Source organism: Streptomyces sp. CB02056 (assembly GCF_001905545.1).
Taxonomy (GTDB): domain Bacteria; phylum Actinomycetota; class Actinomycetes; order Streptomycetales; family Streptomycetaceae; genus Kitasatospora.
In genome coordinates, this window is the sequence record NZ_LIPD01000021.1 from 1 (window position 1) to 115,343 (window position 115,343).

Annotated in this window: 92 protein-coding genes (1 of these 92 running past the window's edge); 43 read left to right on the plus strand and 49 right to left on the minus strand. The window is 74.0% G+C overall.

Going from position 1 to position 115,343, the window contains the following annotated elements; genetic code table 11:
* The 4 genes from AMK13_RS36740 to AMK13_RS36755 form a co-directional block, all read left to right on the plus strand.
* Positions 1 to 4,418, plus strand: a 4,418-nt coding sequence (locus AMK13_RS36740) for a DUF7617 domain-containing protein (RefSeq protein ID WP_143204719.1), incomplete at its 5' end; no start/stop codon positions are given.
* Between the two features lie 163 nt (positions 4,419 to 4,581).
* Entirely contained in the window at positions 4,582 to 5,133 is a 552-nt protein-coding gene (locus AMK13_RS36745) for a YciI family protein (RefSeq protein WP_074005912.1), read from the plus strand.
* 120 nt (positions 5,134 to 5,253) lie between these two features.
* Positions 5,254 to 6,234, plus strand: a complete 981-nt coding sequence (locus AMK13_RS36750; RefSeq protein WP_074005913.1) for a GlxA family transcriptional regulator — start codon at positions 5,254 to 5,256, stop codon at positions 6,232 to 6,234.
* Positions 6,235 to 6,379: 145 nt separating this feature from the next.
* On the plus strand, positions 6,380 to 7,783 hold the full coding sequence (locus tag AMK13_RS36755; protein ID WP_074005978.1) for a DJ-1/PfpI family protein: 1,404 nt from the start codon (positions 6,380 to 6,382) through the stop codon (positions 7,781 to 7,783).
* A 52-nt stretch (positions 7,784 to 7,835) separates the two neighbouring features.
* Here AMK13_RS36755 and AMK13_RS36760 read toward each other — a convergent pair whose 3' ends face one another.
* Positions 7,836 to 8,267, minus strand: a complete 432-nt coding sequence (locus AMK13_RS36760; RefSeq protein ID WP_049656746.1) for a DUF7144 family membrane protein — start codon at positions 8,265 to 8,267, stop codon at positions 7,836 to 7,838.
* Between the two features lie 298 nt (positions 8,268 to 8,565).
* On the opposite strand from AMK13_RS36760, the gene AMK13_RS36765 reads away from it, so the two are divergent.
* The 3 genes from AMK13_RS36765 to AMK13_RS36775 are packed head-to-tail and all read left to right on the plus strand — an operon-like array spanning position 8,566 to position 11,593.
* Positions 8,566 to 9,240, plus strand: coding sequence for a HEAT repeat domain-containing protein (locus AMK13_RS36765; protein ID WP_049656759.1), 675 nt, complete (start codon positions 8,566 to 8,568; stop codon positions 9,238 to 9,240).
* A 3-nt stretch (positions 9,241 to 9,243) separates the two neighbouring features.
* Positions 9,244 to 10,302: a HEAT repeat domain-containing protein gene (locus AMK13_RS36770; protein ID WP_074005914.1), complete on the plus strand. Its 1,059-nt coding sequence runs from the start codon at positions 9,244 to 9,246 to the stop codon at positions 10,300 to 10,302.
* Between the two features lie 49 nt (positions 10,303 to 10,351).
* On the plus strand, positions 10,352 to 11,593 hold the full coding sequence (locus AMK13_RS36775; RefSeq protein WP_074005915.1) for an MFS transporter: 1,242 nt from the start codon (positions 10,352 to 10,354) through the stop codon (positions 11,591 to 11,593).
* Positions 11,594 to 11,621: 28 nt separating this feature from the next.
* On the opposite strand, the gene AMK13_RS36780 is transcribed toward AMK13_RS36775, so the two are convergent.
* Both AMK13_RS36780 and AMK13_RS36785 read right to left on the minus strand, forming a co-directional pair.
* On the minus strand, positions 11,622 to 12,464 hold the full coding sequence (locus AMK13_RS36780; RefSeq protein WP_074005916.1) for a hypothetical protein: 843 nt from the start codon (positions 12,462 to 12,464) through the stop codon (positions 11,622 to 11,624).
* A gap of 146 nt (positions 12,465 to 12,610) precedes the next feature.
* A complete protein-coding gene (locus tag AMK13_RS36785) occupies positions 12,611 to 13,153 on the minus strand; it encodes a hypothetical protein (RefSeq protein ID WP_053112534.1) in 543 nt (180 codons plus the stop codon).
* A gap of 178 nt (positions 13,154 to 13,331) precedes the next feature.
* Here AMK13_RS36785 and AMK13_RS36790 point away from each other — a divergent pair, with 178 nt between their 5' ends.
* The gene (locus AMK13_RS36790) at positions 13,332 to 15,380 is read left to right on the plus strand and encodes an AfsR/SARP family transcriptional regulator (RefSeq protein WP_074005917.1); all 2,049 of its coding nucleotides are present in this window, start codon (positions 13,332 to 13,334) and stop codon (positions 15,378 to 15,380) included.
* On the opposite strand, the gene AMK13_RS36795 is transcribed toward AMK13_RS36790, so the two are convergent.
* Positions 15,377 to 16,363 carry a LuxR C-terminal-related transcriptional regulator gene (locus tag AMK13_RS36795; RefSeq protein WP_074005918.1) on the minus strand — a complete coding sequence of 329 codons (987 nt, stop codon included), beginning with the start codon at positions 16,361 to 16,363 and terminating at the stop codon, positions 15,377 to 15,379. The genes AMK13_RS36790 and AMK13_RS36795 overlap by 4 nt on opposite strands.
* A gap of 288 nt (positions 16,364 to 16,651) precedes the next feature.
* Between AMK13_RS36795 and AMK13_RS36800 the strand changes: the two genes are divergently transcribed.
* From AMK13_RS36800 to AMK13_RS36820, 5 genes are all read left to right on the plus strand, one after another.
* The gene (locus AMK13_RS36800) at positions 16,652 to 16,855 is read left to right on the plus strand and encodes a hypothetical protein (RefSeq protein ID WP_074005919.1); all 204 of its coding nucleotides are present in this window, start codon (positions 16,652 to 16,654) and stop codon (positions 16,853 to 16,855) included.
* 6 nt (positions 16,856 to 16,861) lie between these two features.
* Positions 16,862 to 17,125, plus strand: coding sequence for a hypothetical protein (locus AMK13_RS36805; RefSeq protein ID WP_074005920.1), 264 nt, complete (start codon positions 16,862 to 16,864; stop codon positions 17,123 to 17,125).
* Positions 17,126 to 17,383: 258 nt separating this feature from the next.
* Positions 17,384 to 23,587, plus strand: a complete 6,204-nt coding sequence (locus tag AMK13_RS46190) for a DNRLRE domain-containing protein (protein ID WP_074005921.1) — start codon at positions 17,384 to 17,386, stop codon at positions 23,585 to 23,587.
* A 181-nt stretch (positions 23,588 to 23,768) separates the two neighbouring features.
* Positions 23,769 to 24,371 carry a hypothetical protein gene (locus AMK13_RS36815; RefSeq protein WP_074005922.1) on the plus strand — a complete coding sequence of 201 codons (603 nt, stop codon included), beginning with the start codon at positions 23,769 to 23,771 and terminating at the stop codon, positions 24,369 to 24,371.
* A 236-nt stretch (positions 24,372 to 24,607) separates the two neighbouring features.
* Entirely contained in the window at positions 24,608 to 27,865 is a 3,258-nt protein-coding gene (locus AMK13_RS36820) for an SdrD B-like domain-containing protein (protein ID WP_074005923.1), read from the plus strand.
* Positions 27,866 to 27,957: 92 nt separating this feature from the next.
* On the opposite strand, the gene AMK13_RS36825 is transcribed toward AMK13_RS36820, so the two are convergent.
* Together AMK13_RS36825 and AMK13_RS36830 are read right to left on the minus strand one after the other, a co-directional pair.
* Complete coding sequence (locus AMK13_RS36825; RefSeq protein ID WP_117491456.1) at positions 27,958 to 28,434, minus strand: hypothetical protein; 477 nt, start codon at positions 28,432 to 28,434, stop codon at positions 27,958 to 27,960.
* A 334-nt stretch (positions 28,435 to 28,768) separates the two neighbouring features.
* Positions 28,769 to 29,425 (minus strand): choice-of-anchor P family protein, encoded by a 657-nt coding sequence (locus AMK13_RS36830; protein WP_143204721.1) that lies wholly within the window; start codon positions 29,423 to 29,425, stop codon positions 28,769 to 28,771.
* Here AMK13_RS36830 and AMK13_RS36835 point away from each other — a divergent pair.
* The 4 genes from AMK13_RS36835 (at position 29,375) to AMK13_RS46200 (ending at position 33,417) form a co-directional block, all read left to right on the plus strand.
* A complete protein-coding gene (locus AMK13_RS36835) occupies positions 29,375 to 30,223 on the plus strand; it encodes a UDP-N-acetylglucosamine 2-epimerase (protein WP_074005926.1) in 849 nt (282 codons plus the stop codon). The genes AMK13_RS36830 and AMK13_RS36835 overlap by 51 nt on opposite strands.
* Before the next feature lie 235 nt (positions 30,224 to 30,458).
* Positions 30,459 to 33,086 (plus strand): class III lanthionine synthetase LanKC, encoded by a 2,628-nt coding sequence (gene lanKC, locus AMK13_RS36840; protein WP_074005927.1) that lies wholly within the window; start codon positions 30,459 to 30,461, stop codon positions 33,084 to 33,086.
* A 77-nt stretch (positions 33,087 to 33,163) separates the two neighbouring features.
* The gene (locus AMK13_RS46195; RefSeq protein WP_259316466.1) at positions 33,164 to 33,295 is read left to right on the plus strand and encodes a hypothetical protein; all 132 of its coding nucleotides are present in this window, start codon (positions 33,164 to 33,166) and stop codon (positions 33,293 to 33,295) included.
* A complete protein-coding gene (locus AMK13_RS46200) occupies positions 33,295 to 33,417 on the plus strand; it encodes a hypothetical protein (protein WP_255357467.1) in 123 nt (40 codons plus the stop codon). Before AMK13_RS46195 ends, AMK13_RS46200 begins: the two co-directional genes overlap by 1 nt.
* 123 nt (positions 33,418 to 33,540) lie before the next feature.
* Here the strand turns inward: AMK13_RS46200 and AMK13_RS36845 are convergent, their stop codons facing one another.
* Entirely contained in the window at positions 33,541 to 34,608 is a 1,068-nt protein-coding gene (locus tag AMK13_RS36845; RefSeq protein WP_074005928.1) for a helix-turn-helix transcriptional regulator, read from the minus strand.
* A gap of 156 nt (positions 34,609 to 34,764) precedes the next feature.
* Between AMK13_RS36845 and AMK13_RS36850 the strand changes: the two genes are divergently transcribed.
* Both AMK13_RS36850 and AMK13_RS36855 read left to right on the plus strand, forming a co-directional pair.
* Entirely contained in the window at positions 34,765 to 35,694 is a 930-nt protein-coding gene (locus AMK13_RS36850; protein WP_074005929.1) for a helix-turn-helix transcriptional regulator, read from the plus strand.
* A gap of 111 nt (positions 35,695 to 35,805) precedes the next feature.
* Positions 35,806 to 36,519, plus strand: a complete 714-nt coding sequence (locus tag AMK13_RS36855; RefSeq protein WP_074005930.1) for an alpha/beta fold hydrolase — start codon at positions 35,806 to 35,808, stop codon at positions 36,517 to 36,519.
* Positions 36,520 to 36,607: 88 nt separating this feature from the next.
* Here AMK13_RS36855 and AMK13_RS36860 read toward each other — a convergent pair whose 3' ends face one another.
* Positions 36,608 to 37,030, minus strand: coding sequence for a cupin (locus AMK13_RS36860; RefSeq protein ID WP_074005931.1), 423 nt, complete (start codon positions 37,028 to 37,030; stop codon positions 36,608 to 36,610).
* The gene (locus AMK13_RS36865) at positions 37,027 to 38,523 is read right to left on the minus strand and encodes an MFS transporter (protein ID WP_074005932.1); all 1,497 of its coding nucleotides are present in this window, start codon (positions 38,521 to 38,523) and stop codon (positions 37,027 to 37,029) included. The genes AMK13_RS36860 and AMK13_RS36865 overlap by 4 nt, the downstream gene beginning before the upstream one ends.
* A 57-nt stretch (positions 38,524 to 38,580) precedes the next feature.
* Between AMK13_RS36865 and AMK13_RS36870 the strand changes: the two genes are divergently transcribed.
* Positions 38,581 to 39,294 (plus strand): TetR/AcrR family transcriptional regulator, encoded by a 714-nt coding sequence (locus tag AMK13_RS36870; RefSeq protein ID WP_074005933.1) that lies wholly within the window; start codon positions 38,581 to 38,583, stop codon positions 39,292 to 39,294.
* Positions 39,295 to 39,344: 50 nt separating this feature from the next.
* Here the strand turns inward: AMK13_RS36870 and AMK13_RS36875 are convergent, their stop codons facing one another.
* From AMK13_RS36875 to AMK13_RS36890, 4 genes are all read right to left on the minus strand, one after another.
* Positions 39,345 to 40,118, minus strand: coding sequence for an SDR family NAD(P)-dependent oxidoreductase (locus AMK13_RS36875; protein ID WP_074005934.1), 774 nt, complete (start codon positions 40,116 to 40,118; stop codon positions 39,345 to 39,347).
* A gap of 137 nt (positions 40,119 to 40,255) precedes the next feature.
* Complete coding sequence (locus AMK13_RS36880; protein WP_049650939.1) at positions 40,256 to 41,056, minus strand: metal-dependent hydrolase; 801 nt, start codon at positions 41,054 to 41,056, stop codon at positions 40,256 to 40,258.
* Between the two features lie 140 nt (positions 41,057 to 41,196).
* On the minus strand, positions 41,197 to 42,018 hold the full coding sequence (locus AMK13_RS36885; RefSeq protein ID WP_074005935.1) for a lipase family protein: 822 nt from the start codon (positions 42,016 to 42,018) through the stop codon (positions 41,197 to 41,199).
* A gap of 206 nt (positions 42,019 to 42,224) precedes the next feature.
* Positions 42,225 to 43,442 carry an alpha/beta hydrolase family protein gene (locus AMK13_RS36890; protein WP_074005936.1) on the minus strand — a complete coding sequence of 406 codons (1,218 nt, stop codon included), beginning with the start codon at positions 43,440 to 43,442 and terminating at the stop codon, positions 42,225 to 42,227.
* A gap of 106 nt (positions 43,443 to 43,548) precedes the next feature.
* On the opposite strand from AMK13_RS36890, the gene AMK13_RS36895 reads away from it, so the two are divergent.
* Positions 43,549 to 44,199: a TetR-like C-terminal domain-containing protein gene (locus tag AMK13_RS36895; protein ID WP_079272854.1), complete on the plus strand. Its 651-nt coding sequence runs from the start codon at positions 43,549 to 43,551 to the stop codon at positions 44,197 to 44,199.
* Positions 44,200 to 44,314: 115 nt separating this feature from the next.
* Here the strand turns inward: AMK13_RS36895 and AMK13_RS36900 are convergent, their stop codons facing one another.
* The 6 genes from AMK13_RS36900 to AMK13_RS36925 all read right to left on the minus strand — a co-directional run bounded on the left by AMK13_RS36900 (position 44,315) and on the right by AMK13_RS36925 (position 50,819).
* Positions 44,315 to 46,726: an ATP-binding protein gene (locus tag AMK13_RS36900; RefSeq protein WP_338016382.1), complete on the minus strand. Its 2,412-nt coding sequence runs from the start codon at positions 46,724 to 46,726 to the stop codon at positions 44,315 to 44,317.
* A gap of 13 nt (positions 46,727 to 46,739) precedes the next feature.
* Positions 46,740 to 47,357, minus strand: coding sequence for a DUF6879 family protein (locus tag AMK13_RS36905; protein ID WP_074005937.1), 618 nt, complete (start codon positions 47,355 to 47,357; stop codon positions 46,740 to 46,742).
* Entirely contained in the window at positions 47,350 to 47,619 is a 270-nt protein-coding gene (locus AMK13_RS36910; protein ID WP_049650950.1) for a hypothetical protein, read from the minus strand. Before AMK13_RS36910 ends, AMK13_RS36905 begins: the two co-directional genes overlap by 8 nt.
* A 177-nt stretch (positions 47,620 to 47,796) precedes the next feature.
* Positions 47,797 to 48,453 (minus strand): LuxR C-terminal-related transcriptional regulator, encoded by a 657-nt coding sequence (locus AMK13_RS36915; RefSeq protein WP_049650944.1) that lies wholly within the window; start codon positions 48,451 to 48,453, stop codon positions 47,797 to 47,799.
* Positions 48,417 to 49,763, minus strand: coding sequence for a sensor histidine kinase (locus AMK13_RS36920; protein ID WP_241853194.1), 1,347 nt, complete (start codon positions 49,761 to 49,763; stop codon positions 48,417 to 48,419). The genes AMK13_RS36915 and AMK13_RS36920 overlap by 37 nt, the downstream gene beginning before the upstream one ends.
* Before the next feature lie 516 nt (positions 49,764 to 50,279).
* Positions 50,280 to 50,819, minus strand: coding sequence for a hypothetical protein (locus AMK13_RS36925; protein WP_074005938.1), 540 nt, complete (start codon positions 50,817 to 50,819; stop codon positions 50,280 to 50,282).
* 107 nt (positions 50,820 to 50,926) lie between these two features.
* On the opposite strand from AMK13_RS36925, the gene AMK13_RS36930 reads away from it, so the two are divergent.
* Entirely contained in the window at positions 50,927 to 51,205 is a 279-nt protein-coding gene (locus AMK13_RS36930) for a S1 RNA-binding domain-containing protein (protein WP_074005939.1), read from the plus strand.
* A 1-nt stretch (position 51,206) separates the two neighbouring features.
* On the opposite strand, the gene AMK13_RS36935 is transcribed toward AMK13_RS36930, so the two are convergent.
* Complete coding sequence (locus AMK13_RS36935; RefSeq protein ID WP_074005940.1) at positions 51,207 to 51,794, minus strand: restriction endonuclease; 588 nt, start codon at positions 51,792 to 51,794, stop codon at positions 51,207 to 51,209.
* 412 nt (positions 51,795 to 52,206) lie between these two features.
* Between AMK13_RS36935 and AMK13_RS36940 the strand changes: the two genes are divergently transcribed.
* Positions 52,207 to 52,647: a hypothetical protein gene (locus tag AMK13_RS36940; RefSeq protein ID WP_074005941.1), complete on the plus strand. Its 441-nt coding sequence runs from the start codon at positions 52,207 to 52,209 to the stop codon at positions 52,645 to 52,647.
* A gap of 48 nt (positions 52,648 to 52,695) precedes the next feature.
* Here AMK13_RS36940 and AMK13_RS36945 read toward each other — a convergent pair whose 3' ends face one another.
* The 8 genes from AMK13_RS36945 to AMK13_RS36980 all read right to left on the minus strand — a co-directional run bounded on the left by AMK13_RS36945 (position 52,696) and on the right by AMK13_RS36980 (position 61,764).
* A complete protein-coding gene (locus AMK13_RS36945; protein WP_049650946.1) occupies positions 52,696 to 53,136 on the minus strand; it encodes an SRPBCC family protein in 441 nt (146 codons plus the stop codon).
* Between the two features lie 145 nt (positions 53,137 to 53,281).
* Positions 53,282 to 54,211, minus strand: coding sequence for a DUF5133 domain-containing protein (locus AMK13_RS44350; RefSeq protein WP_241853195.1), 930 nt, complete (start codon positions 54,209 to 54,211; stop codon positions 53,282 to 53,284).
* Between the two features lie 100 nt (positions 54,212 to 54,311).
* Positions 54,312 to 55,271, minus strand: a complete 960-nt coding sequence (locus AMK13_RS36955) for a SigB/SigF/SigG family RNA polymerase sigma factor (RefSeq protein ID WP_241853196.1) — start codon at positions 55,269 to 55,271, stop codon at positions 54,312 to 54,314.
* A gap of 268 nt (positions 55,272 to 55,539) precedes the next feature.
* Positions 55,540 to 57,282, minus strand: a complete 1,743-nt coding sequence (locus AMK13_RS36960; RefSeq protein WP_143204722.1) for a multicopper oxidase family protein — start codon at positions 57,280 to 57,282, stop codon at positions 55,540 to 55,542.
* Positions 57,283 to 57,365: 83 nt separating this feature from the next.
* On the minus strand, positions 57,366 to 58,592 hold the full coding sequence (locus AMK13_RS36965) for an ABC transporter ATP-binding protein (protein ID WP_074005944.1): 1,227 nt from the start codon (positions 58,590 to 58,592) through the stop codon (positions 57,366 to 57,368).
* A gap of 75 nt (positions 58,593 to 58,667) precedes the next feature.
* Positions 58,668 to 59,501, minus strand: coding sequence for a carbohydrate ABC transporter permease (locus AMK13_RS36970; RefSeq protein ID WP_074005945.1), 834 nt, complete (start codon positions 59,499 to 59,501; stop codon positions 58,668 to 58,670).
* Entirely contained in the window at positions 59,498 to 60,490 is a 993-nt protein-coding gene (locus tag AMK13_RS36975; protein WP_074005946.1) for a carbohydrate ABC transporter permease, read from the minus strand. The genes AMK13_RS36970 and AMK13_RS36975 overlap by 4 nt, the downstream gene beginning before the upstream one ends.
* Positions 60,487 to 61,764, minus strand: coding sequence for an ABC transporter substrate-binding protein (locus AMK13_RS36980; protein WP_074005947.1), 1,278 nt, complete (start codon positions 61,762 to 61,764; stop codon positions 60,487 to 60,489). Before AMK13_RS36980 ends, AMK13_RS36975 begins: the two co-directional genes overlap by 4 nt.
* A 274-nt stretch (positions 61,765 to 62,038) precedes the next feature.
* Here AMK13_RS36980 and AMK13_RS36985 point away from each other — a divergent pair, with 274 nt between their 5' ends.
* Both AMK13_RS36985 and AMK13_RS36990 read left to right on the plus strand, forming a co-directional pair.
* Complete coding sequence (locus AMK13_RS36985) at positions 62,039 to 62,887, plus strand: universal stress protein (protein ID WP_074005948.1); 849 nt, start codon at positions 62,039 to 62,041, stop codon at positions 62,885 to 62,887.
* Between the two features lie 74 nt (positions 62,888 to 62,961).
* Positions 62,962 to 63,525 carry a YbaK/EbsC family protein gene (locus tag AMK13_RS36990; protein ID WP_049656611.1) on the plus strand — a complete coding sequence of 188 codons (564 nt, stop codon included), beginning with the start codon at positions 62,962 to 62,964 and terminating at the stop codon, positions 63,523 to 63,525.
* Positions 63,526 to 63,539: 14 nt separating this feature from the next.
* Here AMK13_RS36990 and AMK13_RS36995 read toward each other — a convergent pair whose 3' ends face one another.
* The 3 genes from AMK13_RS36995 to AMK13_RS37005 are packed head-to-tail and all read right to left on the minus strand — an operon-like array spanning position 63,540 to position 66,525.
* A complete protein-coding gene (locus AMK13_RS36995; RefSeq protein ID WP_074005983.1) occupies positions 63,540 to 64,352 on the minus strand; it encodes an ABC transporter ATP-binding protein in 813 nt (270 codons plus the stop codon).
* Positions 64,353 to 64,387: 35 nt separating this feature from the next.
* A complete protein-coding gene (locus tag AMK13_RS37000) occupies positions 64,388 to 65,506 on the minus strand; it encodes a FecCD family ABC transporter permease (RefSeq protein WP_198959506.1) in 1,119 nt (372 codons plus the stop codon).
* 20 nt (positions 65,507 to 65,526) lie between these two features.
* On the minus strand, positions 65,527 to 66,525 hold the full coding sequence (locus AMK13_RS37005) for a FecCD family ABC transporter permease (protein WP_079272857.1): 999 nt from the start codon (positions 66,523 to 66,525) through the stop codon (positions 65,527 to 65,529).
* A gap of 90 nt (positions 66,526 to 66,615) precedes the next feature.
* Between AMK13_RS37005 and AMK13_RS37010 the strand changes: the two genes are divergently transcribed.
* A complete protein-coding gene (locus tag AMK13_RS37010) occupies positions 66,616 to 67,578 on the plus strand; it encodes an ABC transporter substrate-binding protein (RefSeq protein ID WP_079272858.1) in 963 nt (320 codons plus the stop codon).
* A gap of 120 nt (positions 67,579 to 67,698) precedes the next feature.
* On the opposite strand, the gene AMK13_RS37015 is transcribed toward AMK13_RS37010, so the two are convergent.
* The 4 genes from AMK13_RS37015 to AMK13_RS37030 all read right to left on the minus strand — a co-directional run bounded on the left by AMK13_RS37015 (position 67,699) and on the right by AMK13_RS37030 (position 69,597).
* Positions 67,699 to 68,151 (minus strand): MarR family winged helix-turn-helix transcriptional regulator, encoded by a 453-nt coding sequence (locus AMK13_RS37015; protein WP_079272859.1) that lies wholly within the window; start codon positions 68,149 to 68,151, stop codon positions 67,699 to 67,701.
* Positions 68,151 to 68,396, minus strand: a complete 246-nt coding sequence (locus AMK13_RS44385; protein ID WP_049656609.1) for a hypothetical protein — start codon at positions 68,394 to 68,396, stop codon at positions 68,151 to 68,153. Before AMK13_RS44385 ends, AMK13_RS37015 begins: the two co-directional genes overlap by 1 nt.
* Before the next feature lie 60 nt (positions 68,397 to 68,456).
* Positions 68,457 to 68,813 (minus strand): zinc ribbon domain-containing protein YjdM, encoded by a 357-nt coding sequence (locus AMK13_RS37025; RefSeq protein WP_074005949.1) that lies wholly within the window; start codon positions 68,811 to 68,813, stop codon positions 68,457 to 68,459.
* 121 nt (positions 68,814 to 68,934) lie between these two features.
* Complete coding sequence (locus AMK13_RS37030; protein ID WP_074005950.1) at positions 68,935 to 69,597, minus strand: TetR/AcrR family transcriptional regulator; 663 nt, start codon at positions 69,595 to 69,597, stop codon at positions 68,935 to 68,937.
* Positions 69,598 to 69,696: 99 nt separating this feature from the next.
* On the opposite strand from AMK13_RS37030, the gene AMK13_RS37035 reads away from it, so the two are divergent.
* Together AMK13_RS37035 and AMK13_RS37040 are read left to right on the plus strand one after the other, a co-directional pair.
* Positions 69,697 to 70,710: a zinc-binding dehydrogenase gene (locus tag AMK13_RS37035; protein WP_074005951.1), complete on the plus strand. Its 1,014-nt coding sequence runs from the start codon at positions 69,697 to 69,699 to the stop codon at positions 70,708 to 70,710.
* A gap of 193 nt (positions 70,711 to 70,903) precedes the next feature.
* Entirely contained in the window at positions 70,904 to 73,720 is a 2,817-nt protein-coding gene (locus tag AMK13_RS37040) for a penicillin acylase family protein (protein ID WP_079272860.1), read from the plus strand.
* A gap of 42 nt (positions 73,721 to 73,762) precedes the next feature.
* Here the strand turns inward: AMK13_RS37040 and AMK13_RS37045 are convergent, their stop codons facing one another.
* On the minus strand, positions 73,763 to 74,044 hold the full coding sequence (locus AMK13_RS37045; RefSeq protein WP_074005952.1) for a hypothetical protein: 282 nt from the start codon (positions 74,042 to 74,044) through the stop codon (positions 73,763 to 73,765).
* A 196-nt stretch (positions 74,045 to 74,240) separates the two neighbouring features.
* On the opposite strand from AMK13_RS37045, the gene AMK13_RS37050 reads away from it, so the two are divergent.
* The 3 genes from AMK13_RS37050 to AMK13_RS37060 all read left to right on the plus strand — a co-directional run bounded on the left by AMK13_RS37050 (position 74,241) and on the right by AMK13_RS37060 (position 77,672).
* A complete protein-coding gene (locus AMK13_RS37050) occupies positions 74,241 to 74,795 on the plus strand; it encodes a YceI family protein (RefSeq protein ID WP_074005987.1) in 555 nt (184 codons plus the stop codon).
* A 131-nt stretch (positions 74,796 to 74,926) separates the two neighbouring features.
* Complete coding sequence (locus AMK13_RS37055; RefSeq protein WP_074005953.1) at positions 74,927 to 76,144, plus strand: threonine synthase; 1,218 nt, start codon at positions 74,927 to 74,929, stop codon at positions 76,142 to 76,144.
* 142 nt (positions 76,145 to 76,286) lie between these two features.
* The gene (locus AMK13_RS37060) at positions 76,287 to 77,672 is read left to right on the plus strand and encodes a hypothetical protein (RefSeq protein ID WP_107418964.1); all 1,386 of its coding nucleotides are present in this window, start codon (positions 76,287 to 76,289) and stop codon (positions 77,670 to 77,672) included.
* 58 nt (positions 77,673 to 77,730) lie between these two features.
* Here AMK13_RS37060 and AMK13_RS37065 read toward each other — a convergent pair whose 3' ends face one another.
* The 6 genes from AMK13_RS37065 to AMK13_RS37090 all read right to left on the minus strand — a co-directional run bounded on the left by AMK13_RS37065 (position 77,731) and on the right by AMK13_RS37090 (position 94,105).
* A complete protein-coding gene (locus tag AMK13_RS37065; protein WP_074005954.1) occupies positions 77,731 to 78,786 on the minus strand; it encodes an MDR family NADP-dependent oxidoreductase in 1,056 nt (351 codons plus the stop codon).
* On the minus strand, positions 78,783 to 80,447 hold the full coding sequence (locus AMK13_RS37070) for a phytoene desaturase family protein (RefSeq protein WP_074005989.1): 1,665 nt from the start codon (positions 80,445 to 80,447) through the stop codon (positions 78,783 to 78,785). Before AMK13_RS37070 ends, AMK13_RS37065 begins: the two co-directional genes overlap by 4 nt.
* A 29-nt stretch (positions 80,448 to 80,476) precedes the next feature.
* Positions 80,477 to 82,201, minus strand: a complete 1,725-nt coding sequence (locus AMK13_RS37075) for a phytoene desaturase family protein (RefSeq protein ID WP_079272861.1) — start codon at positions 82,199 to 82,201, stop codon at positions 80,477 to 80,479.
* A complete protein-coding gene (locus AMK13_RS37080) occupies positions 82,188 to 91,433 on the minus strand; it encodes a non-ribosomal peptide synthetase/type I polyketide synthase (RefSeq protein WP_074005955.1) in 9,246 nt (3,081 codons plus the stop codon). Before AMK13_RS37080 ends, AMK13_RS37075 begins: the two co-directional genes overlap by 14 nt.
* Before the next feature lie 72 nt (positions 91,434 to 91,505).
* On the minus strand, positions 91,506 to 92,363 hold the full coding sequence (locus AMK13_RS37085) for a sterol desaturase family protein (RefSeq protein ID WP_234348325.1): 858 nt from the start codon (positions 92,361 to 92,363) through the stop codon (positions 91,506 to 91,508).
* A 308-nt stretch (positions 92,364 to 92,671) separates the two neighbouring features.
* Positions 92,672 to 94,105, minus strand: coding sequence for a helix-turn-helix domain-containing protein (locus AMK13_RS37090; RefSeq protein ID WP_241853197.1), 1,434 nt, complete (start codon positions 94,103 to 94,105; stop codon positions 92,672 to 92,674).
* A gap of 357 nt (positions 94,106 to 94,462) precedes the next feature.
* Between AMK13_RS37090 and AMK13_RS37095 the strand changes: the two genes are divergently transcribed.
* Entirely contained in the window at positions 94,463 to 97,675 is a 3,213-nt protein-coding gene (locus AMK13_RS37095) for a M28 family peptidase (RefSeq protein WP_074005957.1), read from the plus strand.
* A 109-nt stretch (positions 97,676 to 97,784) separates the two neighbouring features.
* On the opposite strand, the gene AMK13_RS43170 is transcribed toward AMK13_RS37095, so the two are convergent.
* The gene (locus AMK13_RS43170; RefSeq protein WP_143204723.1) at positions 97,785 to 98,858 is read right to left on the minus strand and encodes a hypothetical protein; all 1,074 of its coding nucleotides are present in this window, start codon (positions 98,856 to 98,858) and stop codon (positions 97,785 to 97,787) included.
* Between the two features lie 627 nt (positions 98,859 to 99,485).
* Here AMK13_RS43170 and AMK13_RS37110 point away from each other — a divergent pair.
* Positions 99,486 to 100,724, plus strand: a complete 1,239-nt coding sequence (locus AMK13_RS37110) for a cytochrome P450 (RefSeq protein WP_074005960.1) — start codon at positions 99,486 to 99,488, stop codon at positions 100,722 to 100,724.
* On the opposite strand, the gene AMK13_RS37115 is transcribed toward AMK13_RS37110, so the two are convergent.
* Positions 100,681 to 101,220 (minus strand): MerR family transcriptional regulator, encoded by a 540-nt coding sequence (locus AMK13_RS37115; protein ID WP_074005961.1) that lies wholly within the window; start codon positions 101,218 to 101,220, stop codon positions 100,681 to 100,683. The genes AMK13_RS37110 and AMK13_RS37115 overlap by 44 nt on opposite strands.
* A 138-nt stretch (positions 101,221 to 101,358) precedes the next feature.
* On the opposite strand from AMK13_RS37115, the gene AMK13_RS37120 reads away from it, so the two are divergent.
* The 3 genes from AMK13_RS37120 to AMK13_RS37130 all read left to right on the plus strand — a co-directional run bounded on the left by AMK13_RS37120 (position 101,359) and on the right by AMK13_RS37130 (position 105,160).
* Positions 101,359 to 102,600, plus strand: a complete 1,242-nt coding sequence (locus tag AMK13_RS37120; RefSeq protein WP_074005962.1) for an MFS transporter — start codon at positions 101,359 to 101,361, stop codon at positions 102,598 to 102,600.
* 75 nt (positions 102,601 to 102,675) lie between these two features.
* Positions 102,676 to 103,182 (plus strand): carboxymuconolactone decarboxylase family protein, encoded by a 507-nt coding sequence (locus AMK13_RS37125; RefSeq protein WP_074005963.1) that lies wholly within the window; start codon positions 102,676 to 102,678, stop codon positions 103,180 to 103,182.
* A 181-nt stretch (positions 103,183 to 103,363) separates the two neighbouring features.
* Positions 103,364 to 105,160 (plus strand): penicillin-binding transpeptidase domain-containing protein, encoded by a 1,797-nt coding sequence (locus AMK13_RS37130; RefSeq protein WP_079272863.1) that lies wholly within the window; start codon positions 103,364 to 103,366, stop codon positions 105,158 to 105,160.
* A gap of 158 nt (positions 105,161 to 105,318) precedes the next feature.
* Here the strand turns inward: AMK13_RS37130 and AMK13_RS37135 are convergent, their stop codons facing one another.
* On the minus strand, positions 105,319 to 105,666 hold the full coding sequence (locus AMK13_RS37135; RefSeq protein WP_074005964.1) for a hypothetical protein: 348 nt from the start codon (positions 105,664 to 105,666) through the stop codon (positions 105,319 to 105,321).
* A 127-nt stretch (positions 105,667 to 105,793) separates the two neighbouring features.
* Positions 105,794 to 106,279, minus strand: a complete 486-nt coding sequence (locus AMK13_RS37140) for a nitroreductase family deazaflavin-dependent oxidoreductase (protein ID WP_079272864.1) — start codon at positions 106,277 to 106,279, stop codon at positions 105,794 to 105,796.
* A gap of 146 nt (positions 106,280 to 106,425) precedes the next feature.
* On the opposite strand from AMK13_RS37140, the gene AMK13_RS37145 reads away from it, so the two are divergent.
* On the plus strand, positions 106,426 to 107,109 hold the full coding sequence (locus tag AMK13_RS37145; protein ID WP_074005965.1) for a TetR/AcrR family transcriptional regulator: 684 nt from the start codon (positions 106,426 to 106,428) through the stop codon (positions 107,107 to 107,109).
* A 107-nt stretch (positions 107,110 to 107,216) separates the two neighbouring features.
* On the opposite strand, the gene AMK13_RS37150 is transcribed toward AMK13_RS37145, so the two are convergent.
* Together AMK13_RS37150 and AMK13_RS37155 are read right to left on the minus strand one after the other, a co-directional pair.
* Positions 107,217 to 108,449, minus strand: coding sequence for an RNA polymerase sigma factor (locus AMK13_RS37150; RefSeq protein ID WP_074005966.1), 1,233 nt, complete (start codon positions 108,447 to 108,449; stop codon positions 107,217 to 107,219).
* Complete coding sequence (locus AMK13_RS37155) at positions 108,446 to 108,817, minus strand: YciI family protein (RefSeq protein ID WP_049651409.1); 372 nt, start codon at positions 108,815 to 108,817, stop codon at positions 108,446 to 108,448. Before AMK13_RS37155 ends, AMK13_RS37150 begins: the two co-directional genes overlap by 4 nt.
* A 295-nt stretch (positions 108,818 to 109,112) precedes the next feature.
* Here AMK13_RS37155 and AMK13_RS37160 point away from each other — a divergent pair, with 295 nt between their 5' ends.
* A complete protein-coding gene (locus tag AMK13_RS37160) occupies positions 109,113 to 110,015 on the plus strand; it encodes a UTP--glucose-1-phosphate uridylyltransferase (RefSeq protein WP_049651410.1) in 903 nt (300 codons plus the stop codon).
* Positions 110,016 to 110,095: 80 nt separating this feature from the next.
* On the opposite strand, the gene AMK13_RS37165 is transcribed toward AMK13_RS37160, so the two are convergent.
* Positions 110,096 to 111,325 (minus strand): FAD-dependent monooxygenase, encoded by a 1,230-nt coding sequence (locus AMK13_RS37165; protein ID WP_074005967.1) that lies wholly within the window; start codon positions 111,323 to 111,325, stop codon positions 110,096 to 110,098.
* A 168-nt stretch (positions 111,326 to 111,493) separates the two neighbouring features.
* Here AMK13_RS37165 and AMK13_RS37170 point away from each other — a divergent pair, with 168 nt between their 5' ends.
* The 5 genes from AMK13_RS37170 to AMK13_RS37190 form a co-directional block, all read left to right on the plus strand.
* The gene (locus AMK13_RS37170) at positions 111,494 to 112,519 is read left to right on the plus strand and encodes a hypothetical protein (protein ID WP_074005968.1); all 1,026 of its coding nucleotides are present in this window, start codon (positions 111,494 to 111,496) and stop codon (positions 112,517 to 112,519) included.
* A gap of 226 nt (positions 112,520 to 112,745) precedes the next feature.
* Positions 112,746 to 113,081, plus strand: coding sequence for a hypothetical protein (locus tag AMK13_RS37175; RefSeq protein ID WP_074005969.1), 336 nt, complete (start codon positions 112,746 to 112,748; stop codon positions 113,079 to 113,081).
* Between the two features lie 168 nt (positions 113,082 to 113,249).
* The gene (locus AMK13_RS37180; RefSeq protein ID WP_074005970.1) at positions 113,250 to 114,827 is read left to right on the plus strand and encodes a peptidoglycan-binding protein; all 1,578 of its coding nucleotides are present in this window, start codon (positions 113,250 to 113,252) and stop codon (positions 114,825 to 114,827) included.
* A 65-nt stretch (positions 114,828 to 114,892) separates the two neighbouring features.
* Positions 114,893 to 115,312, plus strand: a complete 420-nt coding sequence (locus AMK13_RS37185) for a protease inhibitor I42 family protein (RefSeq protein WP_074005971.1) — start codon at positions 114,893 to 114,895, stop codon at positions 115,310 to 115,312.
* A protein-coding gene (locus tag AMK13_RS37190; RefSeq protein ID WP_074005972.1) for a hypothetical protein crosses the window boundary here: on the plus strand, positions 115,309 to 115,343 show its beginning. The gene runs 361 nt beyond the window's last position; only the first 35 of its 396 coding nucleotides appear in the window; the start codon lies at positions 115,309 to 115,311; the stop codon falls past the right edge of the window. Before AMK13_RS37185 ends, AMK13_RS37190 begins: the two co-directional genes overlap by 4 nt.

Genomic DNA, 115,343 nt, shown 5'->3' on the forward strand with positions numbered 1-115,343 from the left:
TCACCCAATCCACCACCAACACCGTCACCGCTTCCTTCCCCGGTCCTGGCGGAACACCCATCACCACACCGCCCTCCGAAGCGAGCGTCGACGTCCCGTCGCTAACCATCAACAAGGAGGTCTGCACCTCCGCAAACGCCGCCGACTGCGGTGAGGGCGGCGCGGGCCCGTGGGCCAAGACCACCACCGTCGCCCCGAACGGCACCGCCTACTGGCGCATCACGGTGACCAACAACGGCCCCGTCAACATCACCGGCATCACCCTCACCGACACGGTCACGCCGTCGTGCGTCACAGCTGCTGGCACGTTCGACCTGGCGGCAGGGGCCTCCCATCAGGTGTTCTGCAACCTGCCGGGCATCACGCAATCCACCACCAACACCGTCACGGCCTCCTTCCCGGGGCCCGGCGGAACACCCATCACCACACCGCCCTCCGAAGCGAGCGTCGACGTCCCGTCGCTAACCATCAACAAGGAGGTCTGCACCTCCGCAAACGCCGCCGACTGCGGTGAGGGCGGCGCGGGCCCGTGGGCCAAGACCACCACCGTCGCCCCGAACGGCACCGCCTACTGGCGCATCACGGTGACCAACAACGGCCCCGTCAACATCACCGGCATCACCCTCACCGACACGGTCACGCCGTCGTGCGTCACAGCTGCTGGCACGTTCGACCTGGCGGCAGGGGCCTCCCATCAGGTGTTCTGCAACCTGCCGGGCATCACGCAGTCAACGACGAACACGGTCACGGCGTCCTTCCCCGGCCCTGGCGGAACACCCATCACCACGCCCCCGTCCGAGGCGAGCGTCGACGTCCCCTCCCTGGCCATCAACAAGGAGGTCTGCACCTCCGCGAACGCCGCCGACTGCGGCGAGGGCGGCGCGGGACCGTGGGCCAAGACCACCACCATCGCCCCGAACGGCACCGCGTACTGGCGGATCACCGTCACCAACAACGGGCCCGTCAACATCACCGGCATCACCCTCGCCGATGCCATCACGCCGTCGTGCGTCACAGCCGCCGGCACCTTCGACCTGGCGGCGGGCGCCTCCCATCAGGTGTTCTGCAACCTGACCGGCGTCACGCAATCCACCACCAACACCGTCACGGCCTCCTTCCCCGGCCCCGGCGGAACACCCATCACCACACCCCCATCCGAGGCCAGTGCCGACGTTCCGTCCCTGGTCATCAACAAGGAGGTCTGCACCTCCGCGAACGCCGCTGACTGCGGCGAGGGCGGCGCGGGACCGTGGGCCAAGACCACCACCCTGGCGCCGAATGGGACGGCGTACTGGCGGATCACCGTCACCAACAACGGCACGGTCAACCTGACCGGCATCACCCTCACCGACTCCGTCACACCCTCGTGCGTCACGGCCGCCGGCACCTTCGACCTCGCCGCAGGCGCGTCACAGCAGATCTTCTGCAACCTGCCAGACATCACCAAGCTGACGACCAACACCGTCACCGCCTCCTTCCCCGGCCCCGGCGGAACACCCATCACCACACCCCCGTCCGAGGCCAGTGCCGACGTTCCGTCCCTGGTCATCAACAAGGAGGTCTGCACCTCCGCAAACGCCGCCGACTGCGGTGACGGCGGACCCGGCCCCTGGGCGAAGACCACCACCCTGGCGCCGAATGGGACGGCGTACTGGCGGATCACGGTGACCAACAACGGCACGGTCAACCTGACCGGCATCACCCTCACCGACGCCGTCACACCGTCGTGCGTGACGGCCGCCGGCTCCTTTGACCTCGCCGCAGGCGCGTCCCATCAGGTGTTCTGCAACCTGCCAGACATCACCAAGCTGGCGACGAACACGGTGACGGCCTCCTTCCCAGGGCCCGGTGGCACCCCGATCACCACACCGCCCTCCGAAGCGAGCGTCGACGTTCCGTCGCTGACGATCAACAAGGAGGTCTGCACCTCGACCAACGCCGCCGACTGCGGTGAGGGCGGCGCGGGACCGTGGGCCAAGACCACCACCGTCGCCCCGAACGGCACCGCCTACTGGCGGATCACCGTCACCAACAACGGCACGGTGAACCTGACCGGCATCACCCTCACCGACACGGTCACACCGTCGTGCGTCACAGCTGCTGGCACCTTCGACCTGGCGGCGGGCGCGTCCCATCAGGTGTTCTGCAACCTGACGAGCGTCTCCCAGTCAACGACGAACACGGTGACGGCGTCCTTCCCCGGTCCTGGTGGAACACCCATCACCACTCCGCCCTCCGAGGCGAGCGTCGACGTTCCGTCCCTGGTCATCAACAAGGAGGTCTGCACCTCGACCAACGCCGCCGACTGCGGTGACGGCGGCGCGGGACCGTGGGCCAAGACGACCACTGTCGCGCCGAACGGCACCGCCTACTGGCGGATCACCGTCACCAACAACGGCACGGTGAACCTGACCGGCATCACCCTCACCGACACGGTCACGCCGTCGTGTGTCACAGCTGCTGGCACCTTCGACCTGGCGGCGGGCGCGTCCCATCAGGTGTTCTGCAACCTGACGAGCGTCTCCCAATCGACGACGAACACGGTGACGGCGTCCTTCCCCGGTCCTGGTGGAACACCCATCACTACACCGCCCTCCGAGGCGAGCGTTGACGTTCCGTCGCTGACGATCAACAAGGAGGTCTGCACCAGCACCAACCCGGCTGACTGCGGCCAAGGCGGCTCCGGCCCCTGGGCGAAGACCACCACCGTCGCCCCGAACGGCACCGCTTACTGGCGCATCACGGTGACCAACAACGGCCCCGTCAACATCGCTGACATCACCCTCGCCGACTCCGTGACGCCGGCTTGTGTCACGGCTGCCGGATCGTTCGACCTGGCGGCAGGTGCGTCCAAGCAGGTGTTCTGCAACCTGCCGGGCGTCACCAAGTTGACGACGAACACGGTGACAGCGTCCTTCCCCGGCCCTGGTGGCACCCCGATCACCACGCCCCCGTCCGAAGCCAGTGCCGACGTCCCGTCCCTGGCCATCAACAAGGAGGTCTGCACCTCCGCCAACGCCGCCGACTGCGGTGACGGCGGCCCCGGCCCCTGGGCCAAGACCACCACCGTCGCGCCAAACGGCACCGCCTACTGGCGCATCACCGTCACCAACAACGGCACGGTCAACCTGACCGGCATCACGCTGAACGACTCTGTGACGCCGGCCTGCGTGACGGCTGCGGGGACATTCGATCTGGCGGCAGGTGCGTCCAAGCAGGTCTTCTGCAACCTGCCGGGCGTCACCAAGTTGACGACCAACACTGTCACCGCCTCCTTCCCCGGCCCTGGTGGCACCCCGATCACCACGCCCCCGTCCGAAGCCAGTGCCGACGTCCCGTCCCTGGCCATCAACAAGGAGGTCTGCACCTCCGCCAACGCCGCCGACTGCGGTGACGGCGGACCCGGCCCCTGGGCCAAGACCACCACCATCCCGCCGAACGGCACCGCCTACTGGCGGATCACCGTCACCAACAACGGCACGGTGAACCTGACCGGCATCACGCTGAACGACTCCGTCACACCGGCCTGCGTGACAACTGCGGGGACATTCGACCTCGCGGCAGGCGCGTCCAAGCAGGTCTTCTGCAACCTGCCAGGCGTCACCCAGTCGACGACGAACACGGTGACGGCGTCCTTCCCCGGCCCCGGCGGCACCCCGATCACCACACCGCCGTCCGAGGCGCGCGTGGATGTGAGCGGCACTAACGTTCCGTCACTGAGCGTCGACAAGGAGGTCTGCCAGTCGGACAAGTCCGGCGACTGCGGTGAGGGCGGCGCCGGGCCGTGGGGCAAGGAGGTGACGCTGCACAAGGGTGGGGCGTCCGAGGAGCCGTGTGCGCCGGACAAGTGCCAGGCGTTCTGGCAGATCACGGTGACCAACACCGGCACGGTGGACCTGACCGGGATCACGCTGAACGACCGCCAGGAGGTGTCCTGCACGGTGGCGGCCGGGACGTTCGATCTGGCCGCGGGGCAGACGAAGAAGTTCTACTGCTCCAGCCTGATCAGTGAGGACACCGTCAACACGGTCACGGCCTCCTACGTGCCGCCGAACTCGCCGCCCGGGACCGAGCCGGTGACCACTCCGCCGTCCTCCGCGCTCGCCCGGTGCACGCCGCCGTGCGAGAAGGAGGGGTGCCACGAGCACAAGCCCGGCCATGGGAACGGCAGTGGCCACGGCAACGGGAACGGCAACGGCCAGGGGCCGGAGCACGGCAGCACCGGTCCCGGCGAGCACCCGCAGGGTGGACACCCGCAGGGCGGGCACCAGCAGCACCACGAGGGTGGGCCGCTGCCGGACACCGGCTCGTCGGTCCGGCCCTACGCCGCGACCGGTGCGGCGCTGGCCGGTCTCGGTTCGGTGCTGGCCCTCCTGGTCCGGGCGCGCAGGCGCCGGGCGGGCGGGGTGAGCGAGTGAGCCCGACAAGGCCGGACCGGTCCTGACGGGCCGAGGGCGGTGGCCCGGGAGGAAGTCCTCCCGGGCCACCGCCCTTGTGCGGCCGTCACGGAGGCATGCGGTCGGAATCCGCCGTCGACGCGGGCCCTGGACCTGGCCGCCTCCTTCAGGGGACCCTACGGGCATGGAGTTCTTCTGCTACCACCGCGACCGGCCCGGCTCCGGGACGTTACGCCGCGAACTGCTGGAACAGCACTGGTCCTACATGGACGGGTACGCGGAGGAGTTGATCGCCCGGGGCCCGACCCTCACCGAGGACCGCGACGCCCCCACCGGCAGCGTGCACATCATCGACCTGCCCGATGCCGCCGCGGCCCGGGCGTTCGCCTTCGCCGAGCCGGGTTACCAGGCGGGCGTCTACCGGGACGTGCTGCTGCGGCGGTGGAGCAACACGCTGGGGCGCACCATGTGGGACTTCCCCGGCGGCCGGACCGGCGGCAACCGGTACCTGGTGCTCGGCCTCGGCTCGGGGCCGGCCGTCGACCTCGCCGTGCCGGCCGACCGGGACGGGCTGATCGCCTACGGTCCGCTGCTGTCCGACGACGGCACCGCCTGGCTGGGCACGGCCGCGTTGCTCCGGGCGCCGGACCGGGATGTGGCGGGCGCCGTCCTGACCCGGGAGCGGTACGCCGACGTCGAGGTGCACGACTGGCAGTTCGGCGGGCGGCCATCCTGACCGGCCGGTGCTGAGGCCGGTGCGCCGGGCCTGCGTCCACCGCGTCCAGTGCCAGATCCGTCCGCCGTCCGCCCCTGGGAGACCTCGTGCGGGCGGTTCCTCGCGGCCTACCGTGGCGGGGTGAGCGAGGAGACGGACGGGTGTACCGGGCGGGTGCTGGTCCTGGTGCTGCCCGAGGTGAATCTGCTGGACCTCGGCGGTCCTGTGCAGGTGTTCGACGCCGCGGCGCAGCTCGGCGGCGGTTACCGGCTGGAGTACGTCGCCGAGGCGGACGCTCTGCGGTCCGCCCAGGGCCTGCGGCTGGCGGGGCTGGCGCCGCTGGCCACGAGCCGGGCGGCAGCCGGTGACCTGGTGCTCGTGCCGGGCCCCCGGCTGACCGGATCCGACCGGCTGGTGGCACCCGCCGTCGTGCGCTGGGTGCGTGAGGCGTACGACGCGGGTGCCCGGGTGGCGTCCGTGTGCAGCGGTGCGGTCGTCCTGGGGGAGGCGGGGCTGCTGGACGGCAGGGCGTGCACGACCCACTGGTCGCTCACCTCGGCGATGCGCGACCGGTACCCGCGGGCCCGGGTGCGTGAGGCCGCGCTCTACGTGCACGACGGGCGGATCAGCACCAGTGCGGGCATCTCGTCGGGGATCGATCTCGCGTTGTCCCTGGTCGAGCGGGAGCGCGGCCCGGAGCTGGCCGGGCGGGTCGCGCGTGAGCTGGTGCTGTACCTGCGACGGGACGGGGACGCGGCACAGATCAGTCCGTTCCTGCGGCACCGCGACCACGTCCAGCCCGCGGTGCACCGGGTGCAGGACCATCTGGCGCAGCACCTGGACGCCGCCTTCACCCTGCGTGAACTCGCCGGCATCGCCGGGCTGTCCCCTCGCGGTCTGACGCGGGCCTTCACCGCGGCCGCTGGCCTCACCCCGTTCGCCTACCAGCGGCAACTGCGGCTGGAGCGGGCCCGCGCCCTGCTGTCCGGTACCGACCTGACGGTGGAGGCGGTCGCGCTCCGGTGCGGGTTCCGTGACGCCCGGCAGCTGCGCCGGGTGGTCGCCGACGCCTTCGGGGCCCCGCCCTCGCTGCTGCGGGCGCCACTGCGGCCGACCGCCTGACGGGCCCGGCCTCCTCGGCGTAGAGCCTCTTCTGCGACCGGTTCACCCCGACCTCCTCCGATTTCCCCCTTTCCCGTTTCCACGAGGGCCGACGGCACCGTGCTGCCGGAACGTGCCCGGATTGTCAAGGTATGTCTTGTTCGCGATGATTTCCGGGCCCCGTAGGGGGCACCGAGCGCTGCGCCGTACCGGCCGGGTGCTGCTGGGCACGGGTCTGGCGGCCGCGTCCTTCGCGGGGATCGCCTTCGCGGGGGTGAGCGCGTCGATGGCGGACAGCTTCGCCGCCGCGCCCCGCGGATCCGATGCCCGGGAGTGGCCGACCGCCCGGCCGGTGCCGGAGGGCAGGATCACCGTGGCGGTCGCGGTCAGCAACGAGGGGTCCGTGGCCACCGACGTCCTCGCGCCCTACCAGGTGTTCGCCGAGTCACCGACGATGTTCGTCTACACGGTGGCCGCCGAACGCCGTGTCTCCCCGCTGTCCGGCGGCGCCCATCTGCTGCCCGACCACACGCTGGCCGAGGTGGCGGACGGCACTCTGCCGGAACCCGACGTGGTAGTCGTGCCCGCCGTGACCGACCCCGCCGGCGCCGGCGAGGAGCGCCTGCGCCAGTGGATCGTCGAACGCCACCGCAAGGGCGCCCGGATCCTCGGGGTGTGCGCGGGCTCCGAGCTGCTGGCCGCCTCCGGTCTGCTCGACGGCCGCGAGGCCACGTCGTTCTGGTCCAACATCGGCTCCCTGGAGCGCGGTTACCCGAAGGTCGACTGGCAGCGCGGGCGGCGCTACGTCGAGGACGGGCGGGTGACCACCACCGCGGGCGTCACCTCCGGCACCGTGGGCGCGCTGCGGCTGGTCGAGGAACTGGCCGGTGAGGCGGAGTCGACCCGTATCGGCACCGGCCTGGCCTACCCCGGCTGGACTCCGGACGGGCCGACCGCGATACCGGCCAACCACCTCGCCCTCGGCGACCTCCCGTACGCCCTCAACGCCGCGTTCCCGTGGCTGCGCCCCACCACGGCCATCGGCCTGGTCGACGGCGTCGAGGAGATCGACGCGGCCGCCGCCTTCGAGGGGTACGGCGGGGTCTCCTTCGCCACCCGGACGCTGGTGATCGGCGCCAGGGACACCGTCACCACCCGCCACGGCCTGGTCCTCGTCACCCGGCCCGCGACGGGAGGCGCCCACGGGGCGGACCGCTTCGTGGTGCCCGGTGTCAGGGACGCCTCCGGCCTCGACGGTGCGCTGGGCGACTGGGCCCTGCGCAACGGGCTCGCCGCCGAACTGCCCGGCGGAGGACGGCGGTCCGGGGAGTTCGGCTTCGATCCGGTCCTGCGGGACCTCGCCGAGCACGGCGACCGCCGTACGGCACTGACCACCGCGAAGTTCTCCGAGTACCCCTCGGCCCATCTGGAGCTGACCGGCGCGTCCTGGCCCTGGCGGTCCACTCTGCTGGCCGCGGCGGCGGTCGCCGTGAGCGTGGGGGTGGGGCTGGCACCGACGGCGGTCCGGCACACGGTTCGACGGCGGCGCCGCGCCGCACCGGGCCGCTGAGGGGGACCCGCCGGGGCCACGACGGCCCGTGGAGCGGTGGCCGTGCCGTCCGTCAGATCGGGTCCGTCTTGATCGTTCCGACGCACAGGGCCCAGATGACGAGGGCGTCGATCGCGATCAGGACGATGGCCCACAGGGGGTAGTAGGGCAGCCAGAGGAAGTTGGCGATCATCCCCAGCCCTGCCACGACCAGACCGACGATGCGGGCCCAGGCGGCGCCGCTGAAGACCGCGACACCCGCCACGACGACGAAGACGCCGAGGATGAGGTGGATCCATCCCCAGCCCTCGGTGTTCATCGCGTACACGTAGCTGCGGGTGACGACGAGCAGGCTGTCGTGGGTGATGGCGGCGCTGCCCTGGAAGATCGCCATGAGGCCGGCGGTGATCAGCATGACCCCGGCGAAGATGGTCCACCCTGACGCGTAGGGGTACTGCTCGCGGCCCCGGGCGGTGGGGCCGACTCCGGACGTACTGCTGGCCATGACACGGTCTCCTTCGATCGCGGTCGCCTCGCGGACGGGGGACGGGGACGGGGACGGAGGGACGAGCAGCCGGGTGGAGGGGCTCCGGACGACCCGGAGCGGGGCACCCGCACCGGCAGAGCCCCACATTCACCGTAAGACCGGACCCTCCATCCCGCCGTCGGACGACCGGCCCGCCCCGACCGCCGCCCCGGCCGCCGCCCCGCCCTCGCCCGGACCGTCGCGGGCACCGCGCACGGAATCCGCTTGACCTTGACACCGTGACAAGCCCTTCACTGAGGCCCAGGAGGTGGTCCTGATGACCAGGCCGGAAGAGGACAGGGACACGATGCGGGCGGCGCTCCGCGGGCTGGAGCACGACGACCCGTCGGTGCGCCTGCGGGCGGCGCTGGCCGTCGGCACGAACCCGGACGCGGGGTTCGTCCGCCCGCTCGTCGGGCGGTGCGCGGTCGAGCCCGAGTTCTCCGTGCGCGAGATGCTCACCTGGGCGCTCACCCGCCACGAGGCGGCGGTGACCGTGCCGCTGCTGCTCGGCGAGGTCCGCGCGGAGCGGGCGCAGGCCCGGAGCCAGGCCCTGCACACGCTGTCCAAGATCGGGGACCGGCGGGCGTGGCCGGCGATCACTCCGGCGCTGCTGGCCGACGCCGACGAGGAGGTGGCCCGCAGCGCCTGGCGGGCCGCGGTCGTGCTCGTACCCGAGGACGGGGTGCCCGCGCTGGCCGTAGTGTTGGCGGCTCAGCTCGGGCGCGGCGGACGTGAGACGCGGCTGAGCCTCAGCCGGGCGCTGGTCGCGCTCGGGGAGGCGGTGCTGCCGACGCTGGGCGCCGCGACGACGGACCCCGACCCCGGGGTGCGCGCGCACGCGCTCGCCACCGAACGGCTGTGGCACGACCCGGACGCCGGGTTCGAGCTCGCCGTCGAGGAGGCGAAGCGCACGGCGGTCTTCGGCGAGGGCCGCCAGGAGGGACGGTAGGCAGTGTTGATCGGCGACGTGGCCCGGCGGTCGGGGGTCAGCGCCCGCATGCTCAGGCACTACGAGTCGCTCGGGCTGGTGCGTCCGACGGGGCGCACCGGCTCCGGTTACCGCCGGTACGCGGACGAGGACATCCGGCGGATCTTCCACATCGAGAGCCTGCGGTCGCTGGGCCTCTCGCTGCGCGACGTCGGTCGGGCCCTGGACGATCCCGGCTTCGCGCCCGCGGAGCTCGTCGAGGACCTCATCTGCCGGACCCGCGAGCGCATCGCGGCGGAGACGGAGCTGCTCACCCGGCTGCGGCGGATCGACGCCGCGGAGCCCGCCGGGTGGGAGGAGGTCCTCCGGGTCGTCGCGCTGCTCCAGGCCCTGGAGTCGAAGAGCCCGGGGGCGCGGCAGCGCGCCGCGCTGTCCGCGGGCGAGGACGCGGCGGTGCCGGTGGAGGCGCTGGTCGAGGCCGTGCTGGGCGAGTCGGACCCGATCGTCGCCGGGGCGCTCCGGTGGGCGCTGGCGCAGTCGGGCGGGGACGGGACGGCCCTGCTCGCGGAGGGGCTGGACTCGTCCGCGGCCGAGGTGCGCGAACGGGCCGTCCGGTCCCTCGCCGAGCTGCCGGACGGGACGGCGACCGCGCTGCTGCGGGACGCCCTCGGGCACCCGGACGCCGTGGTCCGCAGGTACGCGGCCCTGGCGCTCGGGGCCCGCGGCGTGGCCGACGCGGTCCCGACGCTCATCGACATGATCGTCGGGGCGACGAACGACGCCGACGCGGCGGACGCGCTGGGCGCGCTGGCGAACGGCTCCGCTTCGGTGGACGATCCCGCTCCGGCGGACGGCGCCACGCCGGCGAGCGGCCCCGCGCTGGCGGACCGGATCGCCGCCGGGCTGGTCGACCGCCTCGCCCAGGAGGCCGTCGGCCCGGACGCGCGCCGGCGGCTGACCCAGGCGCTCGCGGACGTCCCGGGCGGTACGGCGTCCCGCGCCCTCGAAGCGCTCGCGCGGGACGAGGACCGTGCGGTCGCGCTGACCGCGACATACATTCTCAAGCTGCGCGACACGCGGTAGTCCGCGATGGTCACGCGGTAGCCGGGGGCGGGTTCGAGGTGGGGGTGGCATGACAGGGGCCGGGCGGTTCCGTCGGCAGCGGCAGCTGTTCCTCTCGGTGGCGATCGACACGTTCGGCTCCGGTGTCTTCCTGCCGCTGTCGCTGCTGTTCTTCGTCACCGTCCGGCACTTCCCGGCGGCCGCCGCGGGCACCGCCGTGACGGTCGGGTCGCTCGCGTCCTTCGCCGTCGTGCCGCTCTGCGGACGGGCCGTCCAGGCGGTGGGGCCCAAGTCCTGCCTGGTCGTCAGCAACGTCCTGACCGCGCTCGGGTACGGGCTGTTCTTCGCGGCCGGGAACCTGGTCACCGTGGCGGCCGCCACCTTCCTCGTGACGGCCTCCGACCGCCTCTACGGCGCCGCCTGGCCCACCCTGGTCGCGCGGTTCGCGAAGCCGGAGGAGCTCACCGAGTGGTTCTCCGCGGTCACCGTGCTCAAGACCACCTCGCTGGGCGTCGGCACCCTGGGGGCGACCGCCCTGATGGCGCTCGCCGGCGGGCACGGCCTGGAGGTCGCGCTCGCCCTGAACAGCGCGAGCTCCCTCCTCGCGGCCGCCCTCCTGCTGGGGGTGACCGTGCCGGCCGCCGAGCGGCCCGGGCTCCGGGCGGCGAGGTCGAACACCCGGGCGGCGCTCGGCGACCGGCCGTTCCTGTCCCTGGTCGCGTCCCAGACGCTGCTCTCGGCGGCCTGGCTGATCCCGACCGTCGCCTTCCCCCTCTACCTGGTGGAGGGCCTCCACCAGGCCGCCTACTGGCCGACCGTCGTGGTCGCCGTGCGCTACGCCACCGCCACCACCCTGCAGATGCGGATCAGCCGGCTGCTGTCCGGCTGGAGCCGCTCGCGGGTCCTGGGCCTGTCGATCGGCGCGGCGGCCGGCGCCATCGCCCTCACCGCGACGGTCTCCACCGCCCCGCACGCCCTCCAGGGCCCGCTCGCCGTCCTCGTGGCGGTGGTGCTGGCGCTGGCCGAACTGGCCTCGAAGCCCACCGCGGCCGCGACGGCGGTCGCCATGGCACCCAAGGGCGACGAGGGACCGTACATGTCCCTGTTCCAGCTGACCTGGACGGTGTCCTACGCGGTCGGACCGGCGGTCATCGGCCTGGGCCTGCAGAACCCCCCGCTGCTCTGGACCGCGCTGGCCCTCTGCGTGGCGGCCAGCGCCCTGGCCCACCGCCTCCGCACGCCCTGGCGACCGCGGCCGCAACCGCATGGGCCCTCAGTCCGTGGGCTGCGGAAGGAAGCCGAGGCCCCGTAGCCGACGCCCCGGACGCGCGGGCCGGGCGTCAGTGGCGCACGGGCGGCTGCTCGGCGGCGCCGTAGGCGCGCAGCTGGTACGGGAGCGCGGACGGGCGGCACCACTGGAGGTCGAGGCCGCAGGCGCCGAGGACGGCGCCGAAAGCGTGCCGCATCGCGTCCTGGACGGCGGTGCGGGCCCGTGCGGCCCGCTCGGCGGCGGGGGTGTCGCCGTCGGCGGCCGCGGACAGGCGGCGGGAGGGGTTCCAGCGGAGGTCGGCGACGCCGGTGGTGTCGTCGCCGTCGTCGACGGGCCGGCACGGGGCGAGGGTGATGCCGGGCGCGTGCAGGTGGTCGGCGACCGGCAGTCCGGCCAGTGCGGCGGTGCGGCGCACCGCGTCGACGACGTGCGCGCCGATGCCGAGGTCCTGCGGGCGGGACCCGGCCGGAGCGGCGGTGTCCCGGCCGGCGTCCTGTCCGGTGGCCGGGGCGGGGCCGCTGGTACGGCCGACCCTGGTCTCCCCGTCGAGCCGACCGGCCTCGACCTCGATGCCGAAGGCCGGCAGGAACTCCGCCAGGGCGTTCTGCATGCTGCTGGTGACGACGCGACCGGCGGCGGAGGCCGGCTGCTGGAACTCCTCCATGGCCGCCGCGGCGGCCAGCCGGGGGCCGGGCTCCCAGTGCAGGGCGATCAGGCCGGCGCAGTCGTCGGAGTCGTCGAACGGCCGGGCCGGGCGCAGCTGGACGCCGGGGCCGTGTCCGCCGTACCCGACGGGCAGGCCGGCCAGGAGGAGCGCCTCGGTGACGCGGTCGGCGAGCAGCGGGTCGATCCGGGGCCCGCCCCGGGGGGTGCGTTCCGCAGCCGTGTCCTGCCGTGCGGCAGCCGTGTTCACGCCGTCCTCCTCCGGGTCCCGGGCGGCGGCCGACCGCCTGCGCCCCGAGCGTACGGCGTACCCGGACGAACCGTCGGCGAATCCCGGAACCCGGCCACCGCGGCGCGCCCGCCAGGAGGGCGGGCGCACCGGCGGTGTGCGTCCGGTCAGTTCCAGGGGTTGGCCGGCTGGTCGTTGATGGCCGTCCAGAAACGGGTGTTGGTGGGGATGTTGCCGTAGGCCCAGAAGGTCCAGCCGCCGGTCTGCGACAGGTCGGTGCCGTAGTGGCCGTCGTGGAACTCGGCCTCGCGCCAGCCGGCGCCGAAACCGGCCTGGCAGACGCTGTCGGCCGCGGCCCGGCTGTTCAGGCGGGAGCCCTTGACCGGCTGGCTGAGGGCGACGGTGCCCTGCGCCCAGCCGTTGTAGAAGCCGAGGCTGATCCCGGACGGGGCCGGGCTGCCGTCGACGTTGAGGCAGAGCACGGGCAGCGAGACGGACGGCGCGGTGTCACCGTTGTAGGCGTTGCTCGGGCTGCCGCCGGGGCCGCCGACCTGGACGGTGCCGTCGGGGCCGTTGGAGACGACGGACCAGGTCATCCCGAGGTGGGTGGCCGGCCCGGTGGTGGCGGAGGCCGGGGCGGCGGTGAGCGGGATCAGGGCGGCGGCGGCGACGGCGGTCGCGGTGGCGACGGCCTTCTTCAGACGGTTCATCGACTGCTCCTGGGTTCGGGGTCCTCACTGGGCGACCGGCTCGTTTCGGCCGGTGCACAAGAAACTTCTCAACCGAACGCACACAACTGGCATGATCTGATCATCAGTTCGTCACGACTCGCGCCCGTCCTCCACGGCGGCCGGTCCGGTCCGGCCCCGCGGGCCCCAGGGAGGGACGTTGGAGTTCAGGATCCTCGGCTCGCTGGAGGTGTGGACCGGCGACGGCCGACGCATCCCCTCCGAAGGCTCCCGGCAGGAGCGGCTGCTCGCCGCCCTGCTGCTCAACGCGGACTCCTCCGTACCGGTCGCCCGCCTGGTGGACACCGTCTGGGACGAGCGGCCGCCGGCCACCGCCACCCGCCAGGTCCGCAACCTCGCCGGGGTACTGCGGCGCCGCTTCGCCGAGGCCGACCCGGACGCGCCGCCCGCCCTGCTCACCGACGGCCGCGGCTACCGCATCACGCTCACCGGCCACCGCCTGGACGCCCGCGACTTCACCGACCGGCTCGCCGTCGCCCGTGCCGAGGCCGCCGCCGGGCGGGCCCCGGAGGCCGTCGACGGGCTCCGCTCCGCGCTCGCCCTGTGGCGCGGACCGGCCCTCGACGGACTCGCCGTGGACGCGGACGCCCCGGGCGCCGTCGCGCTGGACGAACTGCGGCTGACCGCCTGGGAGGAGTGCCTCGACCTGGAACTCGCACTCGGCCGGCACCGAACGGCCGTCCCCGAACTCACCGCGCTGGTCGCCGACCACCCGCTGCGGGAACGGTTCACCGGACAGCTGATGCGCGCCCTGCACGGCTCCGGACGCACCCCCGAGGGGCTCGCCGCCTACCGCCGGTTCGCGGAACGGCTGGCCGACGAGCTCGGGCTCGACCCCGGGCCCGAGCTGCGGGCGCTGCACCTGGAGCTGCTGGCCACCGAACCGGTGCCCGCCGCCACGGCCCGGGCCGAGGAACCACCCGCGCCGGCGCCACCCGCGCAGGCGCAGGTGCAGGCGTCGCCCGCCCAACTCCCGCCCGCCCTGGCCACCTTCGTCGGACGCGACACCGAACTGCGGGCCCTGGACGCGCTGCTCACCGACCCGGCGGACCAGGAGGCCGGGCCGGCCGCCGCCGCGTGCGCGGTCTGCGCCGTCTCCGGACCGGCCGGGGTCGGCAAGACCACCCTCGCCGTCGACTGGGCCCACCGGGTCCGCGACCGCTTCCCGGACGGCCAGCTCTACGCCGACCTGCACGGCTACTCCGTCGACGCGCCGCTCGCCCCGCGCACCGTCCTGGCCCGCTTCCTGCGCGCCCTCGGCGTGCCCGGCGACCGGATCCCCGCGGCGGCGGACGAGGCGGCCGCGCTCTACCGCTCCCGGTTGGCCGATCGGCGGCTGCTCGTGATCCTCGACAACGCCCGCGACGCCGAGCAGGTCCGCCCGCTGCTGCCCGGCGCCCCGGGCTGCCGCACGGTGGTCACCAGCCGCACCCGGCTCGACGGACTGACCGTCCGCAACGGCGCCCGGCCGCTGGTGCTCGACGTCCTGCCCGCCCACCAGGCCCTCGAACTGCTGGCCCGCATGGTCGGCGAGCACCGCACCCGCGCCGAGCCGCGCGCCGCCGCCGAACTCGCCGACGCCTGCGGCCGACTGCCCCTCGCCCTGGCCGTCACCGCCAGCCGCCTGGCCGCCAGCCCGGACCGCAGCCTCACCGACCACGCCGCCGAACTCCTCGACACGGAGCACCGGTTGAGCGCCCTCCAGATCGAGGGCGACGACACCTCGGCGGTCCGCGCCGCCTTCGACCTCTCCTACCGCTCACTGCCCGGCGAGGCCCGCGACCTGCTCCGGCTGCTCGCCCTCGTCCCGGCCGTCGGCATCGGCGCCGACGCGGCCGCCGCCCTGGCCGGCGCCCCGCCCGCCGCCGTCCGGCCCGTCCTCGACCGGCTGGCCGCCGCCCACCTGCTCACCCCCGAGGACCGCGACCACTACCGGCTCAACGACCTCCTGCGCCTCTACGCCGCCGAACGCTGCTCCGTGGAGACCAGCGCCGCCGAACGCCGCGCCGCCCTGGTCCGCCTCGGCTCCTGGTACCTCCACCGCGGCCACTCCCCCGCCTTCCTCCCCACCCACCCCGCCGCCGACCACCCGGCCCGCCTGTACGGCCTCCACCTCGACGAGTGGGTCGAGGTGGACCGCCTGGCCGCCGCGGCCGCCGCAGCAGCCGACCCCCCGCCGGGCGGCTAGAGCCAGCCGCGGCGGGCGGTCTTGAGGCCGGCTTCGAAGCGGCTGGCCGCGTCGAGGCGTTCCATCAGGACGGCCATCTGGCGGCGGACGGTGCGTACCGAGACGCCGAGGCGTTTGGCCGCCGCGTCGTCCGTGAGGCCGGTGGACAGCAGGCGCAGGAGTTCGCGCTCGCCGGTGGTCAGGGTCAGCGGCGGCGCGCCGTCGGGGTCGTCGGTGATCGGGACGGCGGTCTCCCAGGTCTGTTCGAACAGGGCGACCAGGGAGGCGACGATGCCCGGCTCCCGGGTGCACAGGGCGCCGGCCCGGGTGTTCTCCGGGTCGATCGGCAGCACGGCGGTGCTGCGGTCGAAGACCAGCATCCGGGGCGGCAGCACCGGTGCGGTGCGCACCTCGCCGCCGAGGCCGGACATCCAGCGGGCGTAGTCGAGGGTCTCCGGGGCGTCGTGGATGCTCTCCTGGTAGACGGTGCGCAGGCTGACGCCGCGTCGCAGGGCGTCCTCGTCGAGCGGACGGGAGGCGGCCAGGCTGGCCGCGGACTGGGCGCCGCCGGGCATCACCGCCAGGACCTCGGTGGTCAGCCGGGCGGTCAGCACCTCCAGCTTGTCCTGGATGGCGTCGAGGCCGAGCAGCCGTTCGTGGTCGCCCACCGGGGTGTCGGTCCGCACCTTGGCGTACTCCCCCAGGGCCCGCGCGACGGCGGCCTTGGAGGCGGCCAACTCCTGCTGCCGACGGGCGAGTTCCTCCTCCTGGCGGCGCAGCAGGATCTCCAGTCCGCGCTCCGGGCTGACCGGCCGCAGGGTGCCGGGCCGCTCGCGGGAGGTCCGCAGCAGGGTGAGGTCGGCGAGCCGGTCGAGGGCCGCGCGCACGGCGGCCTCGGGGAGGCCGAGCCGGTCGCAGAGTTCCGCGACCCCGCCTTCCGGGTCGGCGAGCATTCCTCGGTAGACGGCTTCCGTGGTGGCGTCCAACCCCAGCAGTTCCAGCACTTCTCGACCCCTGATCCCCGTGGACGATTCCGTATGCCCGGTCGGCCCGGGCCGATCCTTCCCCCGGCCGGAACCCCTCGCAAGGGCATGATCCGGTCAACGGCCCCGGCCCCGGCCGCCCTTCGCGGTTGTGCAGCATGCTGCCTGTCCTGTTCCTGCCCGCCGAATTCCCTTCCCGTGGCGGCCCGCGGAACGGGAGGATTCGCCGTGCGCGCATTCCCCGAATTCCCGGAAACCCAGAACTGCGTTATCCCCCAGTGCAGTTCCCGCACAGAACAGGAATCCGCCGTGGCCGTCCGTCCACTCGCCGCCGTCCTCCTGACCCTCGCCCTCGCCGGCTCCGCCGCGCCGGCCTTCGCCGCCGGTACGACCGCCACCGACGCCCCGTCCGCCACCCAGGGCCCGGGTGGCGGGATCGGCTGGGACAACCCCTCCGCCCGGTCGATCGGCTGGGACGCCCCGCCCGCCGACGACGCCGTCGTGCAGGCCTGACCTGCGGTGTTCGCAGTCCAGCTGACCGTGCCGGCCGGCGCCGCCGCCCCCTCGGGAGAGGCGGCGGCCGCGGAGGCCCAGGCCGCGCTGTGGGCGTGCGCCGCCCCGGACGACGGCCTGGAGCACGTACGCGCCCGCGCCGTGCCCGAGGGCGTCGGCCTGGTGCTCTACGTCCGCGCCGCCGACGAGGCGGCAGCCCGGTCGAGGGCGCGGAACCTGCTGGCCAGGGCCCTGCCGGCGGCCGTCCGGCTCCCGTCCGGCCGCCGCTGAAGAACGCGCCGGGACGTGCTGGAACGCACCGGGCCCCGCTGCGGCCCGCGCCGCACCCGAGGGCGTCGGCCACCCGCCGTCGCGCCCGGGCGCTTTCCGGCCTTCCAGGCAGCTTTCGACCGGTTCCTCCCGCCCGGGAGATTGGCCGGTTCTTTGCTGTCGCTTTACCCCGTCATGGCTGACACACCATCAGCACGTCGGCCGTCCCCCCGTTTTCCGACCACCTTTCCTTCCCGTACGGACCAGTCGAGGAGTTCCATGTCACGCCCCACGGGCGGATCACCGCGGCAGCGGGCCGAAGCCGGCTCGCCGCCCCCCTCCGCAGCGCGCCGCGGCAACGGCGTACTGCGCCACACCGCCGTCGCCCTGGCGGTGGTGCTCTCGGTCGAGGCCGCCGCCGTCATCATGACGACCGGTCAGGCCGTCGCCGTCACCACGGAGCAGTCCCCGAAGCCCGCCAAGGCCCTGGGCCCGGCGGAGGCCAAGGACATCGCGACCGCCCACCTCAAGGCCCGGTTGGAGAACCGCCGGATCGAGGTGGTGGACGAGCGCACCGAGTCGACCACCAGCTGGATCAACCCGGACGGCACCACCACGCTGGACCTCGCCTCCGGCCCGGTCCGCTACAAGGACAAGGCCGGCAGGCTCCAGCCGATCGACGTCGACCTGGCGCGGCAGTCGGACGGCAGCGTCAAGGCCAAGGGGCACCCGCTCAACCTCTCGCTGGCCGGCGCCACCCCGCCCGCCGCCGCGTCGGCGTTCAAGGCCGCCGGTGCCCCGGCCGGCGCCCACCAGGCCCCGGCCACGCCGCTGGTCTCGCTGGACAACGGCAACGGCACCGCGATGTCGCTGTCCTGGCGCGGCGCCCTGCCCGCTCCCACCGTGGACGGCGCCAGGGCCCGGTACGCGGACGCGCTCACCGCCACCGACCTGGTCATCGAGTCCACCCGGACCGGCTTCGAGCAGTTCCTGGAGCTCAAGGACCGCTCGGCGGTGGCCGCCAACGGCAGTGTGACGCTCACCCTGGACGCGGCCGGCCTCCAGGCCCGGCAGAACCCGGACGACTCGGTCTCCTTCCTCGACCCGAAGACCGGCGAGGAGAAGGGCCAGCTGCCCGCCCCGGTGATGTGGGACGCGCAGGTCGACGAGCGCAGCGGCGACCACACCCGCACCGCTCCGGTCGCGCTGAAGGTCGTCCAGAACGGGAACGCGATCGACCTGACGCTGACCCCGGACGCCGCGTTCCTGAACGACCCGAAGACGAAGTACCCGGTGACCGTCGACCCGGCGGTCAACATCGGCGTCGGCTTCGACACCTTCGTCCAGCAGGGCTACGCCACCGACGTCTCCTCGCAGACCGAGCTGAAGCTGGGCAACAACGGCTCCGGCCAGGTGGCGCGTTCGTTCCTGCAGTTCCCGATGGCGAAGATCAGCGGGAAGCAGATCACCGGCGGCAAGCTCAACCTGTGGAACTTCCACAGCTGGTCCTGCACCGCGAAGAGCTGGGAGGTCTGGGACACCGGCACGGCCACCACGGCCACCCGCTGGACGGCCCAGCCCGGCTGGAACAAGAAGTGGGCGACGTCCACCGCGACCAAGGGCTACTCCAGCTCCTGCAACGACGGCTGGGTGAACCAGGACATCACCGCGCTGGTCAAGGCCTGGGCCGCCAACGGCAACACCAACAACACCCTGGGCATCCGGGCCACCGACGAGTCCGACCCGTACGGCTGGAAGAAGTTCAACTCCGGCAACGCGACGTCCAACACGCCGTACCTGTCGGTCACGTACAACACCCCGCCGGGTGTCTCCACGCTGGTCTCCCCGGCCGACGCCGCGCTGACCAACGACGCCACGCCGACGCTGTCCGCCAAGGCGACCGACCCCGACGGCGGCAACATCGCCCTGGACTTCGAGGTCTGGGCGTCCAACGGCACGGCCGCGCTGCAGTCCGGGCGCACCGCCATGGCGGCCTCCGGCTCGACGTTCACCTGGGCCCCGGGCACCAAGCTGGCGCCGGGCGCCTACAAGTGGCGCTCGCGCTCCTGGGACGGCACCGCCAACAGCGCCTGGTCGGGCTTCCGCACCTTCACCGTGGACACCACCGCGCCGGGCGCGACCACCGTCTCCTCCGGGGACTTCCCGGCCGGCCAGTGGGCGGGCACCCCGGACGCCAACGGCAGCTACAACGGCACCTTCACCTTCACCCCGCCGACCAGCGACGTGAAGGACATCCAGTACCGGCTGGACGGCGGGGCCTGGGTCACCGCGGCCACCATCGGCACCCCGGTCAGCGCCAAGCTCACCTTCAAGGCGGGCTCCCACACCGTCACCGCGCACACCCGGGACGCCGCGGGCAACGTCTCCGCCGACAGGACGTACGCCTTCTACGCCGGCAAGGGCTCCGCCCTGGTCGCGCCGGGCGCGGGCGAGCGCCCGGCCCGCCGCACCTCGCTGCAGGCCGAGGGCAACAGCACCTACACCGGGGTCCGCTACCAGTACCGGCGCGGTGAGACGGACGCCTGGAAGGACGTCCCGGTCGCCAACGTCGCCACCACCGACGGCAAGCCGGTGACGGCCTGGCCGTTCACCGCCCCCGGCGGCAAGCCGGCCGCGCTGACCTGGAACATCACCGACACCCTGGCCGAGAACGGCCCGGTCGACGTCCGCGCGGTGTTCACCGACGGCACCGCCACCGACGCCACCGAGCCGAACACCGTCACGGTGGACCGCAACGCGGGCACCGCGCCGGAGACCAAGGTCGGCCCGGGCGAGGTGAACACCCTCACCGGTGACCTCACCCTCTCCGAGAGCGACGCCGAGGCCTTCGGCCTGCACGCCGAGCGCTCCTTCTCCTCCCGCCGGCCCGCCAACGGCTCGGCCCAGGAGGGCCAGGCGGCGATCTTCGGCCCGCAGTGGAGCTCCGGCACCACCGCCGAACTCACCGACGCCGCCTACTCCTACGTCCGCCAGACCTCGGCGACCTCCCTCTCGGTGGTCTCCGCGGACGGCTCCGAGACCGGCTTCACCGCCACCGGCGCCGGCGGCTGGAAGCCCGAGCCCGGCGCCGAGAACCTCACCCTGACCGGTGCGCTCACCGGCTCCTTCACCCTGAAGGACACCGACGGCACCACCGTCACCTTCGCCAAGGTCGACCCGGCCGCCACCACCTGGCAGGCCTCCGGCTCCTCGCTGCCCAGCGACAACTCCACCACCTCGGTGGTCTCGGAGAAGGTCGTCTCCGGCGGCAAGACCCTGGCCCGCCCGAAGTACGTGGTCGCGCCGTCCTCGGCGACCGCCTCCGCCGACTGCGCCGCCGTGCCGTCCACGGCCGGCTGCCGGGTGCTGGAGTACGTCTACGCCGACACCACCACCGCCACCGCGTCCGCCCTGGGCGACACGGCCGGCCAGGTGAAGCAGATCCGCCTGTGGTCCACCGACCCCGGCGCCGCCACCGCCACCCCCGTCGCCGTCGCGCAGTACGCGTACGACGCCCAGGGCCGGCTGCGCGAGGTCTGGGACCCGCGGATCAGCCCCGCGCTGAAGACCGCGTACGGCTACGACGCGGCCGGCCGGGTCACCACCGTGACCGAGCCCGGCGAGCTGCCGTGGACCCTGGAGTACGGCAAGGCCGGCAACGCCGCCACCGCCGGCGACGGCATGCTGCTCGCCGCCTCCCGGCCCACCCTCAAGCAGGGCAGCAAGGACGTCACCGACGGCACCGCGACCACCTCGGTCGTCTACGACGTCCCGCTGAGCGGCGCCAACGCGCCGTACCCGCTGGCGCCGTCCGACGTCGCGGCCTGGGGCCAGAGCGACGCCCCGACCGACGCCACCGCCGTCCTGCCGCCCGACGCCGTCCCGGCCACCCACGACGGCAAGGCGCTCGGCACCGCCGGCTACAACCGCGCCTCGGTGACGTACACCAACGCCTCCGGCCGCGAGGTCAACACCGCCACCCCCGGCGGCGGCATCACCACCACCGAGTACAACGCCTACGGCAGCCCGGTGCGGACCCTCTCCGCGGAGAACCGCGTCCTCGCCCTGGCCACCACCGGCAACGACCTGAACAAGCTGCGCGCCCTCGGCATCGCCGGCCGCTCGACGGCCGACCGCGCCCAGGTGCTCTCCTCGACCTCGGTCCACTCGGCCGACGGCAAGCGCCTGCTGGAGCAGTACGACCCGCTGCAGCTGGTCACCCTGGAGCACGGCGTGGCCGCCTCCGGCAGCTCCCCGGCGCTCGCCGCCGGCGACGAGGTCCCGGCCCGCGCCCACACCGTCAACGGCTACGACGAGGGCCGCCCGGCGAACGCCGCGGTCAGCGACATGACCACCTCGGTGACGGTCGGCGCCCGGATCGACGGCTACGCCGCCGACGCCGACACCCGCACCACCGCCACCGGCTACGACTGGGCCCAGGGCCTGCCCACCTCGGCCGTCCAGGACCCGGCCGGCCTGAAGATCACCACCAGCACCGGCTACGACGCCAGCGGCCGGGTGACCTCGCAGAGCCGCCCGAACTCCACCGGCTCCGACGCGGCCACCACCGTCACCACGTACTACACCGGCACCGGGACCGGCGCCTGCGCCGGCCACCCCGAGTGGGCCGACCTGGTCTGCTCGATCGCCCCGGCCGCGCAGATCGCCGGCGGCGGCGCCAACCCGCCGCAGCTGCCGACGAAGACCTTCCAGTACGACCGCTGGGGCAACGTCACGGTCCAGACCGAGACCGCCAACGGCGTCACCCGCACCACCACCCGCGGCTACGACGCGGCCGGGCGCGCGGTGAAGACCTCGATCAGCGGCGGCACCGGCACCGCGGTCGCCGACACGGTGTTCGGCTACGACCCCGCCAACGGCGAGCTGGCCACCACCAGCAACGGCAAGGCCACCGTCACCCAGGGCTATGACCGGCTCGGCCGCCAGGTCTCCTACGACGACGGCGCCGGCAACGTCACCACCACCGAGTACGACAAGCTCGACCGCCCGGTGAAGAAGTCCGACTCGGTGCCGTCCACCGTGACCTACGGCTACGACACCGCCAAGGACCCGCGCGGCCTGCCCACCTCCCTGACCGACTCGGTGGCCGGCACCTTCACCGCCTCCTACGACGTCGAGGGCCGGCTGGTCTCCCAGACCATGCCCGGCGGCAACACCCTGACCAGCAGCTACGACAGCCAGGGCGTCCAGACCGGCAAGACCTACACCAACCAGGCGGGCACCGTCCTGCTGGCCGACACCGCCGACTTCACCGTCCACGGACAGCAGGCCGGCCGTACCCAGAGCGACGGCAACAGCACCACCAGCGGCTACACCTACGACGCCACCGGCCGCCTCACCAAGGCCGCCGACAGCACCGGCCTGGCCTGCTCCACCCGGACCTACGCGTTCGACAGGAGCAGCAACCGGACCAACCGCACCAGCGTCACCGACGACTGCGACCCGGCCACCGCCGACACCGTCACCCAGGCCGAGACCCACGGCTACGACACCGCCGACCGCCTCACCGACGCCGGCTACGTGTACGACGCCTTCGGCCGCACCACCGCCCTGCCCAAGGGCACCCAGGTCGGCTACCGCACCAACGACCTGGTCCGCACCGAGACCCTCGGCGACACCCGCAAGACCTGGGACCTGGACGCCGCCGGCCGCCTGGCGCTCTCCACCACGGAGACCAAGGGCACCGACGGCACCTGGACCGTCACCGCGCAGGACACCAGGCACTTCGACGGCGGCACCGACAGCCCGACCTGGTCCAAGGACGCGGCCGGCAAGCTGACCCGCAACGTCCTGGACCTGACCGGCCGGCTCACGGCCGCCACCGGCACCGACGGCGGCGCGGTCCTGCTGCTGACCAACCTGCACGGCGACGTGTCCGTCCAGATGTCCCCCGACGGCACCGAGGACCTCGCGGTCTACCACTACGACGAGTACGGCAACGTCGTCGACGCCACCGGCTCGGCCGCGTACGGCTGGCTCGGCGGGGCGCAGCGCGAGGCCGACAGCGTCTCCGGCCTCACCCTGATGGGCGTGCGCCTGTACGACCCGACCACCGGCCGCTTCCTGCAGACCGACCCGGTCCTGGAGGGCTCGCCGAACGCCTACGGCTACCCGGTCGACCCGATCACCATGGACGACCTGACGGGCATGTCCTGGAAGAAGAAGTGGGTCGCCAACTTCAGCCGGGCCGAGGGCAACACCATCGGCGGTCTGCTGGTCGTCTCCAGCAAGATCTCCAAGGGCATCTCCGGGATCCTGAAGAAGCTCCCGCACATCGCCGCCCGGGCCGCCGGCTGGGTCCTGTGGGCGCTGTCCTACCTGATGAAGAGCATCGGCAAGAAGTTCCTCAAGGCCGCCAACAAGCGGGGCAGCCACGGGGTCCGGTTCACCTTCGGCATCTGGCACTCCAGCCACTGGTACGTGCCGGACTACCCGACCTACCGGGTGGACCCGCGCTACTGAGAGGGGGACGGCACCCGAGAGGGGGGACGGCACCACGCTGACGCTCCACTGACGCAAGGCAGGATGCACGACAGGTGAGGCCGGGCCCGGGGGTGCTCCCCCGGGCCCGGCCGCTTGCGCGCGCCGATGATCATCCCGGCGTAGGCTCTCGGCTGATCACAGGGGCACAGGAGAGGGAGACATGGGCCAGAAGATCATCCAGTTCTCGGACCTGACCGGCAAGCACGCGGAGAGCGACGCGGACCTGGTGCGGGTGGTGGTGCTCCGGCACCCCGACCTGACGGACGGTCCGGTCGAGATCGACGCGCTGGCCGGGGAGTTGGGCGGCGTGCGGGAGCTGGCGCTCGACCTGGTCACCGTCGAGCTGCACCACCCGGACCGGGCGGAGCCGCAGACGGTGGTGATGGAGGCGGCGACCTTCGACCGGCTGGCCTCGGCCGCGCCGATGGCCGAGGTGCTGCGCGGCGCCCGCCCGGCCGCCCGGACGGCCGCGCGCGAGACGGCGCCCACCCCCGTGCGGGAGGCCGCGCCCACCACCGTGCGCGGGGCGGCGCCCGCCGCCGGCCGGGAGCGGGTCGACCACGCCGGCCTGGAGCACGCCGGACGGCCGCACCAGGGCCGCACCACCGAGGCGGAGAAGCAGGTCGTCCGGGAGCACCTGGAGGAGATCAACGAGCGGCTCGCCGCCGAGGGCGTGCGCACGATCGACCCGGCGAACGTCGAGCACGTCACCCAGTACCGGCTGGACACCCTGGCCCGGGAGACCGGTGTGATGTTCGGCTGAGCCACCCGGGTCGCGCCGCCCGGCGCTCCGGTTGCGCCGCCCGCCGGGGGGAGCTCGGCGGGGGCGGCCCGGCCCGTCGGCCGCAAAGCCCCCACGGAACGCCGTACCGCCCCGGAACGCCGTACCGCCCCGGGCCGCGCTGCCGCCGGGCGGGTGACCGCCGAGCAGGTGAACCGCCGCGACCGGCCCTCGTGTCGCCGACCGGTGCGCCGGGGCGATCGGCTGGACTGCCCGCTATGCGACTTCCATTCCGGACCGGGCGGATCGCCTCGGTCCTGGCGCTGGTGGCCGGCTCGCTGCTGAGCAGCAGCGTGCTGGCCCCACCGGCCCAGGCCGCGATCTCCTTCACCAAGAGCGTCGACAAGGCGACCGTCTCCCCGGGGGAGAACGTCACCTACACGCTGCGCTACACCTGCTCCATCACCGAGTGCACCGGCGGGAACATCCTCGACACCCTGCCGTCGAACATGCAGTTCCTCGGCTGGACGCCGGACCCGTCCTCGGTCGACGTGGCCGCCTCCACGGTGCCCGCCGCGGGCGCGACGGGCGGCACGATGGACATCAGGCTGAAGGACCTCAGTCCGGGCACCACCGCCACCATCACGGTGACGATGAAGTACCCGAACTTCACCACCCCGAACGGCGCCACCTCGACCAACTCGGCCACCATGTCGGCCACCGGCGAGACCTCGCAGACCGCCACCGCGAACACCACGGCCCAGGTGCAGCCGCAGTACACAGTGACCAAGGGCATCCAGACCTCCAGCAGCGACAACCGCACCGTCACCTACCAGTTCACCCCCTGCGCCACCGACAACGTGCCCAACGTCGACCTGGACAGCAGCCGACTGCTGGACACCCTGCCGCCCGGCGCGGTGGTGGACACCGGCCGCTCGCCGGGCTGGACGCAGGTGCCGCCCGGCCCGAACACCTGGGGCTACGACATCGGCCCGTTCGTGTCCGGCAACGGGCGCGGCGGCTGCCGCAACCCGGGCGTCCTGGTGGTCAACTACCCGGCGGCCTCCTTCCCGGACGGGACCACCTCCGAGAACACCGTCGACCTGCTCGGCGCACCGCTCACCGAGGCCGAACGGCAGCTGGACACCTCGTCCGTCACCACCAACACGTTCCAGCCCCCGGTGACCGGCGTGGTGGTGACCGCCAGCAAGGTCTGGCGCGACACCACCACCAACGGCGACCTCAACTCCTTCAGCCTGTCCGCCACCAACACCGCGGGCCCGGCCACCAGCCTCACCATCACCGACCCCGGGGCCGGCAGCACCGACGGCGTCTACAACTGGATCTTCCCGCAGTCCCTCCAGCTGGAGCCGTGGAACCCCACCAGCATCCAACTGACCCTGCAGTACCGCCTCAACGGCGACCCCACCTGGCACACCTTCACCCCGGGCACGCCGTTCAACGGCTCCACCGCACGGCGGCTCACCTTCGCCCAGGGCGCGGGCGACCCGGCCAACGACGTGCTCGGCATCCCCGCCGGGCAGTGGCTGGACGGGCTCAAGCTCACCTGGAACGGCCCGATCCCCACCGGCTGGAGCCCCGGCAACGCGGTGCAGCTGGTCACCCAGGTCGCCACCCCCGGCCACGACGGGCGCCCCGCCCCCGAGCCGCTGACCAACTGCGTGGACACCAGCGCCACCGACGGCACCACCACCGCCAACGCCAACGCCTGCGCCCGGACCACCATCACCCAGGCCACCAACCTCGGCGCCGCCAAGACCACCGTGGCCGGCGAGCTGTCCGCCCCCGGCGGCAAGGCCACCTTCCAGGTCATCCCGTACAACCGCAGCGCCCACGACCTGGACCGCCCGCTCGTCCTGTACGACCTGCTGCCCGCCGGCGTCGTCTACATCGACGGCTCGGCCCGGCCCGACCCCGACTACCCCGACGCCAAGGCCCCCTCGTCGATCACCGTGACCCCGGGCCCGGACGGGCGCCAGCTCGTCAAGATGGAATGGCCGGCCGGCGCCCCCGACTCGACGTACCTGCACGACGCCATGGCCTACCGGATGCTCTTCGACGTCCAGGTCGCCGACAGCATCCGCTCCGGCACGCTGACCAACGACGTCTACGTCACCGTCGACCAGCCCACCCACCCGGTCGCCTGCATGTACTCCGGCTCCGACAGCGGCAGCACCCCCGACGTGCTCGACCTCAACGGCAACGGCGACACCACCGAGCTGATGTGCCACGCCTCCTCGCAGATCCAGGTCGACGTGCCGGCGGTGCTGCGCTCGTACAAGGAGGTCAAGGGGGACCTCGACGCCGACTACATGACCATCGGCACCGCCACCCCCGGCGGCCAGACGTCCTGGCGGATGACCGTCCGCAACGACTCCCCGGACCCGGTCACCGACTTCATCGCCTACGACAAGCTCCCCACCCCCGGCGACAACTACGTGCTCACCCAGGACGCCCCGCGCGGCAGCGCCTGGACCCCGTCGCTCAGCCAGCCGATCACCAGCAACGACCCGACCGTGGTGATCGAGTACGCCACCGACCCCAACCCCTGCGTGAACCCGCTGCTGGTCGACCGCACCGGCTGCAACAGCGCCGCGGTCTGGAGCACCACCTTCCCCGGGCCGGGAACGGCCACCTGGTTCCGCCTCAGCCGCCCCGGCGCCCTGGCCTCCGGCGAGTCCTTCACGCTGACCTGGCCGATGGTCGCCTCCTACGACGCGCCGGAGGGCGAGTACGCCTGGAACAGCTTCGCGTACACCGCCACCGACGCCTCCGGCCGCCAGCTGCTGCCGGCCGAGCCCGCCAAGGTCGGCGTCGCGGTCAAGCGCGTCGCCCCCTCCAACAACGCGCTGGGCGACTTCGTCTGGCACGACCGGGACGGCTCCGGGATCCAGAAGCCCGGTGACGAGGGCATCCCCGGGGTCACCGTGCACCTGCTGGACGGCAACGGGCAGCCCGTACGGGACAAGGACGGCAAGCCGGTCACCACGGTGACCGACGCCACCGGGCACTACCTGTTCGACAACCTGCCGGACGGCAGCTACGCGGTGCAGTTCGACCTGACCACCCTGCCCAAGGGCGCCACCGTCACCAAGCAGCACGCCGGCACCGACCCGAGCAAGGACTCGGACGGCGACCCGACCACCGGCATCACCCAGACCGTCACCCTCAGCGGCGGGCAGCGCGACCTCGACCTCGACCTGGGCGTGATCCTCCAGACCAGCTCCCCGTCGCCGTCGCCCTCGCCGTCCCCCTCCCCGTCGCCGAGCCCGAGCCCGTCGCCGTCCCCGTCCAACTCCCCGTCCCCGTCGCCGTCACCGACGTCCTCGCCGAGCACGACGGCCACCGCGACCCCCACCCACCCCCACACCCCGAGCGCGTCGGAGAGCGGCGAGCTGCCGCACACCGGCGGCTCCTCCTCCGACACCCTGGTCGCGGCGCTCGGAGCCATCGCCCTCCTCGGCGGCGGCGTCCTCTGCTTCGTCGCCTACCGCCGCCCGGGCCGCCACAGCTGACGCCCGCTCGGACCCCCGCCTGACACCAGCAGGACACCAGTGGCGCCGCCCCACCCGGGGCGGCGCCACTGGCGCGTTCGGGGCCGGGGCTCCTAGTCCAACTGGGACAGCACGTCGGTGATCAGCCTGGTGGCGAAGTCCTCGCCGTTGCCCGAGATCCGGTTGATGTACTCCGCGAGCAGGACCACCATGGCCTCCAACGGGTTCATCTCCTCCTTCGTCCACGGTCCGTACTGGGCGCGCCAGAGGTTGGGGCTCAGGCCCGTACCGGCGGCGATGAGCAGGCCGGCCATGATGGGGATGACCTCGGGGCTGAAGGTCCTCGGCATCATCCGCATGGTGGCCACCAGGCTGGGGACCGCGTGCTCGATCACGTCCTCCTCCTGCTTCTCGAAGGCCGTGCGCAGCCAGTTCATGTACATGTAGACGAGCGTGCAGGCGCCTTCCACCAGCGCCTCGGCCTCGCCGGGGCCGAAGGACGCGGTGAGCTGGTCGACCAGCCGCTGGTGCTCGGGGTCCGTCCCGGACTTGCCGTCGTAGATGGACTTGAGCCGGGAGTCGATCACCATGAGCGCCGCGCTCACATCGCCGACGGGAGCGTACATGGGGTCGCAGGACGACACGGGACTCCTCCTAGAGCGGCCACGGCCGGTACGGCCGGTCGGTTCGTAGGGTAGGCGAGCGATCGGACCGGGTCCGACGACTCCGGCCGCAGGCACCCCGCGGTGCCGGGTACGGAGGGCCGGACCGGACCGGCCGGGGCGGTCCGGTGGTGGTGGGACGGGCCTTCCCGTCACCCGGCGGCGGCGCCTCACACGTCAGGGCGAGGTGCCGGAAGCCGGGTTGACCGCGGCGGGCGGCGGGCGGCCGACCCCTGCTCCGGGCCGGCCGCCCTGCCTCCCGTCAGACGGCCGACGCGGCGGACCGGGCGTTGCGGCGGCGGACGTAGACGGTGGCCAGGACACCGGCGAGCACCGCCCCGCCGCTCATCCCCGCGACGGACGGGTTGATCATCGGCACGGCGGCGGCGGGCTCGGCGCCGCCGCACCGGGCGTGCCCGATGACCAGGTTGGCGCCGTTCAGCGACGGCAGCAGGGTGAGGTGGACGGCGTTGACGGTGAGGACGCCGTTGGCGTCGGTGGTCTGCTCGTTGAGGACGATCGAACCGACCAGCGGGATGCTGACCCTGGTGTTGGCGGGGGCGTTGGCCTGGAGGTTGGTCGGGATGCCGGCCACGCTGATCGACCCGCCCGCGATCAGGCCGCTGCCGGTGGCCCCGGTGGGGGTGGCGGCGCAGGTCGAGTCGACGCCGGTCAGGGAGACCGAGGCGACACCGAGGTCGAGCCCGAGCTTGTCGACCGTCGCGGAGGCCGAGGCGGTGCCGTCGACCGGGTTCCCGGCGGTGTTCGCGGTGAGCACGGAGGTGGTGGCGACCGGCCCGACGGTGAGGCCGACCAGGGTCCGGGTGCCGCCGGACGGGTACGTCGACTCCGGCGACGGCGCGACGGCGTGGCCCGCCTCCTCGGCCCGCGGGCCCGCATCGTCTGGAGCGGCCAGCACTGGGACCCGGCCCTCACCACCACGTTCTTCGCCCAGCACGGCCTCCCCCGCCCGCACCACCTGCTGAAGGGCGTCCGCGGCGAACCGCGCGGACGCCAAATAGGCCGGATGGTCAGCGCGTTGAGCGACCACCTCGCGGCCCGCCCGCCGGCCGCCGTCCTCGTCCAGGGCGACACCAACACCGCCGCCGCCGTCACCCCCGGCGGCTACGTGCTCGCCACCATCCACCGCCCCGAGAACACCGACGACGCCGCGCGGCTCGCCCAGATCCTCGACCAGCTCGCCGCCCTGGACCTGCCGGTCCTGCTGCCGCTGCACCCCCGGACCAGGGCCGCCGTCGAGGCCTTCGGCCTGCGCGGCCCGGTCGCACGGCTGCGCCGGATCGAACCGCTGGACCACGCCGGGTTCCTCGCCCTGGCCCGGCACTGCCGGCTGCTGGTGTCGGACTCCGGCGGGGTCCAGGAGGAGTGCACGGTGCTCAAGCGCCCGCTCGTGGTGGTGCGCAACTCCACCGAGCGCCCCGAGGCCGTCCGGGCCGGCTTCGCCCGGCTCGCCCGCCCGGGCCACGAACTCGCCCGTGCCCTAAGGGAGTTGCTCGCCGACGAGGCCGTCGGTGAACGGCTGGCGCAGCTCCCCTCGCCCTACGGCGACGGGCGGGCGAGCGCCGAGATCGTCGCCGCCGTCCGCAGCCGCTACCTCGCCCCCGAGCCGCGCACCGAACAGCACACCGACCAGCGCCCGGAGCCCGACCGCACACCGGTCGCGGCCGCCGCCACCGGCGTCGGCGGACACCGCTGAGCGAGGGCGGACAGCCGCCGCCTCCAGGACCCGCCCGGAAACTGCCAGGCACGAAGGTGGCGGGTCGGACCCGTCGACCCCGCCCACCCCGGCTGGCAGGGTCGGAAGCAGCCCGCAACCGGCGGGATCGACTGCACCCGGGGGGCTCCCATGACGACGACATCCGACGGCCGGCCGGCCACCGGAGCGGGCGCGTCCGGGTGCCGGCCGCGGACCGCGGGCTGAGGCGGGCACCATGGACGACCGCTACGAGCGCCACTGCTTCGCCGACCCGCTGTTCTACGACGACCCCGCCCGCGCCGAGCACGCCGACGACCGCTTCGCCGCCGCCACCGCCCCGCTGCCGCCGGGCTGGGAGCGCCACGAGCACGGCCCCTGGATCAGCCTGCGGCCGCCGCACGCCCGACTCCCCGAGCAGGGCTGGAAGGTGCACGTCTCGGCCACCCCGGACGAGGCGGAGCAGGTCGTCGAGCAGGTCCTGGCGTACTGCCTGGAGCACGGGCTGACCTGGAAGTTCCTGCGCGGCCGGGCCACCGTGCTCGCCCTGAACAGCAAGTACGCCGACCGCCGCGCCAGCGGCAAGCTGATCACGCTCTACCCGGAGGACGACACCCGGCTGGCCCGGGTGCTGGACGACCTGTCCACCCTGCTGAAGGGCGTCCCCGGCCCCTACGTCCTGAGCGACCTGCGCTACCAGGAGGGCCCGCTCTACCTGCGCTACGGCTCCTTCGTCGAACGCCACTGCACCGACGAGCGGGGCCGGCGCGTCCCGGCGATGCGCGGCCCGGACGGCGCACTGGTGCCCGACACCCGGGGCACCGTCTTCACCGTGCCGGACTGGGCGCCGGTGCCGAAGTTCGTCTCCGCCCAGCTCGCCGCCGACGCCGCGCGTGAGGCCGACGCCCCGGCCGACTTCCCGTTCGAGGTCGTCAAGGCGCTGCACTTCTCCAACGGCGGCGGGATCTACCTGGCCACCGACCGGCGCGACGGCCGACAGGTGGTGCTGCGCGAGGCCCGCCCGCACGCCGGGCTCGACTACGCCGGCCGGGACGCGGTGCAGCGGCTGCTGAGCGAGCGCCGGGTGCTGGAGGCGCTGGCCGGGGTGGACTTCGTGCCCGCCCTGTACGAGTACCGGCAGGTCTGGGAGCACCACTACCTGGTCGAGGAGTACATCGAGGGGGAGCGGCTGGAGGACGTCTTCACCCGCACCTGCCCGCTCACCCACCCCGACCCGGACGAGGCCGAGCTGGCCGCGTACACCGACTGGGCGCTCGACGTGCTCGACCAGGTCGGCGGCATGCTGGCGGCGCTGCACGAGCGCGGGCTGGTCTTCGGCGACCTGCACCCCAACAACGTGATGGTCCGGCCGGACGGGCGCTGCGCGCTGGTCGACTTCGAGATCGCCTTCCCCGCCGACGACCCCGCCGCTCCCCCGCTGGGCGCGCCCGGCTTCGTCTCGCCGAAGGCCCGGCGCGGAACCGCCGTGGACGCGTACGCGCTGGCCGCGCTGCGGCTCTACCTCTTCCTCCCGCTGAACATCCAGCTCGGGCTGGACTCGGGCAAGGCCGAGCTGGCCGGCCGGGAGATCTCCCGCCGCTACCCCGTGCCCGCCGGGTTCGGGCCCGGGGTCGCCGAGGCGCTGCACCGGGCGGCCGGCGGGAAGCTGCCGGCGGGCGCCACCGAACGCGCTCCGGTGTCCGCCGACGGCGCCGCGGGGCCGGCTCGTCCGGCCTGGCCCCAGGAGCCCTCGGCGGACACCGCGGCCTGGCGCCCGGTGCTGGACTCGCTGGCCGCGGGCATCCTGGCGATGGCCACCCCGGACCGGACGGACCGCCTCTTCCCCGGCGACGTCGAACAGTTCGGCCCGGGCCACGGCGGCCTGGGACTGTCCTACGGCGCGGCCGGCGTCCTGTACGCGCTCCGGGCCTGCGGCCGCCCCGCCCCGCCCGAGCACACCGACTGGCTGGTGGCCCGCGCGGACGCCGCGGCCGACCTGCCGCCCGGCCTCTACGACGGGCTGACCGGCATCGCCTGGACGCTGGCCCGGCTCGGGGCGACCCGGGAGGCCGACGCGCTGGTCGAGCGGCTGCTCGCCACCGAGGCCCCGGCCGATCCGGGGCTCGGCTCCGGACGGGCCGGCATCGCGCTCGGCCTGCTCGACCTGGCCGACGTGCTCGGCCGCGAACGGCTCGCCGACCGGGCCCTGGCCCTCGGCCACGAGCTGGCCCGGGACGAACCCGCACCCCGGCTGCGCGGCCTGCTGGACGGCTGGAGCGGGCAGGCCGCACTGTTCCTGCGGCTGTACGGGCACACCGGCGAGCGGCGCTGGCTGACGGCGGCCGAGGCGGCGCTCGGCCGCGAACTGGACGAGGCGGACGTCACCGACGGGATGCTCTTCCTGGTCGAGGACCGCCACCGCCGCAAGCTCCCGTACCTGGCCGCGGGCGGCGTCGGCACCGCCCGGCTGATCTCCGAACTGGCGCGGCACAGCGGGGCGGACCGACCCGACGGCGCGGGCCGGCTGCCCGGCCGGTTCGCCCAGGCGACCGCCGCCGCCGACCGCGCCTGCCTCCCCGACCTGATCGCGGCGGCCGGCCTGTTCGAGGGCCGGGCCGGGCTGGTACTGCACCTGCTGCGCGGCGGACGCCGGGCCGAGGCCGACCGCCACCTGCGGCTGCTGGAGTGGCACGTGATGAACCATCGCGGCCACCTCGCCTTCCCGGGCCGGCGCTCGATGCGCCTGTCGGCGGACCTGGCCACCGGCGCCGCCGGAGTCCTGGTCGCGCTGCACGAGGCCGTCCTCGGCCCGGTGCCGCTGCCCGGCATCACCGACTTCCCCGGCCCTGAGGCTTCGCGGCCCTGAGGCTTCGAGGCCCCGCGGCCGGGGGGACCACCACGGCCACCATCCGGTGGCCGGCACCACCACGGAAAGGAACGACCATGACCCAGATCCTGGCCCTCCAGGGCCTCCAGAGCGAGACCGGCACCGGTGCCGTCGAGCCCAACAGCCACTGGAGCAGCTTCGCCCACTACCGCGCCGAGGCGCCCGTCGCCGAGGAGGCCGGTCTCTGATGTCGACGATCCTCTCCCTCCAGGCGCTCGAGGCCGCCCAGGACGACGCGGCCGTCCCGTTCAGCCACTGGAGCACCGACCTGCACCTGCCGTTCGGCGCCCCGGTCGAGGCTGCGGAGTAATCCTCCGACCGACGACGCGGAGGCCCGCCGGGACCACCCGGCGGGCCTCCGTCCGTCGTACCGGGGCCCTTGTCCGCCGAGCCCGGGCCGCCGTCCGCCGAGCCCGCCGGGTTGGGGCCGGCCTCAGCAGGGCCCGGTGGCGTCCGCCGGGACGGTGAGCCCGGCCCGCTCGGCCAACGCCCCGGCCTGGAACCGGCTCTGCGCGCCCAGACGCGCCAGCAGCTCGGCGATGTGGCGCCGGCAGGTGCGGGTCGACATGCCCAGCCGCCGGGCGATCGTGTCGTCCTTCTCCCCGGCGGCGAGCAGCACCGCGATCACGTCCTCGACCTCGCGGGACACCGTACGGGCGGCCCGCGGCGCGGTGTCGTACGGGACCGCCTGGCTCCACTCGTGCTCGAAGAGCCCGACGAAGTACGCCACCAGGGACGGCTCCCGGACCAGCAGCGCCGCTCCGGTGGCGAGCCGGGCCGGCACGAAGGCCGTCGTCCGGTCCACCACGACCAGCCGGGCCGGCACCTCGGCGCGGGTCCGGACCTCCGCCCCCGCGGCGATGACCAGCTCCGCGTAGGAACGGGTGGGCGGGTCGAACCGGGCCGGGTGCTGGTACAGGCTCCGCAGCCGGACGCCCCGCCCCAGCGCGGCCAGGTCCCGGGGCAGCGCCTCCGCCAGGTCCGCCTGCGGGTGCCCGCCGCCCGGCTGGACGGTCAGCACCTCCTCCTTGGCGGCGCCCACCACGGAGCCGAGCGCCGAACCGGCCGCGTGGGCGTCCTCCAGCAGGCGGACCGAGCCGTCCACGCCGCCGCCCTGCGCCCGGTACACCGGCTCCAGCGAGGCCACCTCGGCGCGCAGCCCGGCCAGCGCGGCCTGACGGCGGCCCAGCTCGGCCTCCGCGATGCGCAGCCGCGCCTCCTCCCGTCCGGTCAGCCGCGCGGCGGCCGCCTCCGGGCCGACCGCCGCGAAGCAGCCCGGCCCGGCTCCCGGCCGCCGCACCAGCAGGCACAGCGCCGCCAGCCGGTCGACGGCCGCCCGGCAGCGCGCCTCGCCGAGCCCGAGGTCGGCGGAGATCCGCGCCAGGTCGGCGGGCTCGACCCGCCGGTGCCGCACCGCCCACTCGTAGACCAGCCGCGTCTCGCGATCGAGCAGGGCCTCCCGCCCCGACGACCGGACCGCGTCCGTTTTCACCGGATTCATCCACCCCTCCTCAGTCGGCCAACAACTTCCTGGCCCCCTCGCCCCCTGGCGGCCGCCGCGAACGTTGACGACGATCGAACAACCGCTTCCGGGGCCGACCGACCGCCGGACGCGACCGTCGACCGTCGGCCGCCACCAGCTGTCAAGAGGGCTGTCATGAGAGAACGTGGAACCGTCCACATCGCGTTCACCCCACACGCACCAGGAGCCCCACTGGGCTCCGTCCCGGCCCCCACCACCCCCACCGCCGGGCCGGGCGACGGCACCGTCGCCTTCTACGCCTGGACCGTCCGCCAGGACCGGCCCGCACCGGTCCGGCCCGTGCCCGGGCAGTCGTGGCGGGCCGAGCAGTCGTGGACGGCCGCGCAGGCGGTCCACGGGCGGCCGGAGACCGGCGCACCCGCCGTACGGCCGGAGGAGGTGCCGCCGGGCCACGGCGCCGTGCACGCGATCGTCGGCGACCGGCTGCTGCGGGCCCGCCGGGAGGTCGTCCTCTGCTGCCCCGGCGGCGACCCGACGGCGGCGGCGCTGGCCGACCTGGTCGTGGCCGAACTGCCGCGCACCGACCCCGCGCTGCGGGTCCGGATCGTCCACCAGCACCCCGCGCGCTTCCACCTGCCCACCCAGCGCCAGGCCCGGGCCGCGGAACGGGCCGGCGCCGAGGTGCGGACCACCGGGGAGAGCTGCGGCCCGCTGCTGGTCGTCGACCGGGAGAGCGCCTTCCTGCCGGAGCGGGGACGGACCGACGGGCTCGTCCTGGTGGACCAGCCGTCGGTGGTGGCCCACCTGGCCGACTCCTTCGAGACGCTCTGGCACCAGGGCGAGGCCTTCCGCAGCGGCCCGGCCGCCGCCCGCGCCGTCTCGGACGAGCTCCGGACGACGATCCTGCGGCTGCTCGCCGACGGCCTGAAGGACGAGGTCATCGCCCGCCGGCTCGGGCTCTCGCTGCGCAACTGCCGACGGCACATCGCCGGCCTCTACAGCTCCCTGGGCGCGGACAGCCGCTTCCAGGCGGGTGTGCTGGCGGAGCGTCACGGCCTCACCGGGACGGCGGCGGCCGCCGCCGTCGCCACCGGAGGCCGCTGACGGCCGGCCCGGGTGCGCCGGCGACACGCCCGGCGTCACACCGCCGTCACGTTCACCCCGGATACTCGGACGGGCCCACCGCCCGCGCCCCGTACGACGGAGGACCCGCCTGTGACCGCCGGCCCCGACCGCCCCACCTTCCTGCTGGTCCACGGCGCCTGGCACGGCGCCTGGTGCTGGGACCCCCTGCGCGCCGCCCTCGCCGCCGACGGCTGGCGCTCCCACGCCGTGGACCTGCCGAGCTCCGCCGCCCACCCCGAGGGCACCCGGTCGGCGGGCCTGCTGGAGGACGCCGCCGTGATCCGCGACCACCTGCGGCGGATTGACGGCCCGGTGGTGACGGTCGCCCACTCCTACGGCGGCGCCCCCGCCACCGAGGCCGTCGCGGGCGCCGCCAACGTGGTGCGGGCGGTGTACGTCTCCGCCTTCCAACTGGACGTGGGCGAGAGCACGTTCTCCTTCCTGGGGATTCCCTCACCGGAGGACGACACGGGCCACACCCCGCCGGACGTCGCCCATGCCCGCCAGGAGTACTACGCCGACGTGCCCGCCGACGTCGCCGACCGCGCGGTGGCCCGGCTGAGCCCGCAGAGCGTCCGGTCCTTCACCGAGCCGGTGACCACGGCGGGCTGGCGCACGGTGCCCTCCAGCTACGTCGTCTGCGACCAGGACCAGGCCCTCGACCTGTCCCAGCAGCACCGGCTCGCCGCCCGCGCCGACACCGTCCACCGGCTGCCCAGCAGCCACTCCCCGTTCCTGTCCATGCCCGGGGAGCTCGCCGCCCTGCTGGCCCGGATCGCCGGCTCCGCCACACCCTCGGCCTGACGTCAATCCCCTTGTTGACAAGGGGTGTTGGCGGACACGCCAGGGTGGTCCGGCTCGTGCCGGACCACCCCGCCACGGCCCTCGCCGGTCAGCCCGCCTCGGTGCGCGGCTCCAGCCGGGTACCCGTCCGGAGGGTGATCGACATCAGGTCGCTGGGGGCGTCGAGTTCCAACCGGTGCCAGCGGCCCCGGGGCACGATCGCGGCGGTGCCCGCCGTCAGCCGCACCATCGACTCGGCCTCGCCGGGCTCACCGGCCTCGCTGGGCTCGACCGGGCGGAGGAAGAGCCGGACGCCGCCGGCCAGACAGCAGACCGCCTCCTCGGCCTCGGGGTGCATCTCCCAGTGGTCGGCGTGGACCTCGGCGTCGCTCTCCACGTGGAAGGTCGCGATCTGCCAGGCCCCGGCGTCGCCGCCGGTCATCCGCCGCCCGGTGGCCCGGACGTCGCCGTCGGGGTGGATGTGCAGGGCCGAGGAGAACAGGTCCACGGCCTCGATCGGAGTGGTCGTCATGAGCGGGTTCCTTCCAGTCGGTTCTCCGCGCGGTTCCGCGCGGAGCTTTCTGCCGGGCCCTCCGCTACGGGGGTGAGCGGGTCGGGGAGGCCCGGCGCCTCCGGCCGCCGCCGGGGCAGCACGGCGGCCGCCACCAGCGCGGCGAGGACGAAGAGCCCGGCGGTGACGGCCAGTCCGGTGGCGTAGCCGTCGTTGAGGGCGACGGGGTCGGTGGCGCCGCCGGTGCGGTGCGCGGCGACGGTGGCCAGGGCCGCCAGGCCGACGCAGCCGCCGAGTTGGCGCGAGCTGTTGAGCAGGCCGGAGGCCATCCCGGCCTCGCGGGCGGCCACACCGGTGGTCCCGGCGGCGGCGACCGGGGCCAGGACCAGTCCGGTGCCGACGCTGGTGACCAGCGACGGGCCGAGGACGTCGGTGAGGAAGCCGCCGTCCGGGCTGATCAGCGCGAACCAGGCCAGGCCCGCGGCGGCCAGCACGGCCCCGGGCACCAGGGCGGCCCGCGGAGTGCGGCGCGCGACGACGCGGGTGGCGAGCACGGTGCCCGCGACCAGTCCGGCCGAGAAGGGCAGGAAGGCGAGGCCGGTGGCGGCGGCACCCAGGCCCAGGACCTGCTGGAGGTAGAGCGAGACGAAGTAGAAGGCGGTGAACTGCCCGGCTGCGGCCAGGAACACCAGCACGTTGGCACCGGCCACCCAGCGGCTGCGCAGCAGGCCGAGGCGGAGCAGCGGCGCGGCGGTCCTGGCCTCGGTGACGGCGAAGGCGGCCAACAGGGCGCCGGCGGCGGCGAGCGTCCCCAGGGTGGCCGGGGCGCCCCACCCCCGGACGTCGGTACGGACCACGCCGAACACCAGCAGCCCGATCCCGGCGGTCGCGAGGACGGCGCCGAGCACGTCCGGCCGCCCCCGCCTCACCGGCCGTACGGACCGCTCGGGCCGCGCCTCGGCGGGCAGCAGGGCGAGCGCCGTCGCCACGACGGGCAGGTTGACCAGCATGACCCAGCGCCAGCTCGCGTACTCGGTCAGCAGCCCGCCCGCCAGCACCCCCAGGGCGCCGCCGGCGGCGTTCGTCGCGCTCCACACGCCGAGCGCGCGCACCCGCCCGGGCCCTTCGGTGAACGTGGTGGTGAGCATCGCGAGCGCGGCCGGGGCGGCCGCCGCGGCGCCCACACCCTGCCCGGCGCGGGCGGCGACCAGCTGCCAGGGCTCCTGGGCCAGCCCGCCGCCGAGCGAGCAGAGGCCGAAGACGGCCAGGCCGAGCAGGAGCAGCCGGCGCCGTCCGTACAGGTCGCTCGCGCGTCCGCCGAGCAGCAGGAGCCCGCCGAAGGTGAGCGCGTAGACGTGCACGACCCAGGAGAGGTCGAGCGGGGCGAATCCCAGGTCGGTCCGGATCGCGGGCAGGGCGACGTTGACCACCGACATGTCCAGGGCGAAGACGAACTGGGCGACGGCCACCGCCGCCAGCACCCGGCCGGGGCGCCCCCGTGAGTTTTTGTACATGTATAGAAAGTAACCCCGGGCGATCCCCACTGTCGAGTCCCGGGTGATGATGGGGGCATGCAGCAGCCCTCCACCCCGCCGTCCGCCACCCCCCAGTCGGCCGGAGCGCAGCCCGCCGCGCGGCGCAAGGCCACCGGTCGGCCTCCCCGCATCTCCCGGGAGGAGGTCGTCACGGCGGCCCGCCGGATCGTGGACGAGGAGGGCGTCGAGCGGCTGACCATGCGCCGCCTGGCCGCCGAGGTCGGCAGCACGCCGATGGCGCTCTACCACCACGTCCGCGACAAGGAGGAGCTGCTCGTCCTGCTGCTGGACGACTACGCCGCGCGGACACTGCGACCGACCGCGCTCCCGGCCGAGCCGCGCGCACGGGTCGTCGCCGCGGCGGCCGCCATCCACGAGGCGCTCGCCGCCTGCCCGTGGATCGTGGAGGTGCTGACCGGGGACAGCCTGATGTCCGCCCACTCGCTCTGGTTCGTCGAGCAGATCGTCGACGGCCTGGTGGCCTGCGGCCTGTCCCCGGAACGGGCCGTCCAGGGCTACCGCGCCATCTGGTACTACACGGCCGGCGAGATCATGGTCCGCACGTCGACGGCCCGCCGCCGGCCCGCCGACGACCGCCCGACCCACCGTCAGCAGGTCTTCGCCGACCTCGACCCGGAGCAACTCCCCCGTCTGGCCGGGCTCGCGGACCGCTGGGCGCCGCTCACCGCCCAGGACACCTACCGGGACGGCCTCGACGCCCTGGTGGACGGCCTGCTCGCGGCCCGCTGAGCGGCCGCGCCGGCGTCCGCACCCCGGTTACCCCCCGACCAGCGCCCCGGCTACTTCCCGACCACCAGGCGGCCGATCGTCCGGCCGAGGAGGCGGGGCGCCAGGCGCCGGGCGGTCCACATCGCGCGGGTGCCGCGCCCGGGGAAGGCCCACAGCCGACCGCGCGCCAGGGCGCGGTCCATCGAGTCCAGGACCGCTTCGGTGCTCAACCCGCGGACCCGACCCATCAGTTCGGGGGAGTCGTCGCGCATCCGGTCCAGCATCGGGGTCTCCACCGCGGGCGGGCAGACGCACACGACCTGGATCCGGTCCTTCCGGTGCTCGGCCGCGACGGTCTCGGCCAGGAAGTGGACCGCCGCCTTCGCCGCCCCGTACGCCCCGCCCATCGGCACCGGCACCCAGCCCGCGATCGAACCGAGGATGACCACCTGGCCCCCGCCCCGGGCGGCCATGGCGGGGACGACGGCGTGCACCAGGCGGAGCGTGCCGCCGTACACGGTGTCCATCACCCGGAGGGTGTCGGCCGCGTCCCGGTCCAACAACCGGCCCATCGCGCCGACGCCCACGCAGTGCACCAGCCGCCGGGGCGGGCCCAGTTCGCGGCCGACGTCCCGGACCACGGCGGCGACCGCCGTACGGTCCGTGACGTCGCAGACGAACGGGCGCGCCCCGGGAGCCTCCCGCACCAGCCCCTCCAGACCGGCCGCGTCGACGTCGACCGCCGCGACCGCCCAGCCCGCCCGGGCCAGCCGCAGCGCCGCCGCCCGGCCGATCCCGCTGGCGGCACCGGTGACGATCGCCACCTCTCCCGGTACGGACGCCATCTGTCACGCTCCCAAGGCCGCGAGGAGTACCGGACACGCTCCCGGCGCCGGAGGCCGGCCTCCCCCATCTCCCGCGCCGACCGGTGCCTACCCGGTCGATGCCCCGCCAACTCCCCTCCCCCGAAGGAACATCGACCTCAACCGTTGCCGAAGAAGCCGAGCGCCCCCGCCCCGCACACCCCGCCGACCCCCATGAACACCGGGGTCAGCACCTTGATCTCCACCCAGCTGCCGGCCCGGAACCGCATGCCCTTCGGCGGCCCGATCGGGTACCAGCGCCGGCGTCCGATCGGGATCGGCCACAGCACCGGGCAGCCCGAGACGGTCAGCGCGTCGCCCAGGCAGTGCACCAGCGCGCCGAGCGCGATCGGCAGCCCGATCCAGAGGTACTGCTGCCCGGGCTCCTCGAACAGCCACTGCGAGCCGTTGCCGGGCTTGTCGAGGACCTCCGCGAGCATCCACGCGCTGGTCGCCCCCAGCAGCCACACCAGGACGTCGCTGGAGACCCGGGCGTGCCGCCACAGCAGTCCCTCGATCGCCAGCACCATGTGCACGAACAGCACCACCAGCACGCCCCAGCGGCCGCCGTACACGGCCACCGCCGCCGCGCCCGCCCCGCACAGCACCGCCCAGAGCCAGGTGTGCGTCAGCGTCCGGTGGCCGCCCGAGCGCCGCGGGTCGCCCTTGCCGCGGGTGGCCTTGTACACCGCGTACGAGAGGTTGTCGATCACCTCGCAGAGCGCCCGGGACACCGGCCCGAACGCCCTGGATATCGTCGCCGCCTTGTGGTCCAGGTCGGGCGCCAGGGCCGCGCCCGCACAGATCAGCGCCCCCGCGAGCAGGACCGGCCAGGGCATCGGCTCCCCCATCCCGGCCGCCGCCGCGCCCACCCCCAGCCAAGCGGCCGCACCCGACAGCGAATGCGCCGGTCCCATCATGTCCGTACACCACCGATCCTCATCAGTTCCGTCCTCACCGCGAGGACCTGAGTTCACGGCAGCCTATCCGTCCAAGATCACCGGGCCCGCGCCCGTCCCGTGCGCCCCCACCCCGGCGCGAGCCCTCCAGCCCGCGCCGGTCAGGCCAGGGCCTTCTCCAGCGCGGCGAGGTAACTGCGCATCAGGTGGTCGCGGATGCCCTCGCCGTCCGGGGAGAACGCCGCGGCTCCCAGGCCCTTGGCCCGGTCGGTCAGCGCGGAGACCAGCGGGACCTTCTCCTGGACGCGGCCCGCGGAGTCGATGTGGCGCAGCGCCTCGACGTGGGTGAAGGCGGGCTCCGGGGGCAGCTCGGGGACGATGTCGTTGCCGTGCACGAAGCGGTAGGTGCGCCCGCGCAGGCCCTTGTCGTACGCGGCGGCGAGCAGCCGGTCGCAGGTCCGGGGCTGGCCGTAGGTGTAGACGCCGTCGGCCGCCAGGCTCGGCTCCTCCAGGTCGAGCCGGGCGGCGGCGAGCATGGCGAGGGCGCCGCCGAGGCTGTGGCCGGTGAACCACACGGTCTGGTCGCCGGTCCGCAGGTCGGAGAGGGCCTTGGCGACGTCCGGGTAGACGGATTCGAGGGCCTCGGCGAAGCCGTAGTGGACGTAGCCCGTCCGGGCGGGGCCCGGCCAGGGCGGGGTGGTGGAGTCGGTGAGCCAGTCGCGGATCTGCGCGGGCTCGGTGCCGCGGAACGCGGTGACGATCATGTTGTCGCCGGCCATGGTGTAGGCCTGGGTGTCCTGCAGCGGGAACGGCGGGGTGAAGCGCGTCTGGTGGTGGCGCACGGCGTCGAAGCCCCAGGTGCGGGCCTGCTCCTCGATCGCGGCCTCGTCCTGGTAGGCGAGTTCGGCGGCCTTGGCCAGCCAGTACGCGTGCGGGAGGCTGTAGCCGGTGGCGTGCTGGTCGAAGTCGGTGGGGACGGCCATGGGGGCGACTCCTGTCGGGTCGACGGAAGGGACGGCGGGCCTGCCCCAGGGCCCGGCCGACGCCCTCCACCGGGCGCGCACCGTAACGCCCTGGCGACCAAGGGTGACGCTACCGCCCGCGCGGTTCGTGGGCGACCGGGCACACCGCCGCCCGCCTTCCCTCCCCGGGCACCCACCAGCGGTGACACCCTCCCGTCCGACCCCCGTCAGCTCGCGGGCCGGGCGGCCCCGGCCAGGGTGGTGTCCAGCCAGTCGAAGGCCACCTGGTGGAGGCGGAACATGGCGCCCATGTGGCAGTGCTCGCCCGCGCCCTCGGCCTCGGGCAGGGTGACGAGCGTGTGCGGGCAGGTCAGCGCGGCCTGGACCTGCTGGGGCTGGCCGCGGAAGAACTGGTCGTTCTCGGCGTCCAGGACGAGGGTGGGGCAGTCGATGAGCCGGGCGACGCCGTCGAGGGTGTAGTCGGCGGTACGGCGGATGTAGTCCGCCACCGACGCGGCGCCGAACGTCCACACCCCGTTGCGCAGCGCCCAGCGCACCTGGGTGCTCACCTGCATGAACAGGCCCATGACTGGCTCCACGAGGTCGTCCCGGCCGGCCTCGATCCACTCGCGGAGGAACGGCGGCAGGAACCGGTCGTGGGCCTCCCGGTAGTTGCAGAGGCCGTCGTCCAACACCAGGGCGGCCAGGCGGTGTTCGTGGGCGGCGGCGCGGGCGGCCAGGTAGCCGCCGAGGCTGTACCCGAACAGGACCAGCCCGTCGGCGGCGATCTCGGGGCAGGTCAGCGCGTAGTCGACCACCGGGGTCACCACGGCCTCCCAGTCCGGCCGGAAGACCAGCTGCTGCTCGCGCAGCACCGCGCCCTGGCCCGGCCCGTCGTAGGCGAGGACGTTGTAGCCGCGGCGCAGCGCGGCCGCGGCGACGGCGAAGTACGCCTCCTCCAGCGTCGAGTCGAAGCCGCTGGTGAACAGGACGGTGGGGCGCTGGGCGCCGGAGTCGTCGACGAGGAACAGGTAGCCGGGCAGGTGCGCGCCCTCGTAGGGAATGGCCACGGCCTCGACGGGGGTGTCCATCAGGGCCGCCGCGGCGGCGAAGGTCTCCCGGGAGAGGGCGGACAGGCCCTTGGCCTCGGGGTCGTTCGCGGGGTCGTCGCGGCGGTAGAACTCGGCGGTGCGGTAGTAGTTCGACGCGCGCAGCAGGGCCTCGCGGGCGCTGACCCGGTGCCCGGCCGCCAGGGCGCGGCTGCCGATGCCGTGGACGCGCTCCGCGGTGGCCTTCCACTCGCGCAGCCAGGCCTCCTCGTCGCCCTCGCCGATGTTCCGGGCGGTGGCCACGACCTCGCCCAGGTCGGCGCCGCCGTAGGCGGCGAATCCGGCCGCCCGAAGCGTCTCGAAGGAGAAGGACTCGTCCTCGAAGAGGAATCGCATGGTGCACTCCCGGGGTCTTGGCGAGACGGAACTGTTCCGTCTCGTCTATGACGCTAGCCCTCACCCAGTCGAGACGCAAGCGTTCCGCCTGATGTAGGTTCGGAGCATGCCCAGCACCCCCGCGCCCCGGCCGGCCTCCGACACCTCCGCCGCCCCCGACGCCGCCACGCCCCCCGCACGCCGGACGCCCGGCGGGCCGGTGCTCCAGGACTCCGTGACCGAGGCGATCGCGGCCGCCTTCTTCGAGGAACTGGCGGCCGTCGGCTACGCCCGGCTCTCCCTGGAGACGGTCGCCAAGCGGGCCGGTGCGGGCAAGGCCGCCATCTACCGCCGCTGGCCGTCCAAGCTCGACATGACCGTCGCCCTGATCCGCGCCGTGGCCGTGGACGCCTCCGAGATCAAGGACACCGGCACCCTGCGCGGCGACGTCCTCGCCTTCCTCACCGCGACCGCGGACGCGCTGCGCCACCCGCTCCCAGCGAAGATCATCCCCGACCTGCTCGCCGAAGCCGTCCGCACCCCCGAACTCGCACAGGTACTGCTGACCGCCGTCCGCGACCCCCGCCGCAGCAAGGCCACGGACCTACTGGAACGAGCGGTCGACCGCGGCGAACTCCCCGCCGACCTCGACCGCGAACTCGCCCTCGACCTCCTCGCCGGCCCGCTGTACTGGCGCCTCGCCGTCGTCCACACGGCGACCGCCCCCGACTACCTCGACCGCCTCACCGACAAGCTCCTCGCCGCCTTCGCCGCCTGACCGCCGATACACCGTCGAGGCGCTCGCACACCAGACCCGCACCGGCCTCCACCGACCCCCGAACCACCAGCGGCCATGGCGGCCCCCCTGCACCCACGACCCGCCACAGCCGCCGTCAGCCCGCCTCGGCCCGCCGCGCGATCCGTTCCCGTGCCGCGACCGCCCGCACGTCCTCATACCCGTCCAGCAGTGCGAGCGCCTCCGTCCGGTGCCGCCGGGCGGCCTCCGGCTCCTCCGCGGACACCGTCGCCGCCAGGGCGTCGAGGGCGAGCGCCTCGTGCCAGCGGTCGCCGAGTTCGTGGTGGGCGGTGGCGGCCCGGCGGAGGAAGGCGGCGGCCTCGGCGTGACGGCCGAGGCCGCGGTAGGTCTCGCCCGCGCCGTACCAGGCGAGGGCCTCGCGGCTGCGGTCGCCGAGGCGGCGGTGGAGGACGGCGGCGCGCTGGTAGGAGTCGAGGGCGTCGGCGGATTGGCCGTCGGCCCGCTGGGCGTCGCCGAGGGTGAGGAGCCAGAAGCCCTCCAGGCGGTGGTCGCGGAGGTTCAGGGCGATGTCGAGTGCCGCGTGCGCCGAGGCGAGTGCGCCGGCCTGGTCGCCGCCCTCGCGTCGGATGTCGCTCAGCAGGCGCAGGGCGTTTCCCTCCCCGCGCTGGTTCTTCAGCGCGCGGTGGGCGGCCAGCGCCTGCCCGACGGCGGTCGCGGCCTCGGGGAGGCGTCCGGCGCGGTAGTGGGTGCTGGCGAGGTTGGCGAGCGTGGTGGCCTCCCACTGGGCCTCGCCCAACGGCCGGAAGGCGGCGAGGGCCTGCTCGAAGTACTGTGCGGCGTCTTCCAGTTGCCGGCCGTGCAGGTGGACGAGTCCCAGCAGGTTGAGCGAGTGCGCCTCGTCGAGCACGTCGCCGCGTTCGCGCCAGAGCGCCAGGGCTCTGCGGTGGCACTCCAGGCTGTCGCCGAGGGAGTTGACCCGGGTGTGCCCCATACCGAGGTCGGTGAGCAGCAGGGCGCGGGCCGCGGTGTCGTCCAGGCGTTCGGCGGCCGCCAGTCCGAGCCGGCCCGCCGGGAGCCAGTCCGCCCCGGGGGCGGAGGGTGCCTGGGCGTTCCAGAGGACGGCGGCCAGCTGCCAGGTCCGCCGGTCCTCGCCCGCGGCGGAGGCGGCGTGGACGGTCTGGAGGAGGTTGACACGTTCGCGCTCGGCCCAGTCCACGGCGGCGTTGTAGTCGGCGAAGGCCGCCGGCCGGACTCCGTCGGACACCGGGTCGAGCGGTAGCCGGGCCTCGGCCGGCCGCAGCCACCGCTGGGCGGCGTCGGCGGTGTACAGGTACCAGTCGAGCACCCGGCGCAGGGCCGACTGGCGCTGTGCGGGGGTCTCTTCATGCTGGGCCTGGTCGGTGGCGTAGGCGCGCAGGAGGTCGTGGAACTGGTAGCGGTCGGGTGCGCTCTGCTCGACGAGGTGGGCGCCGACGAGGGAGTCGAGGAGTTGCCGGGTCCGGCTGGGGGTGAGGTGGGCGAGGGCGGCCGCGGCGTGGAGCCCGAAGTCGGGGCCGGGGTGGAGGCCGAGGAGCCGGAACAGGCGGGCGACCGGGTCGGGCAGGGCCCGGTAGGACCAGGCGAAGACCGTACGGACGGCGTCGGCGTCCTCGTCGTCGCCCACGCTGAGGGCGTCCCAGAGCGCGGACTCGTCACGGAGGTCGTTGATCAGGTCGTCCAGACCCATGTGCGGCAGGCTGGCGGCGCGTTCGGCCGCGATGCGCAGGGCCAGCGGCAGTTGGGCGCAGAGACGGGCCAGTTCGGTGAGCTTCGCCGGGTCGTCCTCGGACCGGTGCCCGGCCGTGACGGCCCGCAGCAGGGCGACGGCCTCGGCCTCGGGCAGGGTCCGCAGGGTGAGCCGGCGGGCGCCGTCGCGTACGGCGAGACCGGACAGTCGGCTGCGGCTGGTGACCAGGACGAGGCTTCCGGCACTGCCGGGCAGGAGCGGCCTGACCTGCTGCGCGCTGGCGGCGTTGTCGAGGACCACCAGGACGCGGCGCTCGGCGAGGAGGGAGCGGTAGAGGGCGGCCGCCGCGTCGGGATCGGGCGGGACGGCCTGAACGGCGACGCCGAGGGAGGTCAGGAAGCGGTGGAGGGCCTCCTGGGCGGTGACGGGCCGGCCCGGATCGTAGCCGCGGAGGTTGACGTACAACTGGCCGTCGGGGAAGCGGTGCCGGGCCTGGTGGGCCCAGTGCAGGGCGAGCGAGGTCTTCCCCGCGCCGGCGGTTCCGGCGATGACGACGACGGCAGCGGCGGAGTCGGGGTTCGGGTCATCGCCGGCCAGGGCATCGTTCAGCTGCTGGAGTTCGACCGTACGGTTGACGAAGCCGCGTACGTCGGCGGGCAGTTGGCGCGGAGTCGGGGTGCTGTTCGGCCGGTCGGGTCCGCCGTGGAAGTGGATGCCTCCGCTGACGTCCCTGGCCTGGACCACGTCCTGGGCGGAGGACCCGGACACGGTGGAGCGCGTGCTTCCGGGGTCGCCGGTGGACCCGACGTGCTCGTCTGCCACTGCGCTCCGTTTCCTATGCGGGTGGGAGGAGGTGTGCGGCTTCACGTTCGAAGTACGCCAGAACGTCTTCGCCCACCCTGTGGAGATCCGCGAGATATCCCTCCCACCGGAGGACGAGATCGGGATCGGTGTACCTGATCGCACCGGCCGGAATTCCCGCCTCCGAATACCGCACCTGATAGAGCGTACGGCCGCCGAGAACGACGATTTCCGGCAGCTGCCCGAATTCCTCGGAATCGGCCAGTTCCGCGGCGTCGACCATACGGACGCGCTCCCCGCATTCGGCTCGGATCCGCAGCGAGTGCAGCTGCCAGCGCAGGTAGTCCGTCCACGGCCGCTCGACCACCCGCACCCGGTGGAAGAAGGACCGCCGCGCCGCGTCCTCCCGCCCGATCGCGAGCAGCGCCGGGCGCCGGTCCTCCAGGAGTCGCAGCGCCTCGCCCCAGTCGCCGCGCCGGGCGGCCTCCCAGCTCGGACTGTCCTGCTCCTCGAAGTACTGGCGACGCTCCAACTTCCACGAGTCCCGGCCGCGGATCAGCGCGTCCCGCTCGCGGAAGTCACGCTTGTAGTCGTCCCGGGCGAGGAGCTCGCCCCACTCGGGCCGCAGCTCGGGGGCGTTCCGATCAGGCATCCGGGATGTCCGCCTTCGCCGTGCTCACCATGAGGCCGGGGATGACGACGAGCCGCTCACCCGGACCCAGGACGACGCCTTCGGGAAGCCGCCCGCGGTAGTCCTCCGTGAGATCGCGACCGATGACGGCGACATCGCCGTTCGAGAGCTGCCAGATGTCCGGGCATTCGTCCTTTCCGTCGGACGATCCCAGTTCCTTGGCGGATTTCCCGAGGCGTTTCTGCAACGAAGCGGAAGGATCGGCTTCCCATCGGCGAGCCATGCCTGCCCCCATTGGTATTGCTCTCGGCGCGGAACCATGGTTGCCGCATCTTACACCTGGTGGGGAGTCGGGAGAATGTTCAGTACATTCGCCATGTACTCCTAAATGATCACCATCGCGGGCACATCGGTCCCCTGTGCGACAGAAACTCCGGGCACGTGGGCGTCGCGCGTCGCCTCAGGGCGTGCGCGTCCCGTCGAGGTAGGCGAGGACGGCGAGGACGCGGCGGTTGTCGTCGTCGGAGGCGCCGAGGTTGAGCTTGGCGAAGATGTTGGAGGTGTGCTTGCTGACGGCACCCTCGCTGAAGTGCAGCCGTTGGGCGATGGCGGCGTTGGAGCGGCCTTCGGCCATCATGGCGAGGACGTCGCGTTCGCGCGGGGTGAGGAGGGCGAGGGGCTGGTCGTCGGCGTTGCGGGCGAGGAGGCGGGAGATGACCTGGGGGTCCATGACGGTGCCGCCGGCGGCGACGGTGTGGACGGCGTCGACGAACTGGTCGGCCTTGGAGACGCGGTCCTTGAGGAGGTAGCCGACGCCGCCGGTGCCGTCGGCGATCAGCTCCCGCGCGTAGAGCTGTTCGACGTGCTGGGAGAGGACGAGGACCGGCAGGCCGGGCCGTTCGCGGCGGGCGGCGAGCGCGACCTGGAGTCCCTCGTCGGTGTACGTGGGGGGCAGGCGGACGTCGACCACCGCGATGTCGGGGCGGTGTTCGGCGATGGCGGCGGCCAGTTCGGGGCCGCTCTCCACCGCTGCGACGATCTCGTGTCCGTGGGCACTGAGCAGCAGGGAGAGGCCGTCCCTCAGCAGGACGAGGTCCTCGGCGAGGACAACACGCACGGTAGCTCCATGATCAGCCTGGTCGGACCCCCCGGGGGGCTGGTCAGCGTGAGCGTACCGTCGAACGCGGCCAGTCTGCGCCGGATGCCCCGCAGGCCGCTGCCCCCGTCGGGGTCGGCGCCGCCGCGGCCGTCGTCGGTGACTTCGGCGCGGAGCAGTCCGGCGGCGTGGGTGAGGTGCACGGTGGCGTGCCGGGCTTCGCCGTGCTTGACGGCGTTGGTGAGCGCCTCGCTGACGGCGAAGTAGACCGCCGACTCCACCGGCGCCTCCGCCCGTCCGGGCAGTTCGGCCCGGACCTCGACCTTCAGCGGGACGTCCAGTGCCAGCGCCCGTACGCCTTCGACGAGGCCGCGTTCGGCGAGCACCGGCGGGTGGATGCCGCGGACCAGGTCGCGCAGTTCCTGGAGCGCCTGGGTGACGTTCTCCTGGGCGTCCGTCGCCACCTGCTTCGCCTGGCCCGGGTCGCGGTCGACCAGTGCCGCGACCGCGCCGAGGCGCAGGCTCACCGCGACCAGTCGGGCCTGCGCGCCGTCGTGCAGGTCCCGTTCGATCCGGCGCAGTTCGGCGGCCTGGGCCTCGGTGGCGTCCAGCCGGATCTCGGTGAGCTGTTCGACCCGCCGGGCGAGCCGGGAGCGTTCGGTGGGGCCGAGGAGGGCGCGGGTCCACCGGCCGTGCAGGCGCAGCGCGGGCCGGGCGAGGGCGAGTCCGGCGGCGATCGACACCGGGCCGAGGAGGCCGAGGAACAGCGCGACCGGGCCGCCGAACGGCAGGTCGTACGGCAACGGCGCCTGGACCATCCCGTACAGGCCGGCGCCGACCAGCAGCACGGGCGCGGCCGCGATGCCGCCGCCGACCAGCGGGTCGGCGAGCACCCAGAGGACGTCGCGCCAGGTCGCCGGGTCGGTCCAGAGCCAGCGGACGTCGAGGGACATGCCGGCGAACCAGCGGTTCCGGTGGTAGTCGTGGCCGGTCCAGTACCAGCCGTGGAGGGTGCGTTCCAGGGCCGGGCGCGGCCGGTACGGCGGCGGTACGGGCACCTGCGACCAGTGGCCGGCCGCCCACCGGGCGGCTCCGGCGGCGGAGCGGACCATCCGGGTGGCGGTCGGGAAGAACGGGAAGATCCCGAGGCAGCCCCAGATCACGAACGACAGCAGGAAGGCCGCCGTCAGCCCCACCCCGACCGGTATCAGCAGCGTGAAGGCGGCGAGCCGCCCGAGCGCCCGTACGGCGGCGCGCAGCTCGCGGGCGACGCCGCGGCCCGGTTCGGCGGTGTCCGGCTCACGGGCGGCTGGGGTCTGCGGGCTGCTCACGGGGCCTCCGGTCGGATTCGGTCGCACGGGCCGTTCATGATCGCAGCCGTCCGCTCGGACGTCCCCCCGGGCACCACCCCCCGCTGACCGCGAGTCAGCCGGCACACCCCCAGCACGAACCCGACCGCCACCGGCAGGTACCGGGCCAGGAACCAGCTCCGATTGGCCGGCGCGAAGACCGACCTCCCAGCGCCACCGCGCCCCGAACCGCTTGCGCAACCCCGACAGCCGCAACACCGGAACCCCCGCCCCGCGCGCACCGTTCCGTACACCTCGCCCTCCCCGCATCACACGCCCGCCCGCAACCTCGGACGGCACACGCTCAACGCTAGGGACGGCGGCGCGACGGCAGAATCCACCTGCACCCCGGCCAGGGGTGGGGCTGGACCCACCCCGCCCCCAGCCCGCCGACGACGCCGGACACGGTGAACACTCAACAGCGTCCTTCTGGCACTCCGCCGGATCAGCCGGACCCGCCGGCAGCTCTGAGCCCGGAACACCGCGTGATCCTCCTCGTCACGCGGCCTCGACCTTGACCATCGCGTCGCCGGCAGCGGCCGCCTGGGCGAAGTAGTCCTTCAGCGCGCGCAGGTCGGCGCTCAAGTCACCGGCCCACGCCTCGGACCACGGGGTCGCGAACCCGAGCGACGCGACCTCGCCCGCCAGCACGGCGTCCACGGTCCCCACCAACTCGTCGACGCCCACCGCGTCCAGGAAAGCCGACGCCGTCCGCACCTCATCGGGTCGAAGCACCCAGACCGCCATCTCACCGAACTCTGCGTCGCAGTCGGGATCTCCCTCGACGGCCGTCCGTTCCTCACCACCGAACACCGGCAGTTGGGCCGCTCTCAAGTCCGGGCCCGCACCGCCGACCGCCTTCATCAAGGCGACGTGCATCAGGTATCCGTTGCGCTCCACGGCCAGCACCGCACCGGCCGCGTACAGAGGGCCGAAGTCGTCATCGGACCAGCCGGGCACCAGGGCGCGGAGCTCCGTCGGCGACAGTTCGTCCAGCACCGTTCCGTCCACCCGCCGCCAGAAGAAGTCCACACTCATGCCCCGCACCCGTCCTGCTCTTCGCCACCTGGACGGCCTCCGATATCCGTCTCGCCGTCAGGTTAGGCGGACCCTCCGACAGCCACCGCCGTGGAAAACCGGGCACCATGGACGGACTACCCGAGAGCCCGGAACTGCGGGCGTTCCTGGAGTCGCTGCGCCACGGTGCGGTCCTGTCCGGCACCGTCGCGGCGATCGAACGGTTCGGCGCGTTCGGCGCGTTCGTCGAGATCGCCGACGGGATCGAGGGGCTGGTCCCTCAGCGGGACCTCGCCTCGCCAGCGGTCCGGGTCGGTGACGAACTCACGGTCCTCGTCAGCGAGGTCGACCGGCAGCGCCGCCGCCTCCTGCTCTCCCCGGCGGGCCTCGAACACGGGAGCCGGTGACTCAGACCCAGGGTGCCCCGCCCCGACCGTCCGCCCACAGGGCGAGCGCCCGCTGGTCGACGGCGCGGATGCCGACCTGGGCGCAGAACGCGGCGGCGGCCTTGGTGAAGGAGCTGGTCGTCACCACGGCGGCCAGGTCGCAGTGGTGCACATCGCGGTAGGTGCCGTTGACCTTCTGGACGTCCTGGGAGCCGACGAACGTCCTCGGCCCGTACCGCTTGGCCTGGATGAGGATCCGCTGCCCGGCGGGGGTGGTGGCGAGGACGTCCGCCGCGAGGTCGCCGGCCCCGCCGACCACCTTCACCTTCGTGCAGCCGTCCCGGCGGCACAGGTCGGCCAGCGCGTGCTCGAAGGCCTTCGGGGTCATCGCCAGGAACGGCCCGATGTGCCGCAGTCGGGCGGTCCGCGCGTCCAGTTCCCGCTGCCGGGCCCGCACCCGCGAGCGCAGCACGGCGGCGCCCGCTCCCGCACCGACGATGAGGAACGCGGCGACCAGCAGCAGGTGTTGGGCCAGCCACTGGACCACCATCGTGCCCAGCACGACCGCGACCAGCGCGGCCGCCCCCAGCAGCGGCGTGTTCTGCTTCAACCGGCGGGCGACGGTCGACCGACGTCGCCGAACAGGCCTACGGGCCACGGCACTCCCCCTCACGCCACGGTGTCCGGACGAGCCTAGGAGCAGCCGTCGCCGCACGCCCGCGATCCGGACGAACTCCTGCGCCTGGGCGGCCGAGTTGACCGGATTTCGGCATCGGCGGCCGAACCGTCCCCTTCAGTGGCTGCCCCCGTGCCTGCGGGGAGGACGCCCTCCGACCTGCACCGCACTACAGCCTTTGCCATTTCTTGACTATGCTGCGGTGCCGAGGCCGCCGGGTCGGGCGGCGTCATGGGACGTGCCCGTCGCGCGGTCGTGCCATGCCTCCAGTGGCGATGGACCGCTGCGGTCCGGGCTCCCCGGGCGTCGCAGTACAGAACACCGAACTCCCGGAAGGCTCCCCACCATGACCGCTCTCTCCTGGCTGTCGCGGGCTGCGACGACCGTGCTGCTGATCCTGGAGACGGTGGCGGTGGTGATGTTCTTCTGCATCGCGGTCCCGCTGTTCTACAACGGGATCGGGTTCGAGGACGAGGTGGCGCCGAAGCCGCAGTGGGTGCCGTACGTGATGGGGGCCGCCGGGTTCGCGATGGCCGGGGTCAACGCGTTGGCGGTGCGCGGGGTCTGGCGCCCGCGGCCCGGCTGGAGGCTCCTGGCGGCGGCGGCCGGGGTGCAGGTGCTGCTGCTGGCGTTCACCGCGCTGTCGGGCGAGTACCTGTTCGGGATCTTCGCGGCGGCGGCGCTGCCTGCACTGGGCTCGGTGGCCGCGTTCGCGCACTGGAGCGGCCTCCGCCGAGCCGACGCGAGGGCCGACGCGGGAACCGACGCGATGGCCGACGCGGGCTGACGGGGCCGCCGCGGGCCGCCGGACGCCGCACGGGCCGACGGAGCCGGCTCACCCCGCCCCGCCCCTCCCTCGCGCGCGTTCCTCGACGTACTCCTTGAACCGCCTCAGGTCCCCTTTCACCCGCCGGTCGACCTCGCCCCGGACGTCGGCGGCCTTCTCCCCCGGGCCCGCGGGCCGGAGGTCGACGGCGAGGGTGACCCGGGTGTGGCCCGGGTCGAGCCGCCGGAAGGTCACCACCTCCTTCCGCTCGGCCTCGCCGTCCATGCCCCGCCAGGCGATCAGCTCCTCCGGTTCCTGGTCGACGATCTCGGTGTCGAACTCGCGGGTGACGCCGTCGATGCTGGTCTGCCAGTGGTTGTGTCGGCTGTCGAGCCGGCTCACCGAGTCGACGCCCTCCATGAAGCGCGGGAACTCCTCGGCGAGCGTCCACTGGTTGTAGGCGGCGTGCAGGGGGACGGCCACGTCCACGGATTCCTTCACCATGCTCATGACGACCTCCTCGTACGGCGCGGCCGGGGCCTTCCCGCCCGTCTGCGCGCGCCCGTCCGCACGCCTTCCGCCCCCCTTCCTGTACGCCTGCCCGTCCGGCACCGGCGCAACCATCCGGCACCGGCGCAACCGTCCCCCGCCCGCGCTACGAGCCGCCCCGCTCGCCGGGTGCGGTGCGCGGCCGGTCACCGTCGGCGAGGTGCCGGGCCACCGTGGCGAGGTCGGTGCCCAGTCGCTGGGCGGCTCCGACCAGCAGGCTCAGCGCGGCGTGCGGGGTGACGTCGAACCGCTCGGCGGTGAGGCCGATGGCCAGGCCGGTGGCGTGCCGGCGGTCGAGGAGGTCGGCCACGGCCCGGGACAGCGCGAAGCGGTCGAGGGCGGCCGACGCCTGGAGGGCGAGCACCTCCACCAGCCCGAGGGCCGGCGTGCCGGGGTCGACCGGGGTGCGCAGGTAGGCGCTGAACACGGTGCAGCCGTGCGGGTGGGTGCGCAGGTGCGCGCCGGCCACGGCCCGTACGCCGCAGCGCCGGGCGCGGTCGGCGAACCGGTCGGGCCGGCCGGGGTCGAGCCGGACGACGATCTGGCCCTCGCCCTGGCGGCGGAGCCGGGGCAGCGGGCCGGCGTCCGCCCCGCTCTGGGCGCGTTCGAGGGCGAGCAGGTAGGACGGGGTCGCCGCGAAGGTCTCGACCGAGCCGTCGTCGTGCCAGGTGCTCACCGCGGCGCCCACGCAGTCCGGGACGGTGACCCTGGTCAGCTGCACCACGTCGTGCAGGCTGGGGAGGGGCGCGGCCCGTACCCGCTCGCGGGCCGCGAGGTCGCCGAGTTCGGCAAGGAGCGCCGCCCGGGCCCGGTCGGTCGCCGGGGCTCCGGCCGCCGCGCCGCCGCCGTCGGCCGGGCCCTGACGGGCCAGCAGCATGCGGGCCCGGGCGACCGCGCGAACGGCGTCGGCCTCGCCCGTGTAGATGCCGATCGTGTAGCAGACGTCGCGCAACCGCTGCCGGGCCTCCGGCGAGCTCGACGGGGACAGGGCCTCGTACTCCGCGACCAGTCGGCCGAGGGCAGCGACATCCACCATGGGCATGAGCACCTCCGTGTGTTTACGGAAAGTATGCGCCGATCACGCAGCGAAACCGCACCCCGGGTCCCCGCCCCGCACGTCGGCCCGCCCCACCGCCTCAGCCGGTGCCCTCGCGCCCACCCTCGGCACCGCCCTCGCCCCCGACCCCGGAAGCGACGGCCTCCGGCTCCCCATCACCCCACCCGGGCGCGTCCCGGTCCTCCAGTTCCTCGCGCAGCCAGGCCAGGGTGGCACTGAGCAGCCGGGAGACGTGCATCTGGGAGACGCCGATCCGGTCCGCTATCCGGGACTGGGTGCACCCGTCCCAGAACCGCAGCTTGAGGACGGTCTGCTCGCGCTCCGGCAACCGGGCCAGCAGCGGGCGGACGGCGGTGCGGAAGTCGGCGAGTTCGATGCCGGGGTCGCAGCCGCCGAGCCGGTCGAGCAGGGCGCTGCCGGTCTCGTCGGTGTCCTGGTCGCGCAGCGCGTCCAGGGAGTTGGGGCGGTAGACCCGGCCCGCCAGTAGCCCCTCCGTGGCCTGTTCGACGGTGAGGTGCAGGTCCTCGGCGATCTCCTCGGGCCGTGGCAGCCGGCCGAGCTCCTGCTCCAGGCGGTCGGAGTCGCGGGCGACGGACAGGTACAGCTCCTGCATGCTGCGCGGGACGCGCACCGGCCAGGAGGTGTCGCGGAAGAACCGCTTGATCTCGCCGGTGATGGTGGGGATCGCGTAGGTGACGAACTCGACGCCGCGCCGCGGGTCGTAGCCGTCGACGGCCTTGATCAGGCCGATCGTGCCGACCTGGAGGATGTCCTCCATGTCCTCGGCCCGGTGGCGGAAGCGGGCGGCGATGAAGCGCACCAGCGGCATGTTGAGCTCGATGATCGTGCCGCGGACGTAGCTGTAGGCGCGGGTCTCCCGGACCAGCCCGGCCAGCCGCTCGAACAGCGCGTCGCTCAGCTCCCGCGCCTCGGACTTCCCCATGCGGCGGAGTTCGGCCGCCGTGGGCCGTCGCGGGAGGTCGGGCGGCAGGCCCGAGGGGGCCGCTTCCCAGCCGGCTGTTTCCAGGTGGACGGACACGTGATCGCTCCTGGGCGCCGGGGTGAGCGCCCGGCGCCACGTACGGCCCGCACCTCGTGCGGCGTGTCACGGACTCCTCCCCCGGGACCCGTGCCCGGCCACTGCGGGCGCGGCCCCGGTGGCACCGGCCCCGGCGGCACCGCCCGAGGTGCTGGAGCAGCCGGAATCGCACGGCCGCTGTACGACTGGTTCTACCCCGGGATCCGGCTCCGAACGCACGTTCCAGGAGCTTTCCTGCACCGCCGCCGCCGCCGGCGGCCGGCAGCGCTCAGTGATCGAGCGGACGAGGCCGGCCAGGCCACCCCGGCCACCCGGGCTGCTGGGGCCACCCCGGCCATCCGGCCGGCTCCGGCCGTCGCGGCCGGACGTACTCGACCAGCTGCATCATCCCGAGGTCCTCGTGCTGCAGCTGGTGGCAGTGCAGGACGGTGCGGCCGGTGAAGTCCTCGTACTTGACCAGGAGGGTGACGGTGTCGCCCGGCTTGCCGCCGGTCAGGTCGACGGTGTCCTGCCACACCGGCGGGTCGAGCCGTTCCCCGTTGCGGTGGGTGACGAGGACGTGGTTGGTGTGCAGGTGGAAGGGGTGGTGGAAGATCGGCATGGTCTCGTCGGTGTGGATGGTCCACCGTTCGACGGTGCCGAGTTCCAGGGTGTGGTTGACGTACTCGGGGTCGAACAGGCCGTAGGCGGGGTCGCGGGTGAGGTCGCCGCCGGGGTCGGCCGCGGGGGTCGGGTGGCTGCCGAGGACGCGGTAGGCGTTGGGGAACGGCTGGGCGAAGACCTTCGGGTCGACGTGGAAGACCACCCTGCGGTCGCCGCCGGGGTTGGCGATGTCCTTCTCGTCGAGGAACGGCATGCCCTGCGGCAGCGAGGTCGGCAGCTCCATGGGCGGCTGGACGGCTTCTCCCGCCACCTCGATCGTCATCAGCGGGACGGGCACGCCCTTGGCCCGCAGTTCGTACGTCCCGGCCTCGCCGCCCCGGACCAGCACGTCGGCGCGGTTGCCCACGCCCAGCGGGACCACCTCAGCGGCGACCGGCGCGGGGAAGGTCACGCCGTCCATGGCGATCTGATGCAGCGTCAACTTCCGCTCCCCGTCGGCGACCTGGAGCGAGAGGGCGGTGAACGCGGTCGCCGCGACCAGGCGCCAGCGCTGGACCTCGCCGGGGCGCAGCACGAGGACGGGGTTGATCTCGCCGTTGACGGTGAAGGTGGGCGGGACGGCGGCCAGGGCGTCGCCGGAGGTGAAGTCGGGGACCCTGCCGCCCTTGAGCCGGAGTTCGTTGATGCAGACGACCAGGTCGGCGGCGGCCTTGATCTGCGGCACCTCGTCGACGTCGCCCTCGATGACGATGACCCCGGCCATTCCTCCGGCGATCTGTTCGGCGGTGGCCCCGTGCGCGTGCGGGTGGTACCAGTAGGTCCCGGCCGGATGGTCGGTTGGGATCTGGACGGTGGTCAGGTACCGCGGCTCCGGGGCGCCGGCCACGGCCTCGTCGGCGGTGCGCGGCGGGAACGCGCGCAGGATGTTGTCGGCGCGCCCGGACGGCGAGACGTGCAGGCCGTGGGTGTGCAGGTTGAAGGTGTTCACGCGGTGCGGCCGGTTGTGGCCGCCGTGGTGCGCCGGGCCTGACATCCCGGGCATCCCAGACATCCCGGCCGGGCCGGCCGGCTCGGTCGGGTTCGGCGGCAGCCCGTTGACCTGGGTCAGCCACAGCACGTCCCCGGCGCGCGCCCGCAGGGTCGGCCCGGGGATGGTCCCGTTGTAGGTGCGCGTGGTGACCGTCCCGTAGCCCGGGACGGAGAGCGTCGTGAACCGTACGTCGAGCGTCTGGTCGAGCACCGCCGCCGGCCCGCCGGAGGCCGACCGGGCGCGCCGGACGACGGGCTGCGGGAAGGCGGCGGCCGCCACCGCGGGCCGGGCGAGGATCCCGCCGGAGCCGGCCGCGAGGACGGCTACGGGGACGGCCTTGAGCACCGATCGGCGACTGATTCCGACATTTTCTCCCATAACCGGGCAATGTAAGTCGGGTCCGGTACGGCAACGGTCAGGCACACCGCGCGCCGGCCGGGGGTTGGGCCTTCCGTACCACGCTACGAACGTTCCGGGTGGGTCAGATTGGCCCCGGTGCGGGGGTCGAAGACGTGGATGCGCGCCGTGTCCACCCGCAGGTCCAGCGGGCCGCCCTCGGCGGCCCGGGTGGCGGGGTTCAGCCGGGCGACCACCCGGTGCTCCCGCATGCCGGTGTCGGCCCGGCCCGAGTCGGCGGCGAGTTCGGCCAGCTCGGCCAGTTCGGCGAGTTCCGCCAGTCCGGCGAGGCCGCCGGGGCCCCGGGCCGCCGCCGGGCCGCCCTCCTCCGCGAAGTGGACGTAGACGTCCGAGCCGACCGACTCCCGGACCTCGACGGTCACGGTGACGGTGACCCCGCCGGCGTGCCCCTCGACCAGGGCCGCGTCCTCGAAGTCCTCGGGGCGGATGCCGACCACCAGTTCGCGCGGCGCGTCCGCGCGCTCCAGGGCGCGCCGGGTGCGGTCGTCCAGCGGCAGGTCGCCCAGCGAGGTGCGCAGGGCGCCGTGCTCCAGCGCGGCGCCGAGGAAGTTCATGCCGGGCGAGCCGATGAACCCGGCGACGAAGAGGTTCACCGGCTCGTCGTACAGCTGCTGCGGCGAGCCGACCTGCTGGACGACGCCGGAGCGCATCACCACCACCCGGTCGCCGAGCGTCATCGCCTCGACCTGGTCGTGGGTGACGTAGACGGTGGTGGTGCCCAGGCGGCGCTGGAGGGCGGCGATCTGGGTGCGCATCTGCACCCGGAGCTTGGCGTCCAGGTTGGACAGCGGCTCGTCCATCAGGAAGACCTTGGGGTCGCGGACGATCGCCCGGCCCATCGCGACCCGCTGGCGCTGCCCCCCGGAGAGGTGGGCGGGCTTGCGGTCGAGGTGCCGGGTGAGGTCCAGGACGCGGGCGGCCTCCTCGACCTTGGCGGCGATGGTCGCCTTGTCGACCTTGGCCAGGCGCAGCGCGAAGCCCATGTTGTCGCGCACGCTCATGTGCGGGTAGAGGGCGTAGCTCTGGAACACCATGGCGATGTCGCGGTCCTTGGGCGCGCGGTCGTTGACCACCTCCCCGGCGATCCGCAGGGTGCCCTCGGTGATGTCCTCCAGCCCGGCGATCATGTTGAGCGTGGTGGACTTGCCGCAGCCGGAGGGGCCGACCAGGATCACGAACTCGCCGTCGGCGATGGTGAGGTCGACGTGGCGGACGGCGAGGGCGCCGTCGGGGTAGCGCTTGGTGATGCCGTCGAGGACGATCTCGGCCACGGTCCGCCTTCCTGGCCCGCCGGGTGGGGCGGGCTCTTCCTGGGAAACCCATCCTGGGAAAACTCGATGTCGGGCTCAGCCCTTGACGGCGCCGGCGGTGAGCCCGGCGACGATGCGGCGCTGGAACAGCAGCACGAAGACCACGATCGGGATCGTGATGATCACCGCGGCCGCCGCGATCGAGCCGGTCGGCTGCTCGAACTGGGAGCTCCCGGTGAAGAAGGCGATCGCGGCCGGGACCGTCCGGGCCGAGGTGGTGGAGGTCAGCGAGATCGCGAACAGGAAGTCGTTCCAGCAGAAGATGAAGACCAGGATGCCGGTGGTGAACACCCCCGGCGCCGCCAGCGGCGCGATGACCAGCCGGAACGCCTGCCACGGCGTGGCGCCGTCCACCTTGGCCGCCTTCTCCAGGTCCCAGGGGATCTCCCGGAAGAACGCCGAGAGCGTGTAGATCGCCAGCGGCAGCGAGAAGGTCATGTACGGGATGATCAGCCCTGGCCAGGTGTCGAACAGGCCGAGCGCCCGCTCGATGCCGAACAGCGGCGAGACCAGCGAGATCGGCGGGAACATCGCGATCAGCAGGGACACCCCGATCAGCAGCCGCTTGCCGGGAAAGCGCAGCCGGGCCACCGCGTACGCGGCCATGGTGCCGAGCGCGACGGCGACGGTGGTGGCGATCAGCGCGATGCCGATCGAGTTGACCAGGGCGCGGGTGAACTCCGAGGTCTGGAAGATGCCGCGGTAGTTGGCCAGGGTCCACCGGCGGGGCACGAAGGCGCCGTCGGCGAGGGTGCTCGGGTCCTTGAAGGACAGCGCCACGATCCACCACACCGGGAAGAGCGCGTAGAGCACGACCGCCAGGTTGGCGATGCCCCAGCCGGTCAGGGCCCGGGCGGGCCGGCCGCTCATCGCCGCTCCGGTTCCGCGCCGGGCGTGGCCGCGCCGAACAGCTTGACGAAGACCAGCGCGATGAGCGCCACGCAGACGAAGATCAGCACCGAGATCGCCGAGCCGATGCCCAGGTTGAGCGCGGTGAAGAGGTTGTCGTAGCCGAGGATCGACACCGAGCCGGTGCCGTTGGAGCCGCTGGTCAGCACGTAGATGTTGTCGAAGATCCGGAAGGCGTCCAGGGTCCGGAAGAGCAGCGCGACCAGGATCGCGGGCTTCATCAGCGGCAGGATCACCAGCCGCAGCCGCTGCCCGGAGCTCGCGCCGTCCACCATCGCCGCCCGGACCGTCTCGTCCGGGACGAGGGCCAGGCCGGCGAGCAGCAGCAGCGCCATGAACGGGGTGGTCTTCCACACCTCCGCGAGGATGATCAGACCGACGGCCGGCCACTGCTCCGTCAGCGGGGCGCTGCCCTCCGGCAGCAGGGCGGCCAGGTAGCCGGTGCCCGGGGTCCACGCGTACTGCCAGGAGTAGGCCGCGACGACGGTGACGATCCCGTACGGCACCAGCACCGCCGTGCGCACCGTCCCCCGCCCGAAGACCGTACGGTGCATCACCAGGGCGAGCGCCAGGCCGAGCACCAGCTCGACGGCCACCGACACCGCGGTGATCAGCACCGTGACACCGAGCGCCTGCCACCAGAACGGCGAGGTCAGCACCGCGCCGTAGTTGGCGAGCCCGACCCAGTGCGCCTGGGCCGGGAAGCGCAGGTCGTAGCGCTGCAGGGACAGGTAGACGGCGTAGCCGATCGGGTAGGCGGTGACGGCGAGCATCACGACCACGGCGGGGGCGCACAGCAGCAGGCCCAGCCGGCTCTCCTGGCGGGCGCCGCGCGAGGGCCCGGCCGGTCCCGGGCCGGCGGCGGCCCCGGCCGCGGCCTCGGCGGGCGGTGTCCCGGGAGCGGGCGGCGTCCCAGGAGCGGGCGGTGGCCCGGGAACGGGCGGTGTCACGGAATCAGCCCCTTCGAACCGAGGGCGTCCCGGATCTGCCCGCGGAGGTCGGCCACGTCCTTCTCCGGGTGGATGCCGGCGGGCGGGGAGAGGGTGTGCGAGATCGCGATGGAGACGTTCTGGTAGGCCGGGGTCTGCGGCCGCACGCTGGCGGAGTCGAGGGCGGCCAGCACGTCGGCGGCGAACGGGTAGCTGGCGGTCAGCTCGGCCGTCTCGTACAGGCTCCGCAGCGAGGGCGGGAGGCCGCCCTTCAGCGCGTTGGTGAGCTGGTTGTCGCGGTCGCGCAGGCAGAGGGTGGCCTCGGCGGCGAGGTCGGGGTGCCGGCTGTAGGCGCCCACCGCGAGGTCGATCCCGCCGATGGTGACGCTGGCGGGGCGGTCGGCGCTCACCGCGGGGTACGGCGCCCAGCGGAAGTGCGGGAACAGCTCCGGCCGGTTGGCCTTCATCGAGGGATAGACGAAGGGGTAGTTGAGTTCGAAGGCGGCCGTGCCGGACTCCATCGCGAGCCGGTTCTGGTCCTCCATCTGGTTCGACAGCGAGGGGTCGGCGGCCACCGAGGCGGCCAGGTCGCGCATCACCCCGGCGGCCGTGACGGCGGGCGCCCCGAGCGCGGGCCCCTGGGCGTCGGGGGTGAGGATCGAGCCGCCCGCGCTGGTGACCAGGGTGTTGAACCAGACCGTCAGCCCCTCGTACTGGGCGCCCTGGATCTCCACGAGGTGCGGCTTGCCCTCGCGGTCCAGCTCCCGGGCCTGGGAGAGCATCTCCGCCCAGGTGGCGGGCGGGGTCGGCACCAGGTCGTCGCGGTACCAGAGCAGCTGGGTGTTGGAGTTGTACGGCACGGCGTACAGCCGGTCCCGCCAGGTCGCGGTCCGCACCGCCGCGTCGAGGGTGTCGGCGGTGGCCCGCTCGCGCATCGCCCCGGTCCACTCGCGGATCCAGCCGGCCTCGGCGAACTCGGCGGGCCAGGTGACGTCCAGGCCGAGGACGTCCACGCCGGTGTCGTGCGCCGCCATCCGGCGCACCAGCTGCTGGCGCTGGCCGTCGGCGCCGCGCGGCAGCTTGTTGTAGCGGATCGTGTAGCGGCCGCCGGACTGCTGCCCGCAGCGGTCGGCGGCCTGCTGGAGGGCGCCCGAGTCGTCCGGGAAGTTGTACCAGTTCAGGGTGACCGGGCCGCCGCTCCCACCGTCCCCGCAGCCCACCAGGGCGGCGGCGAGCACGGCCAGTCCGGCGGCGGCGCCCGCCCACCGCGAGCGGAACGTGGGGACCCTCGGCATCGTTCTCCCGGGCTGAAAGGACCGGCTGGGGCGGAGCGCTCGGAACGGCGCGACCGGCACGCGGCGGTTCGGCCGACCCTAGCCCGGCGCCCCCGCCCGGCCCGGGCGTGCCGCGCCGCCGCCCGGCCGACCAGCCGGACGGCGGAACCGGGCCCCTCCCGTCACCCACCGCGACCGGGGACGGCTCCGGGAGGCGCCGGTCCGGGTCGGCGCGGATACTGGCCGCACCGAGACCTCCGGGGGCTGGGGCCGCACCGGAACCGAGGAGCACGCCGTGACCGGACCCGTCGTCGTCGGATTCGACGGCTCACCCGAGAGCCTGGCCGCCGCCGCCTGGGCCGCCCACGAGGCGCAGCGCCGCGGCCTGCGCCTGGACGTCCTCCAGGCCTGGCCCCGGCCGAAGCAGATCGCCCCCGGGAGCAGGCCCGGCGACCACTCCGCACTGGCACAACTCGCCGAGCGCGAGCGCGAGTTGCGCACCCTCGCGCCGGAGGTCGAGGTCACCGCCGGCTCCGTGGCCGGCGATCCCGTCGAGGCGCTGGAGGCCGCCGCGCACGGGGCCGCCCTGCTGGTGCTCGGCTCGCGCGGGCTGGGCACCCTGCGCGGCTTCCTGGTCGGCTCGGTGAGCCAGGAGGTGCTGCGCCGGGCGGACTGCCCGGTGGTGCTGATCCGGGTCGGCGGGGACGAACCGGACGGCGCGGTGACGGTCGGCCTCGACCTGGCGCACCCGGCGGACGAGGTGCTGGCCTTCGCCTTCGAGGCCGCCGCGCTCCGTTCGGCGCCGCTGCGCGTGGTGCACGTCTGGTCCCCGCCGGCCGGCAGCGAGTACATGTCCTACGGGGCGATCGGCGGGCTGGAGGGCGAGGTCTCGGCCGTCGAGCACGACGGCCTCGCCCGGGCCCTGGAGCCCTGGCAGGCCCGGCACCCCGAGGTGACGGTGAGCACCGACCTGATCCGCGGCAAGGCCGCCGTCGAGCTGGTGGACGCCGCCGCGACGGCCCGGCTGCTGGTCGTCGGCCGCCGCATCCGGCGGATGCCGCTGCGCCACCACCACCTCGGCCCGGTGGCGCACGCCGCGATCCACCACGTGCACTGCCCGGTCGCCGTCGTCCCGCACGGCTGACCGCGCTCCTCCCGTACGGCCGACGGCAGCCGGGTAGGGCCGACCGGGTGGCCGGGCGCGCTACAGTCCGGTCCATGAGTGAGTCCACCGCCCCGCCATTCGGGAACTTCGCCACCGCCGTACCGGCCCTGGAGCTCGGCGCGGAGCTCGCCGCGCCCGTCGCCGACGCGCTGAAGAACTGGGACGCGCCCGGAGCGGCCGCCTCGGTGCTCTACGTGGACAGCGACCCGGAGCAGGCGGACACCGCCGTGTTCTGCGCGGCCTACGACGTGCCGCCGGAGCTCTCCGCGAACTGCGTGGTGGTCGCCGCCAAGCGCGCCGGGGAGGTGACCCTGGCCGGGTGCCTGGCCCTGGCCACCACCCGGGTGGACGTCAACAAGGCGGTGCGCACCCACCTGGGGGCGCGCAAGGCGTCCTTCGCGCCGATGGACACCGCGGTCGAGCTGACCGGCATGGAGTACGGCGGCATCACCCCCGTCGGCCTGCCCGGCGGCTGGCCGCTGCTGATCGACGAGGCGGTGGCCGCGGCCCCGTACGTCCTGGTCGGCAGCGGTCGGCGCCGGGGCAAGCTCATCCTGCCCGGCTGGGCCCTGGCGGAGCTGCCGGGCGCCCTGGTGCTGCCGGGCCTGGCCGGCTGACCGGCCCGCCGGCGTCAGCGCCCCCGGGGGGCGAGGCCGACCGGGCAGACCACCGGGGTGCCGTGCACCGGGTCGGTGAGGATCACGCTCTCCACCCCGTACAGCTCGCGCACCAGCTCCGGGGTGACGATGTCGCGCGGCGCGCCCTGGGCGGCCACCCGGCCGTCGCGCATGGCCACCATGTGGTCGGCGTAGCGGCAGGCGGTGGTCAGGTCGTGCAGGACGAGGACGACGGTGCGGCCGCGCTCGGCCGTCAGGCCGCGCACCATCTCCAGCACCTCCAGCGCGTGGCCCATGTCCAGCGCCGAGGTCGGCTCGTCCAGCATCAGGATGTCGGTGTCCTGGGCGACGGCCATGGCGATCCAGGCGCGCTGGCGCTGGCCGCCGGAGAGGGTGTCCAGCGGGCGGTCGGCCAGCTCGTGCAGGTCGGCGGCGGCGAGCGCGTGCTCGACCGCCTCGGCGTCGGCGGCGGACCACTGCCGCAGCAGGCCCTGGTGCGGCTGGCGGCCGTAGCGGACCAGGTCGCGGACGGTCAGCCCGTCCGGGGCGGTGGCGGACTGCGGCAGCAGGCCGATGATCCGGGCGATGGCGCGGGTGGACAGCGAGGTCAGCGGCTTGCCGTCGAGCAGCACGGCGCCGGAGCGCGGGGCGATGGTCCGGGCGAGGCCGCCGAGCAGGGTGGACTTGCCGCAGCCGTTCGGGCCGACGATGACGGTGACCTGGCGCTGCGGCAGTTCGAGGTCGAGCTCGCGCACCACGATGGTGCGGTCGTGGCCGAGGCTGAGCGCGCTGGTCGCCAGCCGGGGCGCTCCGACCGTGGCCGTCACGGTCCCGGAGGATTCAGCGGTCGCGGGGCGGGCGGTCATGCGGTCCTCCGGGGACGGGTGGTGAGCAGCAGCCAGAGCAGGTACGGGCCGCCCACGACGGCGGTGACCAGGCCGGCCGGCACCTCCAGCGGCGACAGGAGGGTGCGGCCGATCAGGTCGGCGAGCAGGGTGAAGGCGGCTCCGGCGACGGCCGAGGTGAGCACCGGCACGCAGCGCGGTCCGGCGATCCGGCGGGCGGCCTCGGGCGCGGCGAGCGCGATCATGCCGAGCGGTCCGGCGACGGCCACCGCCAGGCCCGCGCAGACCACGGAGACCAGCAGGACGCCGACCCGCAGGCCGCGCACCCGGACGCCCAGCCCGGTGGCGACGGCGTCGGAGAAGCGCAGCAGCGACAGCCGGCGGCCGAGCAGCACGGCGGCGGGCAGGCAGGCCAGCAGGCCGAGTTCGAGGTAGCCGACGGCGTCGGCGTCACGGCTGTTGAGGGTGCCGACCGTCCAGGCGTAGGCGGCGTTGGCGGAGTCGATGGCGGCGCGGGAGAGCATCAGGTTGGTCACCGCGCCGAAGACCGCGCCGATGCCGAGGCCGACGACCAGGAAGCGGTAGCCGTTGCGGCCGGCCCCGCCGCCGAGGGCGAAGGCTATCGAGGCGGCGGTGGCGGCGCCCGCCAGGGCGGCGGCGGAGGGCAGCAGCTGGGTGGCGACGCCGGTGACGGAGGCGACCGCGAAAGCGGTGGCGCCCTCGTTGAAGCCGACGGTGTCCGGGGTGGCCAGCCGGTTCTGGGCGAGGGTCTGCATCAGGCAGCCGGCGACGCCGAGGGCCGCGCCGACGGCCAGTGCGGCCTCGACGCGGGGCAGCCGCAGCTTCTCCACCAGCAGCACGTCACGCGCGGTGCCGTCGCCGAAGGCCGCGCGCAGGGCGGTCACCGGGTCGAGGTTCGTCTCGCCGACGGCCAGGCAGACGGCGGTCACCGCGACCACGGCGAGCAGCAGGACGGTGCAGCCGAGCAGCGGCCGGACCGGGACGAGCACCGAGCGGCCGCCCAGGGCGAGCAGCCGGGTGCCGGGCGGCACGGGCGGCGCCGGCCGCCGGGTCGCGGCCGAGGGGCCGTCGGGTTCCACGGCGTTCTCTGCGTCGTTCTCTGCGGTGGTCTTCACAGGGGCCTTCACGGGGGCCTTCACAGCGCGGGCATTCGGTGCGAGCGGACGACGGCGACCAGCACGGGGGCGCCGCACAGGGCGGTCATCACGCCGAGCGGCATCTCGTACGGGCGGGCGACCAGCCGGGAGGCCACGTCGGCGAGCAGCACGACGGCCGGCCCGAGCAGGGCGGAGACGACGAGCAGCCGGCGCAGGTCCGGGCCGACCAGGGCCCGGGCGGCGAAGGGCACCACCAGGCCGACGAAGGAGACCGGTCCGGCGATCGCGGTGGCGGCGCCGACCAGCAGGGCGACGGCGGTCACCGCGAGGGCGCGGGCCCGGCGGGGCTTGTGGCCGAGGCCGGTGGCGACGTCGTCGCCGAGGCTGAGCGCGGTCAGCGCCGGGCCGGAGAGCAGCGCCAGCACCAGGCCGAGCAGCAGGACCGGCAGTACCGCGAGCAGTTGGTCGGTGCCGCGGCCGGCGACCGAGCCGATGGTCCAGAACCGGATCTCGTCGGCGGCCCGGGCGTCGGAGAGCAGCAGCACGGAGGAGCCGGCGTTCATCAGCCCGCTCAGCGCCGCGCCGGCGAGCACCAGCCGGACGGGGTCGTCGCCGGTGCCGCGCAGCCGGGCCGCGCCGAGTGCCAGCAGGCAGCCGGCGCCGGCGCCCAGTACGGCGACGTACGGGCCGACGCTGGCGGCGCTGGCGCCGAGCACGATCGCGATCACGACGGCGAAGGAGGCGCCGGTGCTGACCCCGAGCAGGCCGGGCTCGGCCAGCGGGTTGCGGGCGGCGGCCTGGAGGACGGTGCCGGCCACGCCGAGCGCGAGTCCCACCGCGAGGGCCACCGCGGTGCGCGGGGCGCGCAGGTGGAACACGGTGAACCGGGAGTCGGAGTCGCCGTCACCGAGCAGGGTGGAGAGCGCCCGTGACGGTCCCACGTCGCCCGCGCCGAGCAGCAGGCTCGCCAGTACGGCGAGCAGCAGTATCGCGCCGGCGGGCAGCAGTCCGCGCAGCAGGAGTGATCGGAATGTCACACCGGGCCTCCCCGTCAGGGCCTTACGTATGGTTAGGCTAACCTCAGAAAAACGGTTCGCCCGTAAACTACCATTTCTCGGAGAACACCCATGCTTGGCACCCGCTTTACCAAGACCCTGCTCGGCGCGGCCGTGGTCGGCGCCCTCTCCCTGGGCCTGACCGCGTGCGGCTCCTCGGGGTCCGGCGGGTCCGCGGGTGACTCCGGCTCCTCGTCCACCGCCGCCGCGAAGGGCGGCAAGCGCAGCATCGACACCGCCTTCGGCGCCGTGGAGGTCCCGGCCGAGGCCAAGCGGGTCATCGCCCTCGGCGACACCTCGCTGGACACCGCCCTCGCGCTCGGCGTCACCCCGGTCGGCACCAGCTCCAGCCGCGGCGGCACCACCGCCCCCGCCTACCTGAAGGCCGACAGCATCCCGCTGGTCGCCACGGTCAAGGAGCCCAACCTCGAGGCGATCCTGAAGGCCACCCCGGACCTCATCCTGGCCTCCTCCGGCATCGAGAAGTCCCAGTACGACAAGCTCTCGGCGGTCGCCCCGACCATCGTCCCCAAGGCCGGCGACTGGCGCGAGGTGCTCGCCGTGTACGGCGACGCGCTCGGCCACAAGGCCGACCTGGCCGCCAAGCTGGACGCCCTGGACAAGCGCGCCGCCAAGGCCGGCGAGGGCAAGAGCGGCAGCGCCGTGGTGATGCGCTGGATGCCCAACGGGCCGATCGTGATGAACACCACCAACATGCCCGGCGACCTGCTGAAGAAGGCCGGCGCCGGCACCATGCCGATCGCCGACGGCCTGGGCGCCCAGCCCCACTCGGACCCGCTGTCCCTGGAGAACCTCAACAAGGCCGACGCCGACCGGGTGTTCGTCGCCACCCTGAACGCCGAGGGCGAGAAGGCCCTGGAGACCGCCCGCAAGCAGGAGGCCTTCACCCGCCTCAAGGCCGTCGGCACCAACCAGCTCATGGGCGTCGACGGCCAGGTGTGGAGCAGCAGCTCCGGCCCGATCGCGGCCGAGAAGGTCGTCGAGGACATCGAGAAGGCCTTCGGCGCGAAGTAACCGCGCCCGCCGGGGAATTCCCCCCCCCCCCCGGAGTTCTGAATGGCCGTCACCGGAGCGGATCCGGTGACGGCCCTTCCGCCGCGGGCTCGGACCCCCGAACGGGTCGGCAGGGGCGGCTCAGCCCAGCAGCTTCGCCACCACCCGGTCGAGCACGCGGATGTCCTCCGGCGGCAGCGCGAGCAGCGCGTCGGGCGGGGTGCTGAGGATCCCGGTGGCGATCGCGGCCTTCGCCTCGCCCTCCTCGGTGAGGTGGACCAGCTTGGAGCGCCGGTCGACCGGGTTGGTGATGCGCTCGGCGAGGCCGCGCCGCACCAGGTCGTCCACGATGACGCTGGTGTACGGCGGGTCCGCGCCCAGCCGCTCGGCCAGCTCCCGCAGGGTGATCGGGCCGGCGATGAGCCGGCGCAGCGCCCTGACCCGGCTGAAGCTCATGCCGAGGGCTTCGGCGACGCTCTTGCGGCGGTCGTAGCGTTCCAGCACGAGGGCGTTCATCCCCTGCCAGACCCGGGCCGCCGCTCCGGCCTCGCTCCCGCTCCCCTCCGGGTGCCCGCCGCTGTCCAGGCGCTCCATCAGGCGTCCACCATCCCCTTCGTCCGCTCGGCTTCCTCGGCCGCCTCCTCGGCGGCGAGCCGCTGCGCCGCGCGTTCGGCCGTCGCCCGGGCCCAGCGGCCGGAAGTGAGCGTACCGGCGCTGCGATCAATCTCGCTCGCATCGACGCCCACCTCACCGAAACACCACGAGCCCGCACCCGCACCAGCCACTTCGCAGTACTCGGCCCCGCCGAGCTGATGCTCAGCGGGGCCGAGTAACGCCACCCCGAATTAACCAACAGCGTCAGTCCCTCCCGGCGGGGCGCGGCCGTTCGGGCCCGTGGGTCAGGCCTTCTTCACCACGCTGGACTTGAGCTGCATCGCACCGAAACCCTCGACGCGGCAGTCGATGTCGTGCCCGTCGACGCCGTCCACCAGGCGGATGTTGCGCACCTTGGTGCCGGCCTTGATGCCGGAGACGCTGCCCTTGACCTTGAGCGCCTTGACCACCGTCACGGTGTCGCCGTCGCTCAGCACGTTGCCGACGGCGTCCTTGATCACGCGCTCGCCGGCCGGCGCCGCGGCCTCGTCGGCCCCGCCGGGCACCCACTCGTGGCCGCACTCGGGGCAGACCATGAGGGCGTTCATCTCATAGGTGTACTCGCTGGAGCACTGCGGACACGGGGGAAGGTTGTCGCTCATGGGATCAGGATATCCAGGCCGTACGGATCCGGTCCGCGCGGCGATCGGCGAGGTCAGCGGGGGTTGCGCGCGGAGCGGCCGACAGCGGCGCGGACCGCCCGGCCGCCTGCGTTCCGCAGCCTCAGCCCGCGGTGAGCGCGAGCCGGATCCAGCGCTCGGACTCCGCGACCGCCGCCCCCACGTCGAAGGCCTCCGGCGCGGCCGCGGCCTGCACCACCAGCCCCTTGAGCAGCCCGACGAAGGCCGGCGCGAAGGCCACCGGGTCCACACCGGGACGCACCTCCCCGTCCCGCTGCCCCTGCCCGACCACCTCGGCCGTCCACGCCCGGGTCCGGGCGTCCAGCTCCGCCACCGCGCCGGTCAGCTCCGAGGCCCCGGCGAGCGCCTCGGCCCCCAGCACCACGAAGGCCCGGCCCAGGTCGGTCGGGTTGCGGACGCCCTCCAGGCAGCCGCGCGCGAACCCGCACAGCTCGTCGGCGGCCCCCGCCCCGCTGCGCGCCGGTGCGGCCGACGCCATCGCCTCGGCGAGCGCCGCCTCCTGCAGTCGCGCCAGCAGCGCGGCCTTGGAGCCGAAGTAGTGGGTGGCCAGGCCCCGGCTGAAGCCGGCCTCCTCGCCCACCCTGGCCAGCGTGACCCCGGTGCTGCCGTGCTCGGCGATCAGCCGGGCGGCGGCGGCGATCAGCGCGGACTCGGCCCGGGCGCGCCGCTCGGCCTGGGTGCGGCGCGCCGGCGCCTCCCGGAGCGCCCCGGCCCCACCGGTTCGGTCCTCATCGTGCGTAGACATGCCACCATGCTAGTGTGAACTTGCTTGTTGAATAACAAGTAACTTCCGGAGCGGCGGGCATTCCCCCGACCCGCCGCCCCCGTGAGAAGGGAAGTCCCGATGACCGCCACGATGCTCGCCGGCCGGCTCGACGTCGCGAAGGGCGCCTTCGCCGTGGAGGAGGTCCCCGTCCCGGCCCCCGGCCCGGGCGAGGTGCTGATCAAGGTGGAGGCCGCCGGCGTCTGCCTCTCCGACGTCCACCTGATCGAGGGCATGCTCAAGCCGCTCTACCTCAAGGGCGACAAGGTCACCCTCGGCCACGAGGTCGCGGGCACCGTGCACACCCTCGGCGAGGGCGTGACCGGTACGGCCGTCGGCGACCGGGTGCTGCTGCAGGCCGGCGAGACCCGCGACGGCGTCGTGCACACCCGCGGCGTGGACTACGACGGCGGCTGGGCCGAGTACGCGCTCGCCACCGCCACCACCCTGGTGCCGATACCGGACGAACTCCCCTTCGAGCAGGCCTGCTTCATCCCCGACGCGGTCTCCACCCCCTGGGCCGCGATCACCGCCACCGGCGCCGTACGCCCGGCCGAGGCCGTCGGCGTCTGGGGCGTCGGCGGCCTCGGCGCCCACGGCGTGCAGCTGCTGCGGGCGATCGGCGCCTTCCCGATCGTCGCCGTCGACCCGCTGCCGGCCGCCCGCGAGCGCGCCCTGGCCTTCGGCGCCGACGCCGCCCTCGACCCGGCCGACCCGGGCTTCGCCGGGCTGCTGCGCGAGGCCACCGGCGGCCGCCCGCTGTCCGTCGCCTTCGACTTCGCCGGGGTCGCCCCGGTGCGCGAGCAGGCCATGGCCACCCTCGGCGAGCACGGCCGCCTGGTGCTGGTCGGCCTCACCAACAAGCCGCTGACCGTCACCAACGGCACCCTGGTCAGCTACCTGCGCCAGCAGATCCGCGGCCACTACGGCTCCGAGGGCCAGGACGTCGTCGACCTGGTCAACCTGGTCCGCGGCGGCCGGCTGGAGTTCTCCCGCTCGGTGAGCGGCACCTTCCCGCTGGCCGAGGCGGCCCGTGCGGTCGAGGCGCTGGAGCACAAGGAGGGCGACCCGATCCGCCTGGTGCTCAAGCCCTGACCCGACGCGCCACCGACCCGGCGCCGCACCTCCGGACTGAGCCCGGCAGGTGCGGCGCCGCTCCTTCCCGAGCGACCCCCGGACGGCCAACTCCACTCCCCCGTACGGGAAATGGCATGCACGCCACTAGCCAACCGGCCAGTAGCGCCCCTACCGTCGACTCTTCCGTGAGACTTCGACGGAGGAGTCCGCCTTGCGGTCACGCCAACACCAACGCCCCCGCCCCCGCTCCCTCCGACTCCCGGCCGCCGCCCTCGCCTCGGCCCTGCTCGTCACCGCCGCCCTCACCACCACCCCCACCGCCGCCGCGCCGGCCCCCGCGACCGCCGCCGCCAACGACTACTGCGGCGGCCACTGCGCCGACATCCTGCCGCCCGGCGAGAACGGCAACGCCACCCTCGCCGACATCCTGCTCAACCGGGCCTTCGGCACCCGCCCCGCGCACACCGACGACCAGCTCGGCCCCTACGCCGCCCTCGCCTCCGGCTACCCCGGCCTGACCGAGGCCAAGCTGCGCGACTTCTTCAACGACGCCTCCTTCGGCGTCCCCGCCGACCAGGTGGCCAGCACCACCAGCCCGCGCCCGGACGTCGCCATCGTGCGCGACAAGGCCACCGGCGTCCCGCACATCACCGGCACCACCCGCTACGGCACCGAGTTCGGCGCGGGCTACGCCGCCGCCCAGGACCGGCTCTGGGTGATGGACCTCTTCCGGCACGTCGGCCGCGGCCAGCTGTCCGGCTTCGCGGGCGGCGCCGCCGCCAACCGCCAGCTGGAGCAGACCTTCTGGCAGGCCGCCCCGTACACCGAGGCCGAGCTCCAGCAGCAGATCGACACCATCGCCGCCCGCGGCGGCCGGGCCACCCAGGCCCTCGCCGACGCCAACGCCTACCTCGACGGCGTCAACCAGTACGCCAAGGAGTCCTACAACGCCCGCACCTTCCCGGGCGAGTACGACCTCACCGGGCACATCGACCCGATCACCAACGCCGGCTCGATCGAACCGTTCAAGCTGACCGACCTGGTCGCCCTCGCCTCCGTGGTCGGCGCCCTGTTCGGCTCCGGCGGCGGCGGTGAACTGGCCTCCGCCCAGGTCAAGTCGGCCGCCGAGGCCCGGTACGGCAAGGACGCCGGGGACGCGGTCTGGGCGTCGCTGCGCGAGGCGGACGACCCGGAGGCCGTCCAGACCCTGCACGACGGGCAGAGCTTCCCGTACGCCACCGTCCCCGACCACCCGCAGGGCGAGGCACTGCCCGACCCCGGCTCGGTGGTGCCCGAGCGGGTCGTGTACGACGCCACCGGCTCCGCCGACTCCGCCACCACCGCGGCGAACGGCGTCCTGCCCGGGAACCTGCTCACCGCCCGGCACGGCATGTCCAACGCCCTGCTGGTCTCCGGCGCCCGCACCGACGACGGCCACCCGGTGGCCGTGTTCGGCCCGCAGACCGGCTACTTCGCCCCGCAACTGCTGATGCTGGAGGAGATCCAGGGCCCCGGGATCAGCGCACGCGGCGCCGCCTTCGCCGGCCTGAGCTTCTACGTGCAGCTCGGCCGCGGCCAGGACTACGCCTGGAGCGCCACCTCGGCCGGGCAGGACATCACCGACACCTATGCCGTCCCGCTCTGCACCACCGACGGCTCCCCGGTCACCACCGCCGCCAACTCCTATAGCTGGCACGGCCAGTGCCTGCCCTTCGACCGGCTGGAACGCAAGAACACCTGGAACCCGACCACCGCCGACTCCACCCCGGCCGGGTCCTACACCCTGGTGATGAACCGCTCCCGGTACGGCCTGGTCACCGCCCGCGGCACGGTCGGCGGCGCACCCGTCGCCTTCACCTCGCTGCGCTCCACCTACCGGCACGAGGCCGAATCCATCATCGGCTTCCAGGAGTTGAACGACCCCGGCGCGGTGCACGACGCGGCGGGGTTCCAGCAGGCGGCGCAGGACATCAACTACACCTTCAACTGGTTCTACGCCGACTCGCGCGACATCGCGTACTACAACTCCGGCAGCAACCCGGTCCGCGCGCCCGGCGTCGACCCCGGGCTCCCCGTGAAGGCCCAACCCGCCTACGAGTGGGCCGACTTCGACCCCGTCGCCAACACCGCCCGGTACACCCCGGCGGCCGAGCACCCGCAGTCCGTCAACCAGGACTACTACATCTCCTGGAACAACAAGCAGGCGAACGGCTACACCTCGGCCGGCTTCGGCAACGGCTCGGTGCACCGCGGCAACCTGCTGGACGACCGGGTCAAGTCCCTGCTCGGGAACGGCGGCAAGGTGAGCCGGGTCTCGCTCACCCAGGCCATGGAGGGCGCCGCCCTGGCCGACCTGCGGGCCGAGGACGTGCTGCCCGACCTGATCCGCGTACTGCGCAGCGCGCCCGTCACCGATCAGGCCACCCTCACCGCCCTGCAACAACTGGAGGCCTGGCTCGCCAACGGAGGGCAGCGGAAGGAGACTTCACCGGGCAGCCACGGCTACGCGGACGCCACCGCGATCCGGGTGATGGACGCCTGGTGGCCGCTGGTCGCCGAGGGCGTCATGCGGCCGGGCCTCGGCGACCCGCTGTTCGGCGCGCTGACCGGCGCCCTCCAGATCAACGAGTCCCCCTCGGGCGGGCAGACCGGCCCCGGCGGCGGCCCGGTGAGCGCCAACGAGGCCATCCCGCACAAGGGTTCGGCCTTCCAGTACGGCTGGTGGAGCTACCTGGACAAGGACCTGCGCGCCGTCCTCGGCGACCGGGTGGCCGGCCCGCTGGCCCGGCCGTTCTGCGGCGGCGGCGACCTCGCGGCCTGCCGGACCGTCCTGCTGACCACCCTGAAGCAGGCCGCCGCCCGGACGCCCGCCCAGGTCTACCCGGGCGACGCGGACTGTGCGGCCGGCGACCAGTGGTGCGCCGACACGATCATCCAGCGCCCGCTGGGCGGCGTGACGGACGCCAAGACCACCTGGCAGAACCGCCCGACCTACCAGCAGGTGGTGCAGTTCCCGAGCCACCGCTGAACGACACCGCCGGTGCCCCCGGCCGGGGGCACCGGCGGCCGGTCACCTGGACCGCGCCGCGGTCTCGTCCTCGTCGCCCCGCAGGTTGCCGGCCTCGCTCCGCAGCCGCCTGCCCGCGACCGTGTACGTCCTGGCCGTGCCCCGGTTCGTCACCCGGTCGCCGACCGCGCCCGCCAGCTCCCCGATGCTCTCCACCAGCCCGGCGAGCGCACCCAGCAGCGCCGCCTCCTCCTTCTCCGGGACCCTCTCGCGGGCGCTGTCCCGCGCCTTCGGCAGCGCGTTCTCCCGCACCTGCCGCTCCGCCTCGCCGACCGCTTCGACCATCGCCCGTATCCCGCTGTCCAACCCGGCCCCCTCGTCTCCCCGTTCCTCCGACGTACCCCGCGAGCCTTCCCACCCCGTGCCCCACTTAGGCCCAGCCCGACGCGCGACCCGCGGGAACTGCCCCTAGCGTGGTCCGGGGACCGCCCGACCAGCCCCGGGCCGAGACCCGGGACCCGCACCAGGAGGCATGCCGACCATGACCGCCAACCTCTCCGAACTCACCGGCGACTACGTCCTCGACCCCACCCACACCCGGATCGGCTTCGTCGCCCGCCACGCCATGGTGACCAAGGTCCGGGGCGCGTTCCACCAGTTCGAGGGCACCGCCCACCTGGACGGCGCCGACCCGTCCCGCTCCTCCGGCCAGGTGGTGATCAAGGCCGAGAGCATCGACACCGGCGTGGAGCAGCGCGACCAGCACCTGCGCACCAACGACTTCCTGGACGCCCCCACGTTCCCCGACATCACCTTCCGCTCCACCGCGGTCGAGGCGCGCTCCGACAGCGACTTCCGGGTCACCGGCGACCTCACCATCAAGGACACCACCCGCCCGGTCACCATCGACTTCGAGTACACCGGCAACGCCGTCGATCCGTACGGCAACCTCCGGGTGGGCCTGGAGGGCTCGGTCACCATCAGCCGCAAGGAGTACGGCGTCACCTGGAACGCGGCCCTGGAGGGCGGCGGCGTCCTGGTCGGCGACAAGGTCGTCCTGGAGTTCGACATCTCCGCGGTCCGCCAGAGCGCCTGATCCGGACCCGCCCCGCCCGGAACGGGCCCGGAACGCCCGGAACAGCCGGAACCGGTCCCCCACGAACGGGTTCGCGCCGCGGCCCGCCGAACCGCCGGACCGCGGGGCGGCCGCCCGGCTAGTCTCCTGGCATGCCAACAGAAGACTCCCTCGCGACCGGCCAGCGCTCCCTCGGCGACCCCGCCCTCGACTACCCGCTCTGGCCCCCGCTCACCGCCGGCTGCCCGCGCACCAGCACCGAGGACGTCTCCTACCCCGTCGAGGTCGACTACGCCTACGACAAGGCCGACCCGGCGGGCCTGTTCGCCCCCGCCCCGGTGCGCGGCGGCCTGGAGCGCTGGGCCCCGCTGCTGCCGCCGCTGCTCGCGCCGGGCCTGGGCGAGGGCGCCACCCCGCTGGTGGAGGTCTCGCCCGGGGTGTACGTCAAGGACGAGTCCCGCAACCCCACCTGGAGCCACAAGGACCGGCTGAACCGCTGCACCACCAGCGCCGCCGTGGGCGCCGGCGCGCCGGGCCTCGCGGTCGCCTCCTCCGGCAACCACGGCGCCTCGGCCGCCGCCTACGCCGCCCGCGCCGGGCTGCCCTGCGTGGTGTTCACCGGCCCGGACACGCCGCCGAACGTCGACGCCTTCCTCAACGCCTACGGCGCGGTGGTCCTCCCGGTGCCGTGGGAGGCCCGCTGGCCGCTGCTGCGCCAGGTGGTGGACCGGCTGGGCCTGCACCCGGTCAGCAACCTGACCACCACCCACACCGGGCACGCGTACGGCCCCGAGGGCTACAAGACCGTCGCGTACGAGATCTTCCAGGACGTCGGCCTGCCGAGCGCGGTGTTCGTCCCGACCGGCTACGGCGAGCTGCTGTTCGGCGTCTGGAAGGGGTTCGTCGAGCTGCACCGGCTGGGCCTGACCGCCGGGGTGCCGCGCATTCACTCCTGCGAGACGGCCGCCTCCGGTCCGCTCGCCCGGGCGATCGCCGACGGCCTGCCCGCCACCCATGTGACGGTCGGCCCGAGCGACGCCTACTCGATCACCTCCCCGGTCAGCGGCTACCGGGGCGTGCTCGCGGTCCGCTCGAGCGGCGGCCGGGCGCTGACCCTGGACGACGGCCAACTCGCCGACGCTCAGCGGGAGCTGGCCCGGGCGGGGCTGTGGACCGAGCTGTCCGCGGCGGCCGGTCTGGCCGGGCTGCGCAGCCTCGGCGAGCCGGACCTCTCCGACGGCCCGGTGGTCTGCGTGTCGACCTCCAGCGGCTTCAAGGACAAGGGCGTCGGCACCCGCAGGACCGAGCCGGTCGCCCCCGACTGGGACGCGGTCGAGCGCCGCCTGCGGGCGGCCGGCATCACCGGCTGAACGCACGGTGCTTCACCGCCGCGAGGCGTGCTGTTCGCCTGCCCGTCCCTGCTCGTAAGGTCGCCGTAGGGTCGGTGTTCGCCGAGCGCCAGCAGGCTTGCACCCTCCGTCAACTCCCGCCTCCTGCCGAAGGGTAGCCACCGTGTCGCGTCCCCTCCGCCGCCTGCTGCCGCTCGCCGTCGCCGTCGCGGCGGTGCCCGTGCTCGCCCTGCCCGCCCTCCCGGCGGGCGCCGCCTCGTACGGCACCCCGACGATCACCTTCTCGGCCGGGTACCTGTCCGGCGCCGTCGGCGCCACCGGCGACCCGACCGTGACGGTGACGGTCGCCCAGTCCGGCGCCGCGGCCTCGGCGCTGACCGTCGCCGCCTCGGCGACCACCCGCAGCGCCGTCGCCCGCACCGGCGACGTGACGGTGAGCGGCACCGGCGGCGCCCGCACCCTGGCGGTCGCCGCCCAGGGCGTCGGCTACGCCGACCTCACCATCAAGGTCACCGGCCTCGGCGGCAAGAGCGCCACCCGCACCCTGCACTACGCCGCCTCCCCCGCCGTCCAGTCCTCGGCGACCAGCCGCTACCTGACCGGCTCCAGCGACGCCTCGGCGGCCGTGGACGCGGGCGGCGGCTTCATCGTGGTCGGCGACGACGAGTCCAACACCCTGCGCCTGTACGACCGCAACAACTCCGGTGCGCCGGTCCGCACCTGGGACTTCAGCTCGGCCCTCGGCGTCTCCAAGGAGATCGACATCGAGGCCGCCACCCGGGTCGGCAACACCATCTACTGGACCGGCTCGCTCGGCAACAACAAGGACGGCGTGGTCAAGCCCGACCGGCACACCGTCTTCGCCACCACCGTCACCGGTTCCGGCGCCGACACCCAGCTGTCCCTGGCCGGCTCGTACCACGGCCTGCGCGACGACCTGATCTCCTGGGACGACGCCCACGGCAAGCGCTACGGCTTCGCGGCCGGTGCCGCCGACGGCCAGGCGCCCAAGCAGATCGACGGCTTCAACGTCGAGGGCCTGGAGTTCGCCCCCGGCAGCACCAGCACCGCCTACATCGGCTTCCGCGCACCGCTCACCCCGGCCGTCACCGGCGGCCGGGCGCTGCTCGTCCCGGTCACCAACCTCCCGTCCCTGATGAACGGTTCGGCCGCGCACGCGACCTTCGGCGACCCGGTCGAGCTGGACCTCGGCGGGCTGTCCGTCCGCGACATCCGCCGCAACGACCTCGGCCAGTACCTGATCGTGGCCGGCTCCTGGTCCGCCGAGGACAACTCCGCCCCGTACGCGCTCTACCGCTGGAACGGGCAGCCCGGTTCCAAGCCGACCAAGCTGATCGACCTGCCGACCAGCGACTACGGCGCCTGGGAGGCCGTCACGGACGTCCCGGACCTGGACGCCCCCGGCGCCCGCGCCCAGCTGATCACCGACGACGGCTCCGCCGACCTCTACAACGACGGCACCGCCGCCAAGGACCTCACCCACCCCGAGTGGAAGAAGTCCCGCAGCACCTGGTTCACCCTGGGCTGACCGCGCGCCAGGGCCCTTCGGCACATCCGCCGAAGGGCCCTGCCGCACGTCCGTCCGCTCAGAGCTCGACCAGCACCTTCCCCCGGTTCGCCGAACGGTCCAGGTAGAGGCCGCGGTAGGCCGCCGGGATGCTGTCGAACCCCCGGTGCAGCGTCTCCTGGTACGCCAGCTCCCCGCTACGGACCAGTGCGCCGAGGTCCCGCCGCAGCGCGGCCCAGTTCTCCTCGGTGAACCACTCCAGCGAGAAGATGCCGCGAATCGTGGTGCGCGGGAACATGATCATCGGCAGCAGCCGCGGCCCCGCCCAGTCCCCGCCGACCTGGCTCCCCCACTGCCAGCAGACGGCCACCCGGCTCTCCACCGCGAGCATCCCGAAGACCACGTCGGTGAGCGCCCCGCCGAGGCTGTCGAAGTACCGGTCGATGCCCTCCGGCGCCAGCTCGGCCAGCTCCTTCCGCAGCCGCTCCGGCGCGTCGCCGTCGCGGTACAGCAGCACCCCCTCGAAGCCCAGCTCCCACAGCCGCTCCGCCTTCTCCGGCGAGGCCGTGGTGCCGATCACCCGGGCACCCCGGTGCCTGGCCAGCTGCCCGACCAGCGAGCCGACCGCCCCGGAGGCCCCGCTGACCAGAACCGTCGACCCGGGGCGCACGTCGAGGAACTTCTCCACCGTCCCCCAGGCCGTCATCCCGGGCCCGCCCAGGATGCCGAGCGCGGTGGTCAGCGGCAGGTCATCGCCGTAGTCGGCGGGGTCCAGCCGGCGGAAGGCCGGGAAGACCATCGGGAAGGTCCCGGTCTGCCAGAAGCTCGGCGCGCCGGTGCTGACCAGGTGGCTGCGCCAGCCGCCGAAGCCCTGCACCAGGTCGCCGACGCCGAAGCGCGCGGCGGGCCCGGCCTCCACCACCTCCATGATCGAGTCCGCGCCCATGTGGTCGCCGATCGGCGTGTCCAGCGCGATGCCCTGGAGGTACGGGTCGACCGAGACGTACCGGGTGCGCAGCAGCATCTCGTCCGCCGCGAGCCGGACGTCCACCTCCTCCACGACCTTCCGGTACATCCGCTCGACGTCCGGCACGCCGTCCACGTGCTCCCGCACGACCCACTTCTCGATCCTCACGAGGTGACTCCAAACTGGCGGTCGGCGGGGCCGACCGGTTCGATGAGCAGGGTGGGCGGCGGTGCGCTGTCGTCCACCTCGGCCCTGAAGGGCCTGCCGTCGTCCCGGCAGATGAACTGGACGACGTGCCGGCCGGCCGCCGCCGCCCGGATCAGCCCGCCGGTCGTCGCCCAGACCCCGGAGAGGTAGAAGTTCGCGAGGCCGGGCAGCCCCGGGCCGTTGCGCTTGACCTCCTCCTCCAGGGTCTCGCCGCTCTCCACGAAGGGCTGCCAGCCCAGCACCGTCCCGTTGTAGTTGCCGGTGTAGCGGACCTGGGTGAGCGGGGTGGAGACGTCCTTGACCGCCACCGCGTCCCGCAGCCCGGGGTGGTGGCCGTCCAGGTACTCGACGATGGTGTCGCGCACCCGGCGCTTCGCCCGCTGGTACTCCCGCCCCCGGCCGACCGGCAGGGTGTGCAGCTCCTCGCCGCGCCGCACCCGGGGCTCCTGCTCCGGCCCGGTGCTGAGCTCCCGCCAGGGCGCGATGTCGCAGAAGTAGCTGGCGTACACCACGGTGGTGTCGGCGGGCGACAGCTCCGGGTAGTGGCGGCTGCGGAACTGGACGTTGATGCTCGGGTGCCGGATGCCGGTGAGCCGCTCGGCGACCTCGTCCTCCAGCAGGTAGGTGGTGCACGGGTCCCCGGCCGGGAAGGGCCGGCGCAGGCCGAGGAAGACGGTCACGTAGCCGGGGAAGACCATGCCCGGCTCGGTGATGGTCTGGGTGTACAGCCGGCGGTAGGTGTCGCTCAGGTAGCGGCCCTTGAGCAGGTCCATCATGGTCGTCCGGCCGTCGCAGGCGGCCACCACGATGTCCGCCCGCACCTCCTGGCCGTCGCTCAGCCGCACCCCCACCGCCCGGTCGTCCTCGATCAGGATCCCGGTCACCTTGGTGTTGTACGTGATCTCGCCGCCCAGCCGCCGGTAGCGCTGCTCGATCGAGGTGGCCAGCCCCAGCGAGCCGCCCTCCGGCACCCCGGCCGACTGTCCGGCGTGGCAGGCGAGTTGGAAGTAGTTGGGCAGCACCGGGAAGTTGGGGTGCTTCTCGTACAGGATGAAGTTGAACGCCTCGCGCAGCAGCGGGCTGCGGAACTTCGCCGAGTAGTCGCTCATCAGCACCGTGATCGAGCGCCGGATCACGTTGAAGTACGGCAGGAAGGAGGCCAGCATCCGCGTCCGCTCCCACCGCCCCATCAGCCCGACCGGCTTGAGGAAGGGGTAACGGGCCAGCGCCAGGCGGAACTTGCGCAGCCCGGCGCAGAACTGCCGGATCTGCCGGGCGTCCTCCGGGGCCAGCTCCAGCAGGTGGGCCTCCAGCCGGTCCGGGTCGGAGTAGAAGTAGACCGCCCGGCCGTCCCGGGTGCGCACCACGTTGAAGACGTCGAAGTTGCGCATCCGCTTGCCCTGCAGCGCGCCGAGTTCGAGCCAGATCTGGTGCATCTCGTTGCCCGGACCGCTGCCCAGCAGCCAGCTGATGCAGCAGTCGAAGGTGAACTCGCCCCGGTCCCAGCCGGTGCAGCAGCCGCCGGGGATCTCGTGCATCTCCAGGATCCGGGTGCGGTAGCCGTTCATCTGCGCGAAGCAGCCGGTGGAGAGCCCGCCGAGCCCGCCGCCGATGATGACCATGCTCTGCCGGCCGCTGGTGGTCGTCCCGCTCACTCCGCCACCCCCACTTCCGCCACTCCTGCCTCCGGCACTCCCACGTCCGGCGCTCCCACGGTGGCGCGGTCGAGTTGCGGCAGGCGGCCCCACTTGCCCGCGTGCCAGGGTTCCCGGTTGTCGCTGGGCCAGGCCCGGAACGGCCGGCCGAGCTCCCGGCAGAGGTACTGCGCGGCGAACCGTCCGCTGGTGGCGGCCCGGATCAGCCCGCCGAGCGCGGTCCACTGGCCCGCCATGGAGAAGCCGCTCAGCCCGGGCAGCCGCATCCGGTCCTTGTTGACCAGCCGGTTGGCGGCGTCCTCGGCCTCCGAGAAGGCCTGCCAGGCGAGGATGCTGCCGTAGGTGTTGCCGGTGAACCGCTCGGTGGTCACCGGCGAGGCGACGTCCACGAGTTCGATCCGGCCGCCGAGCCCGGGGTACGTCCGCTCCAGGAACTCCCGGACGAACGAGGCGACTTCCTGCTTGCGCGCCCGGTAGGCCCGGCGGTCGCCGGTCCGCAGGTCCTTCCAGGAGCGGTAGTCGCTGAAGTAGGTGCAGTGCAGCACCGACTTGCCGGGCGGCGCGAAGCCGTCCGCGTAGGAGGACCGCAGCTGCACCACCAGGCTGCGCTGGAGCGAGCCGGGCAGCCGCTCGCCGTCCTCGGGCGTCAGCAGGTAGGTGGTGCTGTGCGGCTCGCCCTCGGGCAGCGGTCCGTCGATGCCGACGAAGGCGGAGACCACGGCCGGGTACAGGTTGCCCGGCTTGTCGAGCAGTTCGCCGTACAGCTTCTCGGTGGCGGGGCTGGAGTAGCGGCCCTCCAGCAGCCGCTCGAGCACCGTCGGGCCGTCGCAGGCGGCCACCACGTGGTCGGCGAAGTGCCGGGTGCCGTCCTTGAGTTCCACCCCGATCGCGCGCCCGTCCTCGATCAGGACGCGCTCGACCCGGCAGCGGTAGCCGATCACCCCGCCGAGCGAGGTGTAGCGCTCCTCGACCGAGCGCGCCAGCCCGAGCGAACCGCCCTGCGGGAAGCCCGCGTTGCCGTTGTGGGCGGCCGCCAGGGTGTAGAGGTACGGCAGCAGCGGGAAGCCCTCGGGCTCCTGGAGGAACATGTTGGGGAAGGCCCGCCGCAGCAGCGGGTCCTGGAAGCGCTCGGCGAAGCCGCTCATCGGGGTGGTCGCGGTGCGCCAGAACAGCCGGAACGCGGGCAGGACGGCACGCAGGGTGCGCAGCCGCTCCGCCGTGGTGCGCAGCGGCGGCGGGGTGAGCTCCCAGGGCAGCTCCATCGCGGCGTAGCGGCGCAGGTCGCGGCAGAAGGCCCGGATCGGCTTGGCGTCGCCGGGTGCGAGGGCCAGCAGGTGGGCCTCGAGCCGGTCCGGGTCGCCGTAGAAGGTGACGGCCCGGCCGTGTTCGTCGACCACCCGGTTGAAGGTGTCGAAGCGGGTCACCGACTTGCCGTCCAGGGCGCCGAGTTCGCTCCAGACCTGGTGCGCGCCGGTGCCCTCGGCGGTGCCGATCAGCCAGTCGATGCAGTAGTCGAACAGGTAGCCGTGCCGGGACCACGCGGTGCAGCAGCCGCCGGGCAGCACGTGCTTCTCGAAGATCCGGGTCTCCAGGCCGCTCATCTGCGCGTAGCAGCCGGTGGCGAGGCCGGCCAGGCCGGCCCCGATCACGATCACCCGGGGCGGGCCGCCGACGGCCCGCTCCCTGCCGGACCAGTCCGGCCCGCGGTCAGCCGCGGCCATCGGCGGTGCCCCCGGCCAGGATGGCGCCCGCCAGTTCGGCGTTGCGGGCGGCGAAGTCCCCGTCGAGCATCTCGGCGTGGGCGCCGTGCCCGACGTACACCGCGGTACCCGTGGTGGAGGCGCCGTGCCAGGAGCCCGGTTCGCCGCCCACGTGCACGGAGAGCCGGTCGCGCTCGCAGACCACGTCCAGCTGGGCCCTGACCGTTCCGGTGTTGGGCGTCCGGCTGCTGAACTCCAGGTAGTCCCTGGCCTGTTCGAGGGTCTCCTGGGCGACGATCCGCGAGCCGGTGTGGCGGTGGAGGTGCTCGTGGAGTTCGCGTTCGAAGACGGCCAGGTGCTCCTCGCCGAGGTCGAAGGCCTCGGTGACCCGGTAGGCGTCCACCATCAGCACCGAGGCCACCGTGCGTCCGCGCCGCTCCAGCTCCTTGGCCACCTCGAAGGCGAGGTTGCCGCCGAGCGAGTAGCCGAGCAGGACGTACGGCCCGGCGGCGTGCAGCTCCTCGGCCAGGTCCGCGTAGCGGGCGGTCTTGTCGTCGCCGGTCAGGTAGTTGAAGGAGGCGATCCGGTGTTCCGGCAGGTGCGCGGCGAGCTGCCGGTAGACCAGCCCGTGGCCGCCGGCCGGCGGGAAGCAGAAGACCGTGTGCTCCTCGGGCGCCCCGGCGTTGAACCAGAGGTAGGGCTCGCCGCCGGCCACCTCGCCGGTGATGATCTGCTCGACGGTGCGGGCCATGCCGTGCAGGGTGGTGACCTTGAACAGCAGGCCGACCGGGATGCTGATGTTGAACTCGCTCTGGAGGTGGTGGATCAGCTCGATGAGCCGGATCGAGCTGCCCCCGAGTTCGAAGAAGTCGTGCTGGAGGCCGACTTCGTCCAGCCCGAGCAGGTTCCGCCAGTGCTCGGCGACGCTGGTCTCGTAGAGCGTGACGGGCGGTTCGTGCTGGGCCCCGGCGGTGTCGGCCTTGGGCTCGGGCAGGGCCGCGAGGTCGACCTTGCCGTTCGGGGTGAGCGGCAGGGCGGGCAGCTCGGTGAGGAAGGAGGGGATCATCACGGTGGGCAGGTGCTCGGCCAGGTGGCGACGCAGTTCGCGGCGGTCCAGCACGGTGCCCTCGGCGGGCACCACGTAGGCGGCGAGGACGGCCTCGCCCCGGGCGTCCTGGCGGACGGCCACGCAGGCCTGGGCGAGTTCCGGGCGGGCGGTGAGGTGGGCCTCGATCTCGCCCAGCTCGATCCGGTGGCCGCGGACCTTGACCTGGTTGTCGATCCGGCCGAGCAGGTGCACGGTGCCCTCGGTGTCCCAGTGGCCGAGGTCGCCGGTGCGGTAGAGCCGCGCGGGCGTGCCGTCGAGGTCCAGGGTGACGAAGCGCCGGGCGGTCTGCTCCGGGTCGTTGGGGTAGCCGGCCGCGACGCCCGCGCCGCCGATCCACAGTTCGCCGGGCACGCCGACCGGGACGGGCTCGCCGTACGGGTCCAGGACGTACACGGCGCTGTTCGGGAACGGGCGGCCGATCGGCACCATCCGGCCGGGTTCCAGCCGGTCGGTGGCGCCCTCGTAGTAGGTGCTGTCGACGCTGGCCTCGGTCAGCCCGTAGGAGTTGACCAGCCGGGTCCGCGGGCCGCACAGGGCGCGCACCCGCTGGTGCTCGGCGGCCTTCCAGGAGTCGGAGCCGACGATCAGCAGCCGCAGGAAGTCCAGCGGCAGGCCCTCGCGCTCGCAGTGGGCCAGCAGCGCGCGGGCCACGGCGGGCACGAACTCGCCGCCGTCCACGGCCTCCTCGCGCATCACCCGGTACAGCCGGGCGGTGTCGAAGAGCAGCTCGCGGTCGACCAGGACGAGGGTGCCGCCGGTGCTGAGCGCCCGGGCGAGGTCGCCGGAGAAGACGTCGAAGGCGGTGCCGGCCATCTGGAGGTGCACCCGGACCTCGGTGTCCAGCCGGTACTCGGCGCGCCAGCCGGCGGTGACGGCAGCCAGGTTGCGGTGGTCGACCCGGACCCCCTTCGGACGGCCGGTGGAGCCCGAGGTGTGGATCAGGTAGGCGGCCCGGTCCGGGTCGGCGGCGGGCAGCGGTACGGCGCCCCCCAGCACGGGCCGGTCCAGCTCCTCCAGGGTGACCGGTGTGGCGGGCAGGTCGGCCGGGAGCGGGCGCCGCTGGTCGACCACCACCAGCGCCGCTCCGGCGTCCGTGACCTGGTGGGCGAGCCGGTCGGCCGGGTGCCCGGGGTCGAGCGGCAGGTAGGCGGCGCCGGCCCGCCAGATCGCCAGCAGGGTGCTGATCAGCTCGGGCGACTTGTCCAGGCAGACCGCGACCACCGAGCCCTCGCCGACGCCGAGTTCGCGCAGCCGTACGGCGGTGCGCTGGGACTGCCGGTCCAGTTCGCCGTAGGTCAGCCGGCGGACGCCGTCCCGGCCGGGCGCGACCACCGCGACCGCCTCCGGCCGCTCGGCGGCGGCCTTGGCGATCAGCTCCGGCACCGGGGTGTCGTGCTCGATCCGGCGCTCGGCGCCGCTGAAGCCGGTGAGGATCTCCCGCCGTTCGGCCTCGCCCAGCATCCGCAGCCGCCCGACCGGCTCGCCCTCGGCGGCGCGGGTCATGGCGTCCAGCAGGTTGCGGTAGTGCGCGGCCAGCCGCTGGACGGTGGCGGGCTCGAAGAGGTCGGAGTTGTACTTGAAGACGCAGTGGAAGCAGCCGTCCGCGCGGTCCTCGTAGGCGGACAGCGTGAGGTCGAACTGGCCTTCCTCCTCCGGGAGTTCGATGTACTCCAGGCGGTAGCCGAAGCGCTCCACGGCGACCTTGTGGGTGAGCAGGATGAACATCGCCTGGAACACCGCGGAGCGGCTCGGGTCGTGCTGGAGCCCCAACTGCTCGACCAGCAGCGGGAAGGGGTACTCCTGGTTGTCCAGCCCGCCGAGCACGCTCTCCCGCACCCGGGCCAGCAGGTCGGCCACGGTCGGCTCCCCGGCCAGGCTCACGTGCAGCGGCAGCGGGTTGACGAAGTAGCCGTAGACCGAGGCGAACTCCTCCTGGGTGCGGCCGGTGACCGGGCTGCCGACCACGATGTCCGGCTGCCCGGACCAGCGGTGCAGCAGCAGGTAGTAGGCACCGATCAGCACCATGAACGGGGTGGCGCCGTTGGCACGGGCCAACTCGTGTACCCGGGCGGTGAGTTCGGCGTCCAGCTGGAAGAACTCGGAGGCGCCGTTGTGGGTCTGCACGGCCGGGCGCGGCTTGTCGGTGGGCAGCGCCAGCACCGGCATCTCGGCCGGCAGGTGGCCGCGCCAGTAGTCGAGCATCCGCCGGGCCTCGGGCCCGGCCAGGAAGCGGTTCTGGCGGTTGAGGAAGTCCAGGTAGCGGGCGGGCACCGGGGGCAGCTCCGGGGTGCGGCCCTGGCGAAGCGCCTCGTAGACCTCGAACAGCTCCTCGATGAAGGTGAAGGTGGAGATCGCGTCCGAGACGATGTGGTGGACGGCCTTCATCAGCACCCAGCGGTCCGGCCCGCGCCGGAACAGCCGCAGCCGGACCAGCGGGTCCTCGGCGAGGTCGTACGGCCGCCGGTACTCGCGGACGATCAGGTCGTGGATCTCCTCCCACGGCCGGCCCTCGACGTCGAACAGCCCGGTGTCGGCCTCGACCTCCTCCCGGATGCGCTGGACCGGGCGGCCCTCCTCGGCGGTGAAGGCGGCGCGCAGCTCGGGGTGCCGGGCGACCAGGAACCGGAAGGCCCCGAACATCAGCTCCGGGTCGAGCTCCGCGCGGACCTCCACGGCGCCACCGATGTTGTACGCGAAGCCGTCCGGGTGCAGCAGGCGCAGGAACCAGAGCGCCTGCTGGTTGTGGGTGAGCGGGAAGCGGGACTCGTCGGCGTACAGCTCCACCTCGGCCTCGGCCGGGCCGCCGGCGGCGGCGAGCCGCTCGGCCAGGCCCTCGGTGAGCAGGTCGACCAGGTCGCCGAGGCTGCCGTTGCTGAGCAGGGCCACCACCGGCAGGGCGACGCCCAGTTCGCCGTGCACCCGGGCGCGCAGCTCCATGGCGAGCAGCGAGTCCAGGCCGTGCGCGCCGAGTCTCGTGTCGGCGTCGATCCGTTCGGCGGCGATCCGCAGCACGGCCGCGGCGGCGGCGGTCAGGCGCTCGGCGACCAGCTCCCGGCGGGCCTGCGGGTCGGCCGCGCGGTAGGCGTCCAGGAAGCCGCCGGTCTCGGTCGGGGCCTGCTCGACGGCGCTCGCCGCGAGGTCGGCGACCAGCGGCGGCGGCGCCGGGTACCAGGCGAGGAAGGTCGGCCAGTCGACCACGGTGGCGACCAGCAGCTGGGCGCGGTCCTGGCCGAGGACGCGCTCCAGGACGGCCGTTCCGGCGTCCGGCGGCAGCGAGCTCATGCCGCGGGCGTCGCGGTAGTGGGCGACCAGGCCCAGCTCCTCGATCATGCCGGTGGCCCACGGGCCCCAGTCCAGGCTGAGCCCGGGCAGCCCCTCGGCCCTGCGGTGGTGGGCCAGGGCGTCCAGGAAGGCGTTGCCGGCCGCGTAGTTGGTCTGTCCGGCGGTGGTGAGCAGCGAGGCGACGGAGGCGAACAGCACGAAGTGGTCGAGCGGTTCGTCGCTCAGCAGCCGGTGCAGCAGGTGGCCGCCGACCACCTTGGGGCCGTAGCCGGCGTCGAAGGCCGGACGGTCCATCTGGGCCAGCAGGGTGTCCTTGACCTGCCCGGCGAGGTGGAACACGCCACGGATCGGCGGGAGTTGGCGCTGCCGGTAGTCGGCGAGCCAGCCCGCGAGGGCGGCCTCGTCGGTGACGTCGACCGGGGCGAGCAGCGGTTCGGCGCCGAGCGCCTGGAGTTCGCGCAGGAAGGCGATCCGCTCGCCGACGGGCGTGTCCGGGTCGGTGTACGCCCACTCCGAGCGCTCCGGCAGGGCGGTCCGGCCGACCAGGATCAGCCGCCGGGCGCCGCGCCGTACGAGGGTGCGGCAGAGCAGTCGGCCGAGCGCGCCGAAGGCGCCGGTGACCAGGTAGCTGCCGTCGGGGCGGAGGACCGGCGGCAGCGGGCGGGTGAGGCCCTCGGCCTGCCGCAGCCGGCTGGTGAGCCGGACGCCGGCCCGCAGGGCGATCTCCTGCTCGTCCCGGGCCGCGAGTTCGGCGAGCAGCGCCTCGGCCTGCTCGGCGGCGTCGACGGCCGGGTCGAGGTCGATCAGGGTGCCGCGCTGGGCGACCAGCTCCTGCTGCCACAGCACCCGGCCGATGCCCCAGGCGGGGGCGCCGAGCGGTTCGACCCGGTCGCCGGGGGCGGCGGGCTGGGTGCCCCGGGTGACGATGTGCAGCCGGCCGTCCGGGCGGGCGGCGGGCAGGGCCTGGGCGAGGGTGATCAGGGAGTAGGCGCCGAGGGTCGCGAGCGGGCCGAGCCGGTCGGCGGTGGTGGCGGCCAGGGCGGGCTGGTCGAGGTTCCAGAGGTGGACGACGGTGCCGAAGGCTGGGTCGAGGTCGGCGAGCAGCCGCCGGACGTCCTCGGCGGAGTCGGGCCGGACGGTCGAGTGCCCCTCACCGTGCCGGTACTCATCTCCGGGCCGGACCAGGTGGCAGCGGGTGCCGCGCCCGGCGGCCAGGGCCGCCAGGCGGTCGCCGAGGCCGCCCTCGTCGGCGAAGAGCAGCAGGTCGCCGGGGGTCTCGTCGAGGGGCGCCTCGGCGGCGGCCACCCAGTCGACCTCGGTGAGCCAGCCGTCGATGGTGGACAGCCCGACGGAGGCCGGGGCCTGGGCGACGTCGGCGACCCGGAAGCCGGTGACCCGGCCGACCGGGGTGCCGTCCTCGGTGTAGAGCGCGAGGTCGCCGACGAGCTCCTCGCCGCTGTCCCGGGTCACGGTGGCGTGCACCCAGAGCGGGCGGTCGCCGATCGCGTCGAGCCGGACCTCAGCGATCGAGACGGGGAGCCGGACGCTGCCGCCCTCGGGCACCGCCAGCCGGGTGGTGAGCAGGGTCTGGAAGCAGCCGTCCAGCAGCACCGGGTGGAGGTGGTGGTCGGCCGCGTCCGGGCCGAGCTGGGTGGTCGGCCGGATCCGGGCCAGCGCCTCACCGGGGCCCGCCCACACCTCGGCGATGGCCTGGAAGGCGGGGCCGTAGTCGTAGCCGCGCTCGGCCAGCTGCCGGTAGCAGTCCGGGCCGTCCAGGTGCCGCCCCCGGGCGCGCAGGGCGTCCAGGTCCGGTGCGGGGCCGTAGGAGCGGCGCTGGCCGGTGCGGACCCGGCCGCCCGCGTGCACGGTCGGCTCGCCGCCGGCCGGGGTGGAGGCGATGGTGAAGCGGGCGTCCTCCGGCGCGTAGCCGAGCTGGACGGGGACGGGCTCGGTCTCGGAGAGGAACAGCGCCCGGTTCAGCTCGATCTCGGCCAGCGTCACCTCGGTGCCGCCGGTCAGGGTGCGGACGGCCTGGGCGGCCATCTCCAGGTACCCGGCGGCCGGGAAGACCACCTGGCCCTCGATCCGGTGGTCGGTCAGGTAGGGCAGCCGCTCGGGGTCGAGGGTGCCGGTCCAGCCGGGCTGGGCACTCGCGGTGCGGCGGCCGAGCAGCGGGTGGTCCAGCCGCCCGAGCCGGACCTGCTCGACCGGCTTGGGCTCCACCCAGTACCGGTCGCGCCGCCACGGGTAGGCCGGCAGCGGCACCGGGCGGCCGGCCGGGTGCAGCGCGTCCCAGATCAACTCGACGCCGAGGGTGTGCAGTTCGGCGAGGCTGCGGGCGAGGCGCTCGGGCTCGTCCTGCTGCCGGCGGATCGACGGCAGGGTGTGCGCCTGCTCCGCGCACTCGCGGATCGCGTGGCCGAGCACCGGGTGCGGGCCGAGCTCCAGGAACAGTCCGTGCCCGTCCTCGGCCATCCGCTCGACGGCGGCCCGGAAGCGCACCGGGTTACGGACGTTCTGCCACCAGTACTCGCCGTCCAGCTCCGGCCCTCGGGCGAGCCCCTCGCGGGCGGTGAGGTAGAGCGGCAGCCGGGCCGCCTGGGGCTTGATGGCGGCGAGCGCGGCCACCAGCTCGCCGCGGATCGGGTCCATCCGCACGCTGTGGTACGGGACTTCGACGTCCAGCAGGCGGGCGAAGACGCCCTGCCGGCGCAGCTCCTCGGCCAGTTCGCCGAGGGCCTCGGCGTCCCCGGCCAGGGTCACCGCGGAGGGGCTGTTGACCGCGCCGAGCGAGATCTGGGAGCGGTACGGGCGGATCCGGCGCTCCGCCTCGGCCTCCGGCAGGCCGACCGCGAGCATGGTGCCGGTGCCGGCCAGGCGCTGCTGGAGCCGGCTGCGGGCGAGCACCACCCGGACGGCGTCGGCCAGGTCGTAGACCCCGGCCTCGTGAAAGGCGGCGACCTCGCCGGTGCTGTGGCCGACCACCGCGTCGGGGCGCAGGCCGTGGCTCCGCCAGAGCGCCGAAAGCCCCACCTGGACGGCGAAGTTGGCGGGCTGGGCCAGCCAGGTCTCGGCCATCCGGGAGTCCGCCTCGTCGCGGTCCAGCTCGGTCAGCAGCGACCAGCCGGCCTGCGCGCGGATCTCCCGGTCGACGGCCCGCACGGCCTCCCGGTAGACCGGCTCGTGCTCGTACAGCCCCCGGCCCATGCCCCACCACTGCGGGCCCATGCCGGTGAACACCCAGGCCAGCCGGCGCTGCCGGCGTTCCCGGGCGTGGCCCTGGACCACCCGCGGGTGCTCCTCGCCGCGCTCGTACGCGGCCAGCGCCTCGTCCAGGTCCTCCCGGGTGGAGTAGACCACCCCGAGCCGCTCGGGCAGGTGCTGGCGGCGGTGCGCCAGGGTGTGGCCGAGGTCGGCGAGGGGCGTCCCGCCGGCGAGCTCCTGCCGTACGGCGGCGGCCAGTTCGGGCAGTCCGGCGGCGTCCTTGGTGCTCAGCGGCAGCACCGTGCGGGCCGGCTCGGCCACCGGTGCGGCGGGCCCGGGCCGCGGCGGCTCCTCCAGCAGGACATGGGCGTTGGTGCCGCCGAAGCCGAAGGAGTTGACGCCGGCCCGGGCCGGGCCCCGGTGCTCGGGCCAGTCCACCGGGGCGGTCGGGATCTCGAACGGCAGCGCGTCGAGGTCGATGCCGGGGTTGGGCCGCTCCAGGTTGAGGTGCGGCGGGATGCGGCGGTGCTTGATCGCGAGCGCGGTCTTGATCAGCCCGGCGACGCCGGCCGCCGCCTCGGTGTGCCCGATGTTGGTCTTGACCGAGCCGACGTAGCAGCGGTCCCCGGCGCGGCGGCCGACGCCGAGCACCCGGCCGAGGGCGGCGGCCTCGATCGGGTCGCCGACCGGGGTGGAGGTGCCGTGCGCCTCGACGTACTGGAGGCTGCCGGGCAGCACCCCGGCCTCCGCGCAGACCCGCTCGATCAGGGTGACCTGGGCGTCCGCGCTGGGGACGGTGATGCCGTTGGTGCGGCCGTCCTGGTTGACGCCGGTGCCGAGGATGACGGCGTGCACCGGGTCCCCGTCGCGCAGCGCGTCGGAGAGCCGCTTGAGCACGACCACGCCGACGCCCTCGGCCCGGACGTAGCCGTCCGCGGAGGCGTCGAAGGCGCGCGAGCGGCCGTCCGCGGAGAGGAAGCCGCCCTTGGTCTCGGCGATCGTGTACTGCGGCGCCATGTGCAGCAACGCGCCGCCGGCCAGGGCGAGTTCGGTCTCGCCGCGGAGCAGGCTCTGGCAGGCAAGGTGGACCGCGACCAGCGAGGAACTGCACGCGGTGTCGATCGAGACGCTCGGCCCGCGGAAGTCGAAGCAGTGCGAGATCCGGTTGGACACCATCGTCATCATGGTGCCGGTGGCGGTGTGCGCCGCGATGGTGGCGAAGTCGAGGTCGGCGAACTGGAGGATCTTCCAGTCGAGGGTGAAGGCGCCCATGTAGACGCCGACCTCCCGGCCGGCCAGCTCGCCGGGGCGCAGGCCGCCGTCCTCCAGGGCCTCCCAGCTGACCTCCAGGAGCTTGCGCTGCTGCGGGTCCATGTGTTCGGCCTCGCGCGGGCTGATCCCGAAGAAGTCCGGGTCGAAGGTGTCGAAGCCGTCGATGTAGCCGCCCCGGCCGCCGATCAGCCGCCCCGGCTTGGCCCGGTCCCTGCTGCCCAGGGTGCCGGTGTCGTAGCGGTCGGCGGGCGTCTCGGTGAGACAGTCCCGGCCCTCGATCAGGTTGCGCCAGTAGGACCGGTGGTCGTTGGCGTGTCCCGGCAGGCGGCAGCCGATACCGGTGATCGCGATGCGTTCGCGGGGCACGGCGAAGGGCGAGGAGGTCATGATCCAATCCGGGGTGGTGATGGCGTGGCGCCGGGGACACGGGCAGGTGGGAGCGGCCGCTCGGGCCGGGTGTCAGACGGACTGCTCGGTGGTCTTCGCCCGGCGCCAGGGGTGCAGCAGGGTGGCGCCGAGTTCGCCGGTGGCGGGGAACGCGGCCGGGTCGGTGAGGCCGACGGCCTTCGGCACTCGGCCGGGCCGCCAGGTGAAGCTCCCGAACACGTGGTCCCAGAGCGAGAGGTCGGAGGCGTAGTGGCCGGCTTCGGCGAGGTCGGTGCTGTGGTGCAGGCGGTGGAGTTCCGGCCCGGCCAGGACGTGGCCGAGCGGACCGATGCGGACTTCGATGTTGGCGTGGACGAAATACCCCTGAGCCAGGACGAATATTCCGACCACGAACACTGAATCCGCCGAGAATCCGATCAGCGCCAGCGACAGTTGCACCACGGACTGCGCGACGAACACGTCCAGGAAATGATTCACGCCGTTGTTCGCGACGTTCACCTTGTCCGGGACGTGGTGCACCCCGTGCAGCCGCCAGAGCCACCTGTTGCGGTGGGACCAGCGGTGCACGAGGTAGTCGCCGAGCGAGCCGACCAGCAGCGCGAGTGGGATCTCCACCGCGAACGGCAGCGCCGGGTGGGCCGGGCCGAGCACCTGCACCAGCGTCGCCACCAGCCCCTGGGCCAGTGCGCCGCCGACCATGCTCAGCGCGAAGTAGACGCTGTACCAGCCGAGTTCACGTCGGCTCGGATGCCAGTCGGTCCGGTACGGGATCACCCGCTCCAGGACCGCCAGGTAGACGAGGACGGCGATCAGGAAGAGCGGGGAGACCCGGTCCGGTCCCCAGCGGAAGTGCAGGGTCGCGACGGCCGTGCACAGCACACCCAGGAGCAGCAGCGGGTGGGCGAGCCGGCGGGCAATGGCTGACAGCACGCGCCCCCCGTTCTTCGCGGACTAACGACTGGAAACGTCAGAGACTCTAGCGGGCGACGCGCGCCGTGACAGTCATTCGACGTGTTAACTCCATGAATGACCCGATCGGCGGACTATACGCGCACGAAGTTGACGTCTGCGCGGCGCGAAGGGGGCGCATTGTCGAGAAGAAGCGGGACTTGACGGTGTGTGACAACAGTCGTGCAGATCTTCGAGCGCTGATGTGCGCCCCTTCTGCGCCGCCGCGCGCGGCTATCGATCCGGCCATATCCCACGGCCGGCGCCCCGGCTCCAGGAGCACCCACGGGTCAGGAGCGGGCCGGCTCCGCCCATCGGTGTGCGGCACGGGGCGCGTGCGCCGCGAGACGGTCGCGCAGACCGCGCAGCTCGTACTCGACCAGCGCGGGCAGCGCGGTCGCGCCGGTCGCCTCCAGGGCGGGGCCGAGCAGGTCGACGGCCGTGGCCGGGTCGTGCGCGCAGACGTGGCAGTCGGCCGCGCGGACGATGAAGAGCAGGCGGCTGGAGGGCAGTTGGTCCGGGCCGAGCAGGCCGAGGGCGGTCTCGGTGGCGTCCAGCGCCCGGCGGGCCAGCCGGGGGTCGTCGGTGGCGGCGGCGAGGTCGCGCAGCGCGGCCGCCGCGGCGGACTCGACCCGCATCCGCATCGAGGCGATGGAGAGCCAGGGCACGTCGACCTCGTCCTCCGCGCCGATGTGGTCCAGGTGCGGCCGGGCCAGGTCGATCTGCCGGACGGTCGCCCGCACGTCGCCGGTGAGCGCGTGCGCCCGGGCCCGGCTGATCCGGCCCATCGCACCGGCCCAGTGCCGGTCCGGGGCGGCCCGTTCGATCTCGCGGGCGTAACCGAGGGCGGCGACCGGGTCGCCGTCCAGCCGGGCCAGGATGCTCATGTCGCTGAGCGTGCCGACCTGGGTGGCCCGGTCCGCGGCCAGCCCGGCCCAGGTGAGGGCGCGGTCGTAGCAGGCCATCGCGGTGGCGTTGCGGCCGTCCTGCATCCGCAGCGCGCCGGCCGCGTGGGCGTGCTCGGCGGCCAGCCGGACCAGCGGGCCGCGCTGCCCGGCGGGGGCGGTGGCGAGCCTGGCGAGCACCGCGCGCAGGGTGCGCTCGACGGCCGCGACCAGGACCGGGCGGTCGCCGGTCTCGCCAGAGCGCAGGCGGGCGGCGAGCAGCCCGGTCAGGGCGTGTGCGGTGACGGCGTCCAGCGGGCGGGCGGCGGCCGGGTCGGCGAGCGCCTCGGCGGAGCAGAACTCGGCGTGCAGGGCCGCGAGTTCCCCGGGCTCGGGGACGGCGCAGCCCTCGGCGCCGTGCAGCGGACAGAGCAGCCCGTAGTCCGGCAGTCGCGGCGGAGCGGGCGCCGGGGGCGGGGCGGGCGGGCCGGACGGTGCGCCGCCCGGCAGCGGGGGCCGGAGCAGGGCGGGCGAGATGGCGTCCGGGTCGCACAGTTCGGCGTTCTCGGCGCGCTGACAGGCGGCGCTCAACTCCCCTGCGGCGCCGAGGAGGTCGTCGATCCGGTCGGCGACCCTGGGGGTGACCCGGCGGGCGCCGTGCTCGATCTTGCTGACCGCGGTGTGGTCGTAGCCGATCCCGGCGCCGAGCTGCGCCTGGGTGAGGCCCGCCCGGCGCCGCCAGTGCCGCAGCCGGGCGCCGAACTCCCGCCAGGCGTCCTGCCCCCGGCCGGTCGGCGGTGCCGGCACCGCCGCCGCAGGGGCCACACGGTTCCGCTGCACGGCTGCCTCCCCGGGCGCGTCGTCCCCGGCCGGCCGCCGGGCCTGTCGACGATTCCAGTGATTCCGACGACTCGGATCAGGAGGACGGTACTCGATGGCCACCCGCCTCGTACATGAGGTGGTCTCAACCACTTGAAGAAAAGCCCAGCTTGACGCAAAGCCGGACCGACGGGCTTGACGGAATTTGCCAACCCCTTGCCCCGCGCGCACCGGGCATTGACCTGGGCATGACGTCGTGTGAGGGTTCGGGCACCCGAGCGCGGACGGCCCGCACGGCCGTCCCCCTGATACGGCCCCGCGGCGCGCCACCAGCCCCTGCCGTCCGCGGTCGAGGACCCCCACATGCGAGGAGCCTCGATGCAACGCAGAGTCACCGCAGGCAGGTTGCTGACCACGGCGACCACCCTGACCGTGCTGGCCGGCATGATCGCCGCCGCCGCGGGCCCGGCCACCGCCGCGCCCACCCCCTCTCCCTCCTCGGCGCCGCCGAGCGCCCTGGCCGCCGCCGTCAACGCCGCCGACGCGGCCGCGAACGCCGGGCTGGACGCGCTGGCCAAGGGCCCGGGCGAGACCTACGAGCGCAAGACCGTCACGCCCTGGCTCGGCGGCCTCTACTCCGTCTCGTACGAGCGCAGCTACCACGGCCTGCCGGTGGTCGGCGGCGACGCGGTCGTCCTCGCCGACTCCCAGGGCAAGGTCCGCGCCCTGCAGTCCGCCGCCACCGGACCGGTCGGCGGCTCGACCACCCCGCAGGTCAGCGCGGCGGACGCGGAGAAGACCGCCCGGACGAAACTGGCCACCGTGGACTCGGTGGACTCCCCCCGCCTGGTCGTCCGGGTCAAGGACGGCACCGGCCGGCTCGCCTGGGAGACCGTCCTCAAGGGCCGCACCGCGTCGGCGCCCAGCACGCTGCACGTCTTCGTGGACGCGGCCACCGGCGAGGTGCTCGACAGCTACGACGACGTCCGTGCCGGAACCATCAACAGCAAGTGGAACGGCCCCGCCCCGGTCACCATCAGCACCACCAACTCCGGCGGCTCGTACTCGCTGCGCGACCCGAACCGGCCCGGCCTGTCGTGTTCCGACTACAGCACCGGGCAGGTCTTCTCCAAGTCCAGCGACTCCTGGGGCAACGGCAGCCCGTCGACCAAGGAGACCGGCTGCGGCGACGCGATGTTCGCGGCCCAGAAGGAATGGGACATGCTCCGCGACTGGCTCGGTCGCAACGGGCACAACGGCAACGGCGGCAGCTGGCCGGTCAAGGTCGGCCTCAACGACGTCAACGCCTACTGGGACGGCAGCACGATATCCATCGGCCACAGCCAGGCCAACGAGTGGATCGCGGCGATCGACGTGGTCGGCCACGAGTTCGGCCACGGCATCGACCAGTACACCCCCGGCGGCGCCAACAACGAGTCCGGCCTGGGCGAGGCCACCGGCGACATCATGGGCGCGCTGACCGAGTCGTACGCCAACGAGCCCGCCCCGTACGACTCCCCGGACTACACCGTCGGCGAGATGATCAACCTGGTCGGCCAGGGCCCGATCCGCAACATGTACAACCCCTCGCTCGTCAACAACGACCCGAACTGCTACTCGGCGTCGATCCCGCAGACCGAGGAGCACGCGGCGGCCGGCCCGCTCAACCACTGGTTCTACCTGCTGGCCGAGGGCTCCAACCCGGGCGGCGGCAAGCCCACCAGCCCCACCTGCAACAACTCCTCCGTCACCGGCATCGGCATCAAGGACGCCGGCCGGGTCTTCTACGGCGGCATGCTCCTCAAGACCAGCGGCATGACCTACAAGCGCTACCGCACCGCCACCCTGACCGCCGCCAAGAGCCTCGACGCCACCTGCGCCTTCTTCAACCGGACCAAGGCCGCCTGGGACGCCGTCAGCGTCCCCGCCCAGAGCGGCGACCCGACCTGCACGCCGTCCGGCAACAACGACTTCTCGCTGTCGCTCGGCCCGGCGTCCGGCTCCGTCCAGCCCGGCGCCTCGACCTCGTCGACGGTGAGCACCGCCGTCACCTCCGGCACCGCGCAGACCGTCGGCCTCACCGCCTCCGGCCTCCCGGCGGGCGTCACCGCGAGCTTCAACCCCTCGTCGGTGCAGGCCGGTTCCTCCTCCACCCTGACCCTGTCCGCCTCCGCGGCGGCCGTGGCCGGGACCTACCAGATCACCGTCACCGGCACCGCCGGCGCCACCACCCACACCGCCCAGTACGGCCTGACGGTCGGCGGCGGGGGCAACCCCGGCGGGCCCGCGCCCGACATCGACGTCGCCAAGGTCCAGGCCCACCTGTCCCAGCTGAACACCATCGCCAACCAGAACGGCGGCCACCGCCGGGCGGGCAGCGCCGGGCACAGCCAGTCGATCGCGTACATCAAGGCCAAGCTGCAGGCGGCCGGCTACAACGTCACCGAGCAGACCTGCACCTCCTGCAGCTACCAGTCCAACAACCTGATCGCCGACTGGCCCGGCGGCCCGTCCGACCAGGTCACCATGTTCGGCGCCCACCTGGACAGCGTCTCGGCCGGCCCCGGCATCAACGACAACGGCTCCGGCTCGGCCGTCCTGCTGGAGAACGCGCTCGTGCTCGCCCAGCAGAACCCCAGCCTGACCCGGCACGTCCGGTTCGGCTGGTGGACCGGTGAGGAGCAGGGCCTCCAGGGCTCGCAGTCCTACGTCGGCCAGCTGAGCTCCGCCCAGCGCTCCGCGATCAAGGCGTACTACAACTTCGACATGGTCGGCTCGCCCAACGCCGGCTACTTCATCAACAACATCAACTCCGCGGCGTCGGCCCCGATGAAGGCCTACTGGGACTCGCTGAACCTCAAGCCGGAGGAGAACGTCGAGGGCCAGGGCCGCTCGGACGACTACTCCTTCCAGCAGGCCGGCATCCCGACCTCGGGCTACGCGGCCGGCGCCGACGCCACCAAGACCTCGGCGCAGGCGGCCAAGTGGGGCGGCACGGCGGGCCGTTCCTACGACTCCTGCTACCACTCGTCCTGCGACACCACCAGCAACGTCGACGCGACGGTGCTGAACCGCAACGCCGACGGCGTGGCGTACACCATCTGGAAGACCTCGGTCGGCGGCACCGCGCCCGCCAACGACTTCTCCCTCTCGGTGAACCCGACCACCGCCACCGTCAAGCCCGGTGACACCACCACGGCGACGGTCGCCACCTCGACCACCTCCGGCTCGGCCCAGACGGTCAACCTGACCGCCTCGGGCGCCCCGGCCGGCGTGACCGTCTCCTTCAACCCGTCCTCGGTGCAGTCCGGCGGCTCGGCGACGCTCACCGTCGCCACCGCCGCCTCGACCGCCACCGGCACCTACACCATCACCCTGACCGGGACCGGCTCGGCCACCCACAGCACCAGCTTCTCCCTGGTGGTGGGCAACGACTCGCCGAACCCGGGTGGCACCTGGACGCCCGGCACCACCTACCAGGCGGGCGACGTGGTGACCTACAACGGGGTCAGCTACCGCTGCCTCCAGGGCCACACCGCCCAGGTCGGCTGGGAGCCGCCGATCGTCCCGGCGCTCTGGCAGGCCGTGTGACCGGGGCGCGCTGACGCCCGGTGAAGCCGCTGCGCCGCGGTCCGTCGAGGGGGACGGACCGCGGCGCAGCCGTGCGCGGGGCGGGGTGCGCGGAGCCCGCGCGGCGGCCTCAGCCGGGATGGAAGGCGACCCGGACGGTGGCGTCGAAGGGGAGGATCAGCCCGTTGCCGGTCTCCCAGGTCCAGGTCCGCGGGACCAGGAACATCCGGCCGCCGGAGAGGGCCAGCAGCCGCAGCCCCTCGTAGCGGTAGCGGAACCGCGCGCCCTGGTCCACGTCCGGCAGCGCCGTCTCCCACACCCCGGGCCACCCCAGGTGGAGGCGTTCGGGGGTGTCCAGGACGACCGCCGGGCGCCGGTAGAGGTGGTGGGCGAGGTCCTGGGCGTCGGCCGTCCCCTTCTGCTGGGCGTAGTCGCCGACCGCCCAGTACGAGCAGAGCACGATGATCGCCACGCTGACGCCCAGCGCCGCCCGCTCCCCGGTCAGCGGGTACGGTGCGCCGGTGCCGCGCACGTACATCATCCGGGCCAGGACCGCGAGCAGCAGCGCGCCGCCGATCAGCAGCGGGGTGCCCAGCGGGCCGGCGTCGAACACCTCGAAGCCGGCCAGGAGGCCGAGCACCAGCAGCGGGACGACCAGTGCGGCGACCGCCCAACAGGCCCGGCGCACCGTCCGGGCGCCGGCCCCGCCCTTCCCGGCCGCCCTGGTCGCGAGGTGGTAGCCCAGCGCGCCGACCAGCGCCCCGCACAGGGCGACCCCGGCCGGGAGGTAGAGCGCGGGGGAACTGCGGATCAGCAGGTCCTGGGTGGCGAAGCCGATCGTGCCGGCGTCGATGCCGAAGAAGGCGTAGAGCGAACTGGTGTAGGCGTAGCCGAAGAAGAAGAGCAGTGCGGTGAGGAGGGTGGTCGGGGCGATCCAGGTGGCGAGCCTGGTGAGCCAGTCGGCCCAGGAGCGCGGCTGCGGCTGCCGCTGCCCGTCCGGGGGTTCCTCCTCGGCAGGTCTCAGGGGGTGCTCCCGGCGCCGCTGGACGGGCTCGACCCGTAACTCGGGGTCGCGCCGTTGCCGGTGGTCGCCCCGTCGTCGGGGCTGACGACGACCACCGAGCCAGCGGCCTCGATCCGCTTGGAGGAGTCGTCGGCCGTCACCGTGAGGCAGATGGTCCGGTCCTTGGTCCCGGGCTTCCACTGCGGGAGCCGGAAGTCGACCAGCTCGGTCTTGCCGTCGGTCACCCGCACCTGCTGCGAGGCGGGGGTGGCGTACGACGTGCTGCCGCACTCGGCGACCTTGCTGATCACGGCCGTGAAACTGGTCTTCGACGGGAAGGACAGGGTGATCCGGGCCCTGTTGTCGATGCCCTGGACGCTCGCCGAGGGCTCGCCCGCGGTCCGGAACCCGCCCTGGTCCCCCTCGTCCTTGGTCCGCTGGTCGTCCGGCAGGCCCGAGCCGCTGCTCTGGCCGTTCTGCCCGTTCTGGGTGGCGCCGGCCGACCCGGATCCGCCACCGCCGCCGCAGGCCGCGAGGACCGGGACGAGCAGGGCGGCCGCCAGCCACCGGCCCGCGCCGACAGGCCTTCCCGTTCGGATCCCGCCGCCTCCGAAGTGCCGGGTCCCAGGCATGCGTTCTCCCATCCGCGCGGCGAGCAGGGACCGGTCGGCCCCGCCGCACCGTACCCGTGCGGGTACGGCCGGTCGGGCCGCCGCGCCGCCCCCGCCCGGGTCGGCCAGCCGTTCGGCGCAGCCCGGACGGGCGGCGCGCTGGCATAGAGTCGGACCGCAACCGACGAACCGTCAGCAGAGCGGAAGGACACGACCTGTGAGCACCGAGACCCGTCCGGTACCGGAGCTGGCCGCGGAGGTCGTCGAGCGGTGGCGGGCCGAGGAGGCCGAGCTCGTCGACCTGCTGGCCCGGACCCAGCGCGGTGTCGGCGGCGTCGCCGCCTTCCGGCTCGGCCCGACACCGACCGTCCTGGTCACCGACCCGGCCGCCGTGCAGCACGTCCTGGGCCACCACCCGGACCGGTACGTCAAGCGCTCGCACCGCGCCCGGATGCTGGTCGGGGACGGCGTGCTGTCCGCCACCGGCGACCCCTGGAAGCGCCAACGGCGCGTGCTGCAGGCGCAGTTCACCGGCACCGGGATGCGCCGCTACGAGCGGCGGATCGCCGCGGCGGCGCACCGCACCGCCGAGCGCTGGGAGGGGTACCGGCGCAGCGGGGAGGCCTTCGACGTCGGCGAGGAGATGCGCGGCTTCGCCCTGGACACCGTCTGGCGGGCGCTCACCGGGCTGCCGCTGGACGACCGGACGGACCGCGAACTCCGCTCGGTGGAACGGGTGGTGGCCGCGATGCCGACCCTGCCGACCAACGCGGCGGACGCCCGGGACGCGGTCGCCGAGGACCTCGCCCGGATCGACGCGGTGGCGCACGCGGCGATCGACGCGGCGCGCTCGGCCGGCCCGACCGAGGAGCCCGGCGTGCTCCGGGTGCTGCTCGACGCGGGCGAGCAGGACCCCGGGTACACCGACCGGTTGATCCGCGACGAGCTGGTCACCCTGCTCGTCGCCGGCCACGAGACCACGGCCACCACGCTCACCTGGCTCTTCCTGCTGCTCGACCGCCACCCCGAGGCCCGGACGGCCGATCCGCAGGCGCTGGTGAGCGAGACGCTGCGGCTCTACCCCTCCGCCTGGCTGCTCCCCCGGCACGCCGTCGAGGACGACGTCATCGCCGGGCACCGCATCGCCGCCGGGACGGACGTGCTGGTCTGCCCGTACCTCACCCACCGCGACCCGGCGCTCTGGCCGGACCCGGAACGCTTCGACCCCGCCCGCTTCGCCCACGGCGCGGACCGCCCCGGGCAGCTCGGCGCCTACTTCCCGTTCGGCCTCGGCGCCCGCGCCTGCCTGGGCACCCGGTTCGCGCTGCGTGAGACCTCGGCGCTGCTGGAACTCCTGCTGCCAATGGGGCCGTTGACGTTCCGCTCGCGGCCGACGGGGGCGGCGTACAGCATCACCGTACGGCCGGACGGGCCGACGCCGGCGGTGCTGGGCTGAGGCCTTCCTGCGGTGTGGCGCTGCCCGACCGCGGGTGCTCCGACCGCGGGCCGTCCGGCCGGGCGGGCAGGAAGCCGTCGGCGAGCTCCTCGCCGGCCAGGGCGGCGTCGACCCGGGCACTGATGTGGGCCCGGGTGGTCGGGCAGTCGAGCGGGCGGTCCCGACTGCACAGCAGCATGTGGGTGAGGACGGCCGCGGCGTGCTCCAGCCGGCGGGCGCGCTCGAGCATCCCGTCCCGCTGGGCGTGCAGCAGCGCCGTGCGGTCGGCCGCCCGCTCGCTGGCCAGGACGGCGGCGGTCCCGCTGACCGGGATCATCCCGTCCACGTGCCAGAGCTGGACCAGGGCGAGGCGCTCCAGCGACTCCCGGTCGTAGTAGCGGACCCGGCCGCGGCGGGCGGCGGGGGCGATCAGGCCGCACTCCTCGTAGTAGCGCAGGGTGGGCACCGAGAGGCCGAAGGCCGCCGAGACCTCGGTGATCGAGTGGAGCTCCGCCATCCGCCGCCTCCTTCGGGGTTGCGCCCAGGCCGAGTTGGGCTCGGCCGGGTGCGCCGGGACCGGGTTGCGCTCAAGCACGCTTGAGCGAGAATGCTTAGGCAAGCCTAACCTCTCATCGAAGCGAAGGGCTTGCTCCCCATGCCGCTCACCGACCCGACGGCCACCACCGCGTCGGCCACTGCGACCACCACCGCACCCGCACCCGCCCGCACCCCACGGGCCGCCGGGGCCCTGCTCGTCCTCGGTTTCGTCCTGCTCAGCCTCAACACCCGGGTCGCGTTCGGACAGATCGGGCCGCTCGCGCCGGTCGCCGGCTGGGGCCCGGGCACCGTGACCCTGCTCGCCCTCCTGCCGCCGCTGTGCATGGGCCTGTTCGCCCCGCTCGGCGCCCTGGCCCGGCGGCGGCTCGGCGAGGAACGCGGGCTGTTCTGGGCGAGCGTGCTGCTGCTGGCCGGGGCGGTGCTGCGGACGGCGGGCCTGCCCGGGCTGTACGCGGGCACGGTGCTGGTGGGCGTCGCGGTGGCGGTGGTGAACGTACTGATCCCGGTGTTCGTCCGGGCCCGCTTCGCGCCCCGGCGGATCGGCACCATGACGGGCGTCTACGCGCTGTCCATGGGCGCCGGTTCGGCGGTCGTCGCCGCGCTGGTCGCGCCGGTCGCGGGCGCCTGGTCCTGGCAGGCCGCGATCGCGATCGCCGTCGTCCCGGCGGCCCTGGCGGCGGCCGGCCTGGCGCCGCAGCTGCGGGTCGCGCGGACGCAGGCCGGGCCCGTCGCACCCGCCGGGCGCCGCCGGGTCGGGCGGACGGCGCTCGCCTGGAGCCTGACGGCCTTCTTCGGCGTCCAGACCCTGGTCTTCTACGCGACGCTGGCCTGGCTGCCCACCGTCCTGGTCGACGCGGGCCTGAGCCGGACCACCGCCGGCACCGACCAGGCCGTGCTGATCCTCGGCCTCGCCGTCGGCGGCTTCCTGGCCCCGACCCTGGCCGCCGCCCGGAGCGACCAGCGGCCGCACATCCTGGGCGTGGCGGCCGTCTGCGTCCTCGGCCTGCTCGGCCTGGTGCTCGCCCCGGCCGGCGGGGCGCCGCTCTGGGCCGCCGTCCTGGGCATCGGCATGGGCGGCGGACAGGCGCTCGCCGCCGTCCTGTTCGCCCGTCGGGGCACCGACCCGGACCACGTCGCCGCGCTCTCCACCATGGCCCAGACCTGGGGCTACCTGCTCGCCGCCACCGGCCCCGCGCTCGCCTCCGCGCTCCACGCCGCGAGCGGGTCCTGGGCGGCGCCGCTGCTCGCGATGGCCGGCCTGGTGGCCGTCGGCTGTGTCCTCGGGCTGCGGGCGGGCCGCGTTGTCACAAAGCCGCGCCGCGATCCGTCGGACCGGTGAGCGGGTGGCCGCACGGTCCAACCGGTCGAGCGGTCACCCGCTCATCCGCTCATCCGCGAGAAGAGGAACACCACGATGAACGCCCGTCCGATCACCGCCGAGGTCCCGCTGCGCCCGCGCATGGCCCAGGACCCGGTGCAGCTCGTCCCCGAGCTCGCCGAGGTCTCGGCCGCACTGTTCAAGGCCACCGGCAACCGGTCCGTCCCCCGCAGCACCATCAGCCTGGTCCAGCTGCGGGCCGGCCAGATCGCCGGCAGCACCTACCTGACCGTCCTGCACACCGGCTTCCTGCGCAGGGCCGGCGAGTCGGAGGAGCGGATCGCCTCGGTGGCCGGCTGGCCGGACTCCCCCTGGTTCACCGCCCCGGAGCGCGCCGCGCTCGCCCTGGTCGAGGCCGTCCTCCAGCCCAACCCGCACGGCGAGCGGGTGCCGGACGCGCTGTACGCCGAGGTCGCCGGGCACTACGACGACACGGCGCTGACCACGCTCATGCTCGCCATCGGCCAGGTCAACTTCTTCACCGCCATCGCCCTGGTCGCCAAGCCCGTCCCCGGCCGCTCCTTCACCGACCCCTGGGCCTGAGCGGCCGCTACGTCCCGCCCGGCCGATCGCCGGGCGGGCCGTCCCGCTGTCGACCGATCACCCGTCCCGGCATAGGCTGGTCCGCGCCCGAACGGACCTTCGTCCGGTCATCGGGCCGGCGGGCCGACATGCCGGAGGGGGCGTGCCCGCCACCACGGAGGATCGCAGGGGGGACGGAAGCATGTTCGAGGAGCACAGGGACAACCGGCACGACGGGCATGACGGGCACGCCGGGCACGAGCAGGACGGCCGACTCGCCGATGTCGAGATCGAGTACGACCAGTACGACGATCTGGACGACCTCGACGGGCATGACGGGAACGACGACGGGGCACCGCGCAGCTCGACCACGCGCCGGGTCGTGATGGTCGCCGCCGGCGGGGTGTTCGCCGCCCTGCTGGCGGTCGGCGGCTACGGCGCCTACAACGTGCTGAACGCCGTGACGGACAACGGACCGGCTGGCGGCCACCAGGGCGCCGGCACCGTGGCGAAGGCCCCGCAGGAGCCGCCGACCGCCGAGCAGGCCGAGTCGACGGCCAAGGAGTTCCTGGCGGCCTGGAGCCGCGGCGACATCCCGGCCGCCGCCGGTCTGACGGACCGGCCGGAGACCGCCCGCGCCGCACTGGCCACGTTCCACGAGCAGGTGGGAGCCCGCTCGCTCGCCCTGACCGGGACGGGCCCCGCGAAGGCCGACGGCCCGAGCGAGCCGGCCCTCGGCTTCCGGGTGAAGGCGGAGTTCGAGGGCACCCCGGACGCCTGGGAGTACGACAGCGTGCTGAGCGTCGTCCGGTCCCAGGACGGGCGGCCCGTGGTGCGCTGGAAGCCGTCCGTGATCCACCCCCAGCTCACCCCGGGCCGGACCATCGGGGTGCAGGAGACGCCCAACCCGGTGTCCAAGCCCACCGACCGCAAGGGCCGGCCGCTCGACACCTTCCCGTCGCTGCGTGCCGTCCTCCCCCAGATCGCCCCGCCGGACGGCGCGGCCGCCACCACCGGACGGGCCGTGGTGCTCTCGGGCGGCGGCGAGTCGGAGCGGCTGTTCGTGCTGACGCCGCCGAGCGCCCCGGTGGTCAAGCTGACCCTGGACGCCGACCTCCAGCAGGTGGCCGAGGACGCCGTCAAGCAGCAGGCGGCGAACGGCAATCCGGCCTCGCTGGTGGCCGTCCAGCCGAGCACCGGCCACATCCTGGCGATCGCCAACGCCCCGCAGGGCGGCTTCAACCGCGCGCTCGCGGGCGGCCAGGCACCCGGCTCGACGATGAAGGTGATCACCTCGGCCGCGCTGCTGGAGGCGGGCGTGCGCCCGGACACCGTGGTGCCGTGCAAGGAGACCACCTACTCCCCGCGCGCCTGGCACAACGACGAGAGCGGCGACTTCCCGTCCTACACGCTCGCGGACGACTTCTCCCGCTCCTGCAACACCGGCTTCATCGACAAGGGCCTGGAGAAGCTCCAGCCCGGCACCCTCGGCACGGTGGCCCGCGACCAGTTCGGCCTCGGCCTGGAGTGGCACATCGGCGTCCCGAGCCGGGACGCCTCCATCCCGACGCCCGGGAACAAGGACGAGGCCGCGGCCGCGTACATCGGCCAGGGCCGGATCCAGGTCAACTCGCTGGTGATGGCCTCGGTCGCCGCCACCGTGCAGAACGGGACGTTCCGCCAGCCCGTGCTGCGCGAGGACGCCAAGCGCGTGACGGCGCCGAGCAGGCTCCCCGCCGACGTCGCCCGGGACCTGCGCGCCATGATGGCCAAGACCGCCACCCAGGGCACCGCCCGTACCCCGATGGCCGGCCTGTCCGGCCAGATCGGCGCCAAGACCGGCACCGTCGAGGCCGGCAGCCAGGCCACCAACAGCTGGTTCATCGCCTACCGCGGCGACCTCGCCGTCGCCGCCGAGGTCGAGGGCGGCGGGCACGGCTTCAGCGCGGCGGGCGTGGCCGCGGCCCAGGTGCTGAAGGCGGGCGGCGGCAAGGGCTGAGGCCCGGTCCGGGGCACACCGCCCGCGGACCGCTACCGCCCCGCCCGCGCACTGCTACCGCACCGCCCCGTACCGTCCCGCCCGCGGACGCGCCTCGGCGCGTGCGCGGGCGGGGTGTCACAGAGCGGGCAGCGGGGTGCTCAGGCGGGAGCGGGACCTCAGGCGGGGCCCTCGCCGTGGATCAGGCGGAGGTTCGGCATACCGGGGAACGGCGGGGTGTGCTCCGCCTCCCGCTCGGCGTTCAGGTCGGCCAGCATCCGGACGCCCCTCGCCCGGAACTCGGCCTTGCGCTCCTCGTCGGCCTCCTCTTCGCCCGGGTAGAGGACGATGTGGACGGCCCCCTCCTCGCCGTCCCAGGTGTAGCTGCGGTACGGCGGGATCTCGATCCCGTCGATCGTCTCGATCCCGTCGACGATCTCGTATCCGTCGATCGTCATGACCTCGTCGGTCTTCTCGGGTTCGTCGGCCTTCTCGGGTTCGTCCGTCGCTTCGGGCTCGTCCCTCATGGGGAACCTCCGGTGGTTGTCCTCGGCTGGTCTGCCGCCGTGGACAACGATTCGGGAGCAAGAAGGGCCCGGTGACTCACCGTAGTTCCTCCCTTCCGGTACGAACGCCCCCGTCCGGCAGGGGTGTTCAGCTGCCCGTGATGCGGAAGACCGGGTAGCCGGGAGCGACCCGGAGCAGGTCCTCGGCCGGGGCGTCCGGGCCGATCCCCTCGAAGAACGGGGCGACCTGCCAGTTCCAGCGGCGCAGGTAGGCGCGGAGCACCTCGGGCTTGTCGGCGTCCGGGAGTTCGGTGGCACGGAAGGCCTCGGTGCGGCGGCCGACCCGGAGTTCGCCGGCGCCGGCCGCCCGGAGGTTGCGGACCCACTGGGTGTGGCCGCGCGGTGCGACCAGGTAGCGCTCGCCCTCGTGGGTGAGGATGTTGACGGGGGTGGTGCGCCACTCGCCGCTCGTGCGGCCGCGGACGGCCAGCACCCGGGAGCCCCAGAGGCTGACCCCGGCCTTGGCGAAGGCGGCGACCATGCCGTTGAGCAGCTTGCCGGCGGCGATGCCCAGGCGGGTGGTGGGCGCCTGGAGGCGGGTGGTGGAGCTGGGCAGGTGCTCGGCGCGGGACATCGCGACTCCTCGGTTCCGTGAATACCGCTTCTCTTCGAGAGCACTGCTCTCGCTTCGATGTCTTCAGCATGGCACCGGCGAATGAAAGAAACAAGAGCAGTGCTCTCGCTTGTGTGCGGCGCTCCGAATTGTGGCAGTCTGTCCCCATGCCAGCGATCCGGACCGCCCGCGAACGGGCCCGCGAGGAACTCACCCGCGAGATCAAGCAGGAGGCCCGCCGCCAACTCGCCTCGGTGGGCGCCCAGCAGCTGTCGCTGCGCGCCGTCGCCCGCGAGCTGGGCATGGCCTCCTCCGCGCTGTACCGCTACTTCGCCAGCCGCGACGAGCTGCTGACCGCGCTGATCATCGACGCCTACAACGAACTCGGCGCGGCCGCGGAGGGCGCCCTCGCCACCGCCGGGGCGGCCGCGCCGCGCGAGCGCTGGCGGGCGCTGTGGACGGCCACCCGCGACTGGGCCCGGGCCAACCCGCACGAGTTCTCGCTGCTCTACGGCACCCCGGTGCCGGGCTACGCGGCGCCCCGCACCACCGTCCAACCCGCCACCCGGCTGCCGTTCGCCCTGATCGGCGTGGTCCGCGACGCCAGGCTGCGGCCCACCCAGCCCGTCCCGCCGCCGCGCGGCGCGCTGGCCGGGCAACTGACCCGGATCGTCACGGAGTTCGGCCTCGACCTGCCGCCGCACGTCCTCGCCCGGACCATCGGCGCCTGGGTGCAGCTGGTCGGCCTGATCGGCTTCGAGCTCCACGGCCAGCTGGTCGGCTCGTTGGACCCGGCGGACGACTTCTTCGCCTGGACCACCGAGCAGACCGCCGACGCGATAGGGCTCTGACCCGGGCCCCGGGCCCCACGAAGCGGCGCGTCCGGGCGGCCCGACCGGACGCGGCTCAGCAGGCCCGATCAGCAGGCCCGATCAGCAGACCCGATCAGCGGGCCGGCTCAACCGGCCGGCCGCACCCGGCCCGCCCGGGTCTCCAGGTAGCGGCGCTCCGCGAGGCTCGCGGTGGCCCGGGCGGCGCGCCGGTAGTGCTCGTACGCCCCCGCCGTGTCGCCGGTCCGCTCCAGCAGGTGCGCCCGGACGGAGAGCAGCCGGTGGTGGCCGGCCATCCGGGCGTCCGCGTCCAGCGCGGCGAGGAGTGCCAGGCCGGCTTCCGGGCCCTCCGTCTCGGCGAGGGCGATCGCCCGGTTGAGGGTGACCATCGGGTTGGGTGCGATCCGCTCCAGGATCAGGTACAGGGCGTGCACCTGCCGCCAGTCGGTGTCCTCGGCGCGGGCCGCGTCGGCGTGGGTGGCGGCGATCGCGGCCTGGAGCCGGTACGGGCCGAGCTCCGGCCCGGCCAGCGCCGCCTTGACCAGCGCCGTTCCCTCCCCGATCAGGTCGCGGTCCCACCGGGTGCGGTCCTGTTCGGCCAGCGGGACCAGGTCGCCGGTGGCCGTCGTCCGGGTCGCGCGGCGGGCGTGGGTCAGCAGCATCAGCGCGAGCAGCCCGGCGACCTCGCCGTCCTCGGGCAGCTGCGCGCGCACCGCCCGGGTCAGCCGGATCGCCTCGCGGGCGAGGTCGAGGCGGTGCAACTCGCCGCCGGAGGTGGCGGTGTAGCCCTCGTTGAAGATCAGGTAGAGCACGTGCAGGACCACCCGCAGCCGCTCCTCGCGCTCCTCCGCCGACAGCGCCCGCCCGGGCTGCTCGAACGAGCCGCCGGCGGCCCTGATCCGCTGCTTGGCCCGGCTGATCCGGGCCGCCATCGTCGCCTCCGGCACCAGGAACGCGCGGGCGATCTCGGCCGTGGTCAGTCCGCCGACCGCCCGCAGCGTCAGGGCGGTCCGGGACGCCGCGGTCAGCGCCGGGTGGCAGCACAGGAACAGCAGGAGCAACGTGTCGTCGGTGTCCGGCACCTCCTCCGGGACCACCTCGGCGGCCGCCGTCGCCCACTCCCGCTCGCGCCGCGCGCGGTCGCCGCGCAGCTGGTCGATCAGCCGCCGCGAGGCGACCGTCACCAGCCAGCCGCGCGGGTTGTCCGGCACCCCCTCGGACGGCCACTGCACGGTGGCAGCGAGGACGGCCTCCTGCACCGCGTCCTCGCACCCCTCGAAGCGGCCGTACCGTCGTACCAACGCGCCGAGGACCTGCGGCGTGAGCCCACGCAGCAGGTCCTCGAAGTCCGGTTCCGTCATGCCTCCAAGTGTCCGTCGGAGAACATCACCTGCCGCACCTCGACGCCCAGCCCCTCGATCGCGGCGTCCGGGATGCGGCCGGCCAGTTCGACCGCGCGTTCCTTGTCCTCGCAGTCGACCAGGTAGAAGCCGCCCAGGAACTCCTTGGCCTCCAGGAACGGTCCGTCGGTCACCACCGGCTGCCCGTTGCGGACGGTCACCACGGCGGCCTGCGACGGATCGACCAGCGCCTGGGTGAGGACCAGCTCGCCGGACTCCCTGAGCTCTTCGATGAACCGGCCGTGCCCGGCGCCGATCGCCCCCTTCTCCTCGTCGGTCAGCGCGTCCAGCACGGCCGGGTTCAGGTGCAGGCTGATCAGGAACTTCATCTCGTCCTCCTCGGGTTCGCGGGCCCCGGCGGGGCCGCCCTCGACCGGTGGTCGGAGCGGGCGACGCCGTCTTGACGTCCCCCGGCGGACAAATCTCCCACGAATCCCCTCGCACCTCCCGCGCCCCACCGGTCACGGGCCGCCCGCGGGCGGCGGGCGCAGCCGGACGGCCGCCGGGGGGCCAACTTCCGTACGGCAGCCGTCCACTCAACGTGCCGCCGGTCCTTGATAGCGTCGGCCGTGACGCCGCGTCACCAAGGCGTCGCACCACCGACGAAACGAGAGAGCGTCTCACATGGCCCCCAGGACGATCCGCCGAGCCGTCATCCCCGCCGCCGGGCTCGGCTCCCGCCTCCTGCCGCTGACCAAGGCCACGCCGAAGGAGATGCTGCCGGTCGGCGACAAGCCGGTGATCGAGCACACCGTGCGCGAGCTGGTCGAGAGCGGCATCACCGACATCACCATCGTCGTGAACGGCGACAAGGGGCTGATCCAGGAGCACTTCCGCCCCAACCCCGTCCTGGTCGAGCAGCTGCGCCGGGACGGCAAGGAGGCCTTCGCGGCGGCGGTCGAGGAGGTCGGCGAGCTGTCCCGCAAGGGCCACATCAGCTACCTCTACCAGCACGGCCCGTACGGCAACGGCACCCCGGTGCTCAACGCCGCCCGCCACTTCGGGGACGAGCCCTGCCTGGTGCTCTGGCCCGACGACGTCTTCGTGGCGGAGGTCCCCCGCGCGCAGCAGCTGATCAGGGCGTACGAGCAGACCAACGCGCCGGTGCTCGCGCTGATGCCGATGGCACCCGAGGACTCCTACCGGTACGGCGTGCCGGTGGTGAAGGAGGACCTCGGCGGCGGCTCGCTGCGGATCAGCGGCCTGGTCGAGAAGCCGAAGCCGGCCGACGCGCCCTCCTCGTACGCGGCGATCGGCGGCTACGTCATCACCCCGGGCATCGTCGACGAGCTGCGCGAACTGACCCTCCGCTGGCACGAGAAGCCCGAGGACGAGGTCTACCTGACCGACGCCATCAACGCCTACGCGGCCCGGCGCGCGGTCTACGGGCAGGTCATCGCCGGCACCTGGTACGACACCGGCAACCCCGCCGCCTACCTGCGCGCCCAGTTCGCGGCCGCGCTCGCCAACCCGGAGTACGGGCCCGAGCTGCGCCGGCTCGCCGCGGAGCTCTCCCCCGCCTTGTAGGACGTCCCGCCCGGACGGCCCGTGGCGGGACGGGTCGTCGGGGCGGATCGTCGGGGCGGCGAAACCGGCGGTCGGGGCAGTCAGTACGCGGGCAGGTCGAAGTCGAGGGCTGCCCGGAAGGCCGCCTCCAGCTCCGGACCGGGCCCTTCGAGGTTCGCGATGCTGTCGACCCGGGCCCGCCGGTCGCCGGTCAGTTCGAGGATCGCCTGGTTGGCGGCCACGTGGTCGCGCAGCCGCCGCTCGTAGGCGGGGTAGGCCGTGCGGTGGTCGCCGTCGGCCGCGTGCAGCTCACCCGCCAGGACGTAGGCGGCGGTCAGGGCCACGCTGGTGCCCTGACCGGTGAACGGGGAGCAGCAGTAGCCCGCGTCGCCGAGCAGCACGACCCGGTCCTTGGACCAGCGCTCCATCCGGATCTGGGCGACGACGTCGTAGTGGAAGGCGTCGGTCTCCTCCAGCGCCCGGAGGAAGCGCGGCACCTCCCAGCGCGCGTGGGCGGAGCGCTCGGCCACCAGCCGCCGCTGCCGGGCGGGGTCGCGCGGGAGCATCCGGTCGAGCGGCTCCTCGGTGTCGAGGCCGACGAAGACCCGCAGTTCGCTGTTGTCGCGGACGGTCATCGCCATGCAGAACCAGTTCTGGTCGTCGCCGAGCCGGTGGACGACCTCCCAGCGGTCCAGGCCCAGGTGGTTGGGCACGCTCCAGCCGGCGAGGTAGGTGCCGATGGGGCGCAGGTAGTCCGCTTCGGGGCCGAAGACGAGGCGGCGGGTGTTCGAGTGCAGGCCGTCGGCGCCGACGACCAGGTCGAAGGCCTGCTCGGTGCCGCCGCGGAACCGGACCTCGACGCCCTCCCGGTGCTGCACCAGGGTGTCGATCGAGTCGCCGAAGCGGTACTCGACGCCGGGCCCGGCGGTTCCGGTGCCCCCGACGCCCGCGTCCGCCGAGGCGATCAGCCCGGCGAGTTCGTCGCGCAGGATCTCCACGTCCGGGCCGTCGACCGGCCCGCCGGTGGCCGTCCACTCGGTGGTGCGGCGCAGCTCGCGGCCGTCCGCGTCGACCACGGACATCCCGCGCAGGCCGGTTCGACGGGCCCGGATCTCCTCCAGCAGCCCCATCCGCTCGACCACCGTCAGGGCGGTGCCGCGGACGTCCACGGCCTGCCCGCCGCCGCGCAGCGAGGGGGCCCGCTCCACGACGGTGACCCGGAAGCCGTACCGGTTCAGCCAGTACGCGAGGGCGGTGCCGGCGATCCCGGCGCCGGAGACCAGGACGGAGGTGGTGCGCGGGCCGGCGCCCGGCCAAGTGCTGTTCGACATGGTGTTCCTCCCATGGATTGCTCTGCCTCAACACCACTGTGCGGTCCGCCACTTGCAGGACGCGGACACCGCGCTGTCACCGTCGGCGGGACACCGGCACGGCGCTGACAGCACGGTGCCGGGGACCCTGTTCCCGGGCGCCACCGGCCACTCTCTAGGGTCGACCCCATGCCGAGAACCACACCCCCGCGCCCGCTCGACGTCGAGGCGCTCTTCCCCGAACTGGCGCACCACCGGGGGACCACCACCCGGCTCCATCCGCGCCCCGGACGGCCGGACGTCTCGGCGAGCTCCGTCGGCGGCCCGCTGCTGTGGCCCGCGGACGAGCCCTGGCCGGTCTGCACCGACCCTCACCCGCACGCCCGCGGTCGGCGCCCGGCGGACGTCCACCGTTCCCGGGAAGTCCTGGCCGCGGCCTGGAACCGCGAGCAGGACCCCGGACCGACGGACGGGGAACGGCAGCTGCTCAAGGAGCTCGACCGCCGCCACCGCGTCGAAGGACCGGCCGCGGACGGCCCGTTGCCGCTGGTCGGCCTCGCGCAGTTCTACCGGCGGGACGTCCCCGACCTGCCGCCCGGGCCGGACGGCTGCGACCTGCTCCAGGTGTTCTGGTGCCCCTTCGACGCCCACGGCCCGGGCCGCTGGGAGATGCTGCTCGACCTGCGCTGGCGCCGTTCGTGGGAGGTCGCCGAGGTACTGGCCCAGCCCCCGCGCCCGGAGGTCGTCGGCTTCGACGGGTACCTGCCCGAGCCGTGCGTGCTGCATCCCGAGCAGGTGCCCACCTACCCGTTCGCCGGCCTCCTCCCGGAGGACCTGTGCGCCCGCGTCCGCGCCTGGGAGGAGGCCCGGGAGGCGGCGGCCGAGGAGCACGGGGAGGACGACCCGCCGCTCTACCAGTACGACCTGTCCATCCCGCCCGGCTGGCGCGTCGGCGGCTTCGCCTCCTGGCACAGCACCGACCCGGCACCGATGGACTGCCACGACTGCGCGACCCCGATGCGGCTGCTGCTGACCGTCGACAGCTCGGAGTGGGACGGCGGCAGCGGCAGTTGGCGGCCGCTGGAGGACGAGGCCTCGGCGGACGGCCACGGCGTCGTCATGCCGACCGAGGTCACCGTCGGCCGCTGGGGCCTGCTCAACGTCTTCGCCTGCCCCGCCGACCCCGGCCACCCGCACCGCTGGAGCATCCAGTAGCCGGGGCCGCCGCCCCGCCCGCGGCAGGGTGACGTCCGCGGCCCGTCGCCCGGTGACTGCGGACGGAGCGTCCGTCGCCCGCCGTCACCGGGTTCCGGACGGTGTGTCATGAATTCGCAACAGCCCTCCCACCAGGCGCGATACGAATTGCCCGGGCACCGGAGGGCCCGTAGGGTGCTCGAACGCCGTCGCGTGGACGGCTCGGGGGACGCACGAGGGGTGAACCATGGCGCAGGGGTCGGGGTACGCGATCCAGGCCGGCGGGGCCGAGGGGCAGGCGAAGGCGCTGGACAAGGCGTCCGGGGACGAGGGGACGATCGGAACGGCGATCAGCGACCCGGTCTGCTACAGCGCGGACGTGTTCGGGGGCGAGGACGTCGACCCGGCGTACCGCAACTTCAGCAGCGCCTGGCAGGCGGAGACCGCGACGATCAAGAGCGCGCTGAGCGAGCTGGCCGGCAAGGTGCGGGGCTCCTCGAACGGCTACCAGTCGGCCGACGGCAGCGTGGTGAAGGATCTCGCCTCCGCCTCGCGCAGCGGCGACTACCGGCCCTTCGGCTGAGGCGGGGCCGGCGCGCGCCGGACACCGGAGCGGACGGCGGCTGACGAGCTGACGTCCGCAAGCCGATGAGCAGCCGTCGAGCGGCCGATGGGCAGCCGGCGGAGGACCGCCGGGCAGCGGCGGGGAACGACACCACGGGCAACGGGTACAGGGGGCGAACGGGCCGTCATGGCAGGCGAATCCACCACGCAGCGCTGCAAGGCGCTGACCGACCGGCTGAAGGACGTCCGCGGGGCGGACAACAAGAACGATCTGATCTCCGCGATCAAGGGCGCGCTGGCGGTCCACGCGCCGGTCGGGGACCCGGGCACCATCGAGGCCACCGGCAACCGCTACAAGACCGCGGCCGCCGACTCGACCCAGCTCCACCAGGAGGTCCTGGCGGTCGCCACCTCCGGGCTGCCGGACGTCTGGACCGGTTCGACGGGTGCGAAGGCCGCCGAGGTGGTGGCCGCCGCCGCCCGCGCCGTCGACCAGCAGACCACCGCGCTCTACAACGGCGGGACGGCCCTGCTCGGCCTCGCGGACGCGCTGCGCTCCGCCCAGGGCCAGGACGGCGCCGCGCGGTCCGCGCTCCAGCAGGTGCTGAGCGAACTGGGCGGCGAGCAGGGCTGGTTCGACGAGTGGTTCGAGGACGACGAGGACGAGGCGGCGCGCAAGAAGGCGCAGCAGGCCGCCGTGCCCCAGGTCGACGCGATGCTGAGCGCCGCCAAACACGCCGACGAGGCGGCCCGGGCGGCGGCCCGCGACCTGAACAAGCTGGCCTCCGAGGCCCGGGCGGGGAAGATGAAGACCAACGCCGTCACCGCCGCCGACAAGCTGGTGCTGGCCGAGACCTCCGGTCCGGACGGCCCGACCGAGCTGAACGAGCTGCTGACCGCCAACGACATGAAGCGGTCCGGCGAGTACCTGGACAAGATGAACGACAAGGACCGGGCGGACTTCGAGAAGCTGCTCGCCGACTCCAAGTCCCCGCAGGAGCGCGCCTATCTGATGAAGGCGCTGGCGGCCGGCCACTCCATGGACGAGATCCGCGCCTTCCAGGGCAAGATCCACGGCAAGGACCCGGAGTGGCTCCGGACGCACCTGACGCCCGTCTACACCGAGGACGGGGACACCAGCAGCGGCGGGCAGCAGGACAACGGCTCCAACCGGAACACCGACCAGGTGACCTTCGACGGCGCCAACTGGAAGCAGGCGGACAGCGAGGGCACCTGCGTCGCCTCCTCCACCGTCACCGCCCGGGCGATGGTCGACCCGCTCTACGCGCTGGACCTGACCGGCGGCCCGTCCGGCCAGGAGGACGACCCGGCGGCCTTCCAGCAGCGGCTGCTGGCCGAGCAGCACCGGGTGCACCAGGAGGGCGACGGCGGCGCGAACTGGGACGGCATGGGGGCGGACGGCAAGGAGAAGGTGCTGGAGAAGGAGGTCAGCCCGCACACCGGCGCCGACTTCGACTACAAGCCGATGCCGGACAGCAACGCCCGGCGCGAGCTGCTGCCGGACATCGAGAAGGCGGTCGCCGACGGCAAGCCGGTGCCGGTCGGGGTCGAGGGCTACGACAAGGACGGCAAGCGGTCGGGCCACGCGATGATGATCGTCGGCCAGGAGGGCAACATGCTGCAGATCTACAACCCGTGGGGCACCACCACCTGGGTCAGCGAGGACGACTTCGTCAACGGCCGGATGGCCGGGGCCTCGGACGACCGGTTGCCCACCGCCTACGCCGTCCACCTGCCGAAGTGACCGGCGTGGCAAGGGTGTTCACGGCGGCGTCGGCGCGGAGGCCGGCCCGCGGGCCACTGCGGGCGGTGGCACTGGTGGCCGTCCTGGCGGCCGGGCTGACGGCCTGCGGGCAGGACGCGCCGTCCGGTCCGGACCGCGGCCGGGTGCTCGGCGCGGAGGAGCGCTCGGTCAGCCTCGCCGTCGGCGAGCGCTTCACGATCGCCGTCCGGGACAACTCCTCGGTCGGCGACCGCTGGAGCGTCGCGGCCCCGCAGCCGGACGCCGCGGTCGCGGCCCTGGTCGCGGAGAAGCTCGACCTCCCCGCGGAGTCGAAGACCTCGGACGGCGTCGGCGGCACCCGCTTCTACACCTTCGAGGCCAAGGGCCGCGGGACCACCGCCGTCACCCTCCTCAACTGCTTCCGCAGCTACTGCAACCTCCCCGCACCCAGCGAAGAGAACAGGAACATGGTCGTGCGCAACACCTACCCGGTGACGGTCCGATGAGCCCCGACGACCGCTTCCGTCCCAGGACCGA

Bases quoted from the DNA above. Each gene is read 5' to 3' on its own strand.
- AMK13_RS36960 (WP_143204722.1), bottom strand. From the start codon at position 57,282: ATGGGAGAAAATGTCGGAATCAGTCGCCGATCGGTGCTCAAGGCCGTC.
- AMK13_RS36850 (WP_074005929.1), top strand. From the start codon at position 34,765: ATGAGAGAACGTGGAACCGTCCACATCGCGTTCACCCCACACGCACCA.
- AMK13_RS37115 (WP_074005961.1), bottom strand. From the start codon at position 101,220: ATGGCGGAGCTCCACTCGATCACCGAGGTCTCGGCGGCCTTCGGCCTC.
- AMK13_RS36875 (WP_074005934.1), bottom strand. From the start codon at position 40,118: ATGGCGTCCGTACCGGGAGAGGTGGCGATCGTCACCGGTGCCGCCAGC.
- AMK13_RS36970 (WP_074005945.1), bottom strand. From the start codon at position 59,501: ATGAGCGGCCGGCCCGCCCGGGCCCTGACCGGCTGGGGCATCGCCAAC.
- AMK13_RS36940 (WP_074005941.1), top strand. From the start codon at position 52,207: ATGACCGCTCTCTCCTGGCTGTCGCGGGCTGCGACGACCGTGCTGCTG.
- AMK13_RS36815 (WP_074005922.1), top strand. From the start codon at position 23,769: ATGGGCCAGAAGATCATCCAGTTCTCGGACCTGACCGGCAAGCACGCG.
- AMK13_RS36885 (WP_074005935.1), bottom strand. From the start codon at position 42,018: ATGGCCGTCCCCACCGACTTCGACCAGCACGCCACCGGCTACAGCCTC.
- AMK13_RS36870 (WP_074005933.1), top strand. From the start codon at position 38,581: ATGCAGCAGCCCTCCACCCCGCCGTCCGCCACCCCCCAGTCGGCCGGA.
- AMK13_RS36820 (WP_074005923.1), top strand. From the start codon at position 24,608: ATGCGACTTCCATTCCGGACCGGGCGGATCGCCTCGGTCCTGGCGCTG.
- AMK13_RS36825 (WP_117491456.1), bottom strand. From the start codon at position 28,434: ATGGTGATCGACTCCCGGCTCAAGTCCATCTACGACGGCAAGTCCGGG.
- AMK13_RS44350 (WP_241853195.1), bottom strand. From the start codon at position 54,211: ATGGTGGATGTCGCTGCCCTCGGCCGACTGGTCGCGGAGTACGAGGCC.
- AMK13_RS36945 (WP_049650946.1), bottom strand. From the start codon at position 53,136: ATGAGCATGGTGAAGGAATCCGTGGACGTGGCCGTCCCCCTGCACGCC.
- AMK13_RS36845 (WP_074005928.1), bottom strand. From the start codon at position 34,608: ATGAATCCGGTGAAAACGGACGCGGTCCGGTCGTCGGGGCGGGAGGCC.
- AMK13_RS37155 (WP_049651409.1), bottom strand. From the start codon at position 108,817: ATGAAGTTCCTGATCAGCCTGCACCTGAACCCGGCCGTGCTGGACGCG.
- AMK13_RS37055 (WP_074005953.1), top strand. From the start codon at position 74,927: ATGCCAACAGAAGACTCCCTCGCGACCGGCCAGCGCTCCCTCGGCGAC.
- AMK13_RS36895 (WP_079272854.1), top strand. From the start codon at position 43,549: ATGCCCAGCACCCCCGCGCCCCGGCCGGCCTCCGACACCTCCGCCGCC.
- AMK13_RS36760 (WP_049656746.1), bottom strand. From the start codon at position 8,267: ATGGCCAGCAGTACGTCCGGAGTCGGCCCCACCGCCCGGGGCCGCGAG.
- AMK13_RS36785 (WP_053112534.1), bottom strand. From the start codon at position 13,153: ATGAACCGTCTGAAGAAGGCCGTCGCCACCGCGACCGCCGTCGCCGCC.
- AMK13_RS36745 (WP_074005912.1), top strand. From the start codon at position 4,582: ATGGAGTTCTTCTGCTACCACCGCGACCGGCCCGGCTCCGGGACGTTA.
- AMK13_RS37015 (WP_079272859.1), bottom strand. From the start codon at position 68,151: ATGGAGCGCCTGGACAGCGGCGGGCACCCGGAGGGGAGCGGGAGCGAG.
- AMK13_RS37050 (WP_074005987.1), top strand. From the start codon at position 74,241: ATGACCGCCAACCTCTCCGAACTCACCGGCGACTACGTCCTCGACCCC.
- lanKC (WP_074005927.1), top strand. From the start codon at position 30,459: ATGGACGACCGCTACGAGCGCCACTGCTTCGCCGACCCGCTGTTCTAC.
- AMK13_RS37070 (WP_074005989.1), bottom strand. From the start codon at position 80,447: ATGGTCATCATCGGCGGCGGGCTCGGCGGGCTCTCCACCGGCTGCTTC.
- AMK13_RS46200 (WP_255357467.1), top strand. From the start codon at position 33,295: ATGTCGACGATCCTCTCCCTCCAGGCGCTCGAGGCCGCCCAGGACGAC.
- AMK13_RS37130 (WP_079272863.1), top strand. From the start codon at position 103,364: ATGTTCGAGGAGCACAGGGACAACCGGCACGACGGGCATGACGGGCAC.
- AMK13_RS37045 (WP_074005952.1), bottom strand. From the start codon at position 74,044: ATGGTCGAAGCGGTCGGCGAGGCGGAGCGGCAGGTGCGGGAGAACGCG.
- AMK13_RS37125 (WP_074005963.1), top strand. From the start codon at position 102,676: ATGAACGCCCGTCCGATCACCGCCGAGGTCCCGCTGCGCCCGCGCATG.
- AMK13_RS36910 (WP_049650950.1), bottom strand. From the start codon at position 47,619: ATGGCTCGCCGATGGGAAGCCGATCCTTCCGCTTCGTTGCAGAAACGC.
- AMK13_RS37145 (WP_074005965.1), top strand. From the start codon at position 106,426: ATGCCAGCGATCCGGACCGCCCGCGAACGGGCCCGCGAGGAACTCACC.
- AMK13_RS37150 (WP_074005966.1), bottom strand. From the start codon at position 108,449: ATGACGGAACCGGACTTCGAGGACCTGCTGCGTGGGCTCACGCCGCAG.
- AMK13_RS37035 (WP_074005951.1), top strand. From the start codon at position 69,697: ATGACCGCCACGATGCTCGCCGGCCGGCTCGACGTCGCGAAGGGCGCC.
- AMK13_RS36880 (WP_049650939.1), bottom strand. From the start codon at position 41,056: ATGATGGGACCGGCGCATTCGCTGTCGGGTGCGGCCGCTTGGCTGGGG.
- AMK13_RS37135 (WP_074005964.1), bottom strand. From the start codon at position 105,666: ATGAGGGACGAGCCCGAAGCGACGGACGAACCCGAGAAGGCCGACGAA.
- AMK13_RS36755 (WP_074005978.1), top strand. From the start codon at position 6,380: ATGATTTCCGGGCCCCGTAGGGGGCACCGAGCGCTGCGCCGTACCGGC.
- AMK13_RS37030 (WP_074005950.1), bottom strand. From the start codon at position 69,597: ATGTCTACGCACGATGAGGACCGAACCGGTGGGGCCGGGGCGCTCCGG.
- AMK13_RS37080 (WP_074005955.1), bottom strand. From the start codon at position 91,433: ATGACCTCCTCGCCCTTCGCCGTGCCCCGCGAACGCATCGCGATCACC.
- AMK13_RS36765 (WP_049656759.1), top strand. From the start codon at position 8,566: ATGACCAGGCCGGAAGAGGACAGGGACACGATGCGGGCGGCGCTCCGC.
- AMK13_RS37120 (WP_074005962.1), top strand. From the start codon at position 101,359: ATGCCGCTCACCGACCCGACGGCCACCACCGCGTCGGCCACTGCGACC.
- AMK13_RS36865 (WP_074005932.1), bottom strand. From the start codon at position 38,523: ATGTACAAAAACTCACGGGGGCGCCCCGGCCGGGTGCTGGCGGCGGTG.
- AMK13_RS36890 (WP_074005936.1), bottom strand. From the start codon at position 43,442: ATGCGATTCCTCTTCGAGGACGAGTCCTTCTCCTTCGAGACGCTTCGG.
- AMK13_RS46190 (WP_074005921.1), top strand. From the start codon at position 17,384: ATGTCACGCCCCACGGGCGGATCACCGCGGCAGCGGGCCGAAGCCGGC.
- AMK13_RS36775 (WP_074005915.1), top strand. From the start codon at position 10,352: ATGACAGGGGCCGGGCGGTTCCGTCGGCAGCGGCAGCTGTTCCTCTCG.
- AMK13_RS37095 (WP_074005957.1), top strand. From the start codon at position 94,463: ATGCAACGCAGAGTCACCGCAGGCAGGTTGCTGACCACGGCGACCACC.
- AMK13_RS36905 (WP_074005937.1), bottom strand. From the start codon at position 47,357: ATGCCTGATCGGAACGCCCCCGAGCTGCGGCCCGAGTGGGGCGAGCTC.
- AMK13_RS37075 (WP_079272861.1), bottom strand. From the start codon at position 82,201: ATGGCCGCGGCTGACCGCGGGCCGGACTGGTCCGGCAGGGAGCGGGCC.
- AMK13_RS37160 (WP_049651410.1), top strand. From the start codon at position 109,113: ATGGCCCCCAGGACGATCCGCCGAGCCGTCATCCCCGCCGCCGGGCTC.
- AMK13_RS37180 (WP_074005970.1), top strand. From the start codon at position 113,250: ATGGCAGGCGAATCCACCACGCAGCGCTGCAAGGCGCTGACCGACCGG.
- AMK13_RS37165 (WP_074005967.1), bottom strand. From the start codon at position 111,325: ATGTCGAACAGCACTTGGCCGGGCGCCGGCCCGCGCACCACCTCCGTC.
- AMK13_RS37025 (WP_074005949.1), bottom strand. From the start codon at position 68,813: ATGAGCGACAACCTTCCCCCGTGTCCGCAGTGCTCCAGCGAGTACACC.
- AMK13_RS36925 (WP_074005938.1), bottom strand. From the start codon at position 50,819: ATGAGTGTGGACTTCTTCTGGCGGCGGGTGGACGGAACGGTGCTGGAC.
- AMK13_RS36930 (WP_074005939.1), top strand. From the start codon at position 50,927: ATGGACGGACTACCCGAGAGCCCGGAACTGCGGGCGTTCCTGGAGTCG.
- AMK13_RS37170 (WP_074005968.1), top strand. From the start codon at position 111,494: ATGCCGAGAACCACACCCCCGCGCCCGCTCGACGTCGAGGCGCTCTTC.
- AMK13_RS36990 (WP_049656611.1), top strand. From the start codon at position 62,962: ATGAGTGAGTCCACCGCCCCGCCATTCGGGAACTTCGCCACCGCCGTA.
- AMK13_RS37010 (WP_079272858.1), top strand. From the start codon at position 66,616: ATGCTTGGCACCCGCTTTACCAAGACCCTGCTCGGCGCGGCCGTGGTC.
- AMK13_RS37175 (WP_074005969.1), top strand. From the start codon at position 112,746: ATGGCGCAGGGGTCGGGGTACGCGATCCAGGCCGGCGGGGCCGAGGGG.
- AMK13_RS36860 (WP_074005931.1), bottom strand. From the start codon at position 37,030: ATGACGACCACTCCGATCGAGGCCGTGGACCTGTTCTCCTCGGCCCTG.
- AMK13_RS46195 (WP_259316466.1), top strand. From the start codon at position 33,164: ATGACCCAGATCCTGGCCCTCCAGGGCCTCCAGAGCGAGACCGGCACC.
- AMK13_RS37140 (WP_079272864.1), bottom strand. From the start codon at position 106,279: ATGTCCCGCGCCGAGCACCTGCCCAGCTCCACCACCCGCCTCCAGGCG.
- AMK13_RS36980 (WP_074005947.1), bottom strand. From the start codon at position 61,764: ATGCCGAGGGTCCCCACGTTCCGCTCGCGGTGGGCGGGCGCCGCCGCC.